Annotated in this window: 99 protein-coding genes, 1 tRNA gene and 1 pseudogene (1 of these 101 only partly in view); 35 read left to right on the forward strand and 66 right to left on the reverse strand. The window is 65.9% G+C overall.

From position 1 onward, the window contains the following. Nucleotides 1-298: 298 nt before the first annotated feature. The 9 genes from AC1DZT_RS02815 to AC1DZT_RS02855 form a co-directional block, all read right to left on the reverse strand. The gene (locus AC1DZT_RS02815; RefSeq protein ID WP_478005083.1) at nt 299-898 is read right to left on the reverse strand and encodes a superoxide dismutase; all 600 of its coding nucleotides are present in this window, start codon (nt 896-898) and stop codon (nt 299-301) included. Nucleotides 899-1,107: 209 nt separating this feature from the next. After that, nucleotides 1,108-1,539 (reverse strand): hypothetical protein, encoded by a 432-nt coding sequence (locus tag AC1DZT_RS02820; RefSeq protein WP_478005084.1) that lies wholly within the window; start codon nt 1,537-1,539, stop codon nt 1,108-1,110. Nucleotides 1,540-1,610: 71 nt separating this feature from the next. Further along, complete coding sequence (locus AC1DZT_RS02825; protein ID WP_478005085.1) at nt 1,611-2,045, reverse strand: hypothetical protein; 435 nt, start codon at nt 2,043-2,045, stop codon at nt 1,611-1,613. A gap of 212 nt (nt 2,046-2,257) precedes the next feature. Beyond that, on the reverse strand, nt 2,258-2,806 hold the full coding sequence (locus AC1DZT_RS02830) for a sarcosine oxidase subunit gamma (protein ID WP_478005086.1): 549 nt from the start codon (nt 2,804-2,806) through the stop codon (nt 2,258-2,260). Continuing rightward, nucleotides 2,799-5,795 carry a sarcosine oxidase subunit alpha family protein gene (locus AC1DZT_RS02835; RefSeq protein ID WP_478005087.1) on the reverse strand — a complete coding sequence of 999 codons (2,997 nt, stop codon included), beginning with the start codon at nt 5,793-5,795 and terminating at the stop codon, nt 2,799-2,801. Before AC1DZT_RS02835 ends, AC1DZT_RS02830 begins: the two co-directional genes overlap by 8 nt. Before the next feature lies 1 nt (nt 5,796). Beyond that, nucleotides 5,797-6,117, reverse strand: coding sequence for a sarcosine oxidase subunit delta (locus tag AC1DZT_RS02840; protein WP_478005088.1), 321 nt, complete (start codon nt 6,115-6,117; stop codon nt 5,797-5,799). A 134-nt stretch (nt 6,118-6,251) separates the two neighbouring features. Next, nucleotides 6,252-6,545, reverse strand: coding sequence for a hypothetical protein (locus AC1DZT_RS02845; protein WP_478005089.1), 294 nt, complete (start codon nt 6,543-6,545; stop codon nt 6,252-6,254). A 94-nt stretch (nt 6,546-6,639) separates the two neighbouring features. Next, nucleotides 6,640-7,173, reverse strand: a complete 534-nt coding sequence (locus AC1DZT_RS02850) for a hypothetical protein (protein ID WP_478005090.1) — start codon at nt 7,171-7,173, stop codon at nt 6,640-6,642. Between the two features lie 61 nt (nt 7,174-7,234). Continuing rightward, a complete protein-coding gene (locus AC1DZT_RS02855) occupies nt 7,235-8,482 on the reverse strand; it encodes a sarcosine oxidase subunit beta family protein (RefSeq protein ID WP_478005091.1) in 1,248 nt (415 codons plus the stop codon). 239 nt (nt 8,483-8,721) lie between these two features. Here AC1DZT_RS02855 and ccmI point away from each other — a divergent pair, with 239 nt between their 5' ends. The 3 genes from ccmI to AC1DZT_RS02870 are packed head-to-tail and all read left to right on the forward strand — an operon-like array spanning nt 8,722 to nt 10,668. Further along, nucleotides 8,722-9,948 (forward strand): c-type cytochrome biogenesis protein CcmI, encoded by a 1,227-nt coding sequence (ccmI, locus tag AC1DZT_RS02860; RefSeq protein WP_478005092.1) that lies wholly within the window; start codon nt 8,722-8,724, stop codon nt 9,946-9,948. After that, the gene (ruvX, locus tag AC1DZT_RS02865) at nt 9,945-10,436 is read left to right on the forward strand and encodes a Holliday junction resolvase RuvX (RefSeq protein ID WP_478005093.1); all 492 of its coding nucleotides are present in this window, start codon (nt 9,945-9,947) and stop codon (nt 10,434-10,436) included. Before ccmI ends, ruvX begins: the two co-directional genes overlap by 4 nt. 1 nt (nt 10,437) lies before the next feature. Continuing rightward, the gene (locus tag AC1DZT_RS02870; RefSeq protein ID WP_478005094.1) at nt 10,438-10,668 is read left to right on the forward strand and encodes a DUF1289 domain-containing protein; all 231 of its coding nucleotides are present in this window, start codon (nt 10,438-10,440) and stop codon (nt 10,666-10,668) included. Nucleotides 10,669-10,868: 200 nt separating this feature from the next. Here the strand turns inward: AC1DZT_RS02870 and AC1DZT_RS02875 are convergent, their stop codons facing one another. Together AC1DZT_RS02875 and AC1DZT_RS02880 are read right to left on the reverse strand one after the other, a co-directional pair. Further along, nucleotides 10,869-11,150, reverse strand: coding sequence for a hypothetical protein (locus tag AC1DZT_RS02875; protein WP_478005095.1), 282 nt, complete (start codon nt 11,148-11,150; stop codon nt 10,869-10,871). After that, on the reverse strand, nt 11,150-13,936 hold the full coding sequence (locus AC1DZT_RS02880) for a [protein-PII] uridylyltransferase family protein (RefSeq protein ID WP_478005096.1): 2,787 nt from the start codon (nt 13,934-13,936) through the stop codon (nt 11,150-11,152). The genes AC1DZT_RS02875 and AC1DZT_RS02880 overlap by 1 nt, the downstream gene beginning before the upstream one ends. A 175-nt stretch (nt 13,937-14,111) precedes the next feature. On the opposite strand from AC1DZT_RS02880, the gene AC1DZT_RS02885 reads away from it, so the two are divergent. Further along, nucleotides 14,112-14,579 carry a YbaK/EbsC family protein gene (locus AC1DZT_RS02885; protein ID WP_478005097.1) on the forward strand — a complete coding sequence of 156 codons (468 nt, stop codon included), beginning with the start codon at nt 14,112-14,114 and terminating at the stop codon, nt 14,577-14,579. A 157-nt stretch (nt 14,580-14,736) separates the two neighbouring features. Continuing rightward, the gene (gene rsmA, locus AC1DZT_RS02890) at nt 14,737-15,594 is read left to right on the forward strand and encodes a 16S rRNA (adenine(1518)-N(6)/adenine(1519)-N(6))-dimethyltransferase RsmA (protein ID WP_478005098.1); all 858 of its coding nucleotides are present in this window, start codon (nt 14,737-14,739) and stop codon (nt 15,592-15,594) included. 1,091 nt (nt 15,595-16,685) lie between these two features. On the opposite strand, the pseudogene AC1DZT_RS02895 reads toward rsmA, so the two are convergent. From AC1DZT_RS02895 to speB, 5 genes and pseudogenes are all read right to left on the reverse strand, one after another. After that, nucleotides 16,686-16,941: pseudogene (locus AC1DZT_RS02895) on the reverse strand (DUF4167 domain-containing protein); the annotation flags it as partial. Between the two features lie 229 nt (nt 16,942-17,170). After that, nucleotides 17,171-18,025 (reverse strand): peptide chain release factor N(5)-glutamine methyltransferase, encoded by an 855-nt coding sequence (gene prmC / locus AC1DZT_RS02900; protein ID WP_478005099.1) that lies wholly within the window; start codon nt 18,023-18,025, stop codon nt 17,171-17,173. Further along, on the reverse strand, nt 18,022-19,074 hold the full coding sequence (prfA, locus tag AC1DZT_RS02905) for a peptide chain release factor 1 (protein ID WP_478005100.1): 1,053 nt from the start codon (nt 19,072-19,074) through the stop codon (nt 18,022-18,024). The genes prmC and prfA overlap by 4 nt, the downstream gene beginning before the upstream one ends. A gap of 154 nt (nt 19,075-19,228) precedes the next feature. Further along, nucleotides 19,229-19,684, reverse strand: a complete 456-nt coding sequence (locus AC1DZT_RS02910; protein ID WP_478005101.1) for a DUF1499 domain-containing protein — start codon at nt 19,682-19,684, stop codon at nt 19,229-19,231. A 5-nt stretch (nt 19,685-19,689) separates the two neighbouring features. Then, entirely contained in the window at nt 19,690-20,655 is a 966-nt protein-coding gene (gene speB, locus AC1DZT_RS02915) for an agmatinase (RefSeq protein ID WP_478005102.1), read from the reverse strand. A gap of 539 nt (nt 20,656-21,194) precedes the next feature. Here speB and AC1DZT_RS02920 point away from each other — a divergent pair. After that, nucleotides 21,195-22,001 carry a hypothetical protein gene (locus AC1DZT_RS02920; RefSeq protein WP_478005103.1) on the forward strand — a complete coding sequence of 269 codons (807 nt, stop codon included), beginning with the start codon at nt 21,195-21,197 and terminating at the stop codon, nt 21,999-22,001. A 90-nt stretch (nt 22,002-22,091) separates the two neighbouring features. Here the strand turns inward: AC1DZT_RS02920 and AC1DZT_RS02925 are convergent, their stop codons facing one another. The 8 genes from AC1DZT_RS02925 to AC1DZT_RS02960 all read right to left on the reverse strand — a co-directional run bounded on the left by AC1DZT_RS02925 (nt 22,092) and on the right by AC1DZT_RS02960 (nt 31,340). Beyond that, on the reverse strand, nt 22,092-23,504 hold the full coding sequence (locus AC1DZT_RS02925) for an aminotransferase (RefSeq protein ID WP_478005104.1): 1,413 nt from the start codon (nt 23,502-23,504) through the stop codon (nt 22,092-22,094). A 284-nt stretch (nt 23,505-23,788) separates the two neighbouring features. Further along, nucleotides 23,789-24,472: a phosphate regulon transcriptional regulator PhoB gene (phoB, locus tag AC1DZT_RS02930; RefSeq protein WP_478005105.1), complete on the reverse strand. Its 684-nt coding sequence runs from the start codon at nt 24,470-24,472 to the stop codon at nt 23,789-23,791. Next, nucleotides 24,472-25,179: a phosphate signaling complex protein PhoU gene (gene phoU / locus AC1DZT_RS02935; protein ID WP_478005106.1), complete on the reverse strand. Its 708-nt coding sequence runs from the start codon at nt 25,177-25,179 to the stop codon at nt 24,472-24,474. The genes phoB and phoU overlap by 1 nt, the downstream gene beginning before the upstream one ends. Before the next feature lie 12 nt (nt 25,180-25,191). Further along, nucleotides 25,192-25,986 (reverse strand): phosphate ABC transporter ATP-binding protein PstB, encoded by a 795-nt coding sequence (gene pstB, locus AC1DZT_RS02940; protein ID WP_478005107.1) that lies wholly within the window; start codon nt 25,984-25,986, stop codon nt 25,192-25,194. A 15-nt stretch (nt 25,987-26,001) separates the two neighbouring features. Next, complete coding sequence (gene pstA / locus AC1DZT_RS02945; RefSeq protein ID WP_478005108.1) at nt 26,002-27,345, reverse strand: phosphate ABC transporter permease PstA; 1,344 nt, start codon at nt 27,343-27,345, stop codon at nt 26,002-26,004. Next, nucleotides 27,342-28,790: a phosphate ABC transporter permease subunit PstC gene (pstC, locus tag AC1DZT_RS02950; RefSeq protein ID WP_478005109.1), complete on the reverse strand. Its 1,449-nt coding sequence runs from the start codon at nt 28,788-28,790 to the stop codon at nt 27,342-27,344. The genes pstA and pstC overlap by 4 nt, the downstream gene beginning before the upstream one ends. A gap of 94 nt (nt 28,791-28,884) precedes the next feature. Next, complete coding sequence (locus AC1DZT_RS02955; RefSeq protein WP_478005110.1) at nt 28,885-29,937, reverse strand: substrate-binding domain-containing protein; 1,053 nt, start codon at nt 29,935-29,937, stop codon at nt 28,885-28,887. Nucleotides 29,938-30,314: 377 nt separating this feature from the next. Continuing rightward, on the reverse strand, nt 30,315-31,340 hold the full coding sequence (locus tag AC1DZT_RS02960) for an ATP-binding protein (protein WP_478005111.1): 1,026 nt from the start codon (nt 31,338-31,340) through the stop codon (nt 30,315-30,317). Nucleotides 31,341-31,511: 171 nt separating this feature from the next. Here AC1DZT_RS02960 and AC1DZT_RS02965 point away from each other — a divergent pair, with 171 nt between their 5' ends. Next, nucleotides 31,512-31,859: a hypothetical protein gene (locus tag AC1DZT_RS02965; RefSeq protein WP_478005112.1), complete on the forward strand. Its 348-nt coding sequence runs from the start codon at nt 31,512-31,514 to the stop codon at nt 31,857-31,859. A 12-nt stretch (nt 31,860-31,871) separates the two neighbouring features. Here AC1DZT_RS02965 and AC1DZT_RS02970 read toward each other — a convergent pair whose 3' ends face one another. Further along, nucleotides 31,872-32,903 (reverse strand): LLM class flavin-dependent oxidoreductase, encoded by a 1,032-nt coding sequence (locus AC1DZT_RS02970; protein ID WP_478005113.1) that lies wholly within the window; start codon nt 32,901-32,903, stop codon nt 31,872-31,874. Nucleotides 32,904-32,978: 75 nt separating this feature from the next. Between AC1DZT_RS02970 and AC1DZT_RS02975 the strand changes: the two genes are divergently transcribed. Next, a complete protein-coding gene (locus tag AC1DZT_RS02975) occupies nt 32,979-33,323 on the forward strand; it encodes a hypothetical protein (RefSeq protein WP_478005114.1) in 345 nt (114 codons plus the stop codon). Nucleotides 33,324-33,329: 6 nt separating this feature from the next. Here AC1DZT_RS02975 and AC1DZT_RS02980 read toward each other — a convergent pair whose 3' ends face one another. From AC1DZT_RS02980 to AC1DZT_RS02995, 4 genes are all read right to left on the reverse strand, one after another. Next, a complete protein-coding gene (locus tag AC1DZT_RS02980; protein ID WP_478005115.1) occupies nt 33,330-33,995 on the reverse strand; it encodes a dimethylsulfonioproprionate lyase family protein in 666 nt (221 codons plus the stop codon). A gap of 87 nt (nt 33,996-34,082) precedes the next feature. Further along, entirely contained in the window at nt 34,083-35,807 is a 1,725-nt protein-coding gene (locus tag AC1DZT_RS02985) for a calcium-binding protein (protein WP_478005116.1), read from the reverse strand. 156 nt (nt 35,808-35,963) lie between these two features. Next, nucleotides 35,964-37,262, reverse strand: coding sequence for an NAD-dependent dihydropyrimidine dehydrogenase subunit PreA (gene preA, locus AC1DZT_RS02990; protein ID WP_478005117.1), 1,299 nt, complete (start codon nt 37,260-37,262; stop codon nt 35,964-35,966). Nucleotides 37,263-37,576: 314 nt separating this feature from the next. Next, nucleotides 37,577-38,869, reverse strand: coding sequence for an NAD(P)-dependent oxidoreductase (locus tag AC1DZT_RS02995; RefSeq protein WP_478005118.1), 1,293 nt, complete (start codon nt 38,867-38,869; stop codon nt 37,577-37,579). Between the two features lie 288 nt (nt 38,870-39,157). Between AC1DZT_RS02995 and accB the strand changes: the two genes are divergently transcribed. The 4 genes from accB to aat all read left to right on the forward strand — a co-directional run bounded on the left by accB (nt 39,158) and on the right by aat (nt 44,126). Then, the gene (gene accB / locus AC1DZT_RS03000) at nt 39,158-39,658 is read left to right on the forward strand and encodes an acetyl-CoA carboxylase biotin carboxyl carrier protein (protein ID WP_478005119.1); all 501 of its coding nucleotides are present in this window, start codon (nt 39,158-39,160) and stop codon (nt 39,656-39,658) included. A 22-nt stretch (nt 39,659-39,680) separates the two neighbouring features. Then, complete coding sequence (accC, locus tag AC1DZT_RS03005) at nt 39,681-41,030, forward strand: acetyl-CoA carboxylase biotin carboxylase subunit (RefSeq protein ID WP_478005501.1); 1,350 nt, start codon at nt 39,681-39,683, stop codon at nt 41,028-41,030. Nucleotides 41,031-41,247: 217 nt separating this feature from the next. Next, nucleotides 41,248-43,266, forward strand: coding sequence for a hypothetical protein (locus tag AC1DZT_RS03010; RefSeq protein ID WP_478005120.1), 2,019 nt, complete (start codon nt 41,248-41,250; stop codon nt 43,264-43,266). Nucleotides 43,267-43,439: 173 nt separating this feature from the next. Next, on the forward strand, nt 43,440-44,126 hold the full coding sequence (aat, locus tag AC1DZT_RS03015; protein WP_478005121.1) for a leucyl/phenylalanyl-tRNA--protein transferase: 687 nt from the start codon (nt 43,440-43,442) through the stop codon (nt 44,124-44,126). Here aat and AC1DZT_RS03020 read toward each other — a convergent pair. From AC1DZT_RS03020 to AC1DZT_RS03060, 9 genes are all read right to left on the reverse strand, one after another. Then, nucleotides 44,036-44,524 carry a DUF2155 domain-containing protein gene (locus AC1DZT_RS03020; protein ID WP_478005122.1) on the reverse strand — a complete coding sequence of 163 codons (489 nt, stop codon included), beginning with the start codon at nt 44,522-44,524 and terminating at the stop codon, nt 44,036-44,038. The two genes, aat and AC1DZT_RS03020, sit on opposite strands and share 91 nt — an antisense overlap. Continuing rightward, nucleotides 44,524-45,054: an outer membrane lipid asymmetry maintenance protein MlaD gene (gene mlaD / locus AC1DZT_RS03025; RefSeq protein ID WP_478005123.1), complete on the reverse strand. Its 531-nt coding sequence runs from the start codon at nt 45,052-45,054 to the stop codon at nt 44,524-44,526. The genes AC1DZT_RS03020 and mlaD overlap by 1 nt, the downstream gene beginning before the upstream one ends. Before the next feature lie 29 nt (nt 45,055-45,083). Then, the gene (locus AC1DZT_RS03030) at nt 45,084-45,458 is read right to left on the reverse strand and encodes an NADH:ubiquinone oxidoreductase subunit NDUFA12 (RefSeq protein ID WP_478005124.1); all 375 of its coding nucleotides are present in this window, start codon (nt 45,456-45,458) and stop codon (nt 45,084-45,086) included. 227 nt (nt 45,459-45,685) lie between these two features. Continuing rightward, nucleotides 45,686-46,804 carry a cystathionine gamma-lyase gene (locus tag AC1DZT_RS03035; RefSeq protein WP_478005125.1) on the reverse strand — a complete coding sequence of 373 codons (1,119 nt, stop codon included), beginning with the start codon at nt 46,802-46,804 and terminating at the stop codon, nt 45,686-45,688. A 94-nt stretch (nt 46,805-46,898) separates the two neighbouring features. Next, nucleotides 46,899-47,798 (reverse strand): NAD(P)-dependent oxidoreductase, encoded by a 900-nt coding sequence (locus AC1DZT_RS03040; RefSeq protein WP_478005126.1) that lies wholly within the window; start codon nt 47,796-47,798, stop codon nt 46,899-46,901. Nucleotides 47,799-47,805: 7 nt separating this feature from the next. Next, nucleotides 47,806-49,359 (reverse strand): trimethylamine methyltransferase family protein, encoded by a 1,554-nt coding sequence (locus AC1DZT_RS03045; protein WP_478005127.1) that lies wholly within the window; start codon nt 49,357-49,359, stop codon nt 47,806-47,808. 28 nt (nt 49,360-49,387) lie between these two features. Beyond that, nucleotides 49,388-50,215, reverse strand: coding sequence for an isocitrate lyase/PEP mutase family protein (locus AC1DZT_RS03050; RefSeq protein ID WP_478005128.1), 828 nt, complete (start codon nt 50,213-50,215; stop codon nt 49,388-49,390). A gap of 71 nt (nt 50,216-50,286) precedes the next feature. Beyond that, nucleotides 50,287-52,722, reverse strand: a complete 2,436-nt coding sequence (locus tag AC1DZT_RS03055; RefSeq protein ID WP_478005129.1) for a GcvT family protein — start codon at nt 52,720-52,722, stop codon at nt 50,287-50,289. Between the two features lie 69 nt (nt 52,723-52,791). Then, nucleotides 52,792-55,233, reverse strand: coding sequence for a GcvT family protein (locus tag AC1DZT_RS03060; protein ID WP_478005130.1), 2,442 nt, complete (start codon nt 55,231-55,233; stop codon nt 52,792-52,794). 99 nt (nt 55,234-55,332) lie between these two features. Between AC1DZT_RS03060 and AC1DZT_RS03065 the strand changes: the two genes are divergently transcribed. Continuing rightward, complete coding sequence (locus tag AC1DZT_RS03065) at nt 55,333-56,187, forward strand: LysR family transcriptional regulator (protein WP_478005131.1); 855 nt, start codon at nt 55,333-55,335, stop codon at nt 56,185-56,187. An 87-nt stretch (nt 56,188-56,274) separates the two neighbouring features. On the opposite strand, the gene hutU is transcribed toward AC1DZT_RS03065, so the two are convergent. The 3 genes from hutU to hutI are packed head-to-tail and all read right to left on the reverse strand — an operon-like array spanning nt 56,275 to nt 60,680. Further along, complete coding sequence (gene hutU / locus AC1DZT_RS03070; RefSeq protein WP_478005132.1) at nt 56,275-57,954, reverse strand: urocanate hydratase; 1,680 nt, start codon at nt 57,952-57,954, stop codon at nt 56,275-56,277. 7 nt (nt 57,955-57,961) lie between these two features. After that, nucleotides 57,962-59,491 carry a histidine ammonia-lyase gene (hutH, locus tag AC1DZT_RS03075; RefSeq protein ID WP_478005133.1) on the reverse strand — a complete coding sequence of 510 codons (1,530 nt, stop codon included), beginning with the start codon at nt 59,489-59,491 and terminating at the stop codon, nt 57,962-57,964. Next, nucleotides 59,481-60,680, reverse strand: coding sequence for an imidazolonepropionase (hutI, locus tag AC1DZT_RS03080; RefSeq protein WP_478005134.1), 1,200 nt, complete (start codon nt 60,678-60,680; stop codon nt 59,481-59,483). The genes hutH and hutI overlap by 11 nt, the downstream gene beginning before the upstream one ends. A 66-nt stretch (nt 60,681-60,746) precedes the next feature. Between hutI and AC1DZT_RS03085 the strand changes: the two genes are divergently transcribed. Both AC1DZT_RS03085 and AC1DZT_RS03090 read left to right on the forward strand, forming a co-directional pair. Continuing rightward, nucleotides 60,747-62,102, forward strand: a complete 1,356-nt coding sequence (locus AC1DZT_RS03085; RefSeq protein ID WP_478005135.1) for a formimidoylglutamate deiminase — start codon at nt 60,747-60,749, stop codon at nt 62,100-62,102. Continuing rightward, nucleotides 62,102-62,788, forward strand: a complete 687-nt coding sequence (locus AC1DZT_RS03090; RefSeq protein WP_478005136.1) for a GntR family transcriptional regulator — start codon at nt 62,102-62,104, stop codon at nt 62,786-62,788. The genes AC1DZT_RS03085 and AC1DZT_RS03090 overlap by 1 nt, the downstream gene beginning before the upstream one ends. Before the next feature lie 55 nt (nt 62,789-62,843). Here AC1DZT_RS03090 and AC1DZT_RS03095 read toward each other — a convergent pair whose 3' ends face one another. From AC1DZT_RS03095 to AC1DZT_RS03115, 5 genes are all read right to left on the reverse strand, one after another. Then, the gene (locus tag AC1DZT_RS03095; RefSeq protein ID WP_478005137.1) at nt 62,844-63,554 is read right to left on the reverse strand and encodes a VPLPA-CTERM sorting domain-containing protein; all 711 of its coding nucleotides are present in this window, start codon (nt 63,552-63,554) and stop codon (nt 62,844-62,846) included. A gap of 261 nt (nt 63,555-63,815) precedes the next feature. Then, nucleotides 63,816-64,766, reverse strand: a complete 951-nt coding sequence (locus AC1DZT_RS03100) for a PHP domain-containing protein (RefSeq protein ID WP_478005502.1) — start codon at nt 64,764-64,766, stop codon at nt 63,816-63,818. 442 nt (nt 64,767-65,208) lie between these two features. Beyond that, nucleotides 65,209-65,946, reverse strand: coding sequence for an SDR family oxidoreductase (locus tag AC1DZT_RS03105; protein ID WP_478005138.1), 738 nt, complete (start codon nt 65,944-65,946; stop codon nt 65,209-65,211). Next, complete coding sequence (locus AC1DZT_RS03110) at nt 65,943-67,043, reverse strand: mandelate racemase/muconate lactonizing enzyme family protein (protein ID WP_478005139.1); 1,101 nt, start codon at nt 67,041-67,043, stop codon at nt 65,943-65,945. Before AC1DZT_RS03110 ends, AC1DZT_RS03105 begins: the two co-directional genes overlap by 4 nt. Before the next feature lie 14 nt (nt 67,044-67,057). Further along, nucleotides 67,058-68,014, reverse strand: coding sequence for a magnesium transporter CorA family protein (locus tag AC1DZT_RS03115; protein ID WP_478005140.1), 957 nt, complete (start codon nt 68,012-68,014; stop codon nt 67,058-67,060). Nucleotides 68,015-68,155: 141 nt separating this feature from the next. On the opposite strand from AC1DZT_RS03115, the gene AC1DZT_RS03120 reads away from it, so the two are divergent. The 8 genes from AC1DZT_RS03120 (at nt 68,156) to AC1DZT_RS03155 (ending at nt 76,263) form a co-directional block, all read left to right on the forward strand. Beyond that, nucleotides 68,156-68,824 carry an HAD family hydrolase gene (locus AC1DZT_RS03120; protein WP_478005141.1) on the forward strand — a complete coding sequence of 223 codons (669 nt, stop codon included), beginning with the start codon at nt 68,156-68,158 and terminating at the stop codon, nt 68,822-68,824. Then, on the forward strand, nt 68,824-69,789 hold the full coding sequence (locus AC1DZT_RS03125) for a sugar-binding transcriptional regulator (protein WP_478005142.1): 966 nt from the start codon (nt 68,824-68,826) through the stop codon (nt 69,787-69,789). Before AC1DZT_RS03120 ends, AC1DZT_RS03125 begins: the two co-directional genes overlap by 1 nt. A gap of 107 nt (nt 69,790-69,896) precedes the next feature. Next, the gene (locus AC1DZT_RS03130; protein ID WP_478005143.1) at nt 69,897-71,210 is read left to right on the forward strand and encodes an ABC transporter substrate-binding protein; all 1,314 of its coding nucleotides are present in this window, start codon (nt 69,897-69,899) and stop codon (nt 71,208-71,210) included. Nucleotides 71,211-71,299: 89 nt separating this feature from the next. Continuing rightward, nucleotides 71,300-72,172, forward strand: coding sequence for a carbohydrate ABC transporter permease (locus AC1DZT_RS03135; RefSeq protein WP_478005144.1), 873 nt, complete (start codon nt 71,300-71,302; stop codon nt 72,170-72,172). Between the two features lie 12 nt (nt 72,173-72,184). Beyond that, nucleotides 72,185-73,015 (forward strand): carbohydrate ABC transporter permease, encoded by an 831-nt coding sequence (locus AC1DZT_RS03140; RefSeq protein ID WP_478005145.1) that lies wholly within the window; start codon nt 72,185-72,187, stop codon nt 73,013-73,015. A 7-nt stretch (nt 73,016-73,022) separates the two neighbouring features. Then, nucleotides 73,023-74,021, forward strand: coding sequence for an ABC transporter ATP-binding protein (locus AC1DZT_RS03145; protein ID WP_478005146.1), 999 nt, complete (start codon nt 73,023-73,025; stop codon nt 74,019-74,021). Nucleotides 74,022-74,047: 26 nt separating this feature from the next. Further along, nucleotides 74,048-74,818 carry an L-iditol 2-dehydrogenase gene (locus tag AC1DZT_RS03150; RefSeq protein ID WP_478005503.1) on the forward strand — a complete coding sequence of 257 codons (771 nt, stop codon included), beginning with the start codon at nt 74,048-74,050 and terminating at the stop codon, nt 74,816-74,818. A 2-nt stretch (nt 74,819-74,820) separates the two neighbouring features. Then, a complete protein-coding gene (locus tag AC1DZT_RS03155) occupies nt 74,821-76,263 on the forward strand; it encodes a mannitol dehydrogenase family protein (protein ID WP_478005147.1) in 1,443 nt (480 codons plus the stop codon). A gap of 60 nt (nt 76,264-76,323) precedes the next feature. Here AC1DZT_RS03155 and AC1DZT_RS03160 read toward each other — a convergent pair whose 3' ends face one another. Continuing rightward, nucleotides 76,324-77,424, reverse strand: a complete 1,101-nt coding sequence (locus AC1DZT_RS03160; protein ID WP_478005148.1) for an anhydro-N-acetylmuramic acid kinase — start codon at nt 77,422-77,424, stop codon at nt 76,324-76,326. Nucleotides 77,425-77,485: 61 nt separating this feature from the next. On the opposite strand from AC1DZT_RS03160, the gene tyrS reads away from it, so the two are divergent. Next, nucleotides 77,486-78,736: a tyrosine--tRNA ligase gene (gene tyrS, locus AC1DZT_RS03165; protein ID WP_478005149.1), complete on the forward strand. Its 1,251-nt coding sequence runs from the start codon at nt 77,486-77,488 to the stop codon at nt 78,734-78,736. 101 nt (nt 78,737-78,837) lie between these two features. Here tyrS and AC1DZT_RS03170 read toward each other — a convergent pair whose 3' ends face one another. The 3 genes from AC1DZT_RS03170 to AC1DZT_RS03180 all read right to left on the reverse strand — a co-directional run bounded on the left by AC1DZT_RS03170 (nt 78,838) and on the right by AC1DZT_RS03180 (nt 81,000). After that, a complete protein-coding gene (locus AC1DZT_RS03170; protein ID WP_478005150.1) occupies nt 78,838-79,860 on the reverse strand; it encodes an aldo/keto reductase in 1,023 nt (340 codons plus the stop codon). A gap of 71 nt (nt 79,861-79,931) precedes the next feature. Beyond that, the gene (locus tag AC1DZT_RS03175) at nt 79,932-80,501 is read right to left on the reverse strand and encodes a peptidylprolyl isomerase (protein WP_478005151.1); all 570 of its coding nucleotides are present in this window, start codon (nt 80,499-80,501) and stop codon (nt 79,932-79,934) included. Beyond that, the gene (locus AC1DZT_RS03180; protein ID WP_478005152.1) at nt 80,491-81,000 is read right to left on the reverse strand and encodes a peptidylprolyl isomerase; all 510 of its coding nucleotides are present in this window, start codon (nt 80,998-81,000) and stop codon (nt 80,491-80,493) included. The genes AC1DZT_RS03175 and AC1DZT_RS03180 overlap by 11 nt, the downstream gene beginning before the upstream one ends. Before the next feature lie 154 nt (nt 81,001-81,154). On the opposite strand from AC1DZT_RS03180, the gene AC1DZT_RS03185 reads away from it, so the two are divergent. After that, nucleotides 81,155-82,345 (forward strand): phosphoglycerate kinase, encoded by a 1,191-nt coding sequence (locus AC1DZT_RS03185; protein ID WP_478005153.1) that lies wholly within the window; start codon nt 81,155-81,157, stop codon nt 82,343-82,345. An 86-nt stretch (nt 82,346-82,431) separates the two neighbouring features. Then, nucleotides 82,432-82,878, forward strand: a complete 447-nt coding sequence (locus tag AC1DZT_RS03190; protein WP_478005154.1) for an N-acetyltransferase family protein — start codon at nt 82,432-82,434, stop codon at nt 82,876-82,878. 19 nt (nt 82,879-82,897) lie between these two features. Here AC1DZT_RS03190 and AC1DZT_RS03195 read toward each other — a convergent pair whose 3' ends face one another. From AC1DZT_RS03195 to AC1DZT_RS03210, 4 genes are all read right to left on the reverse strand, one after another. After that, the gene (locus AC1DZT_RS03195) at nt 82,898-83,659 is read right to left on the reverse strand and encodes a squalene/phytoene synthase family protein (RefSeq protein ID WP_478005155.1); all 762 of its coding nucleotides are present in this window, start codon (nt 83,657-83,659) and stop codon (nt 82,898-82,900) included. Continuing rightward, the gene (gene cimA / locus AC1DZT_RS03200; RefSeq protein ID WP_478005156.1) at nt 83,656-85,284 is read right to left on the reverse strand and encodes a citramalate synthase; all 1,629 of its coding nucleotides are present in this window, start codon (nt 85,282-85,284) and stop codon (nt 83,656-83,658) included. The genes AC1DZT_RS03195 and cimA overlap by 4 nt, the downstream gene beginning before the upstream one ends. A gap of 94 nt (nt 85,285-85,378) precedes the next feature. Next, nucleotides 85,379-86,770, reverse strand: a complete 1,392-nt coding sequence (cysS, locus tag AC1DZT_RS03205) for a cysteine--tRNA ligase (protein ID WP_478005157.1) — start codon at nt 86,768-86,770, stop codon at nt 85,379-85,381. Between the two features lie 211 nt (nt 86,771-86,981). Next, nucleotides 86,982-87,599 carry a DUF6778 family protein gene (locus AC1DZT_RS03210; RefSeq protein WP_478005158.1) on the reverse strand — a complete coding sequence of 206 codons (618 nt, stop codon included), beginning with the start codon at nt 87,597-87,599 and terminating at the stop codon, nt 86,982-86,984. A gap of 296 nt (nt 87,600-87,895) precedes the next feature. Between AC1DZT_RS03210 and AC1DZT_RS03215 the strand changes: the two genes are divergently transcribed. From AC1DZT_RS03215 to AC1DZT_RS03250, 8 genes are all read left to right on the forward strand, one after another. After that, nucleotides 87,896-89,275 carry a pyridoxal phosphate-dependent decarboxylase family protein gene (locus AC1DZT_RS03215; protein ID WP_478005159.1) on the forward strand — a complete coding sequence of 460 codons (1,380 nt, stop codon included), beginning with the start codon at nt 87,896-87,898 and terminating at the stop codon, nt 89,273-89,275. Further along, nucleotides 89,272-89,895: a hypothetical protein gene (locus AC1DZT_RS03220; protein ID WP_478005160.1), complete on the forward strand. Its 624-nt coding sequence runs from the start codon at nt 89,272-89,274 to the stop codon at nt 89,893-89,895. Before AC1DZT_RS03215 ends, AC1DZT_RS03220 begins: the two co-directional genes overlap by 4 nt. Before the next feature lie 247 nt (nt 89,896-90,142). Next, on the forward strand, nt 90,143-92,182 hold the full coding sequence (locus tag AC1DZT_RS03225; protein WP_478005161.1) for an ASKHA domain-containing protein: 2,040 nt from the start codon (nt 90,143-90,145) through the stop codon (nt 92,180-92,182). 81 nt (nt 92,183-92,263) lie between these two features. After that, nucleotides 92,264-92,803, forward strand: a complete 540-nt coding sequence (locus tag AC1DZT_RS03230; protein WP_478005162.1) for a sigma-70 family RNA polymerase sigma factor — start codon at nt 92,264-92,266, stop codon at nt 92,801-92,803. Continuing rightward, nucleotides 92,800-93,450: an anti-sigma factor gene (locus tag AC1DZT_RS03235; RefSeq protein WP_478005163.1), complete on the forward strand. Its 651-nt coding sequence runs from the start codon at nt 92,800-92,802 to the stop codon at nt 93,448-93,450. The genes AC1DZT_RS03230 and AC1DZT_RS03235 overlap by 4 nt, the downstream gene beginning before the upstream one ends. Before the next feature lie 234 nt (nt 93,451-93,684). After that, on the forward strand, nt 93,685-94,248 hold the full coding sequence (locus AC1DZT_RS03240; protein ID WP_478005164.1) for a fasciclin domain-containing protein: 564 nt from the start codon (nt 93,685-93,687) through the stop codon (nt 94,246-94,248). A 441-nt stretch (nt 94,249-94,689) separates the two neighbouring features. Further along, nucleotides 94,690-94,763 (forward strand) — tRNA-Gly (locus tag AC1DZT_RS03245). 56 nt (nt 94,764-94,819) lie between these two features. Continuing rightward, complete coding sequence (locus AC1DZT_RS03250; protein WP_478005165.1) at nt 94,820-95,173, forward strand: RidA family protein; 354 nt, start codon at nt 94,820-94,822, stop codon at nt 95,171-95,173. Between the two features lie 144 nt (nt 95,174-95,317). On the opposite strand, the gene pgi is transcribed toward AC1DZT_RS03250, so the two are convergent. The 5 genes from pgi to AC1DZT_RS03275 all read right to left on the reverse strand — a co-directional run bounded on the left by pgi (nt 95,318) and on the right by AC1DZT_RS03275 (nt 100,552). Next, nucleotides 95,318-96,919 (reverse strand): glucose-6-phosphate isomerase, encoded by a 1,602-nt coding sequence (gene pgi, locus AC1DZT_RS03255; protein ID WP_478005166.1) that lies wholly within the window; start codon nt 96,917-96,919, stop codon nt 95,318-95,320. A 3-nt stretch (nt 96,920-96,922) separates the two neighbouring features. Beyond that, entirely contained in the window at nt 96,923-97,591 is a 669-nt protein-coding gene (pgl, locus tag AC1DZT_RS03260) for a 6-phosphogluconolactonase (protein WP_478005167.1), read from the reverse strand. Next, nucleotides 97,588-99,042: a glucose-6-phosphate dehydrogenase gene (zwf, locus tag AC1DZT_RS03265; protein WP_478005168.1), complete on the reverse strand. Its 1,455-nt coding sequence runs from the start codon at nt 99,040-99,042 to the stop codon at nt 97,588-97,590. The genes pgl and zwf overlap by 4 nt, the downstream gene beginning before the upstream one ends. Before the next feature lie 126 nt (nt 99,043-99,168). Then, entirely contained in the window at nt 99,169-99,864 is a 696-nt protein-coding gene (locus tag AC1DZT_RS03270) for an MgtC/SapB family protein (protein ID WP_478005169.1), read from the reverse strand. Nucleotides 99,865-99,967: 103 nt separating this feature from the next. After that, complete coding sequence (locus AC1DZT_RS03275; RefSeq protein WP_478005170.1) at nt 99,968-100,552, reverse strand: HNH endonuclease; 585 nt, start codon at nt 100,550-100,552, stop codon at nt 99,968-99,970. 269 nt (nt 100,553-100,821) lie between these two features. Between AC1DZT_RS03275 and AC1DZT_RS03280 the strand changes: the two genes are divergently transcribed. After that, on the forward strand, nt 100,822-101,271 hold the full coding sequence (locus AC1DZT_RS03280) for a transglycosylase SLT domain-containing protein (RefSeq protein ID WP_478005171.1): 450 nt from the start codon (nt 100,822-100,824) through the stop codon (nt 101,269-101,271). On the opposite strand, the gene AC1DZT_RS03285 is transcribed toward AC1DZT_RS03280, so the two are convergent. The 7 genes from AC1DZT_RS03285 to AC1DZT_RS03315 form a co-directional block, all read right to left on the reverse strand. Beyond that, the gene (locus tag AC1DZT_RS03285) at nt 101,268-102,797 is read right to left on the reverse strand and encodes a trimethylamine methyltransferase family protein (protein WP_478005172.1); all 1,530 of its coding nucleotides are present in this window, start codon (nt 102,795-102,797) and stop codon (nt 101,268-101,270) included. The genes AC1DZT_RS03280 and AC1DZT_RS03285 overlap by 4 nt on opposite strands. Nucleotides 102,798-102,979: 182 nt before the next feature. Then, a complete protein-coding gene (locus AC1DZT_RS03290) occupies nt 102,980-104,608 on the reverse strand; it encodes an alpha-D-glucose phosphate-specific phosphoglucomutase (protein WP_478005173.1) in 1,629 nt (542 codons plus the stop codon). Continuing rightward, a complete protein-coding gene (gene glgX / locus AC1DZT_RS03295) occupies nt 104,605-106,722 on the reverse strand; it encodes a glycogen debranching protein GlgX (RefSeq protein ID WP_478005174.1) in 2,118 nt (705 codons plus the stop codon). Before glgX ends, AC1DZT_RS03290 begins: the two co-directional genes overlap by 4 nt. Continuing rightward, nucleotides 106,719-108,152 carry a glycogen synthase GlgA gene (gene glgA / locus AC1DZT_RS03300; RefSeq protein ID WP_478005175.1) on the reverse strand — a complete coding sequence of 478 codons (1,434 nt, stop codon included), beginning with the start codon at nt 108,150-108,152 and terminating at the stop codon, nt 106,719-106,721. The genes glgX and glgA overlap by 4 nt, the downstream gene beginning before the upstream one ends. 78 nt (nt 108,153-108,230) lie before the next feature. Further along, nucleotides 108,231-109,502 carry a glucose-1-phosphate adenylyltransferase gene (gene glgC, locus AC1DZT_RS03305; RefSeq protein ID WP_478005176.1) on the reverse strand — a complete coding sequence of 424 codons (1,272 nt, stop codon included), beginning with the start codon at nt 109,500-109,502 and terminating at the stop codon, nt 108,231-108,233. Between the two features lie 42 nt (nt 109,503-109,544). Continuing rightward, the gene (glgB, locus tag AC1DZT_RS03310; RefSeq protein WP_478005177.1) at nt 109,545-111,728 is read right to left on the reverse strand and encodes a 1,4-alpha-glucan branching protein GlgB; all 2,184 of its coding nucleotides are present in this window, start codon (nt 111,726-111,728) and stop codon (nt 109,545-109,547) included. A 29-nt stretch (nt 111,729-111,757) separates the two neighbouring features. After that, nucleotides 111,758-112,836, reverse strand: the 3' end of a protein-coding gene (locus AC1DZT_RS03315) for a glycogen/starch/alpha-glucan phosphorylase (protein ID WP_478005178.1). The gene runs 1,327 nt beyond the window's last position; only the last 1,079 of its 2,406 coding nucleotides appear in the window; its start codon lies off the right edge, out of view — the gene reads right to left on this strand; its stop codon occupies nt 111,758-111,760.

Below are 112,836 nucleotides of genomic sequence, written 5' to 3' on the forward strand. Positions count from 1 at the left end.
CGAGCCAATCCTTCGAAACGTCGACACCGATGAAATCCTGTGGCAAAGTCATGGAGGCCTGTCCTTGATCTGCGGGGTCGTCTGTTGGCGCAGCGCCCCAGGCAACTGTTCAGGTTTGAACGCGTAAAAGCAGACGAGCCCCAAGCTACCGAACGGGCTCACGCACCCAAGGATGGAACGGGGTCTCGTCTGCAACCTCCATTATCGCAGATCGCGAAGAGACAAGGATGGGCAATCTGCCCATCTTCCATGAAAAAGGCCCGCCGGGGGGGCGGGCCTTCGGGCGATGGCAATAAGCTCAGAGCTTGGCCGCAACCGCTTCCCAGTTGACCAGCTTGTCGAGGAAGTTGGTCAGATAGGCCGGGCGCTTGTTGCGGAAGTCGATGTAGTAGGAATGCTCCCACACGTCGCAGCCCAGAAGGGCGGTCTGACCAAAGCAGAGCGGGTTCACGCCGTTCTCGGTCTTGGTGATCTTCAGCGCGCCCGAGGCGTCCTTGACCAGCCAAGCCCAGCCCGAGCCGAACTGGCCGGCGCCGGCGGCGGCGAAGTCTTCCTTGAACTTGGCGACCGAGCCGAACGCCTCGACCAGGGCCTTTTCCAGCTCGCTCGGCATGGTCTTGCCCGTGGTGCCCATCACTTCCCAGAACAAGTTGTGGTTCCAGTGCTGCGAGGCGTTGTTGAAGATGCCGTTCTGGGCGACCGCACCGGCGGCATAGGTGCCCTTGACGATCTCTTCCAGCGATTTCGATTCCCATTCGGTGCCGGCAATCAGCTTGTTGCCATTGTCGACATAGGCCTTGTGGTGCAGGTCGTGGTGGAATTCCAGCGTCTCTTTCGACATGCCGAGCGATGCCAGGGCATCATGGGCATAGGGAAGTTCGGGAAGGGTGAAAGCCATCAGAGTCTCTCCAATTCTTGAGTTCGCTGCGGTCAATAAGTGCCCAAGCGGCGGCAAGGTCAAGGCCGCATGACCCTTGCGGCGCAAATTCGCGCGGGTGGCCGCAGGCATGACCCAGGCCCCATCCGTGCCCCGGCCTTCTGCCACAGGACCGCGTCAGCCCTGTGACAGCACCGCGCTTTCCTTGCGGTGAGGGCCCGGGCTCAGCCCTACTTGGCCCGGATGGCGCAGCTGCCGTCGCGGTGTTCGCGGTTCTCGAAAGCGCCCGCGATGCTCTTTTCGACGATCTTCATCTCTGCCTTCAACAGCGTCGCGTGAAAGGACACCGGGACCCGGCTGGTGGTGAACTGCACGTTCTCCACCACCCACTGGATCTCCAGCCGATTGGCATTGTCCTGCACGACCCGCGCCTTGATGGGGTCCTTGTAGACGGATTTCACCACGCCATCGAAAACCCAGATGTCGTTGGTCGCCAGATCGCGCAGAAGGAACAGCTTGTCGCCGATCAGATTGGCGTCACCGTTGACGAAGTTGCATTCCAGAATCTGCACCTTCGCCACAGGCGCCGTCTTGGCGCCTGCCCCTCCCGCCAAAAGCGCCAGCGCCAGAGGCAGGGCTTGCAGCAGCGTTCCAATTTTCATCCGACCATTCCTTCAACTCGTGACCAAGATCTGGCGCGATCCGGACCGTTCCGGTCGGCGCCCAAGCGCTGTTATTTCGTGGAGGGGACACAGGGGCCGCTGCGGCTTTCCTTGTTGTCGTAGCCGCTGACGACCGCCTTTTCGAGCACCTTCATCTCGGGCTTCAACAGGATCGCGTGGAAGCTGACCGGCACCGCGCCGCCGTTCTGGCCGGGGGCGTTCTTGATCAGCCAGTCCAGCTCCAGCCGGCCGGAGGTGTCCTTGACGACCGTGGCCTTGATCGGCTTCTTGAAGAGGTAATCGATGACGCCGTCATAGACCTGGATCTCGTTGGTCTTCACATCGCGCAGGATGTAGAGCTTGTCGGTGATCCAGTTCACCCGGCCGCCGACGAAAGTGCATTCCAGCACCTGCATGCCGGAGGCGACGATGGTCTTGGCCTGAACAGCCCCCACCGTCAGCGCCAGAGAAACGGCCAGAACGGTCGGCAAAAAGGGAAATCTCATCCGAAAATATCCTTGATCGGAAACACGGTTACGGGTTCAACACGGGGCTTTCGCCCCATTTCGGTCACGCTAGCGACCGGCTGAAGACCTTGCAACATCAGGTTGAACAAACCTGTCAGAAAAAAGCGTTTCGATGGAAAGTGAGGCTGAAACAAGAAAAAGCGGCCCCCGGGGGGACCGCTTTGCAAGACATCCGTCAGGGTGTGACGGGCTCAGACCAGTTCAGAACCCGGCTGGGACGCGTTCTGCAACAGGCCCATCACATAGCTTGCGACCGAGCGGAAGCAGACGAGGGTGAAGCCGCCCTCCTCGGCCCAGAAGGCCGCCGCAACCTGCGCCGCGCGCGAGCGGCGCAGCTCGCCCGGTTGCAGGCGGTCCATGTCGACCGGGCTCAGCTTGCGCAGGACCTGGTCTGCCTTGGCGCCTTCGATGCGGAAGACCGCCCGCGCGTCCGAGACATTGACCGCCAGGTGATGCTGACCGGCCAGGCTTGCCGCAAGGCTCGCCAGGGCCGCATCGACCTCGCCATAGGGCAGGACGATCAGATATTCGTCCGGCCCCATCCAGCCGGCATGACGCCCGCCCTGCACCACGATGCGGCGTTGGGCGGGAAGGCTTAGGCCAAGCGCCGTAAAGGCCTCGGCCAGACCGGGGACATCGGACTTGGCCCGCAGGGTGATCATGCCGAGCGGGCCGATCTCCCTGATCCGGGCAAAGCCGTCAAAACGGGCGCCCGACAGCGCCGAAACCGGATCAGCCATTCTGCTTCATCCCTTCCTTGTCATAGAACACCGGGTCGACCACACGCGCCTTGATCGTCCCGCCCGAGATCTTGGTGAATTCGACCTCCTGACCCAGACGGTCCATGCCGCCCTTGATCAGCCCCATCGCGATGCCCTTCTTCAGCGTCGGCGAATAATAGGTCGAGGTGACGCGGCCCTGCGTCGCGCCATGGCCATGGGCATTCACCCCCGGCGCCACGATATAGGCGCCGTCCGGGATGACCGAGCCATCCGGCGTCTCGAACCCGGCGAGTTTCCAGCGGTCGGGCGAGGAGAGATAGCTGCGCTCCTGCCCGCGCTTGCCGATGTAATCGGCCTTCTTCTTGGAAATCGCCCAGCCGAGGTTCAGATCCTGCGGCACCACGGTGCCATCGGTTTCATCCCCGATCATGATAAAGCCCTTCTCGGCCCGCATGATGTGCATGGCCTCGGTGCCGTAGGGCATCACGCCGAACTCGGCCCCGGCCGTGATGAGCTTCTGCCACAGCTGCAACCCGTAGCCCGCCGGCACCGCGATCTCGAACGAAAGTTCGCCCGAGAAGCTGATCCGGTGCACCCGCGCCGGGATGCCGCTGAGTTCGCCCTCGACAAAGGTCATGAAGGGCAAACTCGCCGCCGAGACATCCATGCCGCCGAGTTTTTCCAAAAGCAGCCGAGCCTTCGGGCCGGCCACGGCGATCTGGGCATATTGCTCGGTCACATTGGCGGTATAGACCTGCCAATCCCACCATTCGCATTGCAGCCAGTCTTCCATATGGGCGTGGATGCGCTCGGCCCCGCCGGTGGTGGTGTGGCAAAGCCAGGAATCCTCGGTCAGGCGCACGACCACGCCGTCATCGCTGAGAAAGCCGTTCTCGTTGCACATCAACCCGTAGCGGCATTTGCCGACGCCGAGGTTCGACATGACATTGGTGTAAAGCATGTCGAGGAAACGCCCCGCATCCGGCCCCTTGACCACGATCTTGCCGAGGGTCGAGGCGTCGAGAAGCCCGACATTCTCGCGGGTGTTCAGGATCTCGCGCTCGACCGATTGCGCGTGGTTCTCGCCGCCACGGGTGTAGCAATAGGCCCGGCGCCAGAGGCCGACCGGCTCGAAATAAGCGCCATTCGCGCCGTGCCAGGACTGGATCGGCGTCGCGCGCAGCGGTTGGAAGATCTCGCCCCGCGCCTCGCCCGCCAGCGCGCCGAGGGTCACCGGCGTATAGGGCGGGCGGAAGGTCGTGGTGCCGACATTGGGGATCTCGGAATTGAGCGCCCCGGCAAGCACGGCCAGACCGTTGATATTGCTGAGCTTGCCCTGATCCGTCGCCATGCCGAGCGTGGTGTAGCGCTTGGTATGTTCGACCGACTCGTAACCTTCGCGGGCGGCGAGCTGCACGTCCGAGACCTTCACGTCGTTCTGATAATCGAGCCACATCTTGGACTTGAGCTTGACCCCCGCGCCCTGCGGCATGACCCAGACCGGCTCCAGCGCAGCCTCTTCGCGGGGTTCCGCACTGGCGGCGGTGATCGGGGCGACCCCCGCAGCCGCGGCCCCTGCCCTCGCGGCATCGGCCAAGGCGTCAGCCGCCTTCAGCGCGCCATTGGCGGCACCGGCGGGATAGACCATCGCCAGACCGTCATGGCTGGTCGGCGGGCGGGTCGCATCGGGGCGGAACATCGCATTGGCGGCATCCCAGTTCAGCTTGCCGCCGCAATGGCTCCAAAGGTGGACGACCGGCGACCAGCCGCCCGACATGGCGACCGCATCGCAGGAGATATCCTCCAAGGGCGCACCCTCGCCCGCCTGCATGCAGAGCGAGACACCGGTGACGCGTTTGCCACCCTTGACCTTGGCGATGGCCTTGCCGGTCTCGACCCGGATGCCAAGAGCGCGGGCTTTGGTGGGCAGCGGGCCATTGGCTTGGGCGCGGGCATCCACGATGCAGGGCACGGCGAGCCCGGCCTCTTTCAGCGCGATGGCGGTGCGGTAGGCGTCGTCGTTGTTGGTCACAACCACGGTGCGATCGCCGGGCGAGACGGCATAGTTCACCACATAATCGCGCACGGCAGAGGCGAGCATCACGCCGGGCACATCATTGCCGGCGAAGGAGAGCGGGCGCTCCAGCGCACCGGTCGCGGCCACGATCCTCGTGGCCCGGATGCGCCACAGGCGTTTCTTCGGGCGGCCATCGCCGGGGGTATGGTCGGCGATACGCTCTTCGGCCAGCACATAGCCGTGGTCATAGACGCCCGAGGCCATGCAGCGGTTGCGCAGGGTCACGTTCGGCATGGCTTCCAGCTTGGCGACGGTCTGGGCGACCCAAAGAGAGGCCTCCATCCCGTCGATCACATCGCCATCGACCGGGGCGCGGCCGCCCCAGAAGGGGGTCTGCTCCATCAGGATGACCCGCGCGCCTTCGGCCGCGGCAGCCAGCGCCGCCTGCAGGCCGGCGATGCCACCACCGGCCACCAGCACGTCGCAGAAGGCATAGGCCTGTTCGTAACGGTCGGCGTCCATCTCGGTCGGGGCCTTGCCGAGGCCGGCGGACTGGCGGATCACCGGCTCGAAGACATGTTTCCAGGCAAAACGCGGGTGGATGAAGGTCTTGTAATAGAAGCCACCCGGCAGGAAGCGCGCCAGCGAGTTATTGACCACGCCGACGTCAAATTCCAGGCTCGGCCAGTGGTTCTGGCTTTGCGCCTCGAGGCCTGCAAAGGTCTCGGTCGTGGTGACGCGCTGGTTCGGCTCCAGCCGCGAGCCGCGGCCGAGGTTGACCAGACCGTTCGGCTCTTCCGCACCCGAGGCGACCAGACCGCGCGGGCGGTGGTATTTGAAGCTGCGGCCGACCAGGATCTGGTCATTGGCCAGAAGCGAGGCGGCGAGCGTGTCGCCCTTGAAGCCGCGCAGACGCTTGCCGTTGAAGGTGAACTCCACCGCGGCGGCGCGGTCGATCAGACGACCGCCTTTGGACAGACGCGTGCTCATCTCAGAACCCCTTCCACTCGGGGCGCTTGGCCCTGATCTTGTCTTGCAGATCGGCCGGCGGGGCCGAGGATTGTGCGGGATAGGTGCCGAAGACCTCCAGCGTGGCGGTGTCGCGGGCGGCCAGGAACCACTTGCCGCAGCCATAGGCATGGCGCCAGCGTTCGAAATGCACGCCCTTGGGGTTCTTGCGGGCGAACATATAGGCCTCGAACTCTTCATCGGTGGAGCCGGGGCCGAAGCGTTTGAGATGCGCCTCGTAGCCGGGGCTCAGTTCGGTCTCTTCGGCCATGACGCCGCAATAGGGACATTCAAGCGTCAGCATAGCTGGTCTCCACGCAGAAAAGCGGCGAGCGCGGAAAGGCGCTCGCCGTAAAGGACAGAGGGACGTTTGGGGCAAACGGGACGTGTGCCTTCAGGCCGCCGCAGAAGCCTGCGGCAGCACCGAAGACGGAAAGGTCACGGCGCGGCAGGCGCCGGAGCGGCCGGAGCCGGAGCCGGGGCAGCGGGTGCCGGGGCGGCAGCATCGGGAGCCGGTGCTGCGGGAGCGGTGGTTGCAGGCGCCGAGGCCGCCGGGGCTTCGATCGTGACGGACGTGTTGGTGCTGCCGCCGTCGACATGCTTGGGGCTGCCGCCATACATGAAGTAGCCGATGATGGCCACAGCGACGACAACGCCACCCAGGATGAAGGCCATGGCAGAGATCCCGCCAGCTTCCTTCTTGGTTTCGATGGTACGGATTTGATCAGCCATGATGTAAGCTCCAGATAAGGTATTTCTGCCTCATCAACGCCGTACATCGCCAAAGGGTTCCCGACCCTTGCACAATTCTTGTTCAGAGCGCGCATCAGCATGGCACCCTGCCGCATTTCAACAGCTCCACCGGGATATCCCCGAAGGCCCAGATCAGCGTGCCGATGAACAGCCAATAGGCCTGCGCCCGCAAGGCCAGGTCGTGCGCCTTCTGATGCGCCTGCTTGGCCTCCTGATAGGTGATATTGCGCGCCTCGGCCAATTTGTTGAACGAATGCACGATCTTGGCCTGCTCCAGCGCCCGGCGCCGCGCGATGGATTGCGCGCGGGTCTTGACCGGATCGGCCATGTCTTCCAGCGCCGGATCGACCTTCTCGCGTTTCAGCACGGCCGGCGTCGCCTGCTTGCGGATCAGCCACCAGTCGTCCGTCGTGCGCGGGTCGAAGAAATACACATAGGCGGCCACCCCGGCCACGATCGCCCCGGCGCGGGGCAACCAGAGACCGGTCAGAAACTTGTCCATGACCGCGCCGATCAGCAGGATCACACAGAACCACAGATGATAGAACCCGGCCGTCCGCCCTTCCAGAAAGCGGCTGAGCGCGGTCCTGTGGCGCTTGTGGATCACGGGCGTTGCCTCGCGAAAGAGGGCCGCCCCCGTTGAAGGTCATGGCTGAGGCTTCCATGGCTCAATGCGCGACCCCGGCTGCGACGCTTTCGTCGATGAAGCGGCCTTCCTTGAAGCGCCAGAGGTCGAACTCGGCGGCAAGGCTGCCCGGCTCGCCCTTGGCCATAAGTTCGGCCATGGCCCAGCCCGAACCCGGGATGGCCTTGAAGCCGCCGGTGCCCCAGCCGCAGTTGATGAAGCAATTGCCGAGCGGGGTTTTCGAGATGATCGGCGAGCGGTCGCCGGTCATGTCGACGATACCGCCCCATTGCCGCAGCATCTTGAGCCGCGAGATCATCGGGAAGGTCTCGATCAGGGCGCGCAGCGTCTCTTCGACATGGTGGAAAGAGCCGCGCTGGGTGAAGTTGTTGAAGCCGTCGGTGCCGCCGCCGATCACCAGCTCGCCCTTGTCGGACTGGCTGAGATAGCCGTGTACCGTGTTGGCCATCACGACCACGTCGATGCAGGGCTTGATCGGCTCGGAGACCAGCGCCTGCAGCGCCACCGCCTCGACCGGCAGACGGAAGCCCGCCATCTCGGCCACCTGTCCGGAATGGCCGGCCACGACGATGCCCAGTTTCTTGGTGCCGATGAAGCCCTTGGTGGTTTCCACCCCGGTCACCTGGCCGGCCTCGGAGCGCACGCCCTTGACCTCGCAGTTCTGGATGATGTGCATGCCCATGGCCGAGCAGGCCCGCGCATAGCCCCAGGCCACCGCATCATGCCGCGCCGTACCGCCGCGCGCTTGGTATTGCGCGCCCAGAACCGGATAGCGCGGCCCGTCGATGTTGATGATCGGCACCAGCTCCTTGACCTTGGCGGGCGAGATCCACGAGGTCTCGACCCCCTGCAGCGAATTGGCATGGACCGTGCGCAGATAACCGCGCATCTCGTGATGGGTCTGCGCCAGCATCAGCAGGCCGCGCGGGCTGAACATCACGTTGTAGTTCAGCTCCTGGCTCAGATTCTCGTAGAGGCTGCGCGCCTTCTCGAAGATCGCGGCGGAAGGGTCCTGCAGGTAGTTCGACCGGATGATCGTGGTGTTGCGGCCAGTGTTGCCACCGCCGAGCCAGCCCTTCTCGATCACCGCGACGTTGGTGATGCCGAAGTTCTTGCCGAGGTAATAGGCCGTGGCGAGGCCATGGCCCCCGGCGCCGATGATGATGACATCATAGCTGGCCTTGGGCGCGGGCGAGGCCCAGGCCCTTTCCCACCCCATATGGTAGGACAGCGCCTCACGCGCCAAGGCAAATACGGAATAGCGTTTCATGAGGGGCCCCTTCACTCGCAAAGGCGATGCGTCTTTAAATGGCAGGCAAGGCCGGTATAGCCACAGCCACCAGCGGCACAATGGGGAAAATTGCGACAAAAGCGGGGACAAAGCGCAAGCCGCCGCGAAATGGCGCGGATTCGCCGGTTCACAGTGTCGCGGGGGGCGGGAAGACGGGGCATTTGCGCTTTTGCTGGGCAGCCGAAGTCGCTAATCAAGCCGCAACATGAGGAGCGGTGATGGTCGGATTCTGGATCTCTGCGACGGCGATGGTGTTGATGGTGGCGGTGGTGCTGGTGCAAGCCCTGCGGCAGGCCAAGGCGCGGACGGGAGAGGTGGCGGGGGCCGAAGATCTCGTCCTCTACCGCGACCAGCTGAACGAGGTCGAGCGCGACCTTGCCCGCGGCGTCATCCCGCCCGAAGAGGCCGACCGTCTGCGCATCGAGGTGCAGCGCCGGATGCTGGAAGCCGACCGCGCGGCGCGTCCTGCTCTTGGGGCGGCGCGCACGGTCAACCTGCGGCTCGCCGCGGCGGTCGTGGTTCTGGCCCTGGCCGGGTCGGGGGTTCTTTACTATTTCCTCGGCGTGCCGGGCTATCCCGACCTGCCCATCGCCGAAAGGCTGGCCGCGGCCGAGACCGAATACAAGAACCGCCCGCATCAGGACGCGCTCGAAGCCAAGGCGCCGCCCTTCGCCGCCCCGCCCGGTGCCGACCCCGAGGCGCTGGCGCTGATCGACAAGCTGCGCAAGCTGATGGAAAGCCGGCCCGACGATCTGACCGGCCAGGCGCTTCTGGCGGAAAATGAAACCAAGCTGGGCAATTACGCCGCCGCCCGCAAGGCGCAGGAGGCGGTGATCCGCCTCAAGGGCGCCAGCGCCACTGCCGAGGACTACGGCACCCTGGCTGAGCTGATGATCTATGCCGGCGGTGGCATCATCTCGCCCGAGGCCGAGACGGCCCTGGCCGAGACCCTGCGGCGCGACCCGAAGAACGGCTCGGCCCGCTTCTATCTGGGCCTGATGGCGGCCCAGGTCGGACGGCCCGACCGCACCTTCGCGATGTGGAAACCGCTCTTGGACGAAGGCCCCGAGGATGCGCCTTGGATCGCGCCGATCCGCGCCCGCATCCAGGATGTCGCCGACGCGGCCGGCATCGCCTATGAGGCCGCCGACATGGCGGTAGTCACCAAGGGCCCGAGTGCCGCCGACATGGCCAATGCGGCGCAGATGAGCCCCGAGGACCGCCAGAAGATGATCGAAGGCATGGTCGGCGGGCTGGAATCCCGCCTGATGGCCGAGGGCGGGCCGGTGGAGGACTGGACCAAGCTGATCAATGCGCTCGGGGTGCTGGGCGCCAAGGACCGCGCCAAGGCGGCCTTTGCCAAGGCGGAAGTGGCCTTTGCCGGCAAGCCGGGCGAGCTTTCCGCCCTCCATGCCGCCGCCGTCCAGGCCGGGGTGGCGGAATGATCCATCCCGACATCCTCGACTTCGCGACGGTCCTGCCGCCCAACCGGGCGATCTGCGGGCTGGATCTGGGCGACAAGACGATCGGCGTGGCGATCTCGGACCTCAGGCGGCTGGTGGCGACCCCGGTCACGGTGATCCGCCGGGTGAAGTTCACGCTGGATGCCGCGGCGCTCCTGAAGCTGCTGGCGGAACGCCAGGTCCAGGGCATCGTGCTGGGCCTGCCCCTGAACATGGACGGCTCTTCCGGCCCGCGGGTGCAGACCACCCAGGCCTTTGCCCGCAATCTGGTGAAGCTGACCGACCTGCCCATCACCTATTGGGACGAGCGCCTGTCCACCGTGGCGGCCGAAAGAGCGCTGATCGAGGCGGATACGTCGCGAAAGCGTCGCGCCGAGGTCATTGATCAGGTGGCCGCCGGGTATATCTTGCAGGGAGCGCTGGATCGGCTGGACGCCCTGGCCCGCTCCGCGCCGCAAAAGGACGGCTGAGATGAACGACGAGATCTGGACCCGCAGCGAGGTGCAATCGCCCTGCATCAAGATCTGCGTGATCCATCCCGAAGAGCGGCTCTGCGTCGGCTGCTTCCGCTCGATGGAGGAAATCGCCCGCTGGTCCGCGATGACCGCGGCAGAGCGCCAGACGGTCCTCTCCGACCTGCCCGCCCGCGCCCCGCGCCTGAGCAAGCGCCGCGGCGGCAGGCTGGGACGGCTGGACCGCTAGACCGGCCCGGACGCGGGGCCCGATTTTTCGGCGAAAAATCGTATGCTCCGCCCGCTGCAGGCGCTTGCCGCCTCTGGGCAAGCGCCGGGGAAGAAACAGTGCGACCGGACGACGTGTGCCTGATTTTTCGCAGAAAAATCGTCCCGCCCGAGTCCGATTTTTCTGCGAAAAATCGGCGCCCGGTCCTGACACCTTCCAGATCACCCCTGCTGACGCCCCAACCGACCGCCGCGGCGTTGCGGGGATTGCGGGGGGGCCAGGCCAGCCTTCAGGGTTGCGGTCATCGGATGCTCCGGCGCCTCTGCCCCATATTGCGCCAGAAGCACCGCGATCGCGGCCGCGGTATCGGCCCCGACCGGCAGGCTCAGGGCCCAGTCCAGAAAGATCGAGCGGCATTCCCCCGGCGTGATCCCCTCGATCCGGTAGCTTTCGCGCACCAGACCCTTGGGGTCGGCGGCCTCTCTCTCAGTCCCTTGGTCCATCAGCCTTCTCCTCCCGTTGTGGCAGGCGCGATGATCGCCTCTGCCGCCTCTGCCGCCCTGTCCAGCGCCGCCGTCAGCCCTGCCGCGTCTTCCGCCCCGGTCTCGCGCAGAAGGAACGCTTGCGCGCCCTCGCCCAGGGTCTCGGGGTCGAGCGCGCGGTCCGACAAGAGCCTTGCCCCCGCCTGCATGCGCCAGAAAAGCCTCATCGCATCCAGCAGCACCGTCTCGTCCGTTTGCGACAGCTTGCCAGCCGAACGCCCCGCGGCGAGGTGGCGTTCCACGCTGCGCGCCGGAGATCCGGCCTGAAGCGCCAGCATCTGGGCGAAAAGCTCGATATCCATCAGCCGGCCCGGACCGTTGCGCGCCTCCCAGGCGCCCTGGGCAGGCTTGGCCTCGGCCAGGCGCGCCCGCATCTCGGCCACATCGGCGCGGACCTTCGTGCCCTTGCCCTTGCGCGCCAGAAGATCGCGGCGGAAGGATTCGGCATCGGCGCCGAGTTCTGCTGTCCCGGCCAGCACCCGGGCCCGGGTCAGGGCGAGATGCTCCCAGGTCCAGGCCTCGCCCTCCTGATAGGTGCGGAAGGCGTCGAGGGAGGTGGCGACCGGCCCCTGCCGCCCCGAGGGACGCAGCCGCATGTCGACCTCGTAAAGCCGACCCTCGGCGGTCTGCGTGGTCAGCGCGGTGACGAGGCTTTGCGTCAGCCGCGCGAAATAGGGCCTTGTTGCGAGCGGCCGCGGCCCGACCGAGGTTTCCTCGCCCAGGGGGTCATAGATCACGATCAGGTCAAGGTCCGATCCGGCATTGAGACGCGCCGCGCCGAGCGAGCCCATGCCCAGCACCACCGCCCCGCGTCCGGGCGGCGGGCCATGGCGGCGGGCAAATTCCGCCAGCACCACCGGCCAGAGCCCGGCAATCACCGCCTCGGCGAGGTCGGCATAGCTCTTGGCCGCCTCGAAAGCGTCGATCAGCCCGCGCAGATGGTGGACGCCGACCCGGAAATGCCATTCCTTCAGCCAGACCCGCGCCAGACCGAGCGCCTTTTCGTAATCGCCCGCCGCGGCCAGCCTGCGGCTCAGATCCTCCAGAAGTCCGGTCTTGCCCGGCCAGGGCGCAAAGAAGGACCCGCCGATCACCGCATCCAGCACGGCGGCATTGCGCGACAGGTAGCGGGCCAGCGCCGGGGCGGTGGCGGCGATGTCGATGATCAGGTCGACCAGCGGCGGATTGGCCTCGAAAAGCGAGAATATCTGCACGCCCGAGGGCAGGCCCGCCAGAAACCCGTCTAGCGCCACCAGAGCCTCCTGCGGATGCGCCGCCCGCATCAGCTGGCGCAGCAGCGTCGGGCGCAGGCGGGCAAAGATCGCCTGGGCGCGGTCCGAGCGCAGGGCGGGGTAATGCGGCCAGCGTTCGACGATGCCGCGCGCCTGGGGCGACAATTCGGGCAGCGGCGCCGCATCGGCCCCGGACGGCGCAAAGAAGCCCTCGGTCAGGTGATCGACCTCGATCAGCCGGTCGAGGAAGCTTTGCCGGAAGCTCGCCTCGTCCTGGCCGCAGAAGGCGGCGATGCGGGCGATGGCATCGGCCTGGGTTGGCATCGTCTGGGTCTGTTCGTCCAGCACCATCTGCAGGCGATGCTCGATCTCACGCAGGGCGCGGTAGGCGCGGGAGAGGTCCTCGGCCACCGCCTGCGGCAGCCAGCCCTTGGCGGCCAGCGCCTGCAGCCCCGCCTCGGTGCCGCGCGCCCTGAGGTCGGGGTCGCGGCCCCCGGCGATCAGCTGGCGGGTCTGGGTGAAGAACTCGATCTCGCGGATGCCGCCAAGGCCCAGCTTCACATTATGCCCCTCGACCACCAGCGGGCCGTTCAGCCCGCGATGCTCGCGGATGCGCAGCCGCATGTCATGGGCATCCTGGATCGCCGCGAAATCGAGGTGCTTGCGCCAGACGAAGGGGATGAGGCCGCGCAGGAACCGCTCGCCCGCCGCGATGTCGCCGGCACAGGGCCGCGCCTTGATATAGGCGGCGCGCTCCCAGGTGCGGCCCTCGGCCTCGTAATAGGCATGGGCGGCGGCCATCGAGATGCAGACCGGCGTCACCGAAGCATCGGGGCGCAGGCGCAGATCGGTGCGGAAGACATAGCCCTCGGGGGTCAGGTCCGACAGAAGCGCCGTCATCTTGCGGGTGACGCGGATGAAGGCGGCGCGCGCCTCCTGTTCCTGGCCGGGATAGCGGGTCTCGTCGAAAAGGCAGATGAGGTCGATGTCCGAGGAATAGTTGAGCTCGAAGGCCCCCATCTTGCCCATGGCGAGGACGACCATCCCCGCCCCATCGGCGGGCGCGCCGTCCGAGGCCGGAAGCTTGCCGCGGCGGATCTCTTCACCCACCAGGGTCGCGACGGAGGTCTGCACCGCCCGGTCGGCCAGGGCGGTCAGGGCCGCGGTGACCTCGGTCAGGTCCCACAACCCGCCGAGGTCGGCCAGGGCGATCAGCAGCGCCGCCCGCCGCTTGGCCTGGCGCAGCAGGCCGCCGATCGTGTCGGGGGTCACGGTGTCGAGGGCGCCCAGCACCTCTGCCAGCGCAGCCTCAGGCCCGGCGATCAGGGCCGCGCGCAGCCAGGCCGCCTCGCGCCGGATCAGGTCGCGCAGAAAGGGCGCGCAGGAGGCGCTGGCGCCAAGGAGGCCCGCAAGACCGGGGGGAAGATCGGCAAAGGCCGCCGCCATTTCCGCGGCGACAGCGGCATCATGCGGCAGGGGCGCGCGGGTGAGGCGGGAGGCGAAACCGTGGTCCATCCGCCAGTCATGCCCCCTGCGCCCGGGCGGGTCAACCGCCCGCCAAGGCCCGAAGACGGGCAAAACGGCAGAGGCGGGCTTGCCCTTGCCCCTTGCTCCTTGCCAAATACTCCCGCCGGAGGCCCCGGCCCGGCCAAGCCGCCCCCCTTTCAGACCCCGACCCCGCGAGACCCCGATGAGCAAAAGCCTGACCCGCGTGAAAGCCGCCCTCGAACACCTCGGCCTGAGGCCCGCGATCCTGGAGACCCCGGCCTCGACCCGCACGGCGGCCGAGGCGGCTGCCGCCGCGGGGGTGGAACTGGACCAGATCGTGAAATCGATCCTGTTTCAGGGCGATGGCGGGCAGTTGGTTCTGTTCCTGACGGCGGGCGGCAATAAGGTCGATGCGGCCAAGGCCTCGACCCTGGCCGGCATGGCGCTGCAAAGGGCGGAGGCGGCGCAGGTGCGGGCGGTGACGGGCTTTGCAATCGGCGGGGTGTCGCCGCTCGGGCATCTGACGCCCCTGCCCCTGTGGATGGACCCGCGCCTGATGGATTTCGCGGTGATCTGGGCAGCGGCGGGGACGCCCAACCACATCTTCGCACTGGACCCCGCCACATTGCAGCGCGTGACGGGGGCGGTGGTGGCGGATTTCACGGCGTGATTTGGTCCGGCTTCCCGGGGGCGCGCGGCGGCTCCGGCTGGGGGGCTGCGCGCCCCCCAGACCCCGGCGGGATATTTCGGTCTGGATGAAGGGGAAGGGGGTGGCTTGCCTCGGGCCCCGATACGCGCCAATCAGGGGGAAAGGATGAGGTGACGTTTTGGCCACGATTGACGGACTGCCGCCGCTGCGCGAGGTGATCGCCACCCATGATCTGGTGGCCAAGCGGCAACTGGGGCAGAACTTTCTGCTTGACCTGAACCTGACGGCCAAGATTGCCCGGCTGGCGGGCGACATCGCCCATGCCGATGTGCTGGAGGTCGGGCCCGGGCCTGGCGGGCTGACGCGGGGTCTGCTGGTCGAGGGGGCGCGGCGCGTCGTCGCCGTCGAGAAGGACCCGCGCTGCATCGTGGCCCTGAACGAGGTGGCGGCGGCCTATCCCGGGCGGCTGGAGGTGATCGAGGGCGATGCGATGGAAATCGACATGGCCGCCCTCCTGACGCCGCCGGTGCGGATCGCGGCCAACCTGCCCTACAACGTCGGCACCGAGCTTCTGATCCGCTGGCTGACGCCGAAGGTCTGGCCGCCGTTCTGGACCTCGATGACGCTGATGTTCCAGCGCGAGGTGGCGCTCAGGATCACCGCGAGGCCCGGGGATGACCATTACGGGCGGCTGGCCATCCTCTGCCAGTGGCGCGCGGAGGCGAAGATCGTCATGAATCTGCCGCCCGAGGCCTTCACCCCGGCGCCCAAGGTCCATTCCGCCGTCGTCCACCTGACCCGGCTCGAGGCGCCGCGCTTTCCGGCCGATGAGAGGATCCTGAACCGGATCGTCGCGGCGGGCTTCAACCAGCGGCGCAAGATGCTTCGATCAAGTCTGAAGGGCATCGCGCCGCAGATCGAGGCGGTGCTGGAAAGTGTGGGCATTGCGCCGACGGCGCGGGCCGAGGAAATCTCGCTGGAGCGGTTCTGCGCCCTGGCGCGGGCCGTGGCGGCCCGGGAGGGTCAGCCGCTCTGACCGCCGCGCCATCCTTCCATGCAAAAGGGCGCCGTGGGGCGCCCTTTTTTCAAACCCTGATCGCAGTACAGCGGCTTATTCGCTGACCGGCTCGGAGGGGTTTGTCGGCGGCGTTGCAGCCTCGACCGGCTTTTTCGGGGCGCGCGGGCGCGAGGTGGAGCGCGGGGTCGCGGCGGCGGGCGCCTCTGCGGTGGTGGCGGCAGGCGCGCGCGAAGCACTGCTGCGCGAGGTGGTCGAGGTCGTGCGCTTTTTCGCGGCGGGCTTGGCGGCCTCGGGGGCGGTGTCGCCGATCGGCAGCGCGGCTTGCGCCTCCATCGGTGCGGGTTCGGTCACGCCTTGCACCACGGGCGCGGGCTGTGCTGCCGCCTGCGGCTCGGTCGGCTGGGCGTCGACCGGGAAGACCGGAACCGGCTTGAAGGCGACCGGACGGGGCTGTTCAGCGCCACGGTCCTGGGCCGCACGGTCTTGCGGGGCGCGGTCTTGGGCGGCGCGGTCCTGCTGGCTGCGGTCCTGTTGCGGGCGCTCTTGCTGGCTGCGGTCCTGCTGACCGCGCTCCTGCTGAGGGCGGTCCTGCTGGTTGCGGTCCTGCTGCGAGCGGTCCTGGCGGTTCTGGTCGTTGCGGCCCTGCTCGTTGCGGTTCTGGTCGACGCGCGGCGGATAGGGGCGGCGCTGCTCGTTGCTGCGGTTGCCCTCGTTGCTGCGGTTGCCCTCGCCCCGGTTCTGCTGGCCCTCGTTGCGCGGCTGCTGTTGCGGGCGGCGGTTGTCGTCATAGCGCGGACGCTGGTCGTTGCCGCGGTTCTGGTCGTTGCGCTGGTCATTGCCGCGCGGTTCGGACTGCCGCTCGTGCCGCATCGCGGCTTCGGGCGTCTCCACGAGGCCGGCATCGTCATAGCCCAGAACCTCGATCACGTCATGGCCCGAGACATCGGGCTGATCGTCGTTGCGGTCGTCGCGGTAATCCTGGCGATAATCCGAACGGTCACCGCCCTGGGCGCGGTCGCGCGGCTGGCCGTTCTGGCTGTTGCCGTTTTGGCCATTGCCATTCTGGCCGTTGCCGCCCTGGCCATAGCCCTGCTGGCGGCTTTCCTGTTCGACGGCGATTTCGCGGTTCGCCTCGGCGAGGAGCCTCGTGTAATGTTCAGCGTGCTGCAGAAAATTCTCGGCGGCGACGCGGTCATTCGACAGCTGGGCGTCGCGGGCCAGAAACTGGTATTTCTCGATCAACTGGGCCGGCGTGCCACGCACCTTGCCCTCGGGGCCGGAGCTGTCAAACACGCGGTTGATGATGTTGCCGAGCGTGCGCGGGCGGTTCGACTTCGAACGCGAACGGGACTTGGAAGAGCGCATGTTGTCCTTTGATCCGGTTGTCCTGCGCCCCATCGCCTTGGCCTGAGTGACCAGAGGAAAAATCGGCGAGAGGCGGGCATCCGCAGGCTTCGTGGCGGCCAGAATGGCCTTCCGCGTCGGCTTGCGTGATTTCAATAACCACAGGCTCGCCCCCCGGGCAAGGAGATTCTTGCGAAAACCCGTGCAAAATGGTCGCGGGCTGCCGGGAAAGCCGCGCAGGCGCCCGGGCTTAACCGGCGGCGCAATCCGTGTCGGCGCCGGGCTTCTCGGCGCAGACCACGCGGTCGCGGCCGTCCAGATCGGGCAGGATGCGGATGCCGGTCAGCCCCTGCTTGACCAGAAGCGCCGAGACGGCGGCGCCCTGCGTCGGGCCGATTTCCAACAGAATACGCCCACCCGGCATCAGCCGCGCCGGGGCGCCGGCGGCAATGGCGCGGTAGGCGGCCAGACCGTCGCCGCCGGGGGTCAGGGCCTTCTTCGGCTCCCAATCACGGACCTCGGGGGCAAGGCCCGCCAACTCGGCCTCGGCGATATAGGGTGGGTTGGAGACGATGAGGTCATAGCGGTCCGACACGACGCGCAGCCAGTCCGAGGCCTTGAACCTGGCCCGGGTCAGCGCGTGGCGTTCGGCATTTCGGGCGGCAACCCGCAGGGCGGCTTCCGACAGATCCACCCCGAGGCCCGAGGCCATCGGCATTTCCAGAAGGCAGGAGATCAGGATGCAGCCGGAACCCGTGCCGAGGTCGAGCATCTTCAGGAACGGTCGGCGCAGCGCCTCCTGCACCAGCACCTCGGTTTCCGGGCGCGGGTCGAGCGTGTCGCGCGTCACCTCGAAGCTGCGGCCCCAGAAGAGACGCTCGCCGAGGATCTGCGCCATCGGTTGACGCGCAGCGCGGGCGGCGATCAGGGCTGAGAAGCTTTGGGCGGCGGCAGCGGGTAGATCGTCCTGCAGATGCAGGGTCAGCCGGTCGGCGGGCACCGCCATCGCCTTGGCCATCAGAAGCCGGGCGTCGCGGGCGGCATCCTCGATCCCGGCCTCGCGCAGGGTGGCGATGCCGGCGCGCAGGGCCAGGGCGGCGCTCATTCGACTTCGGCCAGACGGGTCGCCTGATCATGCGCCACGAGGGCGTCGATGACCTCGGTCAGGTTGCCCTCCATGATCTGGCCGAGCGAATAGAGCGTCAGGTTGATGCGGTGATCGGTCATGCGGCCCTGCGGGAAATTATAGGTGCGGATGCGCTCGGAGCGGTCACCCGAGCCGACCTGCGCTTTGCGGTCGGCGGAGCGTTCGGAATGGATGCGGTCACGCTCCATCTCATAGAGCCGGGCGCGCAGGACCGCCATGGCCATATCCTTGTTGCGGTGCTGGGATTTCTGCGCCGAGGTGACGATGATCCCGGTGGGCAGGTGGGTGATCCGCACCGCCGAATCCGTGGTGTTGACGTGCTGGCCACCGGCGCCCGAGGCGCGCATCGTGTCGATGCGGATGTCGGAGGCCGGGATGTCGATATCCACCTCCTGCGCCTCGGGCAGGACGGCCACGGTGGCGGCGGAGGTATGGATGCGCCCGCCGGCCTCGGTCGTGGGCACCCGCTGGACGCGGTGGACGCCGGATTCGAACTTCATGCGGGCAAAGACGCCTTCGCCCTGGATATGGGCGGAAAGCTCCTTGAGGCCGCCGAGGTCGGTGAACTGCTCTTCGAGGATCTCGAAGGTCCAGCCCATTTTCTCGCAGTATTTCTGATACATGCGCAGAAGGTCCGCGGCAAAGAGGGCGGCCTCCTCGCCCCCCGTGCCAGGGCGGATCTCCAGGATGGCGGGCCGCGCATCGGCGGAATCCTTCGGCAGAAGCGCCAGGCGCAGCGCCTGTTCCATTTCCGGAATCCGCGCCTTGAGGCGGGGCATCTCTTCTTCGGCCAGGGCCCGCATCTCGGGGTCGGCGAGCATGATCTCGGCCTCGGCCAGATCGTCGAGAGCCTGGCGATAGGCGTTGATCTCGGCGATGACCGGGCCAAGTTCGGAATATTCGCGGGAAAGATCGGCGATCTCGCCCGGGTTGCCACCAGCATTCAGCCGCGCCTCGACATAATCGAAGCGCTGGGTGATCTGGGCGAGTTTGTCCAAGGGAACCATGGGCGGGGTGTGGCGTGAAAGGTGAGTTTGGTCAAGGGTACAGTGGGGAGGAAGCGGGGGGCTTCCGCCCCCCGCACCCCCTGAGGCGGGGGCGGCTCACGCCCCCCCGCCACCCCCAGTGGGATATTTTCGTCTGGATGAAGAGAAAGTGGGGTCAGAAGGCCTTGAGCCAGGTTTTGAGGCGGGCCTCGTTCACGCCCATGTCCTTGTTGCCGTAGCGTTGGCGCGACAGGATGTCGAGCTTGCTGCCCTCGGGCGTCGCGGTGGCCTCGGCGGTGATGTAGTCGGGGAAGCCCATCACGGCGGAGCGGGCGACCCAGGTCATCCGGCCCTCGGCCGGGGTGCCGGCCAGAAGCCGGGTGCGCGGTTGAGCCTCTGCCGTGGCGGCGAGCCGGGCCAGGACCTCTGCCGGGGTGCCGGGCAGAAGGCAGGTGGCGCGGGCGCCTTTGGGGACAAGCGCGATCTTGTCGGCGCAGGGGCCGGGTGTGGCCTCGGCCCCGGTGCCCAGGCCCGTGTTCCAGACCGCGGGGTCATCGGGGGCAAGGCGGATCCAGGCGGCGAGGCCGAGGCCCGCGAGGACGACCAGAAGCAGCAGGGTTTTCAACAGCATGCGGATCACCTTTGCGTCCTAGCCCAATGGAAGAGACAGATCAGCTCGTAAGCGACATGGGCGCCCGCGATCGCGGTGGCGCCCGTCGTGTCATAGGGGGGCGAAACCTCGACCACATCGCCGCCCACCATCCGGATACCGGCAAGGTCGCGCAGCATGGCGGCGGCCTGCCAGCTGGCCAGCCCACCCCAGACCGGCGTGCCGGTGCCGGGCGCAAAGGCGGGGTCGAGCGCGTCGATGTCGAAGGTGACATAGGTGTTCGCCTCGCCCACGATCTCCTTCGCGCGGGCCACGACCCAGTCGGTGCCCTTCTCATGCACCTCGCGCGCGGTGATGACATTGACGCCGAGGTAATCCTCGGTCGTGGTGCGGATGCCGATCTGGACCGAGCGCTTGGGGTCCACCAGCCCCGATTTCACCGCCTTGTAGAACATCGTGCCATGGTCGATGCGGGCATAGTCGTCATCGGGCCAGAGGTCGGAATGGGCGTCGAAATGGATGAGGCTGAGCGGCCCGTATTTCTCGGCATAGGCGCGCAGGATCGGGAAGGTGATGAAATGATCGCCGCCGAGGGTGACGGTCCCTGCCCCGGCATTCAGGATCTTGGCGATATGGTTCGTCAGCGTCTCGGGGAAGTCCTGGGTGCGGGCATAGTCGAAGGCGAGATCACCGTAGTCGATGATGTTGAGGTCTTCCAAAGGGTTGGTCGGCCAGCCGGCGGGCGGGTCATAGGGCATGAGCGAGGAGGCCTCGCGGATCGCCCGCGGCCCGAAACGGGTGCCGGCGCGGTGGGTGACCGCCTGATCGAAGGGCACGCCGGTGACGGCAAGGTCAACGCCGGTCAGATCCTTGGTATAGGTGCGGCGCAGGAAGGAGGTCGCCCCTCCGAAAGCGTTTTCGAAAGCATAGCCGCGCTGGCTGGTGCGGGTGAAGGCGGTATCCACCTGTGACTTGGCGTCTTCAAGGGCCATGGGAATCTCGGGAGTTTGCACACGGGTCATTCACGACCGGAGACGCCGCTGATCCGGTGGGGTGAGGGTAATGGGTGGGGAGGGAATGTCAACGGGGTGATGTGGGGGGGGGTGACCTGCCCTCTTGAAGAGGACACCTTGACCGGAGGGTGCAGGCGAGGCGGCCATCGTTGCACGCCCCACATTGCCGTGGCTGCGGGAGCGAAAGATGCTGCGCAATTCTTTCTCATACACTTTTCCGGTCCGGTACCGACGGGAAATTGCAACAAGTGCCTGGTTCACGGCTCGCCCTTCCCTGTGACCGTCTGGGATCAACCACCGATGCTTGCGCTTGTCAGATAAGTTCAACCCGCACAGCATTCTTGCGCCGGGGAGTGGATTTTGCAAAAGTGATGGCGGGCGTTCACCATTTTCAACCTCTTAAAGAAAACCTCGCGTCATGAGCCGTTTGCTTTAAGCGTGGATGACGGGCAGGATTCTTGCAGGGATTTTTATATTGGGAATGGATTGCGCATAGGGCCGACTGCAAGGAATTAAAAATGATACGGCGAACACTCTTTCTTTTGGCTTTCTTTCTTTGCGCTGCGGAATGCGCGTTTGGCGAAGATGTGAACCAACTTTCCTTTCCTGGAAACAGGTTTTCCCGGGAAAATATCGACATTGATGATTTGCCATTTTGGCCAGGCAAAATCTTGGTTCAGTTTGTCGGGATTGAACAAGATGACGTTCAATTGAGGGCCTTGGCCAGCGTCCTGTCGGCCACCACTGCGGCACGGTCTGACATGAGCATCATCGGATTTCCAGACAATATTTTCAGAAACCCTCTCGGTACCGCAAAAACCGCAAATTTCCTCATTTTTGGATACGACGCCGTTGAGAAGCCGGGCCTGCTGCGTGGCGCCAAAGAGGATGACCTGCAGACTATGGGCCTTTTCGGGACAGGCGGGCCAGTGCGCGCCATCCTTGAGGCCGGACTATACGAACAATCCGATGGATGCCTTTCAAGATGGCAGGCTTCGCAAAAGAACGAGATAGAGGGATATGTGTTAGGCGTCTCCAAGGATTTGCCCGTGCAGGAAAAGATCGACTGCATCAGGTCACAGATCCCGACGGCATTTGGAGTTTCTCCAGCGACATCCTATTACACTTTTACCGCAAAATCCCCAGAGGGGATTGAAAAATCCACAGTTTTCTTCGACGCCAGCGAGATAGCCCTGGAGCTTTCGGTGGCGGCGGTTTGCAGGGAGGATTTGAAATTTGCATCCATCGCCTGCCCGCCAGAGGTGATAAGTTCGATCTATAAGCACCATGCAGAGTTGGTGAAACAATTTGGGGAAGTGAAATAGGGGCAGTCGACAAGGGTCGCATTGGCAGCATCGACTAAACTTGCTGCACGCGAAACCATTGTCGTAGGATGGGCAATCTGCCCATCTTCCCTACCCCAGCCGATACCCTTCCCGCACCAGATCATCAGTCACCCGCCGGATCGCGGTCTCCAAGGTCTCGGCGATGAAATCGATCTGGCTTTCGGTGATCACCAGAGGCGGCGACATCACGTTCAGATGGCCGATGGGCCTCACCAGCAGCCCGAGGCTCTCGCAGAGGTTGGAGATGCGTTTGCTCTCGTTGGCGGCATCGGGCAGCAACTCCTTGGTCGCCTGGTTGGCGACGCTTTCGACGCAGAGCATCAGTTTGCGGCCCCGCACGTCGCCGACCAAGGGCAGATGAGCAAGCCCGGCCATCCGGGTCTCGAAATAGCTGCCGACCTTGGCGGCATGGGACAGCAGGTCCTCCCGCTCGATGATCTCGATGTTCTTCAGCGCCGCGGCGCAGGAGACCGGGTGGCCGGAATAGGTGAAGCCGGTGGTGAACCAGCGGCTGCCGCCCTCGGCCATCACATTCCAGATCCGGTCCGAGAAGATCAGCGCGCCGAGGGGTACGTAGCCCGAGGTCAGGCCTTTGGCCGAGGTGATCATGTCGGGCTGGACGCCGAACTCCGACAGGCTCGCGAACCAGTGGCCGATGCGGCCGAAGGCGGTCACCACCTCGTCGGCGATGAAGAGGATGTCGTGGCGCTGGCAGACCTGCCACATGCGGAACAGGTAATCGGCCGGCGGAATGATGATGCCGCCCGAGGCCTGGATCGGTTCGGCGATGAAGCCGCCGATGCGGTCGGCGCCGACCCGGGCGATCAGGGCTTCGAACTCGTCCACCAGGCTGTCGCAGAATTGGGCCTCGGTCATGCCTTCGGGGCGGCGGTAGGGGTTCGGGCAGGACAGGTGATGGATGCCCTCGGTCTTGTAGCGGAACTCCTCCACCCTGTCGCCGTTACGCTTGCCCACCGATTGGGTGAGGTAGGTCGAGCCGTGGTAGGAGTTCTCCCGCGCGACGATGTCGGTCTTCTGCGGGAAGCCGCGGGCGTGGTGGTAATAGCTGACCATGCGCACGGCGGTATCGACGGCGGTGGAGCCGCCGGTGGTGAAATGCACACGGTTGAGGTCGCCCGGCGCCAGCTCGGCCAGTTTGGCGGCGAGGCGGGCGGCGGGGTCGTTGGTCACATCGACGAAGTAGTTGGCGAAGGCGAGGTTCTGCGCCTGGGCGCCGATCGCCTCGGCCATTTCCTTGCGGCCAAGCCCGATGTTGGTGCACCACATGCCGCCCACGGCATCGAGATATTCCCGCCCCTCGGCATCCCAGAGGGTACAGCCCTGCCCTTTCGTGATGACCAGAGCACCCTCCTTCTCGAAGGGGCCGAAGTTGGTCCAGGGGTGGAGCGCGTGGCGACGGTCCATCTCCCAGGCATTGGCGTTGGACAGGGGGTGCGGGGCGGCTGCGATGGGGGCGTTCATTTTGAATCTCCATTCAATAGAACGAAAACTAGCAGAAGCGCCGGGAAAAGCCAGCGCACTTTGATCAAATTAATTCAGGATATGTTAGGTGAGGTTACAGATCGCGCTGAAACCACAGATGCTGTGGCGGAGGGCGATGATCGCCGCAAGCCGCCCCGGCCCTGTGCCCGGGGCGGGCCTGAGCCTCCGGCGGGAGTATTTGGGCAAAGCGCAAATGGGGGGTGCGGGGGGATGTCCGCGCCCTTTGGCCGGTAGGATGGGCAATCTGCCCATCTTGCCAGCTGTCAGCCGAGCGCGTAGCCGGCGCCGCGGACGGTGCGCAGGGGGTCTTCGCCGCCGAAGGCGCAGAGGGCTTTCCGCAGGCGGCCGACGTGGACGTCGACGGTGCGGCTGTCGACATAGATGTCCCTGCCCCAGACCCGGTCGAGCAGTTGTTCGCGCGAGAAGACGCGGCCGGGTTTTTCGAGGAAGGTCGCCAGCAGACGGAACTCGGTGGGCCCGAGCTTCAGCGTCTGGCCGGAGCGGATCACCCGGTGAGTCTCGGCATCGAGGCTGATGTCGGACCATTCCAGCACCATGCCGAGGGTCGAGGGCCGCACCCGGCGCAGTTGGGCGCGCAGGCGGGCCATCAGTTCGACGATGGAATAGGGTTTGATCACATAATCATCGGCCCCGGTTTCCAGACCGCGGACCTTGTCGACCTCTTCGGACCGGGCCGAGAGCATGATGATCGGGATCGCCCGGGTCTCGGGGCGCATCTTCAGCCGGCGGCAGACCTCCAGACCCGAGACATGCGGCATCATCCAGTCGAGCAGGATCAGGTCCGGCGGGCTTTCCGAGACCAGCATCAGCGCCTCTTCGCCATTGGTGGCGCGTTGGACGTCGAAGCCCTCGGCCTCGAGGTTATAGGCCAGGACTTCGCGCTGTGCGGGCTCGTCCTCGACCAGAAGGACGGTGGGTTGCGCCATCAGTTGTCACCCGAGATGACGGATTCGGTCTTCGGACGCGGCTCCAGCGGCAGGGCGCCGGTGGCGAGGTAGATCACCTGCTCGGCAATCGTGGTGGCATGGTCGCCGACGCGTTCGATGTTCTTGGCGATGAAATGCAGGTGCATGCAGGCGGTGATGTTGCGCGGGTCTTCCATCATATGGGTCAGGAATTCGCGGAAGAGGGCCGTGTACATCTGGTCCACGTCCTTGTCCTGCTGGCGCACCGCCTCGGCGAGGCCGACATCGCGGGCGATGAAGGCGTCGAGCGCATCCTTCAGCAGAAGCCCGACCTGACGCGCCATCCGGCGGATCGAACCGGCGGCGCCTTCGATCGAATGCATGTTGGCCAGCACGATCGAGCGTTTCGCCAGGTTCTTGGCATAGTCGCCGCAGCGTTCCAGGGAGGCTGCAATCTTCATCACCGTCAGCACAGTGCGCAGATCCGAGGCCGCGGGCGCGCGGATCGCGATCAGGCGGACGCATTCGGCATTGACCTGGTCTTCCAGCGCGTCGATCGCGCTGTCGCCCTGGCGGACGCGTTCGGCCAGGGCCTCGTCGCGGGTCTCCAGCGCCAGGGCCGCGTCCGAGATGGCGGCCTCGACCAGGCCGCCCATTTTCAGGACAAGGGCCTGCACCCCTTCAAGATCCCGGTCGAAGGCCGAGGCGATGTGGCGGTCGTTGTTCATGGGTTGTCCTCCTCAGCCGATCCGGCCGGTGATGTAGCTTTCCGTGCGCGGGTCGGACGGGTTGGTGAAGATCGTGCCGGTCTCGCCATATTCGACCAGATGGCCAAGGTGGAAGAAGGCGGTCTTCTGGCTGACGCGGGCGGCCTGCTGCATCGAATGGGTGACGATGACCACCGAGAATTGCGAGCGGAGTTCGTCGATCAGCTCTTCCACCTGCGCCGTCGCAATCGGGTCGAGGGCCGAGCAAGGCTCGTCCATCAAAAGCACTTCGGGCGAGGTCGCAATCGCGCGGGCGATGCAAAGGCGCTGTTGCTGGCCGCCCGACAGGCCGGTGCCGGGGGCGGACAGACGGTCCTTGACCTCGTTCCAGAGGGCGGCCTTGCGCAGGCAATCCTCGACGATCTGGTCCAGTTCGGCCTTGTTGCGGGTCAGGCCGTGGATCTTCGGGCCGTAAGCCACATTGTCATAGATCGACTTCGGGAAGGGGTTGGGCTTCTGGAACACCATGCCGACCTTGGCGCGCAATTGCACCGGGTCGACGCGGGCGTCATAGATATCCTCGCCTTCCAGCTTGATCGAGCCTTCGACCCGGGCCGAGGCCACGGTGTCGTTCATCCGGTTCAGGCAGCGCAGAAAGGTGGACTTGCCGCAGCCCGACGGGCCGATGAAAGCGGTCACGGTCTTGTCGAGGATATCGACATCGACATCCTTCAACGCGTGGTTGGTCCCGTAATAGACCTGCACCCCACGGGCTTCGATCTTGGCGGTGTCAGTCTGCACGTCGCGCTCCAGTCTGAGGTCTTTCATGTTCTCTCTCCTACCTTACCAGCGGCGTTCGTATTTGCGTCGCAGAATGATGGCGATGGTGTTCATCAGGATCAGGAAGACCAGAAGGACGATGATCGCCCCCGAGGCCCGCTCGACAAAGCCCGGGTCACCGCGCTGGGTCCAGTTGTAGATCTGCACCGGCAGGGCCGAGGCCGGGTCGAAAAGCCCCGAGGGCGGCGCGCCGGGGAAGTCGCGGACGAAGGCCACCATGCCGATCAGCAGAAGGGGGGCGGTTTCGCCAAGCGCCTGGGCCAGGCCGATGATCGTGCCGGTCAGGATGCCGGGCATGGCCAGCGGCAGGACGTGATGCGTCACGGTCTGCAGCCGGGATGCGCCGATGCCAAGCGCCGCATCGCGGATCGAGGGCGGCACCGCCTTCAGCGCGGCACGCGTCGGGATGATGATGCGCGGCAGGGTCATCAGCGTCAGCACGAGGCCACCGACGATGGGCGCCGATTGCGGCAGACCTGCGAAGTTGATGAAGATCGACAGGCCGAGGATGCCGTAGACGATCGAGGGCACGGCGGCGAGGTTGGCGATATTGACCTCGATCAGGTCGGTCCAACGGTTCTTCGGGGCAAATTCCTCAAGATAGACCGAGGCCGCCACGCCGATCGGCAGGGCCAGGACCAGCACCACGAACATCATGTAGAGCGAGCCGATGATCGCCACGCCCAGTCCCGCCGCCTCGGGCCGCTTGTCGGAGGCATCGGGACGGGTCAGGAAGCCCGGGTTGAACTTCATCTCGATCACCCCGGCCGCGCGCAGCTTGTCGGCCAAGGCCAGCTTCTCGGGCGAGGTGTTCTTGTCGCGGGCGGCACTTTCCATCGTGACGCGGCCCTTGAAATAGCCGTCGATCCGGCCATTGGCCAAGGCCTCGAAGGTGATCGTGGTGCCCAGCAGTTTCGGGTCGGCCAGCACCATGTTGCGCAGACCGGCGGCGGATTCCTCCGAGATCATCTCGGCGATGTCCTTGTCCTTCATCGTGCCGATGTCGATGCCGCGCTTGGCGACCTCGGCCGACAGCGCCTTGGCCAGGACCTTGCCGTAGCCGATGGTCGAGACAGAGGCCATCTCGGACGGGATGCCGTGACCGGCCTTGTCCAGAACCGCGGCATCAAGGGTCACCGGGATCTGGATGAAGGTCTGGCGGAAGGCCGGCAGGCCCGCCGTGAAGATCGAGATCATCAGCCACAGTAGCGCCAGAAGGGCCAGGCTGATCGCCACCATGCCATAAAGGCGGAAGCGTTTCTCGGCGGCGTTGCGGGCATTGGTGCGCTTGTCGGGGGCGAAAAGCGAATGCACCTCATGCGGGGTGGAATGGCTGAGGTCGCTCATTCGTATTGCTCCCGGTATTTGCGGACGATGACCAGGGCCACGATGTTCAGGCACAGGGTCAGGGTGAAGAGCGTCAGGCCGAGGGCGAAGGCCACCAGCGTCTCGGGCGAGGCGAATTCGGTGTCGCCGGTCAGCTGGCTCACGATCTTCACTGTCACGGTGGTCATCGCGTCGAAGGGGTTGAGCGACAGTTTGGCCGCGGCCCCGGCGCCCAGGACGACGATCATCGTCTCGCCGATGGCGCGCGAGGCGGCCAGTAGCACGGCGCCGACGATGCCCGGCAGGGCCGCGGGGATGACGACCTGACGGATGGTCTCGGACGGCGTGGCGCCGAGTCCGAGGGAGCCATCGCGCAAGCTTTGCGGCACGGCGTTGATGATGTCATCGGACAGCGAGGAGACGAAGGGGATGACCATGATCCCCATGACCAGACCCGCCGTCATCACCGAGGAGGAGGAATTGCCCAGACCCATCGGCATCGCGATCCAGTCGCGCAGCAGCGGGCCCACGGTGATCAGCGCGAAGAGGCCGTAAACGATGGTCGGGATGCCGGCGAGGATCTCGATCAGCGGCTTGACGATGCCGCGGGTGCGCTTGGAGGCATATTCCGCCAGATAGATCGCCGACAGAAGCCCGATCGGCACGGCCACGACCAGCGAGATGACCGAGACATAGATCGTGCCCCAGACCAAGGGCCAGATGCCGAGCGAGGAGCCGCCGCCGAATTTCGGGTTCCACTTGGTGGAGAAGAAGAACTCCGACGCGGGGTAGAGCCGGAAGAAATGGATGGTTTCACCCAGAAGCGACATAACGATGCCGACCGTGGTCAGCACCGCGATCAGCGAGGCCGCGATCAGCAGCCCCATCGCGACATATTCGGTGGCATTGCGGGCGCGGAACTCGGGCGTGATCCGGCTCAGGCCCCAGAAGAGACCGGCGCCAGCCAGGACCAGCGCGAAGATCGAGAGGAGAAGCCGCGACAGATGCCCGGTCGAGCGCACGGCCTCGGCCGCGGCGATCATCGTCGGGTTCGGGTCATTGCCCATCGCCACGCCGCCATTGCCGAGCGCGGCCTTCAGCGCCGCGGGATCGAGGCTCAGGGCATGGGTATCGGCGCCGCTTGCGGCCAGCGTGTTCAGCCCGGCGGCAAGGCGCGTGACATCGGCCATGACCAGATCGACGCTGCTGCCCTCGGGCACGTCAGCGGCGGAGATATGCGACAGGGCGGCATGCTGGATGACGAAGCCCTCGGCCAGAAGCCAGACCACGACAAGGGCAAAGGCCGGAACCAGCACGCCAAGTGCGGTGATCCGGCCGTAGAAGGCGGGGAGGGAATGCAACTTGCGGATATCGCCACCTGCAGCGGCAACCGCGCGGCGCTGGCCCAGCACATGGCCAAGGGCGGCGAGGCCAAGCAGGATCAGGCACAAAAGGCCAAGGCTCATGATTTACCTTCGGGTCGGAGATGTCAGGACATTTGGCATCAGGCAGGAAAAGGCGCGCGGAACCAAAGCTCCGCGCGCCCGTCGTTCAGGGGTCTTACTTCAGCGGGTCCATGACCTTGTCGGCCTTCACATCGGCCTGGGTCTGGGCGAGGTTCGGGTCAGCCACCAGACCGTATTCGATCAGCTTGCCTTCCGGACCGGCCATGTCATCGGAGACGAAGAAGTCGAGGTATTCCTGCAGGCCGGGGACGACGCCGATGTGCTGCTTCTTCACATACATGTAGAGCGGGCGCGACACCGGATAGGTCCCGTCGGCGATGGTCGCGGTCGAGGGGACGATGCCGTCCACGGTCGCGACTTTCAGCTTGTCGGTGTTGTTCTCGTAGAAGGACAGGCCGAAGACGCCCATGGCGTTCTTGTTGGCGGCCAGACGCGACAGGGTCTCGGTATAGTCGCCGTCGATCTCGGTCACGACGTCCGAGCGCAGGGTGTGGCAGCCGGCGATGGCGTCCTTTTCCTTGGCCTTGTCGTCGGCACCGGTCGAGGCGGCCTTGTAGAGGTCATAAGCGCCGGTGGCCTTGCAGCCGGCCTCGATCACCTTGGTGTCGAAGACTTCACGGGTGCCGTGCTTGGAGCCCGGGATCAGCGCCAGGATGTCCTGCGCCGGCAGGCCGGCGGTGGCGTCAGCCCAGGTCTTGGCGGTATTGGCAACCAGCGCGCCGTCCTTGGCGACCTTGCCACCGATGGCCGAATAGATGTCGGCGGGCTTCAGGGCGAAATCCGGGCCGTTGATGTCCGAGGCGAAGACGATGCCGTCATAGCCGATCTTGATTTCCATGATGTCGGTGACGCCATTGGCCTTGCAGGTGTCGATGTCCGACTGCTTGATCCGCGAGGAGGAGTTGGCGACGTCGATCGTGTCTTCGCCCACGCCCTTGCACAGCGCGGCACGGCCAGCGCCCGAACCACCACCTTCGACGACCGGGGTCTTGAAGGTGCCCTGCTCGCCAAACGCCTCGGCCACGATGGTGGCGAAGGGCAGCACGGTCGAGGAGCCGGCGATCTGCAGCTGGTCACGGGCGGAAGCGGTCAGAGCCGAGGCGGCGAGGATCGCCAGAGCCGAGGCGGAAACTTTCATGAGGGACATCGTTATCTCCTGTCCTGCGTCAGAGGGAGGCCCGAGTGGCCGCCCTTCGTGGCCTGCGTTTAGGCTGCTTAGCCTGCAGTTTTGCGACAGTTGTGTAACAGGTTTATGACAGAGGTTCCGGCGGGGAAGCTGCGGGGCGGCGCAGCACGATCTTTCTGCGAAAGATCAGAACGGGGTCACGCTGATCTAACCTAGGGAGCCGAGTCCCGATTTTTCGCAGAAAAATCGTGGCGCGATCGGCCGTTGCGATCCGGCAGCGGGGTCAAAAAAGAGCTTTGCCGCTGCGGGCCACGATCTTTCTGCGAAAGATCCGGGGGGCCCCTTGTGCCTTCCCTCGGCGCAGAGACCCGATTTTTCGCCGAAAAATCGTCGCGCGGTCAGGCCGGGCCCTCGGGCAGCACCACCGAGAAGGTCGATCCCTTGCCGGGGGCCGAGACGATCTCCAGCCGGCCGCGGTGGCGGTGGGCGATGTGCTTGACGATGGCGAGGCCGAGGCCCGTGCCCCCCTTCTCGCGCGAGCGGTGGCCGTCGACGCGGTAGAACCGCTCGGCCAGGCGCGGGATGTGGAAGGAATCGATCCCTTCGCCCTGATCGGTGACCGAAAGGCGCAGTTTCGGGCCGCGCGGGCTGTCCTCGCGGGTCAGGGCCACAAGCACCTCCTTGCCCGGCCCGCCATATTTGATCGCGTTCTCGACCAGATTGGTCGCCACCTGGGTGATCTGGTCGGGGTCGGAAATCAGCGTGACCGGCTGGTCCAGCCCGGAGAGGGTCAGTTTCACCCGGTTCGCCTCGGCCAGCGGCCGCAGCGAATGCACCGCCGAGACGATCAGCCGGGCGATGTCATGGCGGCCGGTCGGGCGCTGACGCTCCTGCGCCTCGACCTTGGACAGGTGCAACAGATCGCGCACGAGGCGGACCATCCGCTCCGCCTCGGTCTGCATGATCGCCAGAAAGCGGTCGCGTGCCGCGGCATCGTCGCGGGCCGGGCCGCGCAGCGTCTCGATGAAGCCGAGGACCGAGGTCAGCGGCGTGCGCAACTCATGGCTGACATTGGCCACGAAGTCGCGCCGCATCGCATCCATCTGCTCGCGGTCCGACAGATCCTCGAAGGAGCAGAGCACCCCCTCGCCGACCGGCGCCGCGGTGCAGCGGTGGATCACCTCATGGCTCGGCCCCGGGATGATGTGGCGCGCCTCGGCCTTGCGGCCGGTGCGGGCGGCGGCGGCGATGGCCTGCAGGACCTCGGGCTGGCGCAGCACGAAAGCATGCGGCCGCCCGACCAGATGGGCGCCCAGAAGCCGCTCGGCCGGTGCATTGGCCGCGATGATCCGCTCATCTGCCCCGATCATCACCGTGGCCAGGGGCAGGCCTGCCAAAAGCTGGGTCAGTGTCGCGTCATCCATGGAATTTCCTTCATTCGGCACAGCATTCATGCATAACATCGCCGAGAAGGTCCATCAGCGACACCCGCTTTCCCGTTCTGCGATCATTAGATAGAAACCCGCTCGCTTGGGTTGCAGACTGGCCCGTGTAGTTTCGGTGATTCGACCTCGATGCCAACCCCGCGCGCCCCTATGTATCCCAGGCTGGTCACTCTTTCGGGAGGTGCCGAAGAGCGGTTCCTCGCCCTCGACTGTGCCGGACTGATGGTGCCCCAGGGGCCGATTCCCCTGCCCGACGCCGTGCATCACCGCCTGGCCGACCTTGACGACGATCTTCTGGCCAGCGTGATGCCGACCGTGGTGGTGATCCGCCTTTTCGCCGGCAGCTATGACGCCACCGCCGCGGTCGAACGGCTCGCCGAGTTGGGCTATGACGGGCGGATCTTCGTGATTGCCCCCTCCCTGCCCCGCCCGCATCTGGTGGAGAAAGAGCTGCGCGAGGCGGGACCGGGCCAGCGTCTGACCCTGATCACGCCCTGAGACGCTCCCCGGTCAGGCAGCGGCGACCGCGCTTGGCGCCGCAGCCGGGCCCGAGGCCTTGGCCCCCAGCGCCAGCATCGCCTCGGCCCCGATCCGGAACGACTCGCGCCGCGCCGCGTGGTCATGGATCATGCCGGTCAGCATGACCTCGTCGGGCTGGTATTCGGCGATGAGCGCGGCGAGCCGCGCGCGCACCGTCTCCGGCCCGCCGACGGCGGCGCAGGACAGCGCCTCGTTCACCCCGGCCATCACCGAAGGGGCGATCCCCGACAGATCGGCCTGCGGCGGCGGCAGCCGGCCTGGCTGTCCCGAGCGCAGCCGGGCAAAGGACAGGATCTGCGAGGAGCGCAGGTACTGCGCCTCGGCATCGGTCGCCGCGGCATGCAGGCCCACGGCCATCATGAAATGCGGGCGCTCGCGCCAGACCGAGGGGCGGAAGGTCGTCCGGTAGACATGCGCCGCCTCGGCCAGCTGGGCCGGGGCGAAATGGCTGGCAAAGGCATAGGGCAGGCCGAGATAAGCCGCGAGCTGCGCGCCATAAAGGCTGGAGCCGAGGATCCAGACCGGCACCTTGGCCCCCTCGCCCGGAAAGGCGCGGACCCGGGCGGCGGGGTCGGCGTCGTCCATGTAATGGATCAGCTCCATCACATCCTGCGGAAAATCGTCCGAGGATTCCAGATGGCGGCGCAGCGCCCGCGCCGTCGCCATGTCGGTGCCCGGCGCCCGGCCGAGGCCGAGGTCGATCCGGCCGGGAAACAGCGCCGCTAGCGTGCCGAATTGTTCGGCGATGACGAGGGGCGCATGGTTTGGCAGCATGATGCCGCCCGCGCCGACCCGGATGCTCTTTGTCCCCGCCGCGACATGGCCGATCACCACCGAGGTCGCCGCCGAGGCGATCCCCGGCATGTTGTGATGTTCGGCCAGCCAGTAGCGGTGATAGCCCAGGGCCTCGGCATGGCGGGCCAGGTCCAGCGAATTGCGCAAGGCTTCGGCACTGGACTGGCCCTCGGCCACCGGGGCCAGATCAAGAAGAGAGTACTGCATGCGCTTACCTTGCCGTATGATGGGATTGGCCTTAGCCTTTCCTGATACTTGGCGATGATCCGGGGGATTTGAAAGATGCAGCGGCGGGTTTTTGGCTCCATGCCCTCTTTCGGCGGGATGTGGCCGGTTCTGGCCCTCGTTCTGCTGTTGACCCCTGTGCAGGCCCTGGCGCAGATCCGCTACGGCGGCGGCGATGGCGCCTCTGCCGCGCGGGCCGTGGTGATCACCGGGGCCAGCGGCGATTTTGACGGCGTGCAGGCCGAATATGACTGGCTGGCCGCACATTACCCCGGCTACCAGATGCTGGGACAGGGCCTGCTCGAGATCCACGGCAAGCCCCATGACCTGCTGACCTTCCGCCATCAGGGCAAGGAGCATCAGGTCTATTTCGACATCTCGGCCTTTTACGGCAAGTTCTGAGCCGCCTCAGCCCGGCTGAACCGGCAGAAGCCAGAGCGCCAGGAACGGCGCCGCCGCGCCCGCCCGCATGGCGTGAAGGATGCCGGGCCGGTTGTAGAAGGTCTGGCCGGGCTGGCGCGGCAGCCAATCCTCGCCCGCATGCCAGAAATCGCCCTCGCTCAGCGTCAGGTAGACCTCCTCCGGCGGATGGTCGTGGTCGGGATAGCGGATGCCCGGCGCCATCAGGCTGAGGCCAAGCCAGACATCGCCGCGCTCCTCCAGCCCGCCGGGGCCGACGAGCAGCGTATTGGCGTGGCGGGTGGCGAAATCCGGGCTGGCATGGGGGCCGATCCGGGTGCGGACGGTCCAGGCCATGTCTGGCGCCAGTGCCAGCAGTGCCTCGGCCAAGGGGGCCAGGGCATCGCTGCGGCTTTGCAAGGGGGCAAGGGCCTTGGGCAACAGGGTCGCCATCGCCAAGGCCAGCCCGCGCGGTTGCCCCTTCGGGCCGGGCTCTGCCAGACGCGCCAGCGCCAGCGACAGCGCCGCCCGCCCGACAGCGTCAAGGCCGGGCGCACCCGGCGCGGCCCGCTCTCCTGCCGCGACCTCGGGCGCGAAGGCGGCGGGCAGGGCCGCGATCACCGCCTGAAGGGCCGGTGATCGCCCGGCGCCCTGCGGATGGTCCTGCGCTGTCATCGTCGCTGCTCCCCTGCTTGCGGCGCGCCTTGCAGCGGGCCTGTGCGGATCGAGCCTCGCCGGGCCGGTCAAGTCAAGCCCGCCGCGTCAGACGAAGAGGTAATCGTCGAAGGCCAGCGCCGTCACCCCGGTCAGCGTGGCGATGGTCTTGGCCGCCACCCCGCCCGCACCATCGGCGTCATAGGTCAGAACCCCGCTGCTGGTGTTGAAGAACAGGCCCTTGTGGCTGGTGTTGAGCGTCGCCCCGCTGAGGATGCCGGTCGCCCCGCCAAAACCGGCGGAGGTGAAGATCAGCCGGTCGCCCCCGGCGCTGTCGAAATCGGTGATCCTGTCGCCGCCATCGGCCGCGCTGGCGAAAAGGAAACTGTCCGCCCCCGCGCCCCCCGACAGAAGGTCGGCCCCGGCGCCACCGCGGATCATGTCGAACCCCGCGCCGCCATAGATCTTGTCCGCCGCCAGCCCGCCGCTCAGATTGTCGTTGCCGTCATTGCCGCGCAGCGTGTCGCGCCCGCCAAGACCCGAAAGCACATCGTCCAGCCCGGCCCCGGTCATCGCATCGGCGCCCGCAAGGCCATCGCGGCGGAGCCCCCAGGAGGCGGCGGTGTCGAAGACCTGACCCTGCAGCACGAAGCCCGCCCCAACCGTCGGGTTCAGCCCATAGACCGCGGTATAAAGCGCGGAGCCCTTGGCGATCAGCGTGGCATGGCCATTGGCGAATTGCAGCTCGGTATCCACCAGCGCGAAATCGGCGCCCTTGGCCTTGCCATCGGCGCTGAACATCCGCCCCAGCAGGGTCTGGTTCGACACATCGCGCCAGCCGGCGGCAAAACCGCCATCCCCCAGCGCCACCAGCGACAGATCCGCCTCCTGGTTGGTGACGGAGGAGGAAATCTCGAAAGCCGACCCGATCTTGGCCCCCGCCGCCGTCATCAGCTGCGCCTTCCAGACCCCGATCGACCCCGTGGCCGAGGAATTGGGGCTGCTGTCGAGCCAAGCCACCACCATCCGCCCGCCCTGCATGGTGACGATCTGCGCCTGCTGGGCCGAGGTGCCGTCGATCTCCACCGCGGTGCCGAGGGCGGTGCCACTGGCGCTGACGGTCTGGAACATCACCTTGGGCGTGCCGAAGGTGGGCGAAGCGAAGGCGGTGGATTCGGTCCAGACCAGGGCGGCATTGCCATTGGCCATCCGGGTCGCGTCCACCATGATCGGGTTGGCCTCGGTCGTCACGAGGCCGCTGTTGGTGTGGTCGGCGATCACCAGCTTGGGCGCCTCCAGCACGCTGCCATCGGCGTTGAAACGCGCCACCCGAATGCCGTTCGAGCCGTTGGCGTTCGACACCTGTTCATAGAAAAACACCGAATAGCCACCATTCGCGCCATAGACGAGAGCGGAATAGGGCTGGGTCGCATCCCCCGGCGTCGCCGGATTGACCGGAACCGCCGCCCCTGCCGTGCCCGTGCCGGAATAACGCTGCACCAGCAGCGCGGGGTTGAGGTCGCTGCCCGCCTCCGACATCGGCAGAAGGGCTGCGACCTGCCCGTTCGGCCCGGCCTCGAGGTCGATCTTCAGCACGGTCGCAGCAGGCAAACCACCCGCGGCCTGGGCATAGGAGGTCGCCTGCACGGCGGTGACGACATCGTTGGACTCGTCCAAGAGGCCGATCTTGACCAGACCGTTCAAGTCGGACCCGCCACCGGCCCAGCCCAGCACGATCCTGCCATCCGAGCGGACCACGCCATCGACCGATCTGATGTTGAACTCGCTGGCCTCATGGACCCAGGTTTTCGCCGCCTCGCGGACAATCGCCATGCCAAACTCCCCTTCGAACAATGACCGCCCTGGCCGCGAAATCCCGGCGGAGGGGCGCCTGTGATGACCCTGCAATGCGGGAAAGTTTGGCGAAAAAACGACAGGCGTCAAGCTTTTCGCCCGACGCCTGTCGCAATATCCCAAGGCGGTGGCGGATTATTCCGCCGCCGCGACCGAGGGGTTGTTGGGGTGCTGCGTCCAGTTGGCATAATCGCCGACCGGGCGCTTGGTGCGTTCGTCGATGGCGCCCTTCGGCAGCTCGACCATGGTGATGCAATCCTCGACCGGGCAGACATTGACGCAGAGGTTGCAGGCGACGCATTCGTCATCCTTGACCTCGAAGACCCGGCCCGGCTTCATCGCGATGGCCTGATGGCTGGTATCCTCGCAAGCCGCATAGCAGCGCCCGCATTTGATGCAGGCATCCTGGTCGATATGCGCCTTGGTGACGTAGTTGAGGTTGAGGTACTGCCAGTCGGTGACATTGGGCGTGGCCTTGCCCACCAGATCCGAGAGGCTCATCTCCTTGGCATCCAGATATTCCGACAGGCCCGAGATCATCTCCTGCACCACCTTGAAGCCATAGGTCATGGCGGCAGTGCAGACCTGCACATTGCCCGCGCCAAGCGCCATGAACTCCGCCGCGTCGCGCCAGGTGGTGACCCCGCCGATGCCGCTGATCGGGATGCCCGCCGTGGCGCGGCTGCGCGCGATCTCGGCCACCATGTTCAGCGCGATCGGCTTGACCGCCGGCCCGCAATAGCCGCCATGGGTGCCCTTGCCGTCGATCATCGGCTCGGGGCTGAAGGAGTCCAGGTTGACCGAGGTGATCGAGTTGATCGTGTTGATCAAGGACACCGCATCCGCGCCGCCCGTCTTGGCCGCTTCGGCCGGCCCGAGGATATTGGTGATGTTGGGCGTCAGCTTCACGATGCAGGGCATGCGGGAGTGTTTCTTCACCCAGCGCGTCACCATCTCGATATATTCCGGGACCTGCCCCACAGCCGAGCCCATGCCGCGTTCGGCCATGCCATGCGGGCAGCCGAAGTTGAGTTCGACCCCGTCCGCCTCGGTATCCTCGATGCGCGACAGGATGTCCTTCCAGCTTTCCTCGTCACAGGGCACCATGAGCGAGATCACCAGCGCCCGGTCGCGCCACTTGCGCTTGACCATCTTGATCTCGTCGAGGTTGGTCTGCAAAGGCCGGTCGGTGATCAGCTCGATGTTGTTGAGGCCCAGAAGCCTGCGGTCCGCACCCCAGATCGCGCCATAGCGCGGGCCGTTGACGTTGACGACCGGCGGCCCTTCGGAGCCCAAGGTCTTCCAGACCACCCCGCCCCAGCCCGCCTCATAGGCGCGCTCGACGTTATAGGCCTTGTCGGTCGGCGGCGCGGAAGCCAGCCAGAACGGGTTGGGGGATTTGATGCCGATGAAGTTTGAAGTGAGGTCTGCCATGGGTCAGGCTCCTGACAAAGCGCTGCGGGTCCAGCGCGGATGGAATGGGGTGGCCTTGCCCAAGGCAAGTGACTTGGGCATGTGGCGCATATGGATCTTTCCCGCCCGTGCGCCCGGCGCACGGGCCGCGCCTGCCTGCCGCTTGGCAGGCGCGAAGACGCGCCCGCCCAGGCAGTCGCGTCCCGTGCCCAAAGCGCAGGTCGGGCTCAACGCCACTTGGCCTGCGGCTTGCGCCTCCGGCCAAGGGGCCGGGCTTGTGTCCCCCGGACACAAGCCTGATCGGCCCCTGGCGCCCCTGGAATCCTCGCGGCGCATCACGACCGGGCACCGCGCAGAACCGCGTTGATCTCTTCCGCCGCGTCGCGGCCTTCGGCGACGGCGGTGACGGTCAGATCCTCGCCGCCCGCCGCGCAATCGCCACCGGCCCAGACCTTGCCGGCGCGTTTGACCAGCTTCTTGCCGTCGCGGGGGATCGGTTCGCCCACCAGGGTCTGGCCGATGGCCTTGAAGACCTGATCGGCCTTGATGGTGAAATGCTCGCCGCCCTCATAGGCAAATTCGACCAGATCGACCGCACCATTGCCGATGATCCGGACCGGGCTTGCGCCATAAAGGATCGTCACGCCATGCGAGGTCGCATGCTCCTGCTCGTAGACCGAGGCGCTCATGTTCTCTTTGCCGCGGCGGTAGACCATGGTCACGTTCTGCGCGCCCAGAAGTTTCGATTGCACCGCGGCATCCACCGCCGTCATGCCGCCGCCGATCACCACCACATCGCGGCCGACGGGGAGCTTCGACTTATCCGCAGCCTGGCGCAGTTCGGCGATGAAATCGACCGCATTGGCGACGCCGGTCAGATCCTCGCCCATCGCGTTCAGCGCATTGACGCCGGCCAGACCGATCCCGAGGAAGACCGCGTCATACTCCGCCTCAAGGCTGGCGAGGGTGAAATCGCGGCCCAACTCGCGGCCGTTCTGGATGGTGATGCCGCCGATCTTCAGCAGCCATTCGACCTCGCGCGCGGCGAAGTCGTCGGTGCTCTTATAGGCGGCGATGCCGAATTCGTTGAGGCCGCCGGCCTTGGGGCGGCGCTCGAAGACCGTCACCTCATGGCCATGCAGCGCCAGACGATGCGCGCAGGACAGGCCCGCAGGCCCGGCGCCGACCACGGCGACCTTCTTGCCGGTGCTGGCGGCGCGGGTGAAAGGATGCACGCCCTTCGCCATCAATGTATCGGTGGCATAACGCTGGAGGCGGCCGATCTCGACCGGCTTGCCCTCGGCCACTTCGCGCACGCAGACCTCCTCGCAGAGCGTCTCGGTCGGGCAGACCCGGGCGCACATGCCGCCCATGATGTTCTGGGCGAAGATCGTCTTGGCCGCAGCTTCGGGCGTGCCCGTGGCGATCTGTCGGATGAAAAGCGGAATGTCGATCGAGGTCGGACAGGCCGTCATGCAGGGCGCGTCATGGCAGAAATAGCAGCGATCCGCCGCCACCCGCGCCTCGTGGCTGTCATAGGCCGGCATGTAATGGGCGAAATTCTCGGCCACGGCCTCGGCGGGCAAACGTGACGCTGCGATCCCAGGCGTCTGGGGCGAGTTCGACATGGGTAGCCTCCCCGGCTGATATGGCCCGGCGTTGAAACCGGTGCGTCTTTGGGATGATCTCCTCAACTCAGGCTGGCACAGGTCCGTTTTTTTATCAAACGGTAAATATTCGTCGAAGTGAAGAATTCGCATCCATTTGGGCCAAAGCGCATCGGATGCTTTTCCTTTGGGCACTCCTGCCGTATATGGGGCCATCCAGCGCCCGTTCGGCCCCTTGGCCCCGGGACAATCCGCCCCCTGCGCGATACCGGGGGACGGCAGCACACAAAGACGCCAACAGAGGATTGCATGAGCAAAAATTCCCCCGATGCGGACGTGGCCTTCATCTCGGCTCTCGCAGAACTGCTGAACAAGAACGACCTGACCGAACTGTCGGTCAAGCGTGAGTATGGCGAGCGTGACAGCCTTGACGTGAAGGTGGTCAAGAAGGCGCCGGTCGTGCAGATGGCGGCCCCGGTGATGCAGGCCGCCCCGCAGTATGCGCCGGCACCGATGGCCGCCCCGGCTGCTGCCGCCGCCGCCGTTGCCGCACCGCCGGAAGACCCGGCCCAGCATCCGGGTGCCGTGACCTCGCCGATGGTCGGCACGGTCTACCTCGCCGCCGAACCGGGTGCCGCGGCCTTCGTGACCGTCGGCGCCACCGTCTCGGAGGGCCAGACCGTCCTCATCATCGAGGCGATGAAGACGATGAACCACATCCCCGCCCCGCGCGCCGGCGTGGTCAAGCGCATCCTTGCGACCGATGGTCAGGCCGTCGAATACGGCGCCCCCCTGATGATCATCGAGTGAGGGCTGGATTTTGACCCAGCCCATCTTCGACAAGATCCTCATCGCCAACCGCGGCGAGATCGCCCTGCGCGTGATCCGCGCCTGCCAGGAAATGGGCATCAAATCGGTGGCGGTCCATTCGACCGCCGATGCCGATGCGATGCATGTGCGGATGGCCGACGAATCCGTCTGCATCGGCCCGGCCTCCTCGACGCTGAGCTATCTCAACAAGGCCGCGATCATCTCGGCCTGCGAGATCACCGGCGCGCAGGCGGTCCACCCCGGCTATGGCTTCCTGTCGGAAAACGCGAGCTTCGCCCAGGCGCTGGAAGACCACGGCCTGACCTTCATCGGACCGAACGCGGAACATATCCGCATCATGGGCGACAAGATCACCGCCAAGGAAACCGCCAAGGCGCTGGGGATTCCCGTGGTGCCCGGCTCGGATGGTGGTGTGGCCGATTATGAGACGGCAATTGGTGTGGCCGCCAAGATCGGCTTCCCGGTCATCATCAAGGCCACCGCCGGCGGCGGCGGTCGCGGCATGAAGGTCGCCAAGAACGCCGAAGAGCTGGAGATCGCCTTCCGCACCGCGCGGTCGGAGAGCAAAGCCGCCTTCGGCAATGACGAAGTCTATATCGAAAAGTACCTCCAGAAGCCCCGCCATATCGAGATCCAGGTCTTCGGCGACGGCAAGGGCAAGGCGGTCCATCTGGGCGAGCGGGACTGTTCGCTGCAGCGCCGCCACCAGAAGGTGTTCGAGGAGGCCCCCGGCCCCGCGATCACCCCTGCCCTGCGCGCCAAGATCGGCAAGATTTGCGCCGAGGCCATGCAGAAGATCAACTACATCGGCGCCGGCACGATCGAGTTCCTCTATGAGGATGGCGAGTTCTTCTTCATCGAGATGAACACCCGCCTGCAGGTCGAACATCCGGTGACCGAGGCGATCTTCGGTGTCGACCTCGTGCGCGAACAGATCCGCGTCGCCTCGGGCCTGCCGATGTCCTTCGAACAGAAGGATCTCGAGATCAACGGCCACGCGATCGAGGTCCGCATCAACGCCGAACGCCTGCCCGACTTCGCCCCGCGTCCGGGCAAGGTCAAGGTCTTCCACGCCCCCGGCGGGCTGGGCGTGCGGATGGATTCGGCGCTGTACGGCGGCTATTCGATCCCGCCCTATTACGACAGCCTGATCGGCAAGCTGATCGTCCACGGCCGCGACCGGCCCGAGGCGCTGGCACGTCTGCACCGCGCCCTGGGCGAGCTGATCATCGACGGCATCGAAACCACGATCCCGCTGTTCGACGCGCTTCTGGCCGAGCCGGATATCCAGACCGGGGAATACAACATCCACTGGCTGGAGAAGTGGCTGGAACAGAAGTTCGGCGGCTGAAGCCTTCTTCCATCGCGCAACAGGGGCGGTCCGGGCAGATCCCGGGCCGCCCTTTTTCCATCCCGCGCCCGGCCGCGGCGGGCCGGACAAAAACGCGCGATTTCCTTTCAAATTCCCCGTGCGTGCGGGGCGATTTGGCATAGCCTGACGCGGGGGAATCGCTGCGAACACGGTGTTGCAGCCCAGCCCGACACGCTTGTTGAGGAGGATCACAGCCATGCCGATGGACGACGCCGAGGTCAAGGAACTCAAGACCCTGCTGGATGCTGCCAAGAAATCCCCGGTGAATTTCGGCCTCTGTTTCGGCAAGGCCACCGAAGACACGGTGATCAAGCTCAACAAGATCAAGGAGGGCAAATCCCTCGCCGCCATCGCCAAGAAGGCTGCCGGGGGCACCCAGATCTGCTTTGGCAGCGCCAGTTCCGCCTCGGGCAAGCTGACCCTGACCTGCGAGGTCAAGCCGCCCTCCGAAATGGCCAAGCGGGTGCAGAGCTTCCTGAAAGGCCACGGCCTGTCGCTGACCGTCAAGCTCGGCGACGGCGATGACGACAAGCCCGAGGCCGGGGGCGACGCGCCGCATCCCGACACCGCCAAATGGCAGAAGGAGCTGGCCGACCTCTCGCCGCTCTTCGATGGTTCGGTGTCGCGGATGAAGGATGCCGGCGCGCAGCGCGCGGTCTGGGAATTTGCGCTGTCCTCCGCCGAGGATGGCAATATCCCCGCCGCCCGCCAGGCGCTGGCCAAGGTCAAACTCGCCGTCGAAAAGTTCCTGCCCGAATTTGCCGAAGGTCTGGCCGAAACCTTCGCCAAGGCCATCAAGGAGGTCGCAGCCGGCCTGCCCGACAACGAACGCTCGTCGCTGCGCGGCGAGATGGACAAGATCGTCAAGGCCGCCCCCAAGACCACCGCCGCCGAGACCGAAGCCAAGTTTCGCGCCCTGACCAAGAAGCTGGACACCGAGGTCAAGGCCACCGCCGCCTCGACCAAAACCACCCTCGACGGCGAGAAGAAGGTGCTCGACGCCAAGATCGAGGAATCCGACAAGGCGATCAAGAAGCTGACGGATGAAGTGGCCAAGCTGGAAAAGCAGGTCACCGAAACCGCCAAGCAGATCAAGGAGCTGAACACCACCCTGAACGGACCGAACCGCCCGCCGGCGAAGAAGGCGAAAGCCATGTCGGAACGTCTGGTCACCCTCAAGGAGGCGCTGACCACCCAGCAGACCGCCGCCACCGACCGCGCCAAGGAAATCGCGCCCCTGGTGCAGGAGCTGGAAAAGACCAAGAACAAGGACACCCAGGACGTCTCCGCCCGCTTTGCCAATCTGCAGAACCGGCTCGACGGGTTGAAACGCACCGTGCCCGACCTGCCCTTCAAGGACATCCAGGACCAGCTGAAGAAAACCATCGGCGAGATGGCCGAGGCGACGGTCTGGCGCGAGGGTGAAAAGGGCAAGGGCGGCGAGTTGCGCCGCAATGCCGAGGGCGAGTCGCATGGCTCGGCCCGGCATGGCGCGCAGACCGGGGTGGACCGTCAGGCCCGCCGCTCGGCCACCGGCGGCATCGCCCCGGATGGCGAGGGCGAGCGTGAGGCCGGGGTGACCACCCATATGAAGGAATGGAACGGCGCCACGATCGAATGGGAGGTGGTGGGCGGCAAGCGCAAGGTCAAGTCGCGCACCCCGGTGCAAAAGAAGATCGTCGAGGAGGTCGGGCGCAACACCAGCATCCCCGCCGATGGCTCGACCTCGATCTTCGCGACGCCAGTGCTGGAAAAGCTCGCCGTGGACACGGCCGTGAAGCTGATGAACGGCAAGGGCTGGGCCGAGGTCTATTCCAAGAGCAAGAACACCTGGAAGCCGCTGACCTCGGTCATGGTCTACCTCGGCCCGCCAAGCAAATATGGCAAGCCCTACAAGGGCTGGGGCTATAGCCTGACCCGCAAGGAAGTCGCGACCATGGCGCTTGACGAGGCCAACAAGATCCTCACCCGCTTCGAGAAGGGCGAGATCAACGAGGCCAAGATGCTCGACGAACTTGGCGTCGAATATCTGATGAAGGACGGCTTGATCGCGATGGTGCCCTATGTGCGGGTGCTGCTGACCCGCCCGGATGGCAATGCGAAATGGACCAGCAAGACGCATTACCCCGACAAGCTGCTTACCGCCGAAGGGCTGGACATCGCAGGCCGCAAGGTCCGCAACGCCGCACAGGCCGAAAGCACCGCCGCCTTCTAAAGCCCGCCTGGCGGGGCGGTCCGGAGGGGCGCTGCCCCTCCGGCAGGGTGGTTCGGAGGGGCTGGCCCCTCCGATCCCCCTTGCACTGCCCCCCGTTCCAACCGCGCCCCCCTTGCGCTAAGCTGCCCCGAAGGGCCGCCGATTTTCCGCGCCGGCCCGCCAAGGACCTGCCGGTGACCGACCATACGCCCCTGACGCCCGAGCTTCTGCTGCACGCCTATGCCAGCGGCGTCTTTCCGATGGCCGAGGGCCGGACCACGACCGAGATCCACTGGATCGACCCGCTCCTTCGGGCGCATTTCCCGCTCGACGGCTTCCACGTCTCGCAAAGCCTCGCCCGCCAAATCCGCCGCAGCCAGCCCCGCGTCACCGTGGACCGCGACTTTGCCGGCGTGGTGCGCGCCTGCGCCGACCGACCCGAGACCTGGATCAATGCAGAGATCTTTGCCGCCTACCATGCGCTCCATCAGGCGGGCCATGCCCATAGTCTCGAAGTCTGGCAGGGTGAAAAGCTGATCGGCGGGGTCTACGGCGTTGTGTTGGGCGGGGCCTTCTTCGGCGAAAGCATGTTCTCGCGCGCGACCAATGGCTCGAAAATCGCGCTGACCTACCTGATCCACCGGCTCCGCGCCGGCGGCTTCACGCTCTTCGATGTGCAATTCCTGACCCCGCATCTGGCCAGCCTTGGCGCCGAGGAAATGCCGCGCAGCACCTATCGCAAGCGCCTCGCCCTCGCGACCAGCCGCAAGGCCGCCTTCGCGCCGGAAACCTATCCGTTGGAACCGTCGTCGGGATTCGTGCTGTCCGGGTTCGTGCCATCTGGCGCGGCATCCGGGGCCGGATCGGGCGTCGCATCCTGAGGCGGCAGGGCCGAGGCCGGCACATCGCAGTGCAGCACCCAGACATCATAGCGCGGATGGTCAAGCGAGGACAAAGCCGGGCTCGAGGCGATCATCCAGCCCTTGAAGACCGGATCGACCTGGCCTTCGTCCATGATGGTCAGATGGGCGAAAGCATCGGCGGTCGGGTTGTCGGCCGGATAGCGGCATTCATCCAGACGGACCGAAAGCCGCCCCTCGGCCTGCACCTGACCCGGCGCCAGATCGTAATCGGTGACGCTGCCGCTCATCCGGTCCAGCACCCGCACCACGCCACCTGGGGCCACCACCGCATCCGCCGTCTGCGCCGGGACAGCCGTCGCCATCAGCGCCAGCGCGAGGGAGCTGCCCCCCAGAAGACGCGCGGTCAGGTTCTGCATCACGGCGCCGGCGGCGTTGTGGCGGCAGGATCGCTCGGCGCCGCAGCGTCGGTCTTGGCCGCATCGGTCTTGCTGGCCGCATCGGCCTTGGCGCCACCGCCGACGAATTTCATCAGAAGCGAGACCAGCGAGACCGCGCCCTGAGTATCCTCGATCTCGTCGCCGGGGGCGAGGTTGTCGGGCATGCCACCGGGCTGGATCTCGACATAATTGCCGCCCAGGAGCCCTTCGGAAGAGATCAGGATCGCGCTGTCGGTCGGCAGCTGGATCGCCTTGTCGATCGAGATCACCGCATCGGCCATATAGGTCGTGGGGTTGAGCTTCAGCCCGGTGATCGTGCCGACCTTGACGCCCGCAAGCTTCACATCCGAGCCGAGCGCCACCCCTTCCAGCGAGCGGAACGAGGCGCGCAAAGGATAGGTGTCCCCGCCGGCGCCGATCCCCGCGCCCTGACCGACATAGGCCGCAAAGCCCACCGCGGCCGCGACGACCAGCGCCCCGGTCAGAATCTCAAGCTTGTTGTCCGACATGCGCTTTCCTCAGGCCTGTTCCGCCAATGTCATTCCGGCGACCAGGCTTCGTAATCCGCCCGCGCCGCCGGCTTGACGAAACGGATCGACCCCGGCGGCGCATAGGCGGCGGCGGTGCCGGTCAGGTTTTCCAGATGGCCCTCTTCCCAGGGCTTGTGCACCAGAGGAGCCTTGGTCGGCGGCTGATCCCAGGTGAAATGCAGCCAGCCATGCCAGTCGGGCGCCACGCGCGAGGCTTCCATCTCGCCATTGTAGATCACCCAGCGCTTCTTGCTGTCGGCGGTCTGGTAATAGACATTGCCCTGCGCATCCTCGCCCACCTTTTGCCCGCGACGGGCCGTGAAAAGCTGGGTGCCGAGGGTCTGGCTGTTCCACCAGGTCAGCATGCGCTTGAGGAAGTACATGGGCGAGCCTCCGATTGTTCCCCCTTCCTATGCCGGAACAGGGCGAAAAGGTCCAGAGCCGGGATGGCGCGCCAGGGCCCTGCGCCGGAAAATAGGCGCGACTTTTGGCCGATCGCGGGACAAAAAGTTTTCTGCGAAAACTTTTCTCCCGATTTTTCGGCGAAAAATCGGAGGACAAATCTTCGCAGAAGATTTGTGGGGCAAGATTTTCGCAGAAAATCTGTTCGTCAGCCCGGTGAGCGCGCCGCAAGCGCCCGTTCGATCGTATCCCAAAGCGGCTCCACCGGCTCGATTCCAACCGAGAAGCGGATGAAACCCGGCGCCACCGCATCGCCCCAGCGCGCCCGCCGCTCCCCCGCCGAATGCGTGCCGCCGAAGGAGGTGGTTTGCGTGACATAGGCACATCTGCTCAGGAAATCTTCCGCCTTTTCCTCATCTTCCAGCTCGAAGGTCAGAAGGAAGCCAAATCCCGCCATCTGCCGCCTGGCAAGGCCATGCGAGGGATCAGTCGGCAGGCCGGGATAGCGCAAAGCCTTGACGCGGGGATGCGCGGCCAGCCGTTCGGCGATCACTTGCGCACTGGCGCACATCCGCGCCAGGCGCACCTCCAGCGTCTCCAAGCCCCGGTGCAAGAGCCAGGCCTCGAAGGCGCCCGGCACCGCGCCCGAGAGCTTGCGCCATTCCGCCACCCGCGCCATCAGCCCGGCATCGCGGCCTGAGACATGGCCGTAAAGAATATCCGAATGCCCCGCCGGCGCCTTGGTATCGGCGGCAACCACCAGATCGGCCCCCAGGTCCAGCGGGCGCTGCAACAGCGCCGTCATCGTGGTGTTGTCGACGATCAGCCGCGCCCCCACCGCATGGGCCTTGCGCGCCGCAAGCGCAATGTCGCAGCAATCGAGCCCGGGGTTGGAAGGCGTTTCCAGGAACACCACCGCCGCCCCTGAGAAATCCGCCGCATCAACCTCCGAGGTGGCGATCAGACGGATCCTGACGCCCAAAGGCTCCAGAAACCGCTCGGCCAAGAGCCTCGTCGTGTAATAGCCGTCCGAGGGCAGGATCACCTCCTGCCCGGCCTGCAAGGTGCACATCAAGGCGGCGGCGATTGCGGCCATGCCGGAGGGGAAGCCCACCACCGAGGCGCCTTCGAGGATCGAGAGCTGCTCCTCGACCTCTTCCCAGGTCGGCATCGCCATGCGGCCGTATTTATAGGCGGCATTCTCCAGCCCCGGCAGGTGGAAGGTCGTGGCCGAGACCAGGGGCGGGGCCACGGAATCACCGCGCCCCAGACGCTCGGCGCGGTGGTGCAGCATGTCGGCGAAGCGGCGGTCGGGGGTCTGGGTCATCGGTCGGCTTTCTGGCTGCGAAGGGCGGGGGGTTTCACACCCCCCGCACCCCCCGTGGGATATTTCCGTCTGGATGAAGCCACAGAAGGCGGGCTTACTCAAGCCGTGCGGGGAAGCCGGGGGCGCGCAGGTCGGTGCCAAGCGCGTCTTCCAGCAGTTTCACGATCTGCGTCGATTGCGCCTGGCCGCCATAGACCGACTTGCCCTTGACGAAGGTCTGCAGCGTCTGCGCCGCCAGATCCAGCGGCACGCCATATTCGCGGCCGAAGCCCATGGCAAAGCCCAGATCCTTCAGTGCCAGATCCATCGTGAAGGCGATGTCATAGGAGCCGTTCAGGATCAGCTGACCCTCGGTCTCATGCACGAAAGAGGTGCCGGAGGAGGCGCTGATCGCTTCATAGGCGGTCTTGAGATCCAGCCCGCCGCGCTTGGCCAGCATCAGGGCCTCGCCATCGGCCACCAGGTGGATGAAGGCCAGCATGTTGGTGATGACCTTGATCACGGCGGCAGAGCCGAGCGGCCCCATGTGAAAGATCTTCTCGCCGATATCTTCCAGCGCCGGGCGGTGCAGCTTGAAGAGATCGGCGTCGCCGCCGACCAGCACGGTGATCTCGCCCCGCGCCGCGAGATGGACGCCGCCGGTCACCGGCGCCTCCAGCATCCGCACCTCCGACATCCGGGCGAGGCCTGCCAGCCGCAGCACATCGTCGCGGCCGAGGGTGGAATTCTCGATCCAGGTCGAGCCCGGCTTCATCACCGGCAATATCTGCGCCAGAACGGCCTCGGAGACGGCCGGCGAGGGCAGGCAGGTGAAGACGTGATCCACCTGCCCCGCCAGCTCTGCCGGAGAAGTCGCCGCATAGGCGCCGTGTTTGACATGGCGCACGGCCAGATCCGGGTTGCGGTCATAGACCACGACCTCATGTCCGGCGCGGATCAGGCTGGCCGCAAGATGGCCGCCTAGATTGCCAAGACCGATATAGCCGTATTTCATGATAGCCTCACTTGAAGTGGATATTGAACTTGGACCGGATGGCGCGGTCGATCTCGGGATCCACCACGCAACCCGCTTTCGACAGGATGTCATTCTTGCGCTGCATCGCGCGGTCGAGCAGGAGCGGCTTGCCAGCCTCGTTCCACTCCTTGGGACTCATCCTGTTGGCGACATTGGGATAAATATACTCGGTCTGCATCAGCTTCAACGTCTGATCCGAGCCGAGATAATGGCCCGGCCCGCCGAGGCAGACTTCCTTCATCGCCTCGATCGAGGTGCTGTCCTCGGTCACCTCGATGCCGCGCACGCAGCGCATCGCCTGGCCGAGAAGGTCATCGCCAAGGATCAGGCTTTCCATGCAGAATCCCAGAAGCGAGGCATGCATCCCCACCGCCTCGTAACACATGTTGAGGCCGGCAAGGCCCGCGAGCGTGTTGGTGATCCCCTGCTCCCATCCCGCCTGCATGTCGGGCAGTTTCGAGTCGCTGATGCCAGAGGCCGCCCCGCCCGGCAGGTCATAGAACCGGTGCATCTGCGCACAGCCCGCCGTCAGCAGGGCCTGTTCAGCCGAGCCGCCCGACATGGCCCCGGTCCGCAGGTCCGAGACGAAGGGCCAGGTCCCGAAGATCGCCGGGGCGCCCTTCTTGATCGCGTTGACATAGACCACCCCGGCGAGGCATTCCGCCATGGCCTGCACGATGGCCAAGGCGATCGGCGCCGGTGCGGTCGCGCCCGCCTGCCCCGCGCTCAGCAGAAGCATCGGCATGCCGCGGCGGATGCAGTCCTCCATCACCCGGCAGCTTTCCTCGGCAAACTTCATCGGCGGCACGACGAAGCAGTTGGAATTGCTGACGAAGGGCCGCTCCAGCCATTTGTCCTCGCCCCCCGCCACGGCATGCAGGATCTCGAAGGCCGGGGCCACGCTGCCCGGTTCGAAGAAGCTGGTGCCGACGTGTTTCCGCGTGCCGGCAAGGCAGGCGTAAAGCGTGTTGAGGTCCATGTCGATGTTGTCCAGGACATCGCGGCAGACCATGGTGCGCTGGTAGAAGTGGATGTTGTCGAGGTTATCCACCAGCCGCGCCGCGTCATAAAGGTCCTGCGCGGTCGAGTCGCGATAGGCCAGGGTCACCGGATCGACGATATGGACCGCCGCCCCCGCCGTGCCGAAATGCACATTGGTCCCCGACAGATGCAGATCATGCCGCGGATCGCGGGCGTGGAGCGTGATGTTGCGCCCCGCCACGGCGAGCATGTCCTCCACCAAGGCGCGGGGAAAGCGGATGCGGCCATCGTCGCGCAGGATCGCCCCGGCCCCGGTCAGGATTTCCACCCCCGAAGAGGGCGCATTGGCCAGACCGATCACCTCCAAGGCCTCCAGCGCCGAGGCATGGATCTTCGCCATCCCCGCCTCGGTCAGGGGCCGGTAGGTGCCCCCCGCCATGCCGCCGCGCACCGGGCGCACGTCATCGGCCAGGGGCGCCGCCCGCAGGGCCACCCGTGCCGAACGCCCCCCCGGCCGCCGTGCCCGTGCCGGTTCGCAGATCTCTCCCAGATCGGTCATCGTCCATCCTCCCTCGGGCCCGCAGGCCTCACCCCTGTTGCGCGCCCTTTGCCAGAAGCGCGTCGATCTCCGCCCCCGATGCCGCAGCCTTCAGCGGCAGGAACGAGCCGTCCAGCATGGCACTCACCGAATCCCGGATGGCCGCATGGGCCACCCGGGCGATCTGGCTGCCGGTGGAGATGCGTCGCACCCCCATCGAAGCCAGCTCCGCCAGTGGCAGGTCCCGCAAAGGCCCCGCCGCCAGCGCATTGACCGGTGTCGTGACCGCGGCCAGCACCTGCGCCAGCTCTGCCCGGCCCGGCGGCACCGGCAGGTAAAGCAGATCCGCCCCCGCCGCCTCGAAGGCCTGCAGGCGCCTGATCCCCTCGGCGAGGTCATAGACCCCCTGCATCACCCCATCCGCCCGGGCGCAGAAGATGAAGGGCCGCCCCAGCGCCCGCGCTGCCGCCACCCCGGAACGGACCCGCTCCACCGCAAGGTCAAAGTCATAGGCCGGGGTGCCCGCCACTGGCTGGATATCCTCCACCGACAGGCCGGAAAGCCCGACCCCTGCCCCCAGCCGCACGGTTTCCGCCACGACCTCCGGCGCATCGCCAAAGCCGTTCTCGAAATCCCCGCTCACCGGCAGATCGGTGGCGGCGACCAGCGCCTCGGCATGGGCCAAGGCTTCGTCCCGGCTGATCCCCATATCCGCCCGCCCGAGGGTGAAGGCATGCGCCGCAGAGGAAGTCGCCAGGGCCCGCGCCCCCAAAGCCGCCATCATCCGCGCCGAACCCACATCCCAAGGATTGGGGATCACGAAACACCCCGCCTGATGCAGGTCAAAAAACGCCGCGTGCCGCTCCGAACTCCGCATGACTTCCTCCCGCAAGTGATTTCATTGGTCCATAAATATCCCAGGGTCCGGGGCAGCGCCCCGGGTGCCAGCTACAACCGCACCCGTTCGGCCTTAGGGTCATACATCGGCACCAAAGAGGCCAAGGCCCGATGCCGCACCCCCGCCACCTCGATCTCGTAGGAAGACCCCAGCACCTCCGCCTCCGACTCCCCCTTGCACGGCACATAACCCAGCCCCACCGCCGCGCCGAGGAAATGGCCGTAATTGCCCGAGGTCACCGGCCCCACGATCCTGCCATCCCGCACGATCGCCTCGTTGTGGAACAACAGGGGTTCGGGGTCCTCCAGCCGGAACTGCACCAGCCGCCGGTTCAGACCGGCTTCCGCCTTCCGCAGCACCTCCTCCCGCCCGATGAAATCGGGCTTCTTCGTGCGCACCGCAAAGCCGAGGCCGGCTTCCAGCACATGGTCCTCATCGGTGATGTCATGGCCGAAGTGGCGATAGGCCTTCTCGATCCGGCACGAATCCAACGTGTGCAACCCGCACAGCGTCAGCAGCCCGGTCTCCTCCAGCGCCTCGAAGACATGCGCCGTCTGGTCGGAACTGACATAGATCTCCCAGCCCAGCTCGCCCACATAGGTCACCCGATGCGCCCGGGCGAGGCCCATGCCGATCTCGATTTCCCTTGCCGTACCAAAGGGATGCGCTGCATTGCTGAAGTCGTTGGGGCTGACGGCGGCCATGACCTCGCGCGCCTTGGGCCCCATGACACACAGAACCGATTCCGCCGCCGTCACATCGGTGAGGACGACGAAAGCCTCGCCCAGATGCCGCCGCATCCAGGCCAGATCGCGCTGCAGGGTCGCGCCCGGCACCACGGCAAGGTAGGCCGTCTCGGACAGCCGCGTCACCGTCAGATCGCTCTCGATCCCGCCGCGCACATTCAGCATCTGGGTATAGACGATCCGCCCGACCGGCACATCCATCTCATTGCCGCAGAGCCGGTTGAGGAAGGCACAGGCGTCGCGCCCCTCCACCCGGATCTTGCCGAACGAGGTCATGTCGAAGAAGCCGACCCCGGTCCGCACCGCCAGATGCTCGGCCTTCTGGTTCTCGAACCAGTTCTGCCGTTGCCAGGAATACTGATACTCCCGCTCCTGCCCCGGACGCGCGAACCAGTTGGCGCGCTCCCAGCCCGCCACTTCGCCGAACACCGCCCCCCGCGCCTTCAGATGTTCATGCAGGGGCGAGCGCCGCACCCCGCGTGAGGTTGCCATCTGCCGATAGGGGAAATGGTCAGCGTAGAGCAGGCCAAGCGTCTCCGACACCCGCTCTTTCAGGTATCGTCGGTTCTTCTGGAAGGGCTGGGCGCGGCGGATATCGACCTCCCACAGGTCGAACGGCGCCTCGCCCTCGGTGATCCAATGCGCCAGCGCCATGCCCGCCCCGCCCGATCCGGCAATACCGACCGAGTTATAGCCGGCCGCCACCCAATACCCGCCCAGCTCCGGCGCCTCGCCGAGGTAATAGCGGTCATCGGGGGTGAAGCTTTCCGGCCCGTTGAAGAAGGTGTGGATGCCGGCGGTCTGGAACAAAGGCATCCGCTCGGCGGCCATTTCCAGGATGGGCGTGAAATGCTCCCAATCCTCCGGCAAGGTGTCGAACATGAAATCCTCGCGGATGCCCGCCATGCCCCAGGGCTTGGCCTTGGGCTCGAAGGCGCCGACCATCATCTTGCCCGCGTCGCTCTTGTAATAGGCGCATTCGTCCGGCACCCGCAGCACCGGCAGATGGCCCAGACCCGGCACCGGCTCGGTGATCAGGTAGAAATGCTCGCAGGCGTGCAGCGGCAAGGTCACCCCCGACTGCGCCGCCAGATCCCTGCCCCACATGCCGCCGCAGTTGACCACCACATCGGCGGCGATATGCCCCGGTTCGCCATCTGCGCCGATGTAATCGACCCCGGTCACCCGGCCATTGGCCTTGGTCACCGCCGTCACTTTGGTATGTTCGAAAATCTGCGCCCCGCGCATCCGCGCGCCCTTGGCCAGCGCCATGGCGATATTGGCCGGGTCGCATTGCCCATCCAAAGGCAGATGCACCGCACCGACCACACCATCCACATTCAGATGCGGGTACATCGCCTTGACATCGCTGGCAGAAATCTCGGTGACATCTACGTCGAAAATCCGCGCCACCGTGGCCTGGCGCAACAGCTCCTCCCGCCGCGCCGCGGTCAAGGCGACCGAGATGCTGCCCACCTGCCGCATCCCCGTCTCGACCCCGGTCTCGGCGGCGAGCTTCACATAAAGATCCGCCGAATACTTCGCCAAGCGCGTCATGTTGGCCGACCCGCGCAGCTGCCCGATCAACCCCGCCGCATGCCAGGTCGTGCCAGACGTCAGCTGCTTACGCTCCAGAAGAACGACATCGCTCCACCCCATCTTCGCCAGATGATAGGCCACCGAACAGCCCGAGACGCCGCCCCCAATCACCACCGCCCGCGCGTTTTTCGGAATGCTCATCCCGCTGCCCTTTTCATTGGTCCACAAATATCCCGGGGGTGCGGGGGCTGGCCCCCGCTCCGCCGCCTGTCACGCGCGGATGCGCTGGTTCTTCGGGTCCCACAGCGGCGCATCCTCCTGCACCACCGCCGGGTAAAGCCTGCCGAAGATCTCGACCTCGACCCTCGTCCCCGGCACATTCAACCCGCTCCGCAACATCCCGAGCCCGATGCAGCCCCCGACCCGGTGGCCGTAATAGCCCGAGGTCACCTCGCCCACGACCTCGCCTCCCGACCAGATCGTCGACATATAGGGCGGGTCCTGGTCCCCGGCCTCGATCAGGAGGGTGCAGAAGCGCTTGGTCACCCCGCGCTGCCGCTCGGCCTCCAAGGCCGCCTTGCCGCGGAATGCCGGTTTGGCCCAGTCGACAAAGCGTTCAAGACCGCCCTGCAAGATGCTGTAATCGGTCGACAAATCGCCCTTCCAGGCCCGGTAGCCCTTCTCGATCCGCAGGGAATTGAGCGCGAACATCCCGAAGGGCTTCAAGCCCATGGGCGCCCCCGCCGCCAGCACCGCATCCCAGACCTGCGGCGTATCGGCGAGCCGGGAATGGATCTCCCAGCCCAGTTCCCCGGCAAAGGAGACGCGGAAGAGGTAGACCTCCGCCCCCGCGATCCGCGCGGTCTGAAAGCTGAGCCAGGGCAGGCTCAAATCGGCCTCGGCCACCTTTTCCAGAATGGCGCGCGACTTGGGCCCGGTCAGGATCTGGCAGGACCAGTGATCGGTGCCCTCCGACAGGGTCAGACCGGGGGCGAGGTGTTTCACCAGCCATGCGCGGTCATGCGCCTCGGCTGTCGCGGCGGTGATGAGCAGGAGCTCCTCCTCGCCCAGCCGGGCCACCGACATTTCAGTGACGATCCGCCCCTTGTCATCGGCGAAATAGGCCAGGCCCAGACGACCCACCGGCGGCACCTTGCCGGTGATCTGAGCCGACAGCCAGTCCACCACCCCCGGCCCCGTGATCCGGAAGCGGCTGAACCCCGGCAGGTCGAGGATCCCCGCCGCATCGCGCACCGCCGCACATTCGGCCGCCACCGCGTCGAACCAAGGGCCCTTGCGGTCCCAGGTCTGCTGCGCCGCCTCGGACACATCGTCGCCGGGACGCGCATACCAGAGCGCCCGCTCCCAACCGTTATAGGGGCCAAACTGCGCGCCGAGGGCGCTGGTGCGGTCATGGACGGCGCTCAGCTTCTTGTTCCGCCCCTCGGGCCAGACGTGATGCGGGAACTGGATCGCATATTCGTGGCCATAGACCTCCATCCCCTTCTTCACGCAATAGTCGGGGTCCTCAAACCCGGTGAAACGGCGCGGGTCGCAGGACCACATGTCCCATTCGGTGGCGCCCTCGGTCACCCATTCGGCCAGAACCTTGCCGGCCCCGCCCGCCTGGCAGATGCCGAAGGTGAAGACGCAAGCCTCAAACGCATTGGGCACGCCGGGCATCGGGCCGATCAAAGGGTTGCCGTCGGGCGTATAGGGGATCGGGCCGTTGATCACCTTGGTGAGCGCGGCCTTCTCCAGCAAGGGCACCCGGGCCATGGCGTCGGCGATGTGCCACTCCAGCCGATCCAGATCGTCGGGGAACAGCTGGAAGCTGAAATCCTCGGGGAAAGGATCGTCCGGCGTCGCCCAATGCGCCCGGCAATTGCCCTCGTAGGGGCCAAGGTTGAAGCCGTTCTTTTCCTGCCGCAGGTAATAGGAGCTGTCCACATCGCGCAAGAGCGGCAGCTTGTGGCCGACCTCCTTCGACCAAGTTTCCAACTCGGGAATGGTGTCGAACAGCATGTATTGATGGCTCATCACCATCATCGGCAGATCGCGGCCGAACCATTTGGCGACCTCGCGGGCGTAATAGCCCGCCGCGTTCACCACATAGTCGCAGCGGATCTCGCCCTTGGGGGTGGAAATCACCCAATCCTCGCCCTCGCGCCGCGCCCCGGTGGCCGGGCAGAAGCGCTCGATCCGCGCCCCCATCGCCCGCGCCCCCTTGGCGAGCGCCTGGGTCAGCTGCGCCGGGTCGATGTCGCCGTCGTAAGGGTCGTACAAAGCGCCCTTCAGATCGTGCAAGGCCAGGAAGGGATATTTCGCAGAAATATCGTCCGGCGTCAGCAGCTCCAGGTCCATCCCCTGATAGCGCCCCATGCCGACGACGCGGCGGAATTCCTGCATCCGCTCCTCGCCATGCGCCAGCCGCAGCGAGCCGGTGACATGGTAGTTCATCGGGTAATCGACCTCTTCGCCGAGACGTCGATAGAGGCTCGCCGAATAGCGCTGCATGTTCATGATCGACCAGGAGGAAGAGAAGGTCGGCACATTGCCCGCCGCATGCCAGGTCGAACCCGCCGTCAGCTCGTTCTTCTCCAGCAGAACGCAATCCGTCCAGCCCGCCTTGGCCAGATGATAAAGCGAGGAGACGCCGACCGCCCCGCCCCCGATGATCACCACCCGCGCCCGTGTCGGAAAATCAGCCATGTCGCACTCCCTCTTCGCGGGCCAGTATCGCCCCCCGGTCCGAGGCTTTCAATTCATGGCATTCCGGTCTATTGATCGGAGAAACCGATCAGGACAGAGATGCAGATCGAGCTGATTGACACATTCCTCGACCTGATCGAGACGCGCAGCTTTCACCGCACGGCAGAGCGGCTGCATGTCACGCAATCCACCGTCTCGGCCCGGGTCCAGGCGCTGGAGGCTTCGGTGGGGGCGCGGCTTTTCACCCGCTCGCGCGCGGGGACGGATCTGTCGACCGAGGGGCTGAAGTTCGAGGTCCATGCCCGCGGCCTGCGCCATGCCTGGGCCGAGGCGCAACGGGCGGTCCTGCCCTCGGGCACGGCGGCGGTGGTTTTGCGGATCGGCATCCAGAACGACCTTGCGGCGGGGACGATCGGGGAATGGGTGTCGAACTTCCGCCGCGCCCTGCCCGATTGCGGCTTTTACATCGAGCCGGATTACTCGGTCCAGATGTGCCGTGACATCGACCGCGGCGCGCTGGATTTCGCGGTGGTCTATTCGCCGCAGGCCCTTCCGGACCTTTACATCGAAAGCCTCGGCGCGGTGCGCTACCGGCTGATCAGCTCTGACGGGGCGGCGCGGGCCGATCTGACCCCGGCGCGCTACATCCGCGGCGCCTATTCCGCGGCCTTCGACGAGACGCACCGCCAGGTGATGCCGGAATTTGCGACGGCGCCCCTCGCCTCGGGCGCCAATGCGGCGGTGGCGGGGCTTTTGTCGGCGATGGGCGGGGCGGGATTCGTGCTGGAGGAGACGGCGGCGCGGATGCAGGCCACCGGCGGCTTTCACGCGGTCGCGGATGCCTTGCCGATCAGCCAGCCGATCTATGCCGTGATGCACCAGCGCCACCGCACCAGCCGGATGCACCGGCGGCTGACCCGGATCGTGGCGCGGGAAATCGCCGAGCGCCGCTGACCGGGGGGCGCTCCGCGGACCCGGCTGGGAGGGTTTCACACCCTCCCAGACCCTCCCGTGGGATATTTATGGACCAATGAAAGGCGCTCAGTTGCCGAGGATGCCCGGCAGGCGGAGGCCATGGTCCTTGGCGCATTGGATGGCGGTGTCGTAGCCCGCATCGGCATGGCGCCAGACGCCGGAGGCGGGGTCGTTCCAGAGGACGCGCTCGAGGCGCTTGGCGGCCTCGGGCGTGCCGTCGGCGACGATGACCACGCCGGCGTGCTGCGAAAAGCCCATGCCGACGCCGCCGCCGTGGTGGATCGAGACCCAGGTGGCGCCGGACGCGGTGTTGACCAGAGCATTCAGGAGCGGCCAGTCGGAGACGGCGTCGGACCCGTCCTTCATGGCCTCCGTCTCGCGGTTGGGGCTGGCGACCGAACCGGAATCGAGATGGTCGCGGCCGATGACGATCGGGGCCTTCAATTCGCCGCTGGCGACCATCTCGTTGAACATGAGGCCCGCGCGGTGGCGGTCGCCGAGGCCGATCCAGCAGATCCGCGCCGGCAGGCCCTGGAAGGCGATCCGTTCCGAGGCCATGTCAAGCCAGCGGTGCAGGTGCTTGTTTTCCGGGAAGAGTTTCTTCATCGCCTCGTCGGTCTTGCGGATATCCTCGGGGTCGCCGGAGAGCGCCACCCAGCGGAAGGGGCCGATGCCCTTGCAGAAGAGCGGGCGGATATAGGCGGGGACGAAACCGGGGAAGGCGAAGGCGTTTTCCAGCCCCTCTTCCTTGGCGACCTGGCGGATGTTGTTGCCGTAATCGAGGGTGGGCACCCCGGCGTTCCAGAAATCGACCATGGCGGCGACATGGGCGCGCATGGAGTGGCGCGCGGCGGTCTGCACGGCTTGCGGATCGCTTTCCTGCTTCGCGCGCCATTCGCCGGTGGTCCAGCCGGCCGGGCAATAGCCATGCAGCGGGTCGTGGGCCGAGGTCTGGTCGGTGACGATATCGGGACGCATGCCGCCGGCCTTCATTCTGGCGAAGATCTCGGGGAAGACCTCGGCGGCATTGCCGAGAAGGCCGACCGACTTCGCCTCACCCTTCGCCGTCCATTCCGCAATCATTCCAAGGGCTTCGTCGAGGGTCTTCGCCTTGGCATCGACATAGCGGGTGCGGATGCGGAAGTCGATCCGGGTCTCGTCAACCTCGACCGCGAGGCAGCAGGCGCCGGCGAAGACCGCGGCCAGCGGCTGGGCGCCGCCCATACCGCCGAGACCGCCGGTCAGGATCCACTTGCCCTTCAGGTCTCCGTTGTAATGCTGGCGGCCGGCCTCGGCGAAAGTCTCGTAAGTTCCCTGCACAATGCCTTGAGTTCCAATGTAAATCCAGGACCCGGCGGTCATCTGGCCATACATCATCAGGCCCTTCTTATCGAGGGCGTTGAAATGCTCCCAGGTCGCCCAATGCGGCACGAGGTTGGAATTGGCGATCAGCACGCGGGGGGCGTCGGTATGGGTCTTGATGATGGCGATGGGCTTGCCGGACTGGACGAGCAGGGTCTCGTCAGCCTCGAGGTCGCGCAGACCGGCGCAGATGCGGTCGAAATCCTCCCAGGTGCGGGCGGCGCGGCCGATGCCACCGTAGACCACCAATTCATGAGGGTTTTCAGCGACATCGGGGTGGAGGTTGTTCATCAGCATCCGCAGGGGCGCCTCGGTCAGCCATGACTTGGCGGTAAGTTCGGTGCCGGTGGCGGGGAAGATGTCGCGGGTGTTGTGGCGGGTCATGTCAGCCTCACAAGGTGGGAAGGGGGATGCCGGCAGCGCGGGCGAGCGCGCCAGAGCCGATCAGGCGGGAAGCGGCGGCAAGGTCGGGGGCCATGTAGCGGTCGTCGCCGAGGGTGGCGACATCCTGGCGCAGGCGGGCGACCACGGCCTGCAAAGGCGAAGAGGTCGGCAAAGGGGCACGGAAATCAATGCCTTGCGCGGCGGTGATCGCCTCGACCCCGAGGATGACGTTCAGGTTCTCGATCATCCGGGAGAGCCGCCGCGCGCCATGGGCGGCCATCGAGACGTGATCCTCCTGGTTGGCGGAGGTGGGGGTGCTGTCGATCACGGTCGGATGGGCCAGGTGCTTGTTTTCGCTCATCAAAGCGGCCGTGGTGACCTCGGCGATCATCAGGCCGGAGTTGAGGCCCGGCCGCGGCGTCAGGAAAGCCGGCAGGTCGAAGGAGAGGACCGGATCCACCATCAAAGCCACGCGGCGTTGCGCGATGGCGCCGATTTCCGAGATGGCCATGGCGAGCATATCGGCTGCAAAACCAACGGGTTCGGCGTGGAAGTTGCCACCGGAGACGATCTGGCCATTGGCCAGAACCAGGGGGTTGTCGGTCGCGGCATTGGCCTCGATCTCGAGCGTGCGGGCGGCCTGGCGGATCACGTCCATCGCAGCACCAGTCACCTGGGGCTGGCAGCGGATGCAATAGGGGTCCTGCACGCGGGTATCGCCCTCGCGGTGGCTTTCGCGGATCACCGAACCGTCGAGCAGGCTGCGCAAGGTGGCCGCGGCCTCGATCTGGCCGGGATGACCGCGCAGGGTATGGATCTGCGGCTCCAGCGGGGCGGTGGAGCCCATGATGGCGTCGGTCGACAGGGCCGAGGTGACAAGGGCAGATTGCGCGGCATTCCAGGCGCCGAAGAGGCCGGCCAAGGCATAAGCGGTGGAGAACTGGGTGCCGTTGATCAGGGCAAGACCCTCTTTCGGGCCAAGCACGACGGGGGAAAGCCCAGCATCGGCAAGGGCTTGCGCGCCGGTCTTGATCTTGCCGTCATGGGTCGCCTCGGCCTCGCCGATCATCACGGCGGCCATATGGGCCAGGGGGGCGAGGTCGCCGCTGGCGCCGACCGAGCCTTGCGCCGGGATCACCGGCGTCACGCCCTTGGCGAGCATGCCTTCGAGCAGGGCCACGATGTCCCACCGCACGCCCGAAGCGCCACGGCCAAGGGAGAGCAGTTTCAGCGCCATCATCAGGCGGGCGACGGCGCGGGGCATCGGCTCCCCTACCCCGCAGCAATGCGACAGGATCAGGTTTTTCTGAAGCGTTGCAGTATCTTGCGGGGCGATCTTCAGGCTGGCCAATTTGCCGAAGCCGGTGTTCACGCCATAGACGGCGGTGGTGCCGGCGGCGGCCTCGGCGATGCGGGCAGCGGCCCATTCGACGCCTGCGCGAGCCGAAGGATGCAAGGTGGCGGGCGCCTCCTCGCGGTAGAGGCGTTCAAGCTGGGCAAGGGTCGTCTCGCCGGGGATCAGGATTTCAGGCGTCAAAGCGGCCTCCGAAGATGCGGGAACGGAGCGCGGTGGCCCCAATTCGGTAAGAGATTTCAGCGGGATGCTTGGCTTCCCAGATGCAGAGATCGGCGCGTTTGCCGGGGGCCACGACACCACAATCCGTCAGCCCCAGGGCGCGGGCGGCGTGGACCGTGGTGCCTTGCAAGGCCTCCAGCGGGGTCAGGCGGAAGAGGACGCAGGCCATGTTCATCGCCAGCGTCAGCGAGGTCATCGGCGAGGTGCCGGGGTTGCAATCGGTGGCCACCGCCATCGGCACACCGGCGGCGCGCAGCGTCTCGATCGGGGGCAGCTGACGTTCGCGGATCGCGTAGAAGGCGCCCGGCAGGATCACCGCGACCGAGCCGGCAGAGGCCATCGCCTCGACCCCATCGGCGCGCAGGTATTCCAGGTGATCGACCGACAAGGCACCGTGATGGGCGGCCATGACAGCGCCTTTGAGGTCAGACAGCTGCTCGGCATGCAACTTGACCGGGATGCCGAGGGCGCGGGCCTCGTCAAACAGCCGGGCGACCTCGGCGGGGGAAAAGGCGATGCCCTCGCAGAAGGCGTCCACCGCATCGACAAGGCCCAGAGCGGCGGCCTCGCGCAGCGAGGGGATGGCGACCTCCTCGATGTAAGCCATGGAACGGCCAGCATATTCCTGCGGCACGGCATGGGCGGCCAGATGGGTGACCTTGACCCGCACCGGCCGGTTGGCCGCGATCTGGCGGGCGACGCGGAGCATCTTGATCTCGTCCGCAATCGTCAGACCATAGCCCGATTTCACCTCGATCACCGCGGCGCCGGAGGCGATGATCTGGTCGGCGCGGGCGAGCGCGAGGGCCAAGAGCTCCTCCTCCGACGCGGCACGGGTGGCGCGGACGGTGGAAACGATGCCGCCGCCGGCGCGGGCGACCTCTTCGTAACTCGCGCCGTTCAGCCGCATCTCGAACTCGTTCGCACGGTCGCCGGCAAAGACGATATGGGTGTGGCAGTCGATCAGCGCGGGCGTCACCAGCCGCCCGCCCACGTCATGTTGCGGCAGATGGGCATAGGCTTTGGGCAGGCCGTCCATCGGGCCGGCGAAGGCGATCTTTTCGTCTTCAAGCACCACGGCGGCCTTGGGGATCAGACCATAACCGTTGACCATGGTGGCGAGCGTTGCATTGCTGAGAAGAATCGACATGCTCTTGCCTTATGTCTGGATATATGGCTATTATGTCTATACATATTCACCTGTCAAGGAGATGCCATGCTGCTGCACGCACAACAGGCGCTTTTGCCCGAAGGTTGGGCGCAAGATGTGACCCTTGAGGTTGCCGCAGGCCGCATCACGGGCGTGACGCGTGGGGGCACGGGTGCCGGGGCCGCGCGCGTCGACTGCCTCTTGCCGGCGCCGGTCAACCTGCATTCCCACATGTTCCAGCGCGCGATGGCCGGGTTGACCGAGTATCGCACCGCCGGGCAGGACTCGTTTTGGACCTGGCGCAGCCTGATGTACCGCTTTCTGGAGCAGCTTTCGCCCGAGGATGTCGAGGCGATTGCCGCGATGGTCATGGTGGAAATGGCCGAGGCGGGCTATGCTGCGGTGGCAGAGTTTCACTATCTGCATCATGGACTTGGCGGGCAATCTTACAGCGACCGGGCCGAGATGGCGGGACGGATTGCGGCGGCGGCACAGACCACGGGCCTGGGGCTGACCCTGCTGCCGGTGCTTTATGAGCGCGGCGGCTGTGACGGGCGCGCCTTGGCGGGCGGGCAGCTGCGCTTTGGCAATGACATGGCGGGCTTTGCCGAGCTGATGGCCGGGGCGAAGGCGCATCTGTCTGCCCTGCCGGAGGACACCGGACTTGGCCTCGCGCCACATTCGCTGCGCGCAGTCTCCGCCTCCAGCCTTTCGGCGGCGGCGGCGCTGTCGCCGGGGCCGATTCACATTCACGTCGCCGAGCAAGTGGCTGAAGTGGATGAGGTTCTGGCCTTTACCGGCCAGCGCCCGGTGGACTGGCTTCTGACCCACGAACCGGTGGATCAGCGCTGGTGCCTGATCCATGCGACGCAGATGGAGGCTTCGGAGACCCTGGCGCTGGCGGCCTCGGGGGCGGTGGCGGGGCTTTGCCCGATCACCGAGGCGAACCTCGGCGACGGCATCTTCGACGGCGCGCGCTACCTTGCGGCGGGCGGCAAGTTCGGCATCGGGTCGGACAGCAATGTGCGGATATCCCTGTCGGAGGAGATGCGGATTCTTGAATATTCTCAGCGGCTTGGCATGAAGGCGCGGGCCGTGTTGGCCGAAGGAGACCGCTCGGTCGGGCGGGTGATCTTCGACGGCATGGTTTCGGGCGGGGCGCAGGCCGCCGGGCGCGCCTCGGGGGCGATCGAGGTGGGCATGTGGGCCGATCTGGTGGCGCTGGACGCTTCGGGGCCGGATATGGCGGGGCGCAAGGGGGATCGGTTGCTCGACACCTTTGCCTTTGCCGGCGATGACCGGATGGTCCGGCATCTCTGGTCGGCGGGGCGCGCCATCGTGCAGGACGGCCGCCATATCGCCCGCGATGCCGTGCAGGCGCGGTTTGGCCGTGTGATGGCGCGTCTTGCAGAGGCGCTCTGATGGCCGGGTGGGAGGAGATCCGGCGCGAGGTCCTGGCCCGAATCCGCTCGCGCCTCTGGCCGCCGGGGGCGCTGATCCCCGGCGAGGAGGCGCTGGCGCAGGAATTCGGCGTGGCGCGGGCCACGGTGAACCGGGCGCTCTCTGAACTCGCCCGCAGCGGTGTGGTGGAGCGGCGGCGCAAGGCCGGGACGCGGGTCGCCGTCCTTCCGGTGCGCAAGGCGACGCTGGACATCCCCCTGATCCGCGCCGAGGTCGAGGCGCGGGGCGAGGTTTATGGCCTCCGCCTCCTGCAGAGGGAGACGGCCCAGCCCCCCGTCCCGGTCGCGGCGCGGCTGGGTCTGCGCGAGGCAAGCCTCGAGATGCTGCATCTGCGGACACTGCACCTTGCCTCTGGCCGGCCCTTCGTGGTCGAGGAGCGCTGGCTGAACCCGGCCGCCCTGCCCGCGCCCCTGCCCGATTTCGCCAAGGTCAGCGCCAATGAATGGCTGGTGGCGGAGGTCTCCTTCACCACCGGCGACATCGCCTTTTCCGCCGAACCGGCCAGCGGGCCGGAGGCGGCTGCGCTGGCAGTGCCCGAGGGCACGGCGCTTTTCGTGACCGAACGCTGCACCTGGGCGCCGGAGGCGCCGATCACCTGGGTCCGGCTCGCCTATGCGCCGGGCTATCGGCTGTCGACGATGCTGTAAACGAAAACGGCCCCCGCTTTGCGCAGGGGCCGGTCCCAAAAAAATTCAGACTGGATCAGGCCGACTTGCGGCGGCGCGCAAAGGCGACAAGGGCGGCAAGACCACCGGCCAGCAGCGGCATGCCCGCCGGCAGCGGCACTGCGGCAATCGCGGGGGCCGTCCTGATCTGGAAGGTGGCAGTCAGCGACCCGGTATTGTCGCCATAGTAACCCGGCAGCCCATGGAAGCCGAAGGAATCCACGAAGCCCAGGAGCAGCGTATCCGCCTTGCCCGGCAGGAAGAACTTCTGCACCGTGCCCGTCGCACTCTTGCCGTCGCCGATGAAGAACACCCGGTTCACGCCCACGGTGAATTTCTGATTCCCCAGCGAGGCCGCGGTATAGCTGCGGCTCAGGGGTTCAGACCCGCTGACCGGCGGCTTCTTGCTGTTGATGAAGACCCCGGCCAGAAACATCTGGGTCGGCGCGGAGATCCCGGCAATCCCGTTGAGGCCGCTCACATCGGTCGTGCCCGAACCCGTGTTGCTGCCGCCATCCGGCCCGATCCCGGGCGTTCCGCTGCAGCAATCGGTCAGACCGGTCACCGAGGAGAAGCGCAAAAACTGCCCCAATCCTGCCGTGAAGGAAAACGACTTCGGCGCCGTACTGGCCCCATTCGGGCCGAGACCAGCCCCATAAACCGAATCCGTGGCCAGAACGTTCAATGTGGCAGAGGAAGCTGTGGTTGCCGCCAGAATGCCAGCCGCCAAGACAATGTATTTGATCATTTCTCTACGTCCAACCTTTACCAAACTACACCAGCAATCCCGACCATCATACCAATCCCGCATCTCCGCCCCTCGAGTCCGAGACCCGAAGGAAACGATATTCAGCAAGACTTAGCCCGGATAATTCCTCCATTAAGCCCATCAATTCGTCACAAGTCAAACATTCTTTCGCCTTATTTCTCGTTGCGCTTCAATGGGCCCGCCGTTGCAAGGGTCGTTTCCAATCCTGCAACAATGCGGGCCGGGTCGTGGCACGAGGCTTCAAAGCCGGCGCGGGTTCTTCGCGGTGGCACCGGTCCAGATCGGGTTGGACCAGGCCCTGCGGCCCGCGGCATCGATCACCGCTGCGCGCACCCAGGGCGAGTTGTTGAGGCGCTCCATCGGCACGGCGCCCTTGGTCAGCGAATTGCCATGCACCGCCTTGGCCCCCGTGCCCCAGCCGATCGCGATGATCGAGGAGACGGCGGAACATTCCACCACCAGATGGCCATCCTCGACGCGCACATCGCGCAGCTCGGGGCCCTGGCTCGAATAGAAAGCCCCCTCCTTCAGCGCGGCGAGCAGGGCTTCGGGGGTGTTCTCTTCGGATTTCACCATGACCCAGCCGCCGAAATGGTCGGGTTCGGAGAAATGCGCGTCATCGGTGGCGATCAGGGTCAGGGCGCGGCCCTCGGTCAGAAGCTGGTCGGCGATGGCAAAGCCATCGGGCCGGTCGCAGCCGGTGGCGCAGCCGTGGTTGTAGATCTCCACCGCATGGGCGGCGGTGATGGTGCGGGCGTCCTCCATCGTCAGGCCCGACCATTGCGGATGGGCGATGGCGACGAAGGCGCCGGCGGCCACGGCGCGGGCGGCGATCTCGGCCCCGGTCTCCTGCCCCGGTTCGGGCAGGAAGGAGGGCGAGTTAGAGGGCGCGAAATCCGCCGGCAGGCCGACGGCGAGGATATGCCAAAGCTCGCCATTGGCCATGGCGCCGGAGTGCAGTTCCGCCCCGAGGATCGTGGTGAAGTCATTGCGCCGGTAGCCGGTGGTGTCGACGATCGGATAGCCGTAGCGCCCGACGAAATGGTCGGTCAGAGCGAGGAAATCATAGCCCTCGGCCTGATAGCGGCGGCAGACCTCCTCGGGCGGCAGGACGCCATCCGAGCGGGTCGAATGGGTGTGCAGATTGCCGCGCCAGAAACGGCCGGGGTTGGTGAAGGCGGGCAAAGTCAGCGGCATGAGGTCCTCGCAGGCAGGTATGTTTGACGGGCGTTTCGCGGGCAAACTCGCAGGCCTTGCCCTCTGCCGCAAGCCTTAGCCCCTCGGGTTCAAAGATTTGATGACAGGTCCGCGCCGCCCCGGACTCCTGTCGCGGACCGGAACGCGGCACGGCGCTGAACCGCCAACGGCACGTTACACTCTGAGCGAAGCCCCGCCGACCCCGCCGCATCGCGGCAATCGGGGCTTTCCTCGCCACGAAAAAGCCGCAATCCATTGCTGCACTGAGACTTAGTTAACTGAGACCCAGAAGACCGAGACCCAAGAAGGAGGACCCCTCATGACCGTGACCTACGCCATGACCCTTACTCTGGTCGTCACCGGCAGCCTGACCATCGGGCTGCTGATCCATGCTGCCGTTGACCTGTTTCGCCGCCCGCGCGGCTGAACTTGGGGCTCAGCCCCGCCCGATATAGGGCATGTCGCGTGCCATCAGCGTCATGAAGGGCACGTTGACCTCCAAAGGCAGGTTCGCCATCTGCAGGACCGCCGTGGCCACATGGGCCACATCCATCACCGGCTCCACCTTGATCTGCCCATCGGCCTGCGCCACGCCGGTCTGGAAGCGCGCGGCCATCTGGGTCAGGGCATTGCCGATGTCGATCTGGCCGCAGGCGATGTTGAAGGCCCTTCCGTCAAGGCCCAGCGTCCGGGTCAGCCCGGTCACGGCATGTTTCGACATCGTATAGGGCACCGAACCCGGCCGCGGCACATGGGCCGAGATCGAGCCGTTGTTGATGATCCGCCCGCCCTGCGGGTCCTGCCGCCGCATCTGGCCAAAGGCGGCGCGGGCGCAGAGGAACATGCCGGTGATGTTGATGCCCGACAGTGCGAGCCAATCCTCGACCGGGATCTCGTCGATGGGCGCGGCCTTGGTGCCGATGCCCGCGTTGTTGAAGAGCACATCCAGCCGCCCGAAGGTTTCCACGAGGCGGGCGAAGGCCTGATCGACCTCGGCGGGTTTGGCCACGTCACAGGGCAGGATCAGCGCATTGGCGGCCTCGGCGGCGGTTTCTTCCAGCGCATCGGCGCGGCGGCCGAGGAGGCCGACCTGCCAGCCCGCCTCCAGAAACAGCCGGGCCGTGGCGCGCCCGATGCCGGAACCTGCGCCGGAGATGAGGATGGTCTGGGTCATAGGCTGCTCTCCCGATAAGTGGCGCGGGCGAGGAAATCGGGATGCACCTCCATCCCCCAGCCCGGCTCTTCGCTGACCATGACATGCCCCGCCTCGACCCGGTAGGGGTCATTGGCAAAGAGGCGGTCCTGCCAAGGGTAATAATCCAGACCCTCGATCGAAAATTCCAGATATTTGCCGGGGTTGGGGATCGCCCGCAGCAGATGCATGGTGCAGAGCGTGACGAGGCCGAGGTTGGCGGCATGGGGCGTCATCGGCAGGCCTGCGGCAGCGCCCATCCGGCAGACCTCCAAAGTGCGGGAGAGGCCGCCGAGGTACATCACATCCGGCTGCAGGATGTCGACGGCCTTGTGTTCGATGGCCAGCTGCCAGGCGGTGAACTCGCAATCCTGCTCGCCCCCCGCCACGTCGAGGGTCAGGGCGGCGCGGACCTCTGCGGTCTGATCGACCTCCCAATAGGGACAAGGTTCCTCGAAATGGCCGATGCCGTGGTCTTCCAACAGATGCCCGACCTCGATGGCGCGGGCGGGGCCGTAGCAGGAATTGCCATCCACCAGTTTGTCAATGCCGTCGCCCAAGGCCTTGGAGACGATGGGAATAACCGCCTCGGTCCGCCCCGGCCATTCGTCGCGGCCGCGCCCGCATTCGGCGCCGACGCGCCATTTGAAGGCGGTGAAGCCCTTCTCGTCGCGCAGTCTCACGAACCGCGCCGCCTCGTCCTCTGGCGTGATGTCGCGCTTCATCGAGGAGGCATAGGCGCGCAAGGGGCCCGGCGTGCCACCGATCAGCCGCACCACCGGCAGGCCCGCCTGCTTACCGCGCCAGTCCCAGACGGCGGTATCCAGCCCGGTCTGGGCGCGGCGCAGGTAGGAGCCGGGGTATTTGTGCTCGCGTTCGGAAATGAGGCGGAGCGTGTCCTCCATATCCTCCACCTCGGTGCCAAGCGCGTGGCGGGCGACCTGGCGGTGGAAGACCTCGGCGGTAATGTCGGCGTTGTAGGTCGAAAGCTGCCCCCAGCCCTGCGCGCCATCCTCGGTCGTCAGGCGGGTGAAGGTCACCTCTTGGGTGCCAATGGTTTCCAGCTTGGTGATCTTCATGTCTTATCCGCCAGTTACAGCCATTTCTTCCACTTGAACACGAACCAGGTGACCAGCGCCGAGGCCACCATCAGCCCCAAGGCCATCGGGTAGCCGAGGGCAAAGTCCAGCTCCGGCATCAGGCGGAAGTTCATGCCATAGACCGAGGCGATCAGCGTCGGCGGCAGGAACAGCACCGCCACGACCGAGACGATCCGCACCGTGGTGTTCTGGGCAAGGTTGATCATGCCCAGCGTCGCGTCTGTCGCCTGCGCGACACGGGAGGAGAGATAATCGCCATGCACCTCCAGCGCCTGGATGTCCTTGGAGAGGCCGATGATCGTGGCCTTCAGGGGCTCGACCTCGCCGCGTTCCTCGAGGCCCACGCGGAAGAAGCCAAGCGCGCGGTCGATGGTCAGAAGCGAGAGGCGGCAGTTGCCCACCATGTCGCTTTGCCGGCCCGAGGTTTCCAGCGCCTTCTGCAACACGGCGGCCTCCGGCCCCATGCCCTCGGTCGAAAAGATCGCCCGGGTGATCTTGTCAAGCTCGCGGCCCGCGCCCTCCATCAGGTCGGCAATGCGGCCGATGATCTCTTCGCAGAGGCCGAGGAAGACCCGGTTCGGCCCGCCGCATCCCAGCGCCACCTTGTCGGCGCGCGGGGCATAGGTCTCGAACGGGCGGGGCGTGTGGTAGCGCACGGTCATCACCCGGCCCTGGCCGAGGATGAAGGCCACCGGGCCATTGATCGGGGTCAGCCCATCCTCGCGCGACAGGCCGGGCACCAGCACGGTCATGTAATCAAAGCCATTTTCGCGGTAGAGGCGCGAAGAAATCTCGATCTCTTCCAGATCCTCCAGCGTCGGCACTTCGGGGACGAAGGGGGCGGCCACCGCCACCTCGGCAGGGTCGGGCTTGCACAGGTCAAGCCACAGCGCCGTGGCAGGGTCGGACGGCACCAGCTTGCCGTTTTCGTTGCGGTAGGCGAACAGCATCCTTGTCACTCCCCTGGCACGCGCCAAGGCTTGCCACGCATCAAGGCTGGACAAAAGCCCCTGTTTGGGCCGAAACCCTGCAGGCAAGGGCCCGATCACGACAGCATGATCGCGGGGCGGGCCTGATCCGGGGGGGAGCCCATGTTCGATCTGGTGATCTTTGACTGCGACGGGGTGTTGATCGATTCCGAGATCATCAGCGCGCAGATGCTGGTCGAAGCATTGGCGGGCTTTGGCGTGGCGATCGACCTGGCCTATGTCGGGCAGCATTTCCTCGGCCGCAGCTATCCGACCGTGATGGCGCAGATCCGCCAGGACTTCGGTCTCGACATGCCCGAGGATTTCGAGGACCAGTACCGCACCCGCCTGATGGCCGCCTTCGAGGCCGGGCTGCAGGTGATGCCCGGCGTGACCGAGGTGCTGCGCGACCTGGCCCTGCCCTGGTGCGTGGCGACCTCCTCCAGCCCGAAGCGGGCGGCGCGGTCCTTGCAGATCGCGGGGCTTTCGGATCTGGTGGGCGACGGGCTTTACACCGCGACGATGGTGGCGCATGGCAAGCCTGCGCCGGATCTCTTCCTGCATGTGGCTTCTGCGCGCGGGGTGGACCCGTCGCGCTGCCTCGTGATCGAGGATTCGCTCAATGGCGTGCGGGCCGGGCTGGCGGCGGGGATGGTGGTCTGGCGCTTTGTCGGCGGCAGCCATCTGCGCGGCCAGAGCCTGGACGCGCCGCCCGATGCCCGGGCGCATCTGGATTTTGCCGATTTCGCCGGGTTTCACGACCTGCACCCTGACCTGCTGCGGAGGACCTGATGGCCCGTCCTGTCACAAGACCCGAAACCGATTCCAGCCTGCAGGACGAGGCCGCCCGTGCCGGCTGGCTCTACTACCTGGGCGGGCTGACCCAGGACCAGATCGCCGCCGAACTCGGCGTCTCGCGCCAGAGGGCGCAACGGCTGGTCAGCCGCGCCGTGACCGAGGGGCTGATCCAGGTCCGCCTGTCGCACCGGATCGGCACCTGCCTGTCGCTGGAGGCCGAGCTGATGGCGCGCTACGGGCTGACGCGCTGCCGCGTCGCACCCTCGCCCGGCGCGGGGGGGGACCTTGTGCGCGCCACCTCGCCCGTCGCCGCGGCCGAGCTGGAGCGGGTGCTCAGGATGGCCGAGCCCAAGGTGATCGCCCTGGGCACCGGGCGTTTCCTGCGCGGCATGGTCGATGCGATGGAGGAGGTCGAGGCGCCGCAGCACCGCCTCGTCTCGCTGATCGGGAATATCGCGCCGGACGGGTCGGCCAGCTTCTTCGATGTCGTCATGCGGATCGCCGACAAGGTGCGCGCGCCGCATTACCCGATGCCGGTGCCGGTGATCTCGCCCACGCCCGAGGAGAACGCGGCCTTCCATGCCCTCGGCCCGGTTCGCAAGGTGGTCGACCTCGCCCGCGCGGCGGATGTGGTCTTCGTCGGCGTCGGCCAGATGTCCTTTGACGCGCCGCTTCTGACCGACGGCTTCGTCACGCGGCGCGAGCTGGAGGAGATGCAGGCCGCCGGCGCCACCGGCGAAGTCGCCGGATGGGTCTATGATTCGCGCGGCAATTACCTCGATGTCGGGACAAACCGCCGCACCGGCGGGGTCCGGGTCGAGCCGGGCCTGGCGCGAACCGCAATCGGAATTGCAGGCGGGCCCAGCAAGGTCGCCGCGATTGCTGCGGCGCTGCAATCGCGCATTATCAATGGCTTGATCACCGACGAACAGACCGCAACCTCGATTTTGTCACGCTGATCCCTTCGCAACTGCGGCGTGGAATGGGGCTTGACGGATCACACCTTCGTATGAGTAATTGCCCACTAAGCGATGAAATGCTCAATCGCTGATCTGGGAGGATACCAATGCAAATGACGCTGCGCGCGCTTCTTGGCGCGACGGCCGCGCTTACCCTGTCGGGTATGGCCATGGCCGAGACGACCGAGATCACTGTGGCGACCGTGAACAACGGCGACATGATCCGGATGCAGGGCTTGATGGATGATTTCTATGCCAAGCACCCTGACATTCACGTCAACTGGGTCACGCTGGAAGAGAACGTCCTGCGTCAGAAAGTCACGACCGACATCGCCACCAAGGGCGGTCAGTTCGACGTTCTGACCATCGGCACCTATGAGGTTCCGATCTGGGGCAAGCAGGGCTGGCTGGTCTCGCTGGACGATCTGCCGGCGGACTACAAGAAAGACGACCTCTTGCCCGCCATCGCCGGCGGTCTGACGGTCGATGGCCATCTCTATGCCTCGCCCTTCTACGGCGAAAGCTCGATGGTCATGTACCGCAAGGACCTCGTCGAAGCGGCCGGCCTGAAGATGCCCGACGCGCCGACCTGGGCCGACATCAAGAAAATCGCCGACGCGACCACCGACAAGGCGAAAGAGCAGTATGGCATCTGCCTGCGCGGCAAGGCCGGCTGGGGCGAGAACATGGCCTTCCTGACCGCCATGTCCAACTCCTTCGGCGCCAAATGGTTCGACATGGACTGGAAGCCGCAGTTCGACCAGAAGCCCTGGGCCGACACGATCGCCTTCTACCTGGACCTGATGACCAACGACGGTCCTCCCGGCGCCTCGAACAACGGCTTCAACGAGAACCTGGCGCTGATGCAGCAGGGCCATTGCACCATGTGGATCGACGCCACCGTGGCGGCTTCCTTCGTGACCGGCAAGGACTCGACCGTGGCCGACAAGATCGGCTTCGCCCTCGCCCCCGACAATGGTCTGGGCAAGCGCGGCAACTGGCTCTGGGCCTGGTCGCTGGCCATCCCGGCCGGTTCGCAGAAGGTCGAGGCTGCCAAGACCTTCGTCGACTGGGCGACCAACCCCGACTACCTGGCGCTGGTTGCGTCGAAAGAAGGCTGGGCCAACGTGCCTCCGGGCACCCGCACCTCGCTTTATGCGAACCCGGACTATGCCAAGGTGCCTTTCGCCAAGATGACGCTGGACAGCATCAACGCGGCTGACCCGACGCATCCGACCGTGGACCCGGTGCCCTATACCGGCGTGCAGTTCGTGGCGATCCCCGAGTTCCAGGGCTTTGCGACCGAAGTCGGCCAGCAGTTCTCTGCCGCTCTGGCGGGCACCACCAAGCCGGAAGATGCGCTGAAGAACGCGCAGGAGCTGGTGACCAAAGCGATGACCAAAGCCGGTTACATCAAGTAACCAGCTGACAGGGCGGGGCCGCGTCTCCCAAGGGCGGCCCCGCATCTTTCCCCCCCAAATTCCCCTGAAATTCGCGTTTGGAGTCCGTCATGGCCACCCAGCATTCGCGCCTTGCCGCCCGCTTCATGGTGGCACCCTCGGTCATCCTGCTGTTTCTGTGGATGATCGTGCCCCTGGCCACGACGATCTACTTCAGCTTCATCAACTACAATCTTCTGAGCCCGCAAAACACCGGATGGGCCGGATTTTCGAACTACTATTACTTCATCACCGATCACGCCTTCCTCCAGGCGCTGTGGAACACCGTGGCGATCGTGGTCGGCGTGCTGCTGATAACCGTGGTCGGCGGCGTGCTTCTGGCCCTGTTGATGGACATGCCCTTCTGGGGCCAGGGCGTCGTGCGGGTTCTGGTCATCGCCCCCTTCTTCGTGATGCCCACCGTGTCGGCGCTGGTCTGGAAGAACATGTTCATGAACCCGGTGAATGGCATGTTCGCCCATATCGCCAAGGGTCTGGGGATGCAGCCCTATGACTTCCTGAGCCAATCGCCGCTTCTGTCGATCATCGTCATCGTGGCCTGGCAATGGCTGCCCTTCTCGACGCTGATCCTCTTGACCTCTCTCCAATCGCTGGACAGCGAGCAGCAGGAAGCGGCCGAGATGGATGGCGCCTCCTGGATGTCGCGCTTCATCTACCTGACGGTGCCGCACCTGACCCGCGCCATCACCGTGGTCATCCTGATCCAGACCATCTTCCTTCTGTCGGTCTTTGCCGAGATCTTCGTGACCACCAATGGCGGCCCCGGCACCGCGTCGACCACCATCACCTACCTGGTCTATGTGCAGTCGCTGTTGAACTACGATGTGGGCGGGGGCTCGGCCGGCGGTATCGTCGCGGTGATCCTGGCCAATATCGTCGCCTTCTTCGTGATGCGGATGATCGGCAAGAACCTGGACGCATGAGGGGCAACAATCATGGCACGCAAAGTCACAAACACCCGCAAAGCCGTCACCACCGTCGCCGCCTGGGGCATTGGTCTGCTGATCTTCTTTCCGATCCTCTGGACCATCCTGATGAGCTTTCACAGCGAGGGCGACGCGATCAAGAACCCGTTGGAGATGCTGCTCTCGCCCTGGAACTTTGACAGTTACGCCGAGGTGCAGACCCGCTCCAACTACTCGTTGCACTTCATGAATTCGGTGGTGATCTCGGTCGGTTCCACCATCCTCGCTCTGATCATCGCGATCCCTTCGGCCTGGGCCATGGCCTTCGTGCCGGGCCGCAAGACCAAGGATCTGCTGATGTGGATGCTGTCGACCAAGATGATGCCGGCGGTGGGGGTGCTGATACCCATGTACCTCGGCTTCAAGAACCTCGGGCTCTTGGATACCCGCACCGGGCTGGTCGCCGTGATGACGCTGATCAACCTGCCGATCGTGATCTGGATGCTTTACACCTACTTCAAGGAAATCCCCGGCGAGATCCTGGAAGCGGCGCGGATGGACGGCGCCACCCTGCGGTCGGAGATCATCCATATCCTGACGCCGATGGCCGTGCCGGGCATCGCCTCCACCATGCTCCTGAACGTGATCCTCGCCTGGAACGAGGCCTTCTGGACCCTGCAACTGACCACGCATAACGCGGCACCTTTGACGCAGTTCATCGCGAGCTATTCCTCGCCTGAGGGGCTGTTCTACGCAAAACTCTCGGCGGCCTCGACCATGGCCATTGCGCCGATCCTGATCCTGGGCTGGTTCAGCCAAAAGCAACTCGTCCGTGGCCTGACCTTTGGCGCGGTGAAGTGAGGACAAAATGGGTAAAATCACTCTCAACGCCGTGCGCAAATCCTTCGGGGATGTCGATGTCATCCCCTCGATCGACCTCAACATCGAAGACGGCGAGTTCGTCGTCTTCGTAGGCCCGAGCGGCTGCGGCAAGTCCACCCTGCTGCGGCTGATCGCCGGGCTGGAGGATGTGACCTCGGGCCAGATCGCGATCGACGGCAAGGATGCCACCGACCTGCCCCCGGCGCAGCGCCGTCTGGCGATGGTGTTCCAGTCCTATGCGCTTTATCCGCATATGTCGGTCCGGAAGAACATCGCCTTCCCGCTGAAGATGGCCGGTATGACGCCGGAACAGCAGGAGGCCAAGGTGCAGTCCGCCGCCAAGGTGCTGAACCTGACCAACTACCTCGACCGCCGTCCCGGGCAGCTTTCCGGTGGCCAGCGCCAGCGCGTCGCGATTGGCCGAGCGATCGTTCGCGAACCCGCCGCCTTCCTCTTCGACGAGCCGCTGTCGAACCTTGACGCGGCCCTGCGCGTCAACATGCGGCAGGAGATTACCGAACTGCACCAGCAGTTGAAGACCACGATGATCTATGTGACCCATGACCAGGTCGAGGCGATGACCATGGCCGACAAGATCGTCGTGCTGAACGCCGGGCGGATCGAACAGGTCGGCTCGCCGATGGCGCTTTATGACCATCCGGCCAATACCTTCGTTGCGGGCTTCATCGGCAGCCCCAAGATGAACCTGATCACCGGGGCCGAGGCGCAGAAGCTGGGGGCCACCACCATCGGCGTGCGGCCGGAACATCTTGATCTGGTTGAAACCGGCGGCTGGGCCGGCGTTGTGGGCCTGTCCGAACACCTCGGCTCTGACACGTTCCTCAAGGTCCAGACCGAGGCGGTTGGCACGATCAACGTCCGCGCCGGCGGCGAGGTCAAGCTGCGCCACGGCGACCGGATCAACCTGATGCCGCAGGCGGGCAAGGTGCACCGCTTCGGCCCGGACGGAAAGAGCATGGCATGAGCAAGGGCGGCTTGAGCCAGGGCAGCATGAGGCTGGCGGGCAAGACCGCCCTGATCACCGGCTCGGCCCGTGGCATCGGGCTGGAGTTTGCCCGGGCCTATATCGCAGAGGGGGCCACGGTGGCCCTGGCCGATATCAATGCCGAGGCCGTGGCGAAATCCGCCGCAGCCCTCGGGCCGAAAGCCGTGCCGATCCAGATGGATGTGACGCGGCAGGACAGCATCGACGCGGGCTTTGCCGAGGCAATCGGCAAACTCGGCAAGCTGGATATCCTGGTCAACAACGCCGCCCTCTTTTCGGCCGCGCCGATTGTCGAGATCACCCGCGCCGATTACGACCGTCTGTTCAGTGTCAATGTCGCGGGCACGCTCTTCTGCCTGCAGGCGGCGGCGCGTCACATGGTGGCGCGCGGCGAAGGCGGCAAGATCATCAACATGGCCAGCCAGGCCGGCCGTCGCGGCGAGGGTCTGGTGGGGGTCTATTGCGCCTCCAAGGCCGCCGTCATCAGCCTGACGCAAAGCGCCGGGCTCGACCTCATCAAGCACCGGATCAATGTCAATGCCATCGCCCCCGGCGTGGTCGATGGCGAACATTGGGACGGGGTGGATGCCTTCTTCGCCCGCTACGAGAACAAGGTGCCGGGCCAGAAGAAGCGCGAAGTCGGCGCCGCCGTTCCCTTTGGCCGGATGGGCACCGCACAAGACCTCACCGGCATGGCGATTTTCCTCGCCACGCCGGAAGCCGATTACATCGTCGCCCAATGCTTCGGCGTGGACGGCGGCAACTGGATGGCCTGATCATGCAAGCAACTCTGCCCGCTTACGACCGCAAAAGCCTGAAAGCCGGGATCGTCCACATCGGCCTTGGCAATTTCCACCGCGCCCATATGGCGGTCTATCTGGATGACCTCTTCGCGCTGGGGCTGGACCATGACTGGGCCATCATCGGCGCCGGGGTCCGCGCGCCCGACGCGCGGATGCGCGATGCGATGAAGGCGCAGGATTGCCTTTCGACCGTGATCGAGCTGGACCCTTCGGGCCGTTCGGCGCGGCGGATCGGCTCGATGATCGACTTCCTGCCGGTCGAGCCGGACAATACCAGCCTGATCGCCGCGATGACCAATCCGGCGATCCGCATCGTCTCGCTCACCGTGACCGAGGGCGGCTATTTCGTCGATTCGACCGGCAAGTTCGACCCGACCGCGCCCGAGATCGCCGCCGATGGCGCCAATCCGGCCAAGCCCGCCACCGCCTTCGGCGCCATCGTCGCGGCGCTGAAGGCGCGGCGGGCGGCGGGGATCGTGCCTTTCACGGTGATGTCCTGCGACAACCTGCCGGGCAATGGCCATGTCGCCGCCGATGCCGTGGTCGGCACCGCCCGCCTGTCGGACCCCGCGCTGGCCGACTGGATCAAGGAGAATGTCGCCTTCCCCAACGGCATGGTCGACCGCATCACCCCCGCCACCGGCTCGCGCGAGCGTGCCATGGCGGCCGAGTTCGGCCTGGGCGATGACCCGGTGCCGGTGACCTGCGAGCCCTTCCGGCAATGGGTGCTGGAGGACAACTTCCCGGCCGGCCGCCCTGCCCTCGACAAGGTCGGCGTCACCTTCACCTCCCATGTCCATGCCTTCGAGGCGATGAAGATCCGCATCCTGAACGGCGGCCATGCAATCATCGCCTATCCGGGCGGGCTGAAAGGCATCCATTTCGTCCATGAGGCGATGGCCGATCCGCTGATCCCGAAATTCCTCGACGCGATCGAAAGCCGCGAGATCCTGCCGATCGTCCCGCCGGTGCCGGGCCAGGATCTGGTCGCCTACAAGGAGCTGATCCTGCAGCGTTTCTCCAACCCGGAAGTGGCCGATACCGAGCGGCGGCTGTGCCTGGACGGATCGAACCGGCAGCCGAAGTTCATCGTGCCTTCGATCCGCGATGTCCTGGCCTCGGGCGCCAAGGCCGAGGGGCTGACGCTTCTGTCCGCCATGTGGTGCCGCTATTGCGCCGGCACGACCGAGGCCGGCGCGGTCATAGAGCCGAACGATCCGAACTGGGACATGCTGCAGGCCAATGCCAAGGCGGCGCGTGGCAATCCGATGGCCTGGATCGGGATGGATGCGGTCTATGGCGATCTGGCCAAGGATGCCGCCTTCGTCGCCCGCTTTGCCGCGGCGCTGGAAGAGGTCTGGACCAAGGGCGTCGATACGGCGATGCAGCGCTATATTTCCGGCGCTTCCGCGGGTTGAGAGCGCCGGGGGCTGTCTGCCCCCGGACCCCCGAGGATATTTATAGACCAATGAAAGGGGTCAGGGCTGGCTGATCTTGCCGCCGCCGACGGCTGCGGGCACGCCTGTGGTCGAGGCGCAGGAGGTCGGCAGGCCGGCTTTGACCCTTGCTGCGAGAAAGGCGAAGGCCTGGGCTTCGAGCATGTCGCCGTTGAGGCCTTGGGTTTCGACCGGGGCGACGTTGGGCAGGCGCTGGCTCAAGGCCTGCATCAGGGCGGCGTTGTGGCGGCCGCCGCCGGCGACGAGCAGCTGGGTGATGCTTTGGGGGAAATGCTCGGCCCCCTTGGCCACCGCTGCAGCGGCGCAGGCGGTGAGCGTGGCCAGGGCATCGGCATCACTGAGTTTTGCGACCGCCTCCAGTAGATCGGGAAAGGCGTTGCGGTCCAGGGACTTCGGCGGCATCCGGTAGAAATAGGGATGGGCGAGGAAGGCCTGGACGGCGGCCTCGTCGGGCGTGCCGGACAGCGCCAGCGTGCCGCCCTCGTCCAGCGTCTGGCCGAGGCGCGCCAGCATCAGGTCATTGAGCGGCGCATTGGCCGGGCCGGTGTCGAAGGCGAGAAGCGCGCCCGCCGTCTCGGGCTTGGCGACACGCGGGTCGACCCAGGTGACATTGCCGACGCCACCGAGGTTGAGGAAGGCCAGCGGCACGGTGGCGCCGATCATCCGGGCCAGGGCATGGTGGAAGAAGGGCACGAGGGGCGCGCCCTGCCCACCAAGCTCGACATCCGAGGAGCGGAAATCCCAGACCACGGGCAGGCCCAGAACCTCGGCCAGGATCGCGCCATTGCCGGCCTGATGGGTGCCGCGCCCGCCCGGGTCATGCGCCAGGGTCTGGCCGTGGAACCCCACCAGCGCCACGTTGGAAAAGCGCGAGATCAGTTCGACATGGGCGGCCTCGACCACCTCGGCCGCGGCCTCGACGGCGGGCTCGCCCTGCCAGAGGCCGAAGGCGGCGCGGATCGTGGCCTGTTCGGCGGCGCTGTAGGGGCGATAGGCATGCGGGCCGAATTCGACCACCTTGATCCCGTCGGTCAGCACCATCGCCGCATCCACCCCGTCGAGCGAGGTGCCCGACATGGTGCCCAGCACCCAGACCGGTGCCTCCAGACCCTTTCCCTTCATGGCCGCCCCCGTTATAGCACTGCTACCCTAATGCCTGCCGACCTTAGTAGATGAGGCTCTCATGACCTACCATCCGAAATCCGACTTCATGCGCGTGATGATCGAACGTGGCTTTCTGGCCGATTGCACCGATTATCAGGCGCTCGACGAGGCGTTTCTGAAAGGGGTCGTGCCGGGCTATATCGGCTTCGATGCCACGGCGAAAAGCCTGCATGTGGGCAGCCTGATCCAGATCATGATGCTGCGCTGGCTGCAGAAATGCGGCGGCAAGCCGATCGTTCTGATGGGCGGCGGGACGACGAAGATCGGAGACCCCTCCTTCCGCGCCGACGAGCGCCCCCTGCTTACCGATGCGCAGATCGGCGCCAATATCGCCGGGATCAAGCGGGCCTTCTCGCCCTATGTCAGCTTCGGCGAGGGGCCGAGCGATGCGATCATGGTCAACAATGCCGAATGGCTGGACGGGCTGAACTACATCGGCTTTTTGCGCGACATCGGCAAGCATTTCAGCGTCAACCGGATGCTGAGTTTCGAGAGCGTGAAATCCCGGCTCGACCGCGAACAGTCGCTGTCCTTCCTCGAATTCAACTACATGATCCTGCAGGCCTATGACTTTCTGGAACTGAACCGCCGCTACGGCTGTCTGGTGCAGATGGGCGGCAGCGACCAGTGGGGCAACATCGTCAACGGCGTCGATCTGACGCGTCGGGTCGTGGAGCATGAGGTTTACGGCCTGACCTCGCCGCTCTTGACCACCAGCGACGGCAAGAAGATGGGCAAGAGCCAGAATGGGGCGGTCTGGCTGAATGCCGACCTCCTCAGCCCCTATGAGTTCTGGCAGTTCTGGCGCAACACGACCGATGCCGATGTGGGCAAGTTCCTGAAGCTGTACACCGATCTGCCGCTGGACGACTGCGAGAGGCTCGGCGCCTTGCAGGGGTCGGAGATCAATGTGGCCAAGATTGCCCTGGCCAATGCGGTGACGACGCTGCTGCATGGCGCGGAGGCGGCGGCGGCGGCAGAGGCCACGGCGCGGGAAGTGTTTGAGAAGGGCGGCGTGGGCGACGATCTGCCGACCCTGGCGCTGAGCCCGGACGATCTGGCCTCCGGCATCACCGTGGCGCAGCTTTTCGTGCGCGCCGGGCTCGCCGCGACCGGCAAGGACGCCAAGCGCCTGATCACCGAGGGTGGCGCGAGGATGAATGACGAGGTCGTGCTGGATGCGGGCTACCGGGTGGGTGCGGGCGAGCTGGCCGAGCCCTTGAAGCTGACCGCGGGCAAGAAGCGCCATGCCCTGGTGATCCTGGGCTGAGGCCACGATTTTTCTGCGAAAAATCAAAAAGAAAGAAGAAAGGGGGCCGAAAGGCCCCCTTCGAATTTTCGCAGAAAATTCGGCCCCGCCGGCAGCGCGGATCAGACCGGCGTCGGATTGCGGTGAAAGCCGCTCTGGTGCCAGTAGGGATAGGGTTTGGGGCGGCGGCTCACCTCGTCCAGCCGCTCCAGCTGATCCGCCGTCAGTTGCCAGCCAAGCGCGCCGAGATTCTCGCGCAGTTGCGCCTCGTTTCTGGCGCCGATGATGACCGAGGCGACGGTCGGCCGCCCCAGCACCCAGTTCAGCGCGATCTGCGGCACGGATTTGCCGGTCTCGGCCGCTATCTCGTCCAGCACATCCATCACGGCGTAAAAAAGGTCGTCCGGGACCTGCGGCGCGGCATCCCCGTTCTGCACCGCCCGCGATGTGGCGTCGATCGGGGTGCTGCGGCGGTATTTGCCACCGAGGCGGCCCCAGCCCAGCGGACTCCAGACCACGGCGCCAACCCCCTGATCGAGGCCGAGCGGCATCAGCTCCCATTCGTAATCGCGGCCCAGAAGCGAGTAATAGGCCTGATGCGCCACATGCCGGGTCAGGCCGTATCTCTCCGACACCGCCAGCGATTTCATCAGATGCCAGCCCGAGAAGTTGGAACAGCCGACATAGCGCAGCTTGCCTGCGGTCACGAGGTCGTCCAGCACCCGCATCACCTCTTCCTGCGGGGTCTTGGCGTCGAAACCGTGCAGCTGGAACAGGTCGATGTGATCGGTCCCGAGCCGCCTCAGCGCCGCCTCCACCGCTCGGATCAGGTGATAACGCGACGAGCCTACCTCGTTGACGCCGTCCCCGAACTGGAACGTCGCCTTGGTCGAGATCAGGACCTTATCGCGCCGCCCCTTGAGCGCGGCGCCGAGGATCTCTTCCGCCGCACCGCCGGAATAGACATCGGCGCTGTCGAACATGGTCAGACCGGCCTCGAGGCAGACATCGACCAGCCGCGTCGCCTCGGCCACATCGGTGGCGCCCCAGGCCTTGAAGAACTCATTGCCCCCACCGAAGGTGCCGGTGCCCAGGGTCAGGGCGGGAACCATCAGGCCCGAGCAGCCAAGGCGGCGGTGTTCCATCTGTCTCTCCTGCGGTGGGGGCCAAGCAAAAGGCCCGCCGGGGTGCGGCGGGCCCTGGTTTCAGGCGGCGGTCACTCCTGCACGGTGACCTTGGTCATCACGTCGGGGTCCTTGACCTCGCCGTTCTGGCCCTCGCCGCGCTTGATCTGATCGACCACATCCATGCCCTCGATCACCTTGCCCACCACGGTATATTTGCCGTTCAGGAAATCGCCCGGGGCGAACATGATGAAGAACTGGCTGTTGGCAGAATTCGGGTCGGAGGCGCGGGCCATGGCGACGATACCGCGCTCGAAGGGCACGTCGGAGAATTCGGCCGGAAGGTCGGCCATCTCGGAGCCGCCCATGCCGGCCATCGAGGTGTCGCCACCCTTCTTGCCGTATTTCACGTCGCCGGTCTGCGCCATGAAGCCGTCGATCACGCGGTGGAAGACCACGCCGTTATAGGCGCCTTCCTTGGCCAGGGCCACGATCTGGGCCACGGCCTTGGGGGCGATGTCGGGGCTCAGGTCGATGACGATCTTGCCATTGGCCTGACCGGCCACTTCGATCACCAGGTTCGGGCCCGGACCGTCGCCCTCGGCAAAGACCGGCGTCGACAGAAGGGCCAGGGCGGCGGCGGCGATAAGCTTACGCAACATCGGCGGCCACCTTGACAGAGATCATGCGGTCCGGATTGGCCGGCGGCTCGCCCCGGGTGATCGCATCGACATGTTCCATCCCCGAGATCACCCGGCCATAGACCGTGTATTGCTTGTTCAGGAAGTGGTTGTCCGAGAAGTTGATGAAGAACTGGCTGTTGGCCGAATTCGGGTTTTGCGACCGCGCCGCCCCGATCGTGCCGCGGTCATGCGGCAGGTTCGAGAACTCGGCCGGAACGTCGGGATAGGAGGAGCCGCCCGTGCCGGCGCGGCGCAGGTTGAAGTCCTTTTCCATGTTGCCATTCTCGACATCGCCGGTCTGGGCCATGAAGCCGTCGATCACGCGGTGGAAGGCCACATGGTCATAGGCGCCTTCGCGGACCAGAAGCTTCATGCGCTCGACGTGCTTGGGGGCCACGTCGGGCAGCAGCTGCACCACGACATCACCGCCCTTGAGCGTGATGATGATCGTGTTCTCGGGGTCCTTGATTTCGGGCATCGGTCCGTCCTTTGTTGCGCCGCGCCGGTAGGACGCGGGCTTGGCTTGCATTTGGCGCAGAAACTATCCGAAAGCGGGGGTCAAGGGAAAGGCCCGACAGTTGACCTTTGCCGGCTTTGCGCGGAAACAGGAGCAAATCAGACAGGAGGCATGGATGGCCTGGAAGACGATCGACGATGTGGCGCTGGCGGGCAAGGTTGTCCTGACCCGGGTGGACATCAACGTGCCGATGGAAGGCGATGTCGTCACCGACACGACCCGCATCGACAAGATCCGCACCACCGTGGAGGATATCATTGCACTGGGCGGTCAGGTCGTGCTTCTGGCCCATTTCGACCGGCCCAAGGGCAAGGTCGTCCCCGAGATGAGCCTCGGCCGGATCCGCGCCGCGGTGGAGGCCTCGCTCGGCCGCAAGGTGATCTTTGCCGCCGACTGCGTGGGCCCGGTGGCGGAAGAGGCGATCAAATCGGCGGCGCAGGGCGATGTGGTGCTGTTGGAAAACACCCGCTTTCACCCCGGCGAAGAGAAGAACGACCCGAAACTGGCCGCCGAAATGGCCGCTCTCGGCGATATCTTCGTCAATGACGCCTTCTCGGCCGCGCACCGCGCCCATGCCTCGACCGAGGCGCTGGCGCGGCTTCTGCCCGCCGCTGCGGGCCGCTTGATGGAGGCGGAACTGAAGGCGCTGGAAGCCGCCCTCGGCACGCCGGAGCGTCCGGTGGTGGCGGTGGTCGGCGGGGCCAAGGTCTCGACCAAGCTGGAGCTTCTGGGCAACCTCGTGAGCAAGGTCGATCACCTGGTGATCGGCGGCGGCATGGCGAACACCTTCCTCGTGGCGCAGGGCATCGAGGTCGGGAAGTCCCTGGCCGAGCGTGACATGGCGCCGACCGCGCTGGAGATCCTCGCCAAGGCCAAGGCGGCGGGCTGCACCATCCACCTGCCGGTCGATGTGGTCGTGGCGGGCGCGTTCAAGGCCGGGGCGGCCAACAAGGTCGTGGCGGCCAAGGATTGCCCGGCCGACCAGATGATTCTGGATGCGGGCCCGAAGACCGTGGCCGAACTGACGAAGGTCTTTGCCACCTGCAAGACGCTGATCTGGAACGGCCCGCTCGGCGCTTTCGAGATCACCCCCTTCGATGCCGCCACCACGGCGGCGGCGCGGGCGGCGGCGGAGCTGACCCGGGCCGGCAAGCTGATCTCGGTCGCGGGCGGCGGCGACACCGTCTCGGCCCTGAACCATGCCGGGGTGGCGCAGGACTTCACCTTCATCTCGACCGCAGGCGGTGCCTTCCTTGAATGGATGGAGGGCAAGGAATTGCCCGGCGTCGCGGCGCTGATGGGCTAAGAGCCTCCGGCGGGGATATTTTCGTCTGGATGAAGGGGGGTGCGGGGGGAGACCTTTGCACCCCTTCGGCTTTAAGGGAGGGGAAGATGCGGATCAGGGCGGCGATCGAGGCGGATCTGGCGGAGGTGCTGGCCATGGTGCAGGCGCTGACGCGGCATCACGACGATATGCCTTCGGTGACGGAGGCGAGCCTGTGGCGGGATGTCTTCGGGCCGGAGCCTTGGTTTCGCGTGCTGGTGGCGGAGGGCGCGGCGGGGCTTCTGGGCTATGCCGCCACCCTGCCCCTCGCCCGACTGGGCTATGGCGCGCGGGGGATGGACCTGCATCACCTCTTCGTGGTGGAGGGCGCGCGCGGCGCGGGCGTCGGGCGCGCCCTCGTCGCGGCTTGCGAGGATCAGGCCCGCGCCCTCGGCTGCAGCTATCTGATCATCGGCACCCATCCGGGCAATCTTGTGGCGCAGGCCTATTACCAGAGCCTCGGCTATGCGCCGATGCCCAGCACTTCCGTCCGCTTCACCAAGGTTCTGGATTGAAGCGCGCTTCGGGGCGCTCTCAGAACCGCCCTGTCGCGGCCATCCAGAGCAGGCCACCGCGGCGGGAGAACTCCGACAGGGCGAGCTTGCCCTCGGCCACTCGGGTCGGGTTGTCATAGGCCTGACGCAGCAGCGGCCCGGCCTGCCAGCCCGCAAGGGCCGCCGGGGCGGCGCGCCCGAACAGCCCGCGCTGGTTGCGCGCGATGGTCAGGTGGTTCAACCCCTCGGCGGCCAGAATGCGGATCGCCTTGGGGTCGGGATCGACCAGGGGGCGCAGGTTGCGCGCGGTCAGGGCCGGCACCGCCCGCAGGTAATTCGCCAGACCCGCGGCCCAGCCAAGCGCGCGAAAGGCCGTCTCGGCCTCGGGTGCCGCGCCAAGGGTCAGACCGGCGGCCCAGAACAGCGTCGCCGAGGTCTCCTCGATATAGGCGTCAAAGGCGCTGTCCGAGGCGAAGGGCTCGCGGGTGATGTCGTGCCGCCGCGCCTCGATCACCCGGTCGAGCAGGGCGGCAAGGCCCGGCGTCTGGCTGGCAAGGTCGAAGAGCGGCCCGGCCACCTCATGCGCGCGGGGGGCTTTGGCCGCCAGAATATCGCGCCAAAACTGCAGCCGCATCTCGGCGATCAGCGGTTGCTGGGTGACCCAGGGGGCCCGCGCCACCTCGAGGTTGAAGGCGTAAAGCGGCCAGAGCCGCGCCCGTGCAGAGATGGGCGCGGCCATGACGGCGGCAAAGCGGTCAGGGTCGCCGCGCTGAACCAGCGCGGCGCAGGCGTCGAGGCTCATGCCACCTGCCCCAGACCGACATCGCGGATCAGCTTCCAGGTCACCGCATCCAGCAGCGCCTCGAAACTCGCGTCGACTATGTTGGCCGAGACGCCGACCGTGCTCCAGCGCTGGCCCGAGGAATCCTCGCTGTCGATGATGACGCGGGTCACGGCCTCGGTGCCGCCCTGGGTGATGCGGACCTTGAAATCGACCAGATGCAGATCGTCGATCACCGCCTGATAGGGGCCAAGATCCTTGGCCAAGGCCTTGGACAGGGCGTTGACCGGGCCATGATCCTGCCCCGTCTCATCGGCGCTGTCGCTGACCGACATCATCATCTGATCGCCGATCTTCACCACCACCACCGCCTCCGACAGGGTCGTCGTCCGGCCGGAGGAGGATTTGCGCCGCTCCACCGTCACGCGGTAGCGCAGCACCTCGAAAAAGGTCGGACAAAGCCCAAGCGCCCGCCGCGCCAAGAGTTCGAACGAGGCTTGCGCCCCGTCATAGGCATAGCCCTGATCCTCGCGCTCCTTGACCGCATCGAGGATCTGCGACAGCCGCGCATCCCCCGCCGCGATCGAGATGCCGATGGCGGCCAGCCGGGCACGCAGGTTGCTCTGCCCGGCCTGGTTGCTCATCGGGATGACCCGGGCGTTGCCCACGACCGAGGGGTCGACATGCTCGTAAGTCGAAGGGTTCTTCAGGATCGCCGAGGCATGCAGCCCCGCCTTATGCGCAAAGGCCGAGGCCCCGACATAGGGCGCCTGGCGCAGGGGAACCCGGTTCAGGATATCGTCCAGCATCCGGCTGTCGCGGAGCAGCCCGGTCAAGGCCTCGGGGGAAACGCCGGTGTCGAACTGGCTGGCATAGGGATCCTTCAGCAAGAGCGTCGGGATCAGCGTGGTGAGGTTCGCATTGCCGCAGCGCTCGCCCAGGCCGTTCAGCGTGCCCTGGATCTGCCGCACGCCGGCCTCCACCGCCGCCAACGAATTGGCCACGGCATGGCCGGTGTCGTCATGGCAATGGATGCCAAGCCGATCGCCCGGGATGCCCGCAGCAGCCACCACCTCCTTCACGATGCGGAAGACTTCCGAGGGCAAGGTACCGCCATTGGTGTCGCACAAGACCAGCCAGCGCGCCCCGGCTTCCCAGGCCGCCCGCAGACAGGACAGCGCATAGGCCGGGTTCGCCTTGTAGCCGTCAAAGAAATGCTCGGCATCGAACAGCGCCTCGCGGCCCTGCCCCACGACATGGGCAAAGCTCTCGGCAATCGCCTGGCGGTTCTCCTCCAGCGTCACGCCGAGGGCGGTGGTGACATGAAACTCATGCGTCTTGCCGACGAGGCATACCGCCGGCGTCTGCGCATTCAGGACCAGCGCCAGCACATCGTCATTCTCGGCCGAGCGTCCGACGCGCTTGGTCATCCCGAAGGCCGTCATCGTGGCCCGCGTGCGCGGCGGGCTGGCGAAGAACTCGCTGTCGGTCGGATTGGCCCCCGGCCAGCCACCCTCGATGTAATCCACCCCCAAAGCATCCAGCGCCACCGCGATCTGGCGCTTTTCATTGGTGGAAAACTGCACGCCCTGCGTCTGCTGCCCATCGCGCAGCGTGGTGTCAAAGAGGTAAAGCCGCTCTTTCATTTCTTCACCCTTTCACACTGGTTCAAATATCCCCGGGGGTCGCGCGCAGCGCGAAGGGGGCAGGCAGCCCCCTGATTTTTCGCAGAAAAATCGTTCACTTCAGCGCCTCCAGCTTGGCCGCATCAAAACCCGCGCCGGGCAACAATTCCACCCCGGCCTTCGACATCCGCACTTCCACCCCCGCCGCCACCAGCGCGGCCTTCATCGCATCGACGGCCGAGAAATCCTTGGCCGCCATTGCCGCGGCCCGCAGATCCGCGAGCTTCCCGGCAAGCGCGGAAAGATCCACCGCCCCCACCCAGGCCCCCATCTCTTCCGTCAAAAGCCCCAAGAGATGCCCCGAGGCGAGAAGCCCCGCGAAATCGCCCCGCCCCGCCGCCGCATGCATCTCGGCCAGGGCCCCGGCCGTGTTCAGATCGTCCGCCAGCGCAGAAATCACCCCCGGCAGCGGGCTTGGCGCGGGCTCGATGCCCGCGACGAGGCCACGCCACTTGCGCAAGGTGGCCTCGGCCTGCGCAGCCTTCTCCGCCGTCCAGTCCATCGGCTTGCCGTAATGGGTGCCGAGGAAGACCATCCGGATCACCTCGCCCGGCACGCCCTTGTCCAGCAAATCGCGCACGGTGAAGAAGTTGCCCAAGCTCTTGGACATCTTCCGCCCCTCGACCTGCAGCATCTCGTTGTGCATCCAGACCCGCGCAAAGCCCGCCTCGGGATGGGCGCAGCGGCTCTGGGCGATCTCGTTCTCATGATGGGGGAATTGCAGATCGAGGCCGCCGCCGTGGATGTCGAAGGCCGCGCCCAGAAGTTCATGGCTCATGGCCGAGCATTCGATATGCCAGCCCGGCCGCCCGCGGCCCCAGGGGCTTTCCCAACCGGGCAGATCGGCGTCCGACGGCTTCCAGAGGACGAAATCCATCGGGTCCTCCTTGAAGGGCGCCACTTCCACCCGTGCGCCTGCGATCATGTCATCGACCGAGCGGCCCGACAAAGCGCCGTAATCCTTGTAGGAGCGCACCCGGAACAGCACATGGCCCTGCTTCTCGTAAGCATGGCCCGAGGCGATCAGCCCTTCGATCATCGCGATCATCTGGCCGATGAAATCGGTGGCGCGCGGCTCCATCGAGGGGCGCAGCGCGCCCAGGGCATCCATATCGGCGTGATACCAGCCGATCGTCTCGTCGGTGCGCTCGTGGATCAAGGCCTCCAGATCGCGCGGGTCGCCTGCGGCCTTGCGGGCCTGGGCGGTCGCGTTGATCTTGTCGTCCACATCGGTGAAATTGCGCACATAGGTGACATGGCCCGCGCGATAGACATGGCGGAGCAGCCGGAACAGCACGTCGAAGACCACGACGGGCCGCGCATTGCCGATATGGGCGCGGTCATAGACCGTCGGTCCGCAGACATAGATCCGCACATTCATGGGATCAATCGGCGCGAAATCCTCTTTCGCGCGCGTCGCCGTGTTATGCAGCCGGATCGTCGTCATGGTCCCTCCAAACGCCCCAAAATGCCCACCAATTCCCCCCGCGGGCGGAACCGGCTTCGTTCGGAGTGACGAAAGGACGGAGCCGCCTGACGAAAGTCAGTCGGTAATGCAGCACAGAATGATGATGCTCTTGCCCGTCATGCGCCGCCTTCTAACGAAAGAAGGCGGCCAAACCAAGGGGAAACTTGCGACCGGCGCAGGGTGGGCCGGATCAGTCGCCGAGACGGGTGAAGGTGCCCCGGTCATCCGGCCCGATGCCGAGCCAGGCGGCCACGGTGGCGGCGACATGCTGGGTGATCATCGACTTCTGGGTCACCCCCCGCGCCCGGGCATCCTTCATCTGCTGGCCCGACCAGGCCGGCAGGTCGGCCTGGATATGCACCGGCCCCGACAGGACCTGATGGCTGCGGGCATCGACGACCTGGATGTCGAACTGGATGTTGTGCACCCCGGCATCCGACAGCCGGGTTTCCGCCTCGAAGGACAGGGCGTGGAAACGGCTGACCGTGGCCTGCAGCACCACCGGGAAGGGCCCGTGCAGGCCGCGCGCGCCAGCCGCAATCGCGGTCTGCATGATCAGCGCCACCTGGGCATGGCGGTCGCCCTTGGGATCATCCTCGCGCCAGACGATATCGGCCCGCGGCAAGAGCGTCTTCTCCTCCGACACGGTCAGGCTCTGCGGCACATCGACCTGCACCCCGACGACCCGCCAGGCCCGCGTCACATCGGGCGAAAGCTGCGCCGGGAAAGAGGTGGCATAGGTCCCGCCGCAAGCGGCCAGGGGCAGGGACAGGGCCGAGAGCAGGAACAGACGACGCGAGATTGACATGATTTCACTCCACAGAACATTCCGCACGCCATGTTGCACGGATCGCGGCCTTGGTCCCACAGGATTGCGGCGCATTTTCGGCGGATTGATCCCTTCTTGCGGTCTTTGGTTCCAGATCGGGGTCAATCCCGGCCCAAACGCCGCTTTGCCGCCGCCTTCGCCGGAAAAGCCGGGCGCCGCGCCGCCGTCTCGCCGCAAGGACATGGGCCACTGCCCCGGCGGCGCCCCAAGGCGCATTGCTTGCCAAATCCGGGCGCTTCTGCCTTGATCGGCGGGGCCTGAGCGGGAGGATAACGATGAACCATGACGATCTGCGCGACTGGTCAAAGAAGGCCGCCGACTGGGCGCATGGCTACCACGCGGGCCTGCGCGACCGCCCGGTGCGCGCCCCCCTCACCCCCGGCGCCATCGCCCGCCAGCTGCCCGCCACCCCGCCCGAGGCTGCCGAGCCGATGGAGGCGATCTTCGCCGATTTCGACCGCATCGTGCCGCCCGGCCTGACCCATTGGCAGCACCCGCGCTTCTTCGCCTATTTCCCGGCCAATGCCTCACCCGCCTCGATGCTGGCCGAGCAATTGGCCAATGCCATCGCAGCCCAGGGCATGCTCTGGCAGACCTCGCCCGCCGTGACCGAGGTCGAAGAGGTGATGATCGACTGGCTGCGCCAGGCGCTGGGCCTGCCCGAGGGCTTCACCGGCACGATCCACGACAGCGCCACCACCGCCACCCTCTCTGCCGTGCTGACCATGCGCGAACAGGCGCTGGACTGGCAGGGCCTGACCGAGGGGCTGGCGGGCCAGAGGCGCCTGCGGATCTATGCCAGCGCCGAGACGCATTCCTCGATCGACAAGGCAGTCCGCGTCGCCGGGATCGGCCAGTCGAACCTGGTCAAGGTGCCGACCGATTCCCGGCTGTCGATGGACCCGCAGGCGCTCGACGCCGCGATCTCCGCCGACCTCGCCGCAGGCCATCTGCCCGCCGGCGTGGTGCTCTGCGCCGGTGGCACCTCGGTCGGCGCCTTCGACCGGATCGGCGCCTGCATCGCCGTGGCGAAGGCGCATGGCCTGCCGGTGCATGTCGATGCCGCCTGGGCCGGCTCGGCGATGATCTGCCCCGAGTTTCGCAGCCTCTGGGAGGGGGTCGAGGCGGCGGATTCCATTGTCTTCAACCCGCACAAATGGCTCGGCGCCCAGTTCGACTGCGCCGTGCAGTTCCTGCGCGACCCCGGAGCGCAGATCCGCACCCTCGGCCTGCGCCCGAGCTTCCTGCAGACCGCCGGGCGCGAGGAGGTGGTGAATTTCAACGAATGGACCGTGCCGCTCGGCCGCCGCTTCCGGGCGCTGAAACTCTGGTTCACCCTGCGCGCCTATGGGCTGGAGGGTCTGCGCACCCGCATCCGCCATCACGTCCTCTGGTCGGCAGAGCTGGCGCGCGCCTTGGCCGATCTGCCGGGGGTGACGGTGGTGACCGGCCCCAGCCTCTCGCTCTTCACCTTTGCGCTGGACACCGATGCCGCAACCGAGGCGCTCTTCACCCGGATCAACGACGATGGCCGCATCTACCTGACGCAAACCCGCCACCAGGGCCGCTTCCTGATCCGCGTCCAGGTCGGCCAGTTCGACTGCACCCGCGCGGATGTGATGATGGTGGCCGAGGTGGTGAGGGCCTTCCTGTGAGAAGCCGGGCGCCGCTGCAGAACCGTGTCCTGCCCGATCAGGCCATCGTCGCCCTGCCCGCCCGCGGCACGCTGACCGGCAACCGCGGCATCCTGCATGACGGGATGCAGGTGCTGCGTCACCGCTGGACCTCGAAAGCCTGGATCTGCTGCGCCCTGCACTGGAAAGAGGTCCGCCGGGTGCCGATGTCGGGACGCAGCTGGACCGAGCTGTTCTTCCTGGATGAGGCCGTGGCCCTTGCCGCCGGCCACCGCCCCTGCGCCACCTGCCGCCGCCCCGCCTACAAGGCCTTCCGCGCCGCCTGGACCCAGGCCGGCCTGCCCGGCACCAATGCGCCCGAGATGGACGCCCATCTCCACGCCGCCCGCCTGACCAGCGACCGCCAGCAGCAACGCCACATCGCCCCGGCCGAAAGCCTGCCCGATGGCAGCTTCATCCTGCAGGCCGGGCCCCAGCTGATCCTCGGCGATGCCGCCTTTCCCTTCACGCCCGACGGCTACCTGCCGCCGCTCCCGCGCCCCAGCGGCCCGGTCGAGCTGATGACCCCCGCGCCCAGCGTCGCCGCCCTCAGCGCCGGCTACCGCCCCCTGCTGCATCCCTCTGCCTATCCGCACCGCTGACCACCCTTTCGCCCGCGGGGGGTCTGGGGGGACGCGCAGTCCCCCCAGCCGGGTCCGCCGAGCGCCTCCCTCCCGCCTGGCCCCCTTCCACCCGCAGGGGGTCTGGGGGGACGCGCAGTCCCCCCAGCCGGGTCCGCCGAGCGCCCTCCCGTCCCCTTATGCCGCAGCCTGACCCCTTCCTGACGCATTCAGCCCTTGCCCCGGCGCCGATCCGGCCTAAAAAGCCTGCAAGCTTCAGGAGACTGCCATGCAAGATGCCACCCAGACCGACGCCCTGGTGATCTTCACCCCCTCGGGCAAGCGTGGCCGCTTTGCGCTCGGCACGCCGATCCTGAGCGCCGCGCGCCAGCTTGGTGTCGACCTCGATTCGGTCTGCGGCGGGCGCGGCATCTGCTCCAAGTGCCAGATCCAGCCCGGCTATGGCGAGTTTCCGAAATTCGGCGTCACGGTCGCCGAAGACGCCCTGTCGGAATGGAACGAGGTCGAGGCGCGCTACAAGCGGATCCGCGGCATGATCGACGGGCGGCGTCTGGGCTGCCAGGCCAAGGTGATGGGCGATGTCATCGTCGATGTGCCGCCGGAATCGCAGGTCCACAAGCAGGTGATCCGCAAGAGCGCCTCTGACCGCGTGATGGTGATGGACCCGGCGACGCGGCTTTACTTCATCGCCGTCGATGAGCCCGACATGCACGAACCGACCGGCGATTTCGAACGCGTCCAGCGCGCGCTGAAGGACCAGTGGCAGATCGAGGGGGTCAAGGCCGACCTCAGCCTGCTGCGCCGCCTGCAGCCGGCACTCCGCAAGGGCGAATGGAAGATCACGGTGGCGCTCAACAAGGGCAACCATGACGACGCCTATCACATGCTGGATATCTGGCCCGGCTTCCACGAAGGCCCGCTCCTCGGCCTCGCCATCGACCTTGGTTCGACCACCATCGCCGCCCATCTTTGCGATCTGACCGATGGCAAGGTTCTGGCCTCGGCCGGGGTGATGAACCCGCAGATCCGCTTCGGCGAGGATCTGATGAGCCGCGTCTCCTATGCGATGATGAACCCCGGCGGCGATGTCGAGATGACCGCCGCCGTCCGCGCCGCGATCAACACCCTGGCGCAAGAGATCGCGACCGAGGCCAAGGTCGAGGCCGCCTCCATTTACGAACTGGTCTTCGTTTGCAACCCGGTGATGCACCACCTCCTCCTCGGCATCGACCCGGTGGAGCTGGGCCAGGCGCCCTTCGCGCTGGCCACCTCTGGCTCGCTGAGCTTCGAGGCCAAGGAGCTGGACCTTTCGGCGGTCAACCGCACCGCCCGGGTCTATGTCCTTCCCTGCATCGCAGGCCATGTCGGCGCCGATGCCGCCGCCGTGGCTTTGGCCGAGGAACCCAACAAGTCCAAGGACATGGTGCTGATCGTCGATGTCGGCACCAATGCCGAACTTCTGCTTGGCAATGAAAGCCGGGTCCTCGCCTGCTCCTCCCCCACCGGCCCGGCGTTCGAGGGGGCGCAGATCTCCTCCGGCCAGCGCGCCGCACCGGGCGCCATCGAAAGGGTCGAGATCGACCCCGTGACCAAGGAACCGCGCTTCCGTGTCATCGGATCGGACCTCTGGTCCGATGATCCGGGCTTTGCCGAGGCGATTTCCGGCATCGGGATCAGCGGCATCTGCGGTTCGGGCATCATCGAGGTGGTGGCCGAGATGCGGATGGCGGGCCTCGTCGATGCCGGTGGCCTGATCGGCGGGCCGGACCAGACCGGCACGGCCCGTTCGGTGCCCGAGGGGCGCACGCATTCCTATGTCCTTCACGATGGCACGGCCGAGGGCGGGCCGCGGATTCTGGTGACGCAAGGCGACATCCGCGCCATCCAGCTGGCAAAGGCCGCGCTCTATGCCGGGGCCAAGCTTCTGATGGACACGATGGGGGTGGAGACGGTGGAGCGTGTCGTCCTCGCCGGGGCCTTCGGCGCCCATATCTCGCCCAAGCACGCGATGACCCTTGGCATGATCCCCGATGTGGCGCTGGACCATGTGATCTCGGCCGGCAATGCGGCGGGGACCGGGGCGCGGATCGCGCTCTGCAACCGCGCCGCCCGCGACACGATCGAATCCGTGGTGCATGACATCCACAAGGTCGAAACCGCCATCGAACCGCGCTTTCAGGAGCATTTCGTCAATGCCTCGGCGATCCCCAATGCGGTGGACCTCTTCCCGCATCTGGCCCCCCTGCCCGAGGTCAGCTTCAACACCAATGGCCAGGGCACCGAAGGCGGGCGCAGGCGGCGGCGCTAAACCGCCGCGCCCGGTGATTTCGCTGTTGTCCCCTCGCGGTAACCGCTTCCCTAACGGGAAACTTTCCCCGATAGTGGCGCCATGAGTGACGATCCGATTGCAGACTTGCTTCAGAATGTGGCCGCGCAGGACCGTGCGGCCTTTCGTCAGCTTTATTCCGAGGCCGGATCGAAACTTATGGGCGTGCTGATCCGTATGCTAGGCACAAGGGCCGAAGCGGAGGATGCGTTGCAGGAGGTTTTCACCAGAGTATGGCTCAGGGCCGGGCGCTATGATGCGACCAAGGGCCGTGGCATGACCTGGCTGATCGCCCTGTCGCGCAACCATGCGATCGACCGTCTGCGCGCGCGGCCCGACCATGTCTCGGACGATCTGGCGATGGAGGCGGCGGCCGACCCCGCCCCCCGCGCCGAAAGCCGGATGATGGCCCAGGGCGAGGCGCGGCGCATCACCGATTGCTTCGACACGCTGGAGCCCGACCGCGCCCAGGCCCTGCGCGGCGCCTATCTGGACGGGAAATCCTATATCGACCTTGCGACACGCTTTGACGTGCCGCTGAACACGATGCGGACCTGGCTGCGGCGCAGTCTGCAAAAACTGCGGGAGTGCATGGACACATGACCCCCTTCCCGCCCACCCCCGAAGAAGATGACGATTTCCTGGCCGGCGAATATGTGCTGGGCACGCTGGATCTGGCCGAGCGCAGCGCCGCCGAGGCCCGGCTGCGCGATCCCGCCTTCGCCGCCCGCGTCTCTGCCTGGGAAGAGCGTCTGTCCGGGCTGAACGCGGATTTCGCCCCGGTTCCCCTGCCCGAGAACCTCTTGCCGAAGATCGAGGCCCGGCTCTTCCCGCAGGCGCCCAAGCGCAGCTGGTGGGCCGACCTGCGGCTTTGGGGCGGTGTGGCCGTGGCCTCGGTGGCGCTGGTGGCCTACCTCGCCCTGACCCCGCCGCGCCCCGAACTGACCGCGACGATCACCGCCGATCAGGGTACCCTGCAATTCTCCGCCTCGATCACCGAGGGCCGGCTGACCATCACCCGCGTGGCCGGGGCGCCGGCCGATGCGGCCCACAGCCACGAGCTCTGGATCATCGCGGGCAACGACCCGCCGGTCTCGCTCGGCGTGATCCCGGAAGGGGTCGAGGTGATCTCGCTTCCGGGCGCCAGCGCCGGCGCCCTGCTGGCCGTGACGCTGGAACCGCCGGGCGGCTCGCCCACCGGCAAGCCCACCGGGCCGATCGTCGCCAAGGGCGCGCTGATCAAGGCCTGACCCCTCCTCGCACCTGTCGCGCAAGGCGGTCCTGCGGGGCCGCCTTCGCTTTTTCACCCCGGGGTCCCTTCTGCCCAAACCTTTGTTTTCGAACCCACTTTACTGCCGCCAAAAAACTTTCCCGAAAAATCGCGAATTTTTTGCAGGCCGGTGAAACTTCTCCCCTCCCGCTTCCGTTCCTTCAGCAGAGAGACAGGAATGGACCTGTCTCCAAGACGACTGAGGGAGACCACCATGACCCATTTCGCCAAGAAAATCGTCCTGTCGCTCGCCGTGTCCTGTGCTGCCCTGACCGCTGGCGTGGCGCTGGCCGCCAACCCGATGGTCGGCGGTGCGCCGATGCTGGAGACCAAGAACATCGTCGAAAACGCGGTGAACTCGAAAGACCACACCACGCTCGTCGCCGCTGTGAAGGCCGCGGGCCTGGTCGAAACGCTGGAAGGCAAAGGCCCCTTCACCGTCTTCGCCCCGACCAACGAAGCCTTCGCCAAGCTGCCCGCCGGCACCGTGGAAACCCTGCTGAAGCCGGAAAACCATGACACGCTGGTCAAGATCCTGACCTGCCACGTCGTGGCGGCCGATGCGATGGCCGACACCGTCAAGTCGATGATCAAGGCCGATGGCGGCAAGCACATGATCAAGACCGTCGGCGGCTGCATGCTGGAGGCCACCTCCAAGGGCGGCAAGATCATGCTGAAGGACGAACAGGGCGATGTCGCCACCGTGACCATCGCCGACGTCAAGCAATCGAACGGCGTGATCCACGTCGTCGACACGGTTCTCCTGCCCAAGATGTAAGGGCCTGGAGGGTAACGAGTGACCTTGGTTCGTGACGAGTGACCTTTAGTACAAGTAACTGCCCCTCCCCGTAGCGAGTGCCTGGGTTGACCAGTTTGTAATGTAACAAGTCTCTGGCTTACCCAGAATGTGATGTAACGAGTGCCTGGCCCGAACCTGTCGCCAAAGCCTGTCGGCGACAGGGGCGGCCAGTGCGAAGATTACAGTGCGAAGATTCCAGTGCGAAGTTTGCGGCATGCGGCGGATTTTGCCGCCGCAGATTGCGACCCTCTGACAGGCCGATGTCTGTCCCCAACGGCGGTCTGTCAGAGCAGGGTCCCTGGGCGAGTCCAGGGACCTTTTTTCATGCCCGACCGCCACCTTCCGCCGCGCACCCCATCGCGCCCCAAAGGTCATTCCCGTCTTGACGCGCCGCCGCGTCTCAATTACCTCTCCCCCCATGCGGGTGTAGCTCAATGGCAGAGCAGCAGCTTCCCAAGCTGAATACGAGGGTTCGATTCCCTTCACCCGCTCCACTTTCCAATTCAGCTTCGATGCGGTAGCAAGCCTCAGTCAACCTGAGGAGACGAAGATGAACAAGGATATCAAACGGATCGGCGTCGGCGCCCGCATGTCCGAGGCGGTCTGCTACAATGGCATCGTCTGGGTCGCAGGCCAGGTCGGCAAGCCGGGCGAGTCTGTCGCGGATCAGACCCGGACCTGCCTGGCCGAAGTCGACCGCATTCTCGCGGAAGCCGGCACCGACAAGACCCGCATCCTGTCGACCCAGATCTGGCTGGCCGACATGGCGACCTTCGGCGAGATGAATGCGGTCTGGGATCAATGGGTTCCGGCAGGCAATACCCCGGCGCGCGCCACCGGCGAGGCCAAGCTTGCGACCAAGGATTACCTTGTCGAAGTCATCGTTACGGCGGCGCTGAAGTAAAAAAGGGCCGGGGGGAGGCGCGCCTCCCCCCGGGCCCCCCAGCCTTCGGGGGCAAATGAGGCAGCGGGGTGACCTTAGCCGGCCTAACCGGGGGTTTCACACCCCCGCACCCCCGTGGGATATTTTTGGACCGATGAAAATGCTTCAGGCTTTCAGATAGGCCACAAGGGCGGCGGTGGAGCCGTCCTTGGACGCGGTGCCTTCGCGGCCTTCGAGGATCGGTTGCAGGGCGAGGGCGAGTTCCTTGCCAAGCTCGACGCCCCATTGGTCATAGGAATTGATGCCGAGGATGACGCCCTCGACGAAGACCCGGTGTTCGTAAAGTGCGATGATCTGGCCGAGCGTGAAGGGGGTCAGCTGCGGATAGGCCAGCGTTGTCGTCGGGCGGTTGCCGGGGAAGACGCGGTGGCGGGCCTGGCGGTCAAGCTCGGCCCCGGTCAGGCCTTTCTTCGCCATGATGGCGGTGGCTTCGGCCAGGGAGCGGCCCTTCAGCAGCGCCTCGGATTGCGCGAGGCAGTTCGAGACGAGGAGGAGGTGCTGGTGCGCAAGGTCGGGCTCATGGCCCTGACGCGCCACGAGGAACTCGCAGGGAATGACGCGGGTGCCCTGGTGGATCAGCTGGTAGAAGGCGTGCTGGCCATTGGTGCCGGGCTCGCCCCAGACCACCGGGCCGGAGTTATAGGGCAGATCGGCGCCATCCATCGAGACGCGCTTGCCGTTGCTCTCCATCTCCAGCTGTTGCAGATAGGCGGGCAGGCGCGACAGGCGCTGGTCATAGGGCAGGACGGCGCGGGTGGCGTAGCCGCAGATCTGGTTGTGCCAGATGCCGACGAGGGCCAGAAGCACCGGCATGTTCTGCGCGAAGGGCTTGGTCAGGAAATGCTGGTCCATCGCCCGGCCGCCGGCGAGGAATTCGTCGAAAGCCTCCGGCCCGATCGACAGCATGATACCAAGACCGATCGGCCCCCACATCGAATAGCGCCCGCCGACCCAATCCTCGAATCCGAAAACCCGTGCCGGATCAATGCCATAGGCCGAGGTCTTCTCGGCCGCCGTGGACACCGCGCAGAACTGGGCCGCGGGGTTGGCGACCTTGGCCGCCATCCAGCGCTTGGCGGTGTCGGCATTGGTCATCGTCTCGATCGTGGTGAAGGTCTTGGAGGCGACGATGACCAGCGTGGTTTCCGGGTTCAGCCCCTTCAGCGTGTCGGCGATATGGGCGCCGTCGACGTTGGAGACATAATGCAGCTTCGGCCCGTCACCCCAGGGCGACAGCGCAATCGTCGCCATCGCGGGCCCGAGGTCCGAGCCGCCGATGCCGATGTTGACCACATCGGTGATCTTGCCGCCCTGGCCCGTGAAGGCGCCCGAGCGCACGTCGCGCACGAATGCCGCCATCCGGGCGCGGGTGGCGCGGACCTCGGGCATCACGTCCTGGCCATCGACCTTGATCACCGCCTCATCCCCGGCGCGCAGCGCCGTGTGCAACACGGCGCGGCCCTCGGTCTCGTTGATCTTCTCGCCCGAGAACATCGCCTGACGCTTGCGCGCCACGCCCGAGGCCTCGGCGAGGTCGAGCAGCAGACCAAGCGCGCCCGCGTCGATATTGGTCTTGGAGAAGTCGAAGAGCATCTCGCCCGCCATCACCGAGAAGGCGGCGGCGCGGTCGGTGTCGAAAAGGTCGAGGATCTTGCGGTCGGCCACCTGGACATGGTGGGCTTTGAGCTTGGCAAAGGGATCAGACATGGCTTACTCCGCCCAGTGGACTGTGGCTTGGTCAAGAAGGGCGCGGACCGGCGCCTCGGTTGGGGTCAGGGTCTGGGCGCGCGCAAGGGCGGCGCGCTTTTCCGGACCGGTGATCAGGATATGGACATGTTTGGCCGCCTGCAGGACCGGGGCGGTCAGGGTGATGCGCGGCTCGCCCGCGGCTTCGGCGCGCAGGGCCATCAGGATCGGCGCATCGGGGGCAAGTGCTGCGGCAAGCTTGTCGGCGCCGGGGAAGAGGCTGGCGGTGTGCATGTCGGCCCCCATGCCGAGGAGAAGCACAGAGATCGGCAGATGGGGCGCAATGCCCTGCGACAGGGCGTCGAGCTTGTCCTCCGGCTGCGGCGCTGGGGCATAGAGGGGGACGAGGGTCGCGCCCGCAGCCTTGCCGCACAGCAGGCGTTCGCGCAGGAGGCGGGTGTTGGACCGGGGACTATCCTCGCCCACCCAGCGTTCGTCGTTCAGAAGCACCGCGACGCGCGACCAGTCGAGATCGGCTTCGGTCAGCGCATCGAAGACCGGGCCGGGGGTGGTGCCGCCCGGCACCGAGAGGGTGGCCGGGCCAAGGGTCAGGGCCGCGCGCAGCTCTGCGGCGATGGTTGCGGCAAGGCCCGCCATCAGGGCCTCGCGGCTGGGGTAGGTCTGCAGGATCATCCCTTGATCTCGCGCCAGCGGCGGCCGTCCTTGTGGAGCAGCATCAGCGCATCTTCCGGGCCCGAGGAGCCGGGATCATAGCCCTGCGGCTTGTCGCCCCGGCCTTCCCAGCCCTGGATGATCGGGTCGGTCCAGGCCCAGGCGGCCTCGACCTCGTCACCGCGCATGAAGAGGGTCTGGTTGCCGCGGATCACATCCATGATGAGGCGCTCGTAGGCGTCCGGCACATCCTCGGCATCCTCGCCAAGCGCATCGGCAAAGGTCATGTCCAGGGGCACCTGCATCAGGCGCATGCCGCCGGGGCCGGGTTCCTTGATCATCACCATCAGGTTCATGCCTTCGTTCGGCTGAAGGCGGATCACCAGGACGTTTTCCTTCCAACCCTTGGCATCGTCGAAGATCGAATGCGGCGGTTCCTTGAAGGTGATCGCAATCTCGGAATAGCGGCCGCGCAGCCGCTTGCCGGTGCGCAGATAGAAGGGCGTGCCCTTCCAGCGCCAGTTGGCGATCCCGACCTTCAGGGCGATATAACTTTCGGTGGTCGAGTTCGGGTCTTCGGAATGTTCGACGTAGCTGCCCTCGCCATTGCCGGCAAGGTATTGACCGCGCACGATATCCGCAGGCTTCACCGGTTCCAGCGCGCGGATCACCTTGACCTTTTCGTCGCGCACCGCGTCGGGGTCGAAGTGATAGGGCGGCTCCATCGCGATGAGGCACAAGAGCTGCATCATGTGGTTCTGCACCATGTCGCGCATGGCACCCGAGGTGTTGTAATAGGCGCCGCGGCCTTCGACGCCGACCGTCTCGGCCACGGTGATCTGGACGTGGTCGATGTATTGCGCCTTCCAGACCGGCTCGAACAGGATATTGGCGAAGCGGACCGCCATCAGGTTCTGCACCGTTTCCTTGCCGAGGTAATGGTCGATCCGGTAAATCTGCGCCTCGTTGAAATACTTGGCGAGGATCGCGTTCAGCGCCCGGGCCGAGGCGAGGTCGCGGCCGAAGGGCTTTTCGACCACCACCCGGCTCCAGGCGTCGGTGATGTTATGGGCGTGCAGATGTTCGGCCAGGTCGCCGAACAGCGCCGGCGCGACCGAGAAGTAGAAGGCGCGCACGACATTCTCGCGCATCGTGGCCTTCAGCTTCTTCCAGCCGCCCTGCTCTTTCGCATCGACGGCGATATAGTCGATCCGCGCGAGGAAGGCCGCGATCACCGCCTCGTCCTGACGGTCCTTCGGCACAAATTCGACGAGCGAATCGTGAATCAGCTTGCGGAACTGTTCGTCGGTGTTCTGGGCACGCGCGGCCCCGATGATCCGGCTGTCGGCATTCATCTGCCCGGCCATGAAGCGGCGGTAGAGCCCGGGGAAGATCTTGCGGCGGGCAAGATCGCCTGTGCCGCCGAATATCACGAGGTCGAATGTATCAACCGGAATGACACGGGAAACCATGAAGAGACCTCGCTTCCTAGAGGCGCTGTTAGCGCTAACGCCGAGGTTCTACCTCCGCCGATGGCAAAAGTCTAGCAACTCCGCAGGGGAGAGGGAAGGAAAGCCTTGGACGCCCGCGGCGCAGGGTCAGGATTCCTCGCCCGACGACCAGCGCAGACGCGAGACGCCCGGTTCTGCGGCAATCCGTTGAACGGCGCTTTCCACCACATGGTCGGGCACGCCCTCTGCCGCGACCACGGCGGACAGTTCGACCGTATCCTCACCGGATTGACCCGACAGTTCGGTGATGCGCAGACCGCCGAGGCTGAGGCTGCGCAACAGAAGGCTGCGCATGCCGCCCTCGTCCAGGGTGCGGCAGGTCAGCGAGACGACCCAGACCCGCGAGACCGGGGTGCCGGCGGCGGTGTATTTCTTCAAGAGCTTGACCAGGGGCCTGAGGCCGAGGTTGATGAAGACGACAAGGCCGGTCAGCATCAGCGCAAAGTCCCAATGCCCGGTCCCCGACATCAGCCCGACCCCGGCCGAACACCACAAGGTGGCGGCGGTGTTCAGGCCATGCACCTCGAATCCATCGCGAAAGATGATCCCGGCGCCGAGAAAGCCGATGCCCGAGACGACCTGCGCCGCCACCCGCGTCGGGCTGGTGTCGGTGCCGGGCATCAGTTGCGAGAAGGTGACGAAACTCGCCGCCCCAAGCGCCACCAAAGCATTGGTCCGCAGCCCCGCCATCCGCTGGCGCACCTGCCGTTCGGACCCGATCAGGGCCCCGCAGGACAGGGCGACGATCAGGTTGAAGGTGGCGGCATGCAAGGCGATGGACATGGAAAGCTCCCGTTTCGGGAAGGCTTTTCACATCGCGCGGGGAATGTGAAGGTTTTGTAACAGTTTTATGACGTGAATTTAGGAACTGTGTCGGCGCGTTAACCTAAGCCTCCAGCTCGACATCCCAATAGAGGTAATCCATCCAGCTTTCGTGCAGGTGGTTGGGCGGGAAGCGGCGGCCATGGGCCTGCATCTCCTCGGGGCTGGGCGCGCGCGGGATGCGGTTCAGATGCAGCCCGGCCTGGCGCAGGGACTTGGAGCCCTTGCGCAGGTTGCAAGGGCTGCAGGCGGCCACAACATTCTCCCAGCTGGTGATGCCGCCCCGGGCACGCGGCACCACATGGTCGAAGGTCAGATCGCCCTTGGCGCCGCAATACTGGCAGCAGAACTCGTCCCGCAGAAAAAGATTAAAGCGCGTGAAGGCCACGCGCTTTTGGGGTTGGACGAAATCTTTCAGCACGACGACGGAGGGCAGCCTGAACTCATGCCTCTGGCTTCGCACGACCTGGTCATATTCGGCCAGGATCGTCACCCGGTCGAGCACGGCAGACTTGATCGCCTCCTGCCAGGGCCAGAGCGACAGGGGGTAATAGCTCAGCGGACGAAAGTCCGCGTTGAGCACCAAAGCCGGGCAGTATTTCAGCGTCGCCGGATCGCGCACGAAGCTGGTTCGAAAATCGCCGTCCATTCCGCAAAGACCCTTTTCTGTAGGCCCGCGCGCTTGGCACAAGATGCGCCACGGCGCGCTCAGGTCTGACTATATATGGCGTTTGACCGCTGGCAAGCCCCCGGATCCGCGCCCTGCCCCAGTAATCGCAAAGCCGCATGACGTCTGCGTGACAGAAAGGCAGTTGGGCGGCACTGGGCAGGGCCTCGCCGGTGATGCGGGGGGCGAAATCTATCTCTTTGCCTGTGCGCCCGCGCCCCGGTAAGAGGTGCGAAACGAAAGGACCGCTGATGCCCCTGCCCCGCCGCGCATTTCTGAGCCTGAGCCTCGCCGCACTTGCCGCCTGCGCCAGCCCTAACCGCCCCGCCGAGGTCTACCGTGGCGAGACGCCCGAGATGGACCGGCTGGTCGAGAAATACGCGCAGCTTTACGACATGCCGGCCAGCCTGATCCACCGGATGATCCGGCGCGAGAGCGGCTATAACCCCGCCGCCCGGCATGGGCCCTATTACGGCCTTCTGCAGATCATGCCGCAGACCGCGGCGCAGATGGGCTACCGCGGCCCGGCGAGCGGGCTTCTCGATGCCGAGACCAACCTCAAATACGCCGGCAAATACCTGCGTGGCGCCTGGATCGTGTCCAACGGCAGCCAGTCCCGCGCCGAATACTGGTACGCCCATGGCTATTACTACGAGGCGAAGCGGCGCGGGTTGCTCAGGGAAACCGGGTTGCGGTCCTAGTACCAGGCATCCGGCGCGGCGGCTTTCTTGCGCGCCACATAATCCTCCAGCGCCTCGCGCCGGCCCTCGTCCATCGCGGGCGCTTCATATTCGGCGAGGCGCTTCTTCCACAGGGCATTGGCGCGGGTCGCGGCATCGGTCGACCCCGCCGCCTCCCATTTCTCAAACGGCTCGTTGTCGGACAGATCGCTGTCCCAGAAGGCCGTCTCGTAATGCGCCATGGTGTGGGAGCAGCCGAAGAAATGGTTGCCCGGGCCGACCTCGGCAAAGGCATCGACGGCCAGATGGTCGTCGTCGATGGTGATCCCGTCCAGATAGGTGTGCAGCGCGCCGCAGAGGTCGGCATCCAGCATGAACTTCTCGTAGGACATGCTCAGAAGCCCGTCGAGGAATCCCGCCGAATGGAGGATGAAATTCGCCCCGCAATGGACAGCGGCGAGCATCGACATCGTGCCCTCCATCATCGCCTGGGCATCGGGCAGTTTCGAGGTGGTGAAATTCCCCGAACAGCGCAGCGGCAGGTTCAGGCGCCGGGCAAGCTGGCCGATCACCATCGAGCCGATCGCAGGCTCGGGCGTCCCGAAGGTGGGCGAACCGGAACGCAGGCTCATCGAGGACAGGAAATTGCCGAAGATCACCGGCGCGCCCTTGCGCTCCAGCTGGGTCAAGGCGCAGCCGGCCATGGTCTCGGCCAGGCTCTGTACGATGCCGCCGGCATTGGTCACCGGCCCCATCGCCCCGCCCAGGATGAAGGGCACGATCACCGCCGCCTGCCCGGCCCTGGCATAGGCGCGCAAGGACTTGGTCATGGTGCCGTCCCAGACCAAAGGCGAATTGACGTTCACATTGCCGAGGATAACGCAATGATCGTTCACAAATTCCGCCCCGAACAGGATGCGGCACATCTCGATATTGTCTTCCGACCGGCTTTCGGCGGTGACAGATCCCATGAAGGGCCGATCCGACAGGGTCATATGCGCCATGACCATGTCGAGATGGCGCTTGTTGACCGCCACGTCCGTCGGCTCGCAGATCGTCCCGCCGGAGTGGTGGAAATTGGGCGAGCTCTGCGCCAGCTTGATGAAGTTGCGGAAATCCTCGATCGTGCCGAACCGGCGGCCCTTGTCGAGGTCCATGACGAAGGGGCTGCCATAGGCCGGGGCAAAGACCACCGACTTGCCGCCGATCTCGACCGATTTCTCAGGGTTGCGCGCGTGCTGGGTGAACTTGGGCGGTGCCGAGCGCAGGATCTCGCGCAGCATGCCCGGCTCGAACTTCACCAGAAGCCCCTCGACCCGCGCCCCGGCACGGCGCCACATCTCCAGCGCATCGGGGTCGTCGCGAAACTCGATCCCGGTTTCGGCCAGAACCCGGTCCGCCGCCGCCTCGATCCGCAGAAGGTTTTCCTCTGACAGCACATCATAGGTCGGAATGTTGCGCAGGATATAGGGCCGCCCGAGGCCCGTCCCCTTCTTCGCCCGCTCCGCCTGCCGCGCCTGCCGCCCCGACCGTTTCGCCTCTGACATGAAAGCCCTCCCGCTTTTCTTCAGCAAAGGCGAAGCGCGTAAAAAGACATGCCGCAAACCGACCCCTCAAGGTCGTTTCTTTCCCTTGCCCTCTGCAGAAATACTCGACCGGGGTGCAGGGGGGCGTCAGCCGCCCCTGCCGAGGGGGGTCAGGGGGGGCGAGCAGCCCCCCCTGCCTCGGTTCAGGTCACCACATCCGGCGCCACGCGCCCGGTGAAGCCTTCAATCCCCGCCAGGCCATGCGCCGCCCGGATCACCGGCGCCAAAGCCTCCTGCGCGTCATGGTCCAGATCGCCCGGCCCCGCCACATAGCGTTCCAGATAGACCCGCAGCGTCGCGCCCTCGGTCCCGGTGCCCGACAGGCGCAGCACGATCCGGCTGCCATCGGCAAAGAGGATCCGCACGCCCTGCTTGAGGCTGACCGAGCCATCGACCGGGTCGGTATAGGCGAAGTCATCGGCGGCAGAGATCACCATGCCCTCGATCGCCGTGCCCGGCAGGGTCGCCAGTTTACCCCGCAGCGCCGCCATCATCGCATCGGCCTTCACCGTCTCGATCGCCTCGAAATCGTGGCGGGAGTAGTAGTTGCGCCCATAGGTCTTCCAATGGCCCTGCAGGATCTCGGCCACCGTCTCGCCCCGCACGGCAAGGATGTTGAGCCAGAGCAGGATCGCCCAAAGCCCGTCCTTTTCCCGCACATGGTCAGACCCGGTGCCAAACGACTCCTCGCCGCAGATCGTGGCCTTGCCGGCATCGAGCAGGTTGCCGAAGAATTTCCACCCCGTCGGCGTCTCGAACTTGCCGATGCCAAGCGCATCCGCCACCCGGTCGGCGGCGGCCGAGGTCGGCATCGAGCGCGCCACCCCCTTCAGCCCCGCCTTGTAGCCCTTGGCGAGATGCGCATTGGCCGCCAGCACCGCGAGGCTGTCGGAGGGCGAGACATAGATGCCGCGCCCGACCACCATGTTGCGGTCGCCGTCGCCATCCGAGGCCGCGCCGAAATCGGGGGCATCGGCTCCGAACATCTCGTCCATCAGGCTCTTGGCCCAGGTCGGGTTGGGGTCGGGGTGCATGCCGCCGAAGTCGGGCAAGGGCGTGGCGTTGACGCAGGTGCCAGCCACGGCGCCCAGACGTTTCTCAAGGATTTCCACCGCATAGGGCCCGGTCACCGCGCACATCGAATCCATCCGCATCCGGAAGCCGCGGGCGAACATCGCGCGGATCGCGTCGAAATCGAACAAAGTCTCCATCAGCGCGGCATAGTCGCTGACCGGGTCCACCACATCGACGATCATCGTGCCCAGCGTCTTGCGGCCCAAGGTCGCCAGATCGACATCCTGCGCCTCGACGATCCTGTATTCGGTGATCGTGGTGGTGCGCTGGAACATGGCTTCGGTCACGCCCTCGGGCGCCGGGCCGCCGTTCGGCATGTTGAACTTGACGCCGAAATCCTCGTTCGGGCCGCCGGGGTTGTGCGAGGCCGACATGATGATGCCGCCGTCGGTCTTGTTCAGCCGGATCAGGTGGCTCGCCGCCGGGGTGGACAGGATCGCGCCCTGCCCCACGATCACCCGCGCCGCGCCATTGGCCGCGGCCATCCGCAGGATGACCTGCGCCGCCCGGTCGTTGAAATAGCGCCCGTCGCCGCCGAGGACGAAGGTCTTACCCTCTGCGCCGACCACATCGAAGATCGCCTGGACGAAATTCTCCAGATAATGCGGGCCCATGAAGACCGGGGTCTTTTTCCGCAGACCCGAGGTGCCGGGCTTCTGGCCCGCGATCGGTTGGGTGGCGATGGTTCTGACGCTCATTTGGGGTCTCCTTGCGGATCTGCGGTAAAGACAAGAACGGAATTGGCGGGCACGGTCAGCCCGGGCGTGGCCGGGGCTTCGGGTGCTGCGGGGCGGCTGGTGTCGATGATCAGCCGCCAGGATTTTTCGGTATCGGGCAGGCGCAGGGCCTGTTCCGGCCCGCAGTTGAAGACGGCAAAGATCACATCCGCCCCGGCCGGCCCCGAGGCCGCCATCCGCAGCTCGACGCCGAGGCAGCGAAAGGCCGGGTCGTGCCACTCGGCCGCCTGCGGCTCGCGCCCGTCGGCATGGCGCCAGATCACATCGGGCAGGCTGTCGGGATGGCGCTTGCGGCCATGCAGAAAGCGGCGCTGGCGCAGCACCGGATGGGCCTTGCGCATCGCCACCAGCCTCGCGACGAAAGCCGTCAGCCGCGTATCGGCCTTGTCCCAGTCGATCCAGGTCGTCTCGTTGTCCTGGGCATAGGCATTGTTGTTGCCGCCCTGGCTGTGGCCCAATTCGTCCCCCGCCAGCAGCATCGGCGTGCCCTGCGACAGCAAAAGCGTGGTCAGCAGGTTGCGCTTGCGCTGGTTGCGGGCGGCGGTGATCAGCGGGTCGGTGGTCGCGCCTTCCACCCCGAGGTTGTCGGAGTGGTTTTCCGAATGGCCATCGCGGTTGTCCTCGCCATTGGCAAGGTTGCGCTTCACCGTGAAGCTGACCAGATCCTGCAGGGTGAAACCGTCATGCGCGGTCAGGAAGTTGACCGAGGCTGTCGCACTGCGCCCGCCATGGTCGAAATTCTCGGCCGAGGCGAGGATGCGCTTGGCCAGATCCGGCGTCAGCCCGGCATCGCCGCGCCAGAAGCGGCGCACGCCGTCGCGGTAGCGGTCGTTCCACTCGGCCCAGGGGTGCGGATAGCCGCCAAGCTGATAGCCGCCGGGGCCGATGTCCCAGGGCTCGGCGATCAGCTTGACGCGAGCCAGAACCGGGTCCTGGCGCAGCACGTCGAAGAAACCGGCGCCGGGGTCGAAGCCGCCCGGCTCGCGCCCAAGCGAGGTCGCAAGGTCGAAGCGAAAGCCGTCCACCCCGAAATGCGTGACCCAGTGGCGCAAACTGTCCGCCACCATGCGCAGCACCATCGGATGGGCGATGTTCAGCGAATTGCCTGTGCCGCTGTCATTGGCGTAATGCCGCCCGCCGCCCGCCAGCCGGTAATAGCTGCGGTTGTCGAGGCCGCGGAAGGACAGGGTCGGCCCGGACTCGTCACCTTCGCCGGTGTGGTTGTAGACCACGTCGAGGATGACCTCGATCCCGGCCTGATGCAGGCGCCAGACCATCTCGCGGAACTCGGCCCGCGGGTTGCGGTTGGCATAGCGCGGCTCGGGCGTGAAAAAGCCCATCGTGTTGTAGCCCCAGTAATTGGTCAGCCCCTTGGCCACCAGGAACCGATCATCGAAGAAGCCCTGCACCGGCAGAAGTTCCACCGCCGTCACGCCCAGCTTGACCATATGGTCGATCATCGCCGGATGGGCGAGCCCGCTGTAGGTGCCGCGCGCGCCGGCGGGAAGGTTCGGGTGCAGCTTGGTCTGGCCCTTGACATGGGCCTCGTAGATCACGCTGTCGGACAGGGGATGGAAGGGCCCATGCGGCAGATGCGGCAGGGCGCGCTCGTCCACCACCACCGATTTCGGCACGGCAAAGGCGCTGTCGCGGGTGTCATAGGACAGATCCCCGCGCGAGGAGCCGATCCGGTAGCCCATCAGCGCATCCGACCAGCGCAGGCGACCGTCCCAGGCCTTGGCATAGGGGTCGATCAGCAGCTTGTGCGGGTTGAAGCGGTGGCCCTCTTCGGGCGCATAGGGGCCATGGGCGCGAAAGCCATAGCGCTGGCCGGCCTTCATGCCATCGACGCGCAGATGCCAGATGTCATCCTCGCGGTCGGCCATGATCATCCGCGCCACCTCGCGGCGGCCATCTTCGGAAAAGAGGCAAAGCTCCATCAGATGGGCATTGGCCGAGAAGACCGCGAAATTGACGCCGCCCTCGTCGACAGAGGCGCCCAGCGGCCAAGGCCGCCCCGGCGCGGGTGTCATGCCCGGCAGGCTGCCGGGCAGGTTCGTTCGGGTTCCGGTCATCCGACGAGGCCTTCGTAAAGGGCGGCATATTCGGCGGCAGAGCTCGCCCAGGACACATCCTGCTTCATCGCGTTCTTCTGCACCTTGGTCCAAAGCTTCTGATCGGCGTAAAGCGCCACCAACTGGCGCAGCGCCGTGGCAAAGGCCGTGGCATCGGTCGGATGGAAGGTGATCCCCGTCGCCACCCCGGCCGAGATCGCCGCCGGATTGGCATGGATCACCGTATCGGCCAGCCCACCCACCGCCGCCACCACCGGCAGCGTGCCATAGCGCAGGCCATACATCTGGGTCAGCCCGCAAGGCTCGAACCGCGAGGGCACCAGCACCGCATCCCCGCCGGCGAAAAGCTTGTGGCTCAAGGTCTCGTCATAGCCAATCCTGAGGCCGACGCGGCCCGGATAGCGGTCGGCAAGGTTGCGCACCGCCGTCTCCAGCACCGGATCGCCCGAGCCGAGGATGACGAGGCCGCCGCCCGCCTCGATGAACTCGGGCATCACCTCGGGCACTAGGTCGATGCCCTTCTGGTCGGTCATCCGGCTGACGATGATGGCGAGGGGTCCTGGCACGCTCAGATGGAACTCGCCGCAAAGGGCGGCCCGCGCCTCGGCCTTGCCCTTCATCGCCGTGGCGGAATAGGGCAAGGGCTCGGCCCCGGGGTTCCAGATCGCGGTATCCACCCCGTTCAGGATACCCGAGACGACCGAGGCCCGCGCCCCCATCACCCCTTCCAGCCCCATGCCGAATTCCGGCCGCAGCAGTTCGGCGGCATAGGTCGGCGAGACGGTGGTGATCCGGTCGGCGGTGACGAGCCCGGCCTTCAGGCTCGACAGACCGCCGAAATATTCCAGGGCACCGGGATAGAACTGATCGGGCGGCAGACGCAGCTCGTGGATCTGCCGCGCCTCGGCCCAGCCCTGGAAGGCGATGTTGTGGATGGTGATGACCGAGCCCACACCGTTGGAGCCACCGTAGCTCAGGTAAGCCGGCGCAAAGCCCGCCTGCCAGTCATGCACATGCATCACATCCGGCTTCCAGCCATCGCCGCAGCCCTCGCGCGCGAGCTTCGCCGCGATCCAGGACAGGGCGGCAAAGCGCAGCGGATTGTCCCACCAGTCGCCGCCCGGCCCGCTGTAGGGCCCGCCCTCGCGGTCATAAAGATGCGGCGCATCCAGCAGCATCACCTGCAGCCCGTCGATCTCGCCCGACAGAACCCGCCCCGGCCCGCCCCAAAGCCCGTCTTCATGCCAGACCTCGCGCCAGCCCTGGGCCTGCGCCCGCAGCGCGCGGTAGGCCGGCATCAGCACCCGCATCTCCCATCCCAGAGGCGCCAGCGCCCCCGGCAAGGCGCCGACCACATCCGCCAGACCGCCGGTCTTGACCAGCGGCACGCATTCCGAGGCTACCGACAGAACCCTGCCCTTGAGTTTCATCGCTTAACCCCTTTCATCCAGATCCAAATATCCCGGGGGGTCCGGGGGGCTGGCCCCCCGGCCTCCGTCACGACCACCCTAGCCGAGCTTCGCCGCCCGCGCATCCAGCATGCTTTGCGTGATCAGCACAATTCCGTTTTCCGAACGGCGGAACCACTTCATGTCCTCCTCCGGGTCCTGGCCCACGACCAGACCATCGGGGATCACCACGCCACGGTCGATCACGCAGTTCTTTAAGGAAGCATTGCGGTGCACCGTGACGTAAGGCAGCACCACCGCATATTCGAGGCTGGAAAAACTGTGCGTCCGCACGCCGGTGAAGAGAAGCGAGTTCCTGACCTCCGACCCCGAGACGATGCAATCCCCCGACACCAGCGACGAGACCGCCGAGCCGCGCCGGCCGTCCTCGTCATGGATGAACTTCGCGGGCGGCACGATCTCGGCATAGGTCCAGATCGGCCAGGCATTGTCGTAAAGGTCCAGTTTCGGGACGAAATCGGTCAGGTCGATATTGGCCTGCCAGAAGGCGTCAATCGTCCCCACGTCACGCCAGTAGGGCTCGGTCTCCAAGCCCGATTTCACACAGCTGTCGCTGAACTTGTGCGCCATCGCCTTGCCGTTCTTCACGATAGCGGGGATCAGGTCCATGCCGAAATCGTGCTGGCTGTTGTCATCGGCCATGTCGCGGATCAGCAGGTCGCGCAGGAACTTCCAGTCGAAGATATAGATGCCCATCGAGGCCAGCGAATGCGCCGGATCGCCCGGGATCGTCGGCGGGTCCTTCGGCTTCTCGAGGAATGAGGTGATCCGCATGTCCTTGTCGACATGCATCACGCCGAAGGCCGTCGCCTCGGCCTTGGGCACGGTCAGACAGCCGATCGTCACATCCGCGCCGGTGTTCACATGCTGTTGCAGCATGATCTCGTAATCCATCTTGTAGATATGGTCGCCCGCCAGCACCACGACGTAATTGACGCCATAGCTGTCGATGATGTCGATGTTCTGCGCCACGGCATCGGCGGTGCCGCGGTACCAGTTGGTCTCGTCCATCCGCTGGCTCGCCGGCAGGATGTCGAGGTATTCGTTGCGCTCGGCGCGCAGGAAACCCCAGCCGCGCTGCATGTGGCGGATCAGGGAATGCGCCTTGTACTGGGTGGCAATCGCCATCTTGCGGATGCCCGAGTTCAGCGCGTTCGACAGCGCAAAGTCGATGATCCGCGTCTTGCCGCCGAAATAGACGGCGGGTTTGGCGCGCAGGTCGGTCAGCTCTTTCAGCCGCGAGCCGCGCCCGCCGGCCAGAACGAAGGCCATTGCCTGGCTTGACAGCCGCGCATTGGGTTTTGGTGTCATGTCATCCTCCCGAGATGTGCGGTCTCCTGCCGCGTAATCACTTCAATCTTGACGGAAATAGAGCGTCGCCAACGGCGGCAGCGTCACCATGGCGCTTTGCGGCAGGCCGTTCCACGGTTCCGCCTCGGCCTTGAGGCCGCCCATGTTGCCACGGTTGCCGCCGCCATATAGCGCGGAATCGGTGTTCAGGATCTCGCTCCACGACCCCATCGCGGGCAGGCCCAGCCGGATCCGCCGCTCCACCGGGGTCATGTTGGAGATCACCACCACCGCAGGGTCGCCCGACTTGCCGCGCCGGACCCAGGAATAGGTCGAACCTTCGGCATCGCCGCCGTCGATCCAGGCAAAACCCTCGGCCCGCGTGTCGTTGACATGGAGCGCGCGGTTCTCGCGGTAGACCCGGTTCAGATCGCGCACCAGCGCCTGGACGCCCGCATGTTCGGGAATGTCGAGCTGGTGCCAGTCGAGGCTCTGGTTGTGGTTCCACTCCGCCCCCTGGGCAAATTCCTGCCCCATGAACAGAAGTTTCTTGCCCGGATGCCCCCACATGAAACCGTAATAGGCGCGCAGGTTGGCGAATTTCTCCCAAGGCCCGCCCGGCATCTTCGACAGCATCGAGCCCTTGCCATGCACCACCTCGTCATGGCTGATCGGCAGGATGTAATTTTCCGACCAGGCATAGACGAGGCCGAAGGTCATCTGGTGGTGGTGGTACTTCCGGTAGATCGGGTCTTTCTGCATGTAGGACAGGGTGTCGTTCATCCAGCCCATGTTCCACTTGAAGCCGAAGCCAAGCCCACCGCCATCGACGGCGCGTGAGACGCCGGGAAAGGCCGTGCTCTCCTCGGCCACGGTCATGATGCCTGCGACCTCGCCGTAGCAGATCGTATTGGCGCGCTGCAGCATCGAGATGGCTTCGTAATTCTCGCGCCCGCCGTCCTTGTTGGGCACCCATTGCCCCGCCTCGCGGGAATAGTCGCGGTAGAGCATCGAGGCCACGGCATCGACGCGCAGCCCATCGACGTGGAATTCCTCGAGCCAGTACAAGGCGTTGGAGATCAGGTAGTTCGACACCTCGATCCGGCCGTAATTGTAGATCAGCGTGTTCCAGTCCTGATGGAAGCCTTCGCGCGGGTCCTGATGTTCGTAAAGTGCCGTGCCGTCGAAATGGCCCAGCCCATGCGCATCGGTCGGGAAATGCCCCGGCACCCAGTCGAGCAGGACGCCGAGCCCCTTCTTGTGCGCCGCCTCGACCAGCACGCGAAACTCCTGCGGCGTGCCGTGGCGCACCGTCGGGGCAAAGAGGCCAACCGGCTGGTAGCCCCAGCTTCCGTCGAACGGATATTCGGAAACCGGCAGCATCTCGACATGGGTAAAGCCCATGCCGGCGACGTAATCGACCAATTGTTCGGCCATTTCGAGGTAGGACAGCATCCGGTTGCCCGGCGCCCGCCGCCACGACCCCAGATGCACCTCATAGACCGAGATCGGCGCCTCGATGTTCTGCAGGGCCTGCCGCTTCGTCATCCATTCGGCATCCTCCCAGGTCCGCGGGCTGATGTCGCGCACCACCGAGGCATTGGCCGGCGGATGTTCCGAGCCGAAGCCGACCGGATCGGCCTTCAGCGGCATCACCGCGCCATTCGGGGTGCGGATCTCGTATTTGTAGCTGCTGCCGTCGCGCAGGCCGGGGATGAAGATCTCCCAGACCCCGGTCGCCCCGCGCCGCCGCATCGGGTTGCGCCGGCCGTCCCAGATGTTGAAATCGCCCACCACCGAGACGCGCTGTGCATTGGGGGCCCAGACGGCGAAATGGACGCCCTCGGTGCCCTCATGGCTGATCAGATGCGCGCCGAGCACCTGCCAGAGGCGGCGATGGGTGCCCTCGCCCAGAAGATATTCGTCCATCTCGCCGAGGACGGGGCCGAAGCGGTAGGCGTCGTCAAACTCCCACTCCGCCCCCTCGGCGCTGGCGCGGAGCCGGTAGGCGGTCTTCTTGCTCAGGGCGACCTGAAACAGGCCGGGAAAGCCTGCCACCTCGGTCGCCTCGACCGGTTTGGCCCCCTTGCCCGCCGGCACCAGCGACAGGCGGGCCGCGCCGGGCACGAAGGCCGTCACCACCCAGTCCTTGCCACGCGGATGCGGACCGAGAATGGCGAAAGGATCGCCATGACGCCCCTCTACGATTGCCTCTGCCGCGCCGGAATCGAGGGTGGGTAGCGTCATGTCGCGTCCTTTCGTCCAGGGGACGCCCGTCACAAAGCGGACGGGATATCCCAGATGTCGTGCATGTAGTTGCGGATCGTGCGATCCGACGAGAAAAAGCCAGAGCGAGCGGTGTTCATCGCAGCCATCCGGGTCCAGCGTTCGCGGTCGGCGAAAGCCTTGTCCACCTCTCCCTGAGCCGCATCATAGGCATCGAAATCCGAGGCCACGAGGAAATAATCGTAGTGCCAGACGCGGTGCACCAGATCGTGGTAGCGGTCGGCCTGCCCGGGCGAGAAGCGGCCCTCGGCGATCTGCTGCAGCACGACCTGCAGGGCCGGGCTCGCCTCGATGGCTTTCCTCGAATGTTCGGGGTCCTCGCGGCGCTTGTTGGCCTCGTCAGTGGTCATGCCGAAGAGGAAGAAGTTCTCCGGCCCCACCTCTTGCAGGATTTCCACATTGGCGCCGTCCAGCGTGCCGATGGTGGGCGCGCCGTTGATCATGAACTTCATGTTGCCGGTGCCCGAAGCCTCTTTCCCGGCAGTGGAGATCTGTTCGGACAGATCCGCCCCCGGTACGAGGTGCTCGGCCATCGAGACGTTGTAGTTCGGCGGGTAGATGATCTTGAGCAGATCGCCCGTCACCGGATCGGCGTTGATCGTGGCGGCCACGTCATTGATCAGATGGATGATTTCCTTGGCCACGGCATAGCCCGGCGCCGATTTGCCGCCAAAGATCTTGACGCGCGGCACATGGTTGCCGCCGGGATTCTCGCGCAAGCGGTTCCAGTGGGCGACGGTCTGCAGGATGTTCAGCAGCTGGCGCTTGTATTCATGGATGCGCTTGATCTGGATGTCGAACAGCGCATCCGGGTTGACCGTGACGCCACATTGCCCCTTGACCCAGGTGGCCAGCGCCACCTTGTTGGCGCGCTTGGCCGCATCGAAGCCGGCACGGAAGCTCTTGGTCTCGATATGGGGTTCGAGCTCTTTCAGGCGGTCGAGGTTGTCCTCCCAGCCTGAACCGATCGTGTCGGTGATCAGGCCCGACAGCGGCTTGTTGCACATCTTGAGCCAGCGCCGCGGGGTCACGCCATTGGTCTCGTTGATGATCCGGTCGGGGTGCAGCG

This window comes from Rhodobacter sp. P1_C2 (genome assembly GCF_056406375.1).

Bases quoted from the DNA above. Each gene is read 5' to 3' on its own strand.
- AC1DZT_RS02815 (WP_478005083.1), bottom strand. From the start codon at position 898: ATGGCTTTCACCCTTCCCGAACTTCCCTATGCCCATGATGCCCTGGCA.
- AC1DZT_RS02820 (WP_478005084.1), bottom strand. From the start codon at position 1,539: ATGAAAATTGGAACGCTGCTGCAAGCCCTGCCTCTGGCGCTGGCGCTT.
- AC1DZT_RS02825 (WP_478005085.1), bottom strand. From the start codon at position 2,045: ATGAGATTTCCCTTTTTGCCGACCGTTCTGGCCGTTTCTCTGGCGCTG.
- AC1DZT_RS02830 (WP_478005086.1), bottom strand. From the start codon at position 2,806: ATGGCTGATCCGGTTTCGGCGCTGTCGGGCGCCCGTTTTGACGGCTTT.
- AC1DZT_RS02835 (WP_478005087.1), bottom strand. From the start codon at position 5,795: ATGAGCACGCGTCTGTCCAAAGGCGGTCGTCTGATCGACCGCGCCGCC.
- AC1DZT_RS02840 (WP_478005088.1), bottom strand. From the start codon at position 6,117: ATGCTGACGCTTGAATGTCCCTATTGCGGCGTCATGGCCGAAGAGACC.
- AC1DZT_RS02845 (WP_478005089.1), bottom strand. From the start codon at position 6,545: ATGGCTGATCAAATCCGTACCATCGAAACCAAGAAGGAAGCTGGCGGG.
- AC1DZT_RS02855 (WP_478005091.1), bottom strand. From the start codon at position 8,482: ATGAAACGCTATTCCGTATTTGCCTTGGCGCGTGAGGCGCTGTCCTAC.
- ccmI (WP_478005092.1), top strand. From the start codon at position 8,722: ATGGTCGGATTCTGGATCTCTGCGACGGCGATGGTGTTGATGGTGGCG.
- ruvX (WP_478005093.1), top strand. From the start codon at position 9,945: ATGATCCATCCCGACATCCTCGACTTCGCGACGGTCCTGCCGCCCAAC.
- AC1DZT_RS02870 (WP_478005094.1), top strand. From the start codon at position 10,438: ATGAACGACGAGATCTGGACCCGCAGCGAGGTGCAATCGCCCTGCATC.
- AC1DZT_RS02875 (WP_478005095.1), bottom strand. From the start codon at position 11,150: ATGGACCAAGGGACTGAGAGAGAGGCCGCCGACCCCAAGGGTCTGGTG.
- AC1DZT_RS02880 (WP_478005096.1), bottom strand. From the start codon at position 13,936: ATGGACCACGGTTTCGCCTCCCGCCTCACCCGCGCGCCCCTGCCGCAT.
- AC1DZT_RS02885 (WP_478005097.1), top strand. From the start codon at position 14,112: ATGAGCAAAAGCCTGACCCGCGTGAAAGCCGCCCTCGAACACCTCGGC.
- prmC (WP_478005099.1), bottom strand. From the start codon at position 18,025: ATGAGCGCCGCCCTGGCCCTGCGCGCCGGCATCGCCACCCTGCGCGAG.
- prfA (WP_478005100.1), bottom strand. From the start codon at position 19,074: ATGGTTCCCTTGGACAAACTCGCCCAGATCACCCAGCGCTTCGATTAT.
- AC1DZT_RS02910 (WP_478005101.1), bottom strand. From the start codon at position 19,684: ATGCTGTTGAAAACCCTGCTGCTTCTGGTCGTCCTCGCGGGCCTCGGC.
- speB (WP_478005102.1), bottom strand. From the start codon at position 20,655: ATGGCCCTTGAAGACGCCAAGTCACAGGTGGATACCGCCTTCACCCGC.
- AC1DZT_RS02920 (WP_478005103.1), top strand. From the start codon at position 21,195: ATGATACGGCGAACACTCTTTCTTTTGGCTTTCTTTCTTTGCGCTGCG.
- AC1DZT_RS02925 (WP_478005104.1), bottom strand. From the start codon at position 23,504: ATGAACGCCCCCATCGCAGCCGCCCCGCACCCCCTGTCCAACGCCAAT.
- phoB (WP_478005105.1), bottom strand. From the start codon at position 24,472: ATGGCGCAACCCACCGTCCTTCTGGTCGAGGACGAGCCCGCACAGCGC.
- phoU (WP_478005106.1), bottom strand. From the start codon at position 25,179: ATGAACAACGACCGCCACATCGCCTCGGCCTTCGACCGGGATCTTGAA.
- pstB (WP_478005107.1), bottom strand. From the start codon at position 25,986: ATGAAAGACCTCAGACTGGAGCGCGACGTGCAGACTGACACCGCCAAG.
- pstA (WP_478005108.1), bottom strand. From the start codon at position 27,345: ATGAGCGACCTCAGCCATTCCACCCCGCATGAGGTGCATTCGCTTTTC.
- pstC (WP_478005109.1), bottom strand. From the start codon at position 28,790: ATGAGCCTTGGCCTTTTGTGCCTGATCCTGCTTGGCCTCGCCGCCCTT.
- AC1DZT_RS02955 (WP_478005110.1), bottom strand. From the start codon at position 29,937: ATGTCCCTCATGAAAGTTTCCGCCTCGGCTCTGGCGATCCTCGCCGCC.
- AC1DZT_RS02960 (WP_478005111.1), bottom strand. From the start codon at position 31,340: ATGGATGACGCGACACTGACCCAGCTTTTGGCAGGCCTGCCCCTGGCC.
- AC1DZT_RS02965 (WP_478005112.1), top strand. From the start codon at position 31,512: ATGTATCCCAGGCTGGTCACTCTTTCGGGAGGTGCCGAAGAGCGGTTC.
- AC1DZT_RS02970 (WP_478005113.1), bottom strand. From the start codon at position 32,903: ATGCAGTACTCTCTTCTTGATCTGGCCCCGGTGGCCGAGGGCCAGTCC.
- AC1DZT_RS02975 (WP_478005114.1), top strand. From the start codon at position 32,979: ATGCAGCGGCGGGTTTTTGGCTCCATGCCCTCTTTCGGCGGGATGTGG.
- AC1DZT_RS02980 (WP_478005115.1), bottom strand. From the start codon at position 33,995: ATGACAGCGCAGGACCATCCGCAGGGCGCCGGGCGATCACCGGCCCTT.
- AC1DZT_RS02985 (WP_478005116.1), bottom strand. From the start codon at position 35,807: ATGGCGATTGTCCGCGAGGCGGCGAAAACCTGGGTCCATGAGGCCAGC.
- preA (WP_478005117.1), bottom strand. From the start codon at position 37,262: ATGGCAGACCTCACTTCAAACTTCATCGGCATCAAATCCCCCAACCCG.
- AC1DZT_RS02995 (WP_478005118.1), bottom strand. From the start codon at position 38,869: ATGTCGAACTCGCCCCAGACGCCTGGGATCGCAGCGTCACGTTTGCCC.
- accB (WP_478005119.1), top strand. From the start codon at position 39,158: ATGAGCAAAAATTCCCCCGATGCGGACGTGGCCTTCATCTCGGCTCTC.
- AC1DZT_RS03010 (WP_478005120.1), top strand. From the start codon at position 41,248: ATGCCGATGGACGACGCCGAGGTCAAGGAACTCAAGACCCTGCTGGAT.
- AC1DZT_RS03020 (WP_478005122.1), bottom strand. From the start codon at position 44,524: ATGCAGAACCTGACCGCGCGTCTTCTGGGGGGCAGCTCCCTCGCGCTG.
- mlaD (WP_478005123.1), bottom strand. From the start codon at position 45,054: ATGTCGGACAACAAGCTTGAGATTCTGACCGGGGCGCTGGTCGTCGCG.
- AC1DZT_RS03030 (WP_478005124.1), bottom strand. From the start codon at position 45,458: ATGTACTTCCTCAAGCGCATGCTGACCTGGTGGAACAGCCAGACCCTC.
- AC1DZT_RS03035 (WP_478005125.1), bottom strand. From the start codon at position 46,804: ATGACCCAGACCCCCGACCGCCGCTTCGCCGACATGCTGCACCACCGC.
- AC1DZT_RS03040 (WP_478005126.1), bottom strand. From the start codon at position 47,798: ATGAAATACGGCTATATCGGTCTTGGCAATCTAGGCGGCCATCTTGCG.
- AC1DZT_RS03045 (WP_478005127.1), bottom strand. From the start codon at position 49,359: ATGACCGATCTGGGAGAGATCTGCGAACCGGCACGGGCACGGCGGCCG.
- AC1DZT_RS03050 (WP_478005128.1), bottom strand. From the start codon at position 50,215: ATGCGGAGTTCGGAGCGGCACGCGGCGTTTTTTGACCTGCATCAGGCG.
- AC1DZT_RS03055 (WP_478005129.1), bottom strand. From the start codon at position 52,722: ATGAGCATTCCGAAAAACGCGCGGGCGGTGGTGATTGGGGGCGGCGTC.
- AC1DZT_RS03060 (WP_478005130.1), bottom strand. From the start codon at position 55,233: ATGGCTGATTTTCCGACACGGGCGCGGGTGGTGATCATCGGGGGCGGG.
- AC1DZT_RS03065 (WP_478005131.1), top strand. From the start codon at position 55,333: ATGCAGATCGAGCTGATTGACACATTCCTCGACCTGATCGAGACGCGC.
- hutU (WP_478005132.1), bottom strand. From the start codon at position 57,954: ATGACCCGCCACAACACCCGCGACATCTTCCCCGCCACCGGCACCGAA.
- hutI (WP_478005134.1), bottom strand. From the start codon at position 60,680: ATGTCGATTCTTCTCAGCAATGCAACGCTCGCCACCATGGTCAACGGT.
- AC1DZT_RS03085 (WP_478005135.1), top strand. From the start codon at position 60,747: ATGCTGCTGCACGCACAACAGGCGCTTTTGCCCGAAGGTTGGGCGCAA.
- AC1DZT_RS03090 (WP_478005136.1), top strand. From the start codon at position 62,102: ATGGCCGGGTGGGAGGAGATCCGGCGCGAGGTCCTGGCCCGAATCCGC.
- AC1DZT_RS03095 (WP_478005137.1), bottom strand. From the start codon at position 63,554: ATGATCAAATACATTGTCTTGGCGGCTGGCATTCTGGCGGCAACCACA.
- AC1DZT_RS03105 (WP_478005138.1), bottom strand. From the start codon at position 65,946: ATGACCCAGACCATCCTCATCTCCGGCGCAGGTTCCGGCATCGGGCGC.
- AC1DZT_RS03110 (WP_478005139.1), bottom strand. From the start codon at position 67,043: ATGAAGATCACCAAGCTGGAAACCATTGGCACCCAAGAGGTGACCTTC.
- AC1DZT_RS03115 (WP_478005140.1), bottom strand. From the start codon at position 68,014: ATGCTGTTCGCCTACCGCAACGAAAACGGCAAGCTGGTGCCGTCCGAC.
- AC1DZT_RS03120 (WP_478005141.1), top strand. From the start codon at position 68,156: ATGTTCGATCTGGTGATCTTTGACTGCGACGGGGTGTTGATCGATTCC.
- AC1DZT_RS03125 (WP_478005142.1), top strand. From the start codon at position 68,824: ATGGCCCGTCCTGTCACAAGACCCGAAACCGATTCCAGCCTGCAGGAC.
- AC1DZT_RS03130 (WP_478005143.1), top strand. From the start codon at position 69,897: ATGCAAATGACGCTGCGCGCGCTTCTTGGCGCGACGGCCGCGCTTACC.
- AC1DZT_RS03135 (WP_478005144.1), top strand. From the start codon at position 71,300: ATGGCCACCCAGCATTCGCGCCTTGCCGCCCGCTTCATGGTGGCACCC.
- AC1DZT_RS03140 (WP_478005145.1), top strand. From the start codon at position 72,185: ATGGCACGCAAAGTCACAAACACCCGCAAAGCCGTCACCACCGTCGCC.
- AC1DZT_RS03145 (WP_478005146.1), top strand. From the start codon at position 73,023: ATGGGTAAAATCACTCTCAACGCCGTGCGCAAATCCTTCGGGGATGTC.
- AC1DZT_RS03150 (WP_478005503.1), top strand. From the start codon at position 74,048: ATGAGGCTGGCGGGCAAGACCGCCCTGATCACCGGCTCGGCCCGTGGC.
- AC1DZT_RS03155 (WP_478005147.1), top strand. From the start codon at position 74,821: ATGCAAGCAACTCTGCCCGCTTACGACCGCAAAAGCCTGAAAGCCGGG.
- AC1DZT_RS03160 (WP_478005148.1), bottom strand. From the start codon at position 77,424: ATGAAGGGAAAGGGTCTGGAGGCACCGGTCTGGGTGCTGGGCACCATG.
- tyrS (WP_478005149.1), top strand. From the start codon at position 77,486: ATGACCTACCATCCGAAATCCGACTTCATGCGCGTGATGATCGAACGT.
- AC1DZT_RS03170 (WP_478005150.1), bottom strand. From the start codon at position 79,860: ATGGAACACCGCCGCCTTGGCTGCTCGGGCCTGATGGTTCCCGCCCTG.
- AC1DZT_RS03175 (WP_478005151.1), bottom strand. From the start codon at position 80,501: ATGTTGCGTAAGCTTATCGCCGCCGCCGCCCTGGCCCTTCTGTCGACG.
- AC1DZT_RS03180 (WP_478005152.1), bottom strand. From the start codon at position 81,000: ATGCCCGAAATCAAGGACCCCGAGAACACGATCATCATCACGCTCAAG.
- AC1DZT_RS03185 (WP_478005153.1), top strand. From the start codon at position 81,155: ATGGCCTGGAAGACGATCGACGATGTGGCGCTGGCGGGCAAGGTTGTC.
- AC1DZT_RS03190 (WP_478005154.1), top strand. From the start codon at position 82,432: ATGCGGATCAGGGCGGCGATCGAGGCGGATCTGGCGGAGGTGCTGGCC.
- AC1DZT_RS03195 (WP_478005155.1), bottom strand. From the start codon at position 83,659: ATGAGCCTCGACGCCTGCGCCGCGCTGGTTCAGCGCGGCGACCCTGAC.
- cimA (WP_478005156.1), bottom strand. From the start codon at position 85,284: ATGAAAGAGCGGCTTTACCTCTTTGACACCACGCTGCGCGATGGGCAG.
- cysS (WP_478005157.1), bottom strand. From the start codon at position 86,770: ATGACGACGATCCGGCTGCATAACACGGCGACGCGCGCGAAAGAGGAT.
- AC1DZT_RS03210 (WP_478005158.1), bottom strand. From the start codon at position 87,599: ATGTCAATCTCGCGTCGTCTGTTCCTGCTCTCGGCCCTGTCCCTGCCC.
- AC1DZT_RS03215 (WP_478005159.1), top strand. From the start codon at position 87,896: ATGAACCATGACGATCTGCGCGACTGGTCAAAGAAGGCCGCCGACTGG.
- AC1DZT_RS03225 (WP_478005161.1), top strand. From the start codon at position 90,143: ATGCAAGATGCCACCCAGACCGACGCCCTGGTGATCTTCACCCCCTCG.
- AC1DZT_RS03230 (WP_478005162.1), top strand. From the start codon at position 92,264: ATGAGTGACGATCCGATTGCAGACTTGCTTCAGAATGTGGCCGCGCAG.
- AC1DZT_RS03235 (WP_478005163.1), top strand. From the start codon at position 92,800: ATGACCCCCTTCCCGCCCACCCCCGAAGAAGATGACGATTTCCTGGCC.
- AC1DZT_RS03240 (WP_478005164.1), top strand. From the start codon at position 93,685: ATGACCCATTTCGCCAAGAAAATCGTCCTGTCGCTCGCCGTGTCCTGT.
- AC1DZT_RS03250 (WP_478005165.1), top strand. From the start codon at position 94,820: ATGAACAAGGATATCAAACGGATCGGCGTCGGCGCCCGCATGTCCGAG.
- pgi (WP_478005166.1), bottom strand. From the start codon at position 96,919: ATGTCTGATCCCTTTGCCAAGCTCAAAGCCCACCATGTCCAGGTGGCC.
- pgl (WP_478005167.1), bottom strand. From the start codon at position 97,591: ATGATCCTGCAGACCTACCCCAGCCGCGAGGCCCTGATGGCGGGCCTT.
- zwf (WP_478005168.1), bottom strand. From the start codon at position 99,042: ATGGTTTCCCGTGTCATTCCGGTTGATACATTCGACCTCGTGATATTC.
- AC1DZT_RS03270 (WP_478005169.1), bottom strand. From the start codon at position 99,864: ATGTCCATCGCCTTGCATGCCGCCACCTTCAACCTGATCGTCGCCCTG.
- AC1DZT_RS03275 (WP_478005170.1), bottom strand. From the start codon at position 100,552: ATGGACGGCGATTTTCGAACCAGCTTCGTGCGCGATCCGGCGACGCTG.
- AC1DZT_RS03280 (WP_478005171.1), top strand. From the start codon at position 100,822: ATGCCCCTGCCCCGCCGCGCATTTCTGAGCCTGAGCCTCGCCGCACTT.
- AC1DZT_RS03285 (WP_478005172.1), bottom strand. From the start codon at position 102,797: ATGTCAGAGGCGAAACGGTCGGGGCGGCAGGCGCGGCAGGCGGAGCGG.
- AC1DZT_RS03290 (WP_478005173.1), bottom strand. From the start codon at position 104,608: ATGAGCGTCAGAACCATCGCCACCCAACCGATCGCGGGCCAGAAGCCC.
- glgX (WP_478005174.1), bottom strand. From the start codon at position 106,722: ATGACCGGAACCCGAACGAACCTGCCCGGCAGCCTGCCGGGCATGACA.
- glgA (WP_478005175.1), bottom strand. From the start codon at position 108,152: ATGAAACTCAAGGGCAGGGTTCTGTCGGTAGCCTCGGAATGCGTGCCG.
- glgC (WP_478005176.1), bottom strand. From the start codon at position 109,502: ATGACACCAAAACCCAATGCGCGGCTGTCAAGCCAGGCAATGGCCTTC.
- glgB (WP_478005177.1), bottom strand. From the start codon at position 111,728: ATGACGCTACCCACCCTCGATTCCGGCGCGGCAGAGGCAATCGTAGAG.